102 protein-coding genes, 2 tRNA genes and 2 riboswitches (1 of these 106 cut by a window edge) are annotated in these 113637 nt (G+C 63.6%); of the genes, 58 read left to right on the top strand and 46 right to left on the bottom strand.

The features are described from left to right. The 14 genes from bamA to WH367_RS13720 form a co-directional block, all read left to right on the top strand. Positions 1-615: the 3' portion of an outer membrane protein assembly factor BamA gene (bamA, locus tag WH367_RS13785; RefSeq protein ID WP_373604917.1), read on the top strand. Its footprint begins 1626 nt before the window's first position; only the last 615 of its 2241 coding nucleotides appear in the window; its start codon lies beyond the left edge, outside the window; its stop codon occupies positions 613-615. Then, complete coding sequence (locus WH367_RS13780) at positions 615-1136, top strand: OmpH family outer membrane protein (RefSeq protein WP_021026564.1); 522 nt, start codon at positions 615-617, stop codon at positions 1134-1136. Before bamA ends, WH367_RS13780 begins: the two co-directional genes overlap by 1 nt. Positions 1137-1149: 13 nt before the next feature. Next, on the top strand, positions 1150-2136 hold the full coding sequence (gene lpxD / locus WH367_RS13775; protein WP_339536544.1) for a UDP-3-O-(3-hydroxymyristoyl)glucosamine N-acyltransferase: 987 nt from the start codon (positions 1150-1152) through the stop codon (positions 2134-2136). Positions 2137-2148: 12 nt separating this feature from the next. Next, on the top strand, positions 2149-2589 hold the full coding sequence (gene fabZ / locus WH367_RS13770) for a 3-hydroxyacyl-ACP dehydratase FabZ (RefSeq protein WP_021026566.1): 441 nt from the start codon (positions 2149-2151) through the stop codon (positions 2587-2589). 6 nt (positions 2590-2595) lie between these two features. Then, positions 2596-3396, top strand: a complete 801-nt coding sequence (gene lpxA / locus WH367_RS13765) for an acyl-ACP--UDP-N-acetylglucosamine O-acyltransferase (protein WP_021026567.1) — start codon at positions 2596-2598, stop codon at positions 3394-3396. Next, complete coding sequence (lpxB, locus tag WH367_RS13760; protein ID WP_339536543.1) at positions 3396-4577, top strand: lipid-A-disaccharide synthase; 1182 nt, start codon at positions 3396-3398, stop codon at positions 4575-4577. Before lpxA ends, lpxB begins: the two co-directional genes overlap by 1 nt. Then, positions 4549-5184, top strand: coding sequence for a ribonuclease HII (rnhB, locus tag WH367_RS13755; RefSeq protein WP_027010822.1), 636 nt, complete (start codon positions 4549-4551; stop codon positions 5182-5184). The genes lpxB and rnhB overlap by 29 nt, the downstream gene beginning before the upstream one ends. Positions 5185-5235: 51 nt before the next feature. Then, positions 5236-6024, top strand: coding sequence for a TrmH family RNA methyltransferase (locus WH367_RS13750; RefSeq protein WP_339536542.1), 789 nt, complete (start codon positions 5236-5238; stop codon positions 6022-6024). 307 nt (positions 6025-6331) lie between these two features. Next, the gene (gene carA / locus WH367_RS13745; RefSeq protein ID WP_021026571.1) at positions 6332-7519 is read left to right on the top strand and encodes a glutamine-hydrolyzing carbamoyl-phosphate synthase small subunit; all 1188 of its coding nucleotides are present in this window, start codon (positions 6332-6334) and stop codon (positions 7517-7519) included. A 61-nt stretch (positions 7520-7580) separates the two neighbouring features. Then, positions 7581-7940, top strand: coding sequence for a hypothetical protein (locus WH367_RS13740; protein ID WP_027010823.1), 360 nt, complete (start codon positions 7581-7583; stop codon positions 7938-7940). Between the two features lie 65 nt (positions 7941-8005). Further along, positions 8006-11254 carry a carbamoyl-phosphate synthase large subunit gene (carB, locus tag WH367_RS13735; RefSeq protein WP_339536541.1) on the top strand — a complete coding sequence of 1083 codons (3249 nt, stop codon included), beginning with the start codon at positions 8006-8008 and terminating at the stop codon, positions 11252-11254. Between the two features lie 183 nt (positions 11255-11437). After that, a complete protein-coding gene (gene greA / locus WH367_RS13730; RefSeq protein ID WP_027010824.1) occupies positions 11438-11914 on the top strand; it encodes a transcription elongation factor GreA in 477 nt (158 codons plus the stop codon). Between the two features lie 30 nt (positions 11915-11944). Then, positions 11945-12364 (top strand): DUF4149 domain-containing protein, encoded by a 420-nt coding sequence (locus tag WH367_RS13725; RefSeq protein WP_021026575.1) that lies wholly within the window; start codon positions 11945-11947, stop codon positions 12362-12364. Between the two features lie 46 nt (positions 12365-12410). After that, the gene (locus WH367_RS13720) at positions 12411-13295 is read left to right on the top strand and encodes a Kdo hydroxylase family protein (RefSeq protein WP_339536540.1); all 885 of its coding nucleotides are present in this window, start codon (positions 12411-12413) and stop codon (positions 13293-13295) included. An 87-nt stretch (positions 13296-13382) separates the two neighbouring features. Here the strand turns inward: WH367_RS13720 and WH367_RS13715 are convergent, their stop codons facing one another. Together WH367_RS13715 and WH367_RS13710 are read right to left on the bottom strand one after the other, a co-directional pair. Next, complete coding sequence (locus tag WH367_RS13715) at positions 13383-14102, bottom strand: hypothetical protein (protein ID WP_021026577.1); 720 nt, start codon at positions 14100-14102, stop codon at positions 13383-13385. Between the two features lie 25 nt (positions 14103-14127). After that, on the bottom strand, positions 14128-14601 hold the full coding sequence (locus WH367_RS13710) for a YhbY family RNA-binding protein (protein ID WP_021026578.1): 474 nt from the start codon (positions 14599-14601) through the stop codon (positions 14128-14130). A gap of 32 nt (positions 14602-14633) precedes the next feature. On the opposite strand from WH367_RS13710, the gene WH367_RS13705 reads away from it, so the two are divergent. The 6 genes from WH367_RS13705 to WH367_RS13680 all read left to right on the top strand — a co-directional run bounded on the left by WH367_RS13705 (position 14634) and on the right by WH367_RS13680 (position 21997). Next, complete coding sequence (locus WH367_RS13705; protein WP_021026579.1) at positions 14634-15302, top strand: RlmE family RNA methyltransferase; 669 nt, start codon at positions 14634-14636, stop codon at positions 15300-15302. A gap of 196 nt (positions 15303-15498) precedes the next feature. Further along, positions 15499-17421 carry an ATP-dependent zinc metalloprotease FtsH gene (gene ftsH / locus WH367_RS13700; protein WP_021026580.1) on the top strand — a complete coding sequence of 641 codons (1923 nt, stop codon included), beginning with the start codon at positions 15499-15501 and terminating at the stop codon, positions 17419-17421. Between the two features lie 66 nt (positions 17422-17487). After that, positions 17488-18345 carry a dihydropteroate synthase gene (folP, locus tag WH367_RS13695; RefSeq protein WP_445228114.1) on the top strand — a complete coding sequence of 286 codons (858 nt, stop codon included), beginning with the start codon at positions 17488-17490 and terminating at the stop codon, positions 18343-18345. Positions 18346-18453: 108 nt separating this feature from the next. Further along, on the top strand, positions 18454-19788 hold the full coding sequence (gene glmM, locus WH367_RS13690; protein WP_339519895.1) for a phosphoglucosamine mutase: 1335 nt from the start codon (positions 18454-18456) through the stop codon (positions 19786-19788). A gap of 208 nt (positions 19789-19996) precedes the next feature. After that, positions 19997-20827, top strand: coding sequence for a GNAT family N-acetyltransferase (locus WH367_RS13685; protein WP_339536539.1), 831 nt, complete (start codon positions 19997-19999; stop codon positions 20825-20827). Positions 20828-21022: 195 nt separating this feature from the next. Next, entirely contained in the window at positions 21023-21997 is a 975-nt protein-coding gene (locus WH367_RS13680; RefSeq protein WP_339536538.1) for a 2-hydroxyacid dehydrogenase, read from the top strand. A 51-nt stretch (positions 21998-22048) separates the two neighbouring features. On the opposite strand, the gene WH367_RS13675 is transcribed toward WH367_RS13680, so the two are convergent. After that, positions 22049-23557 (bottom strand): Ppx/GppA phosphatase family protein, encoded by a 1509-nt coding sequence (locus WH367_RS13675; protein ID WP_021026585.1) that lies wholly within the window; start codon positions 23555-23557, stop codon positions 22049-22051. 259 nt (positions 23558-23816) lie between these two features. Here WH367_RS13675 and pstS point away from each other — a divergent pair, with 259 nt between their 5' ends. The 7 genes from pstS (at position 23817) to phoR (ending at position 30548) form a co-directional block, all read left to right on the top strand. After that, positions 23817-24854: a phosphate ABC transporter substrate-binding protein PstS gene (gene pstS / locus WH367_RS13670; protein WP_021026586.1), complete on the top strand. Its 1038-nt coding sequence runs from the start codon at positions 23817-23819 to the stop codon at positions 24852-24854. A 113-nt stretch (positions 24855-24967) separates the two neighbouring features. Next, on the top strand, positions 24968-25939 hold the full coding sequence (pstC, locus tag WH367_RS13665) for a phosphate ABC transporter permease subunit PstC (RefSeq protein ID WP_339536537.1): 972 nt from the start codon (positions 24968-24970) through the stop codon (positions 25937-25939). Next, complete coding sequence (gene pstA / locus WH367_RS13660) at positions 25936-26817, top strand: phosphate ABC transporter permease PstA (RefSeq protein ID WP_312986472.1); 882 nt, start codon at positions 25936-25938, stop codon at positions 26815-26817. The genes pstC and pstA overlap by 4 nt, the downstream gene beginning before the upstream one ends. A gap of 19 nt (positions 26818-26836) precedes the next feature. Next, positions 26837-27628, top strand: coding sequence for a phosphate ABC transporter ATP-binding protein PstB (gene pstB / locus WH367_RS13655; protein ID WP_021026589.1), 792 nt, complete (start codon positions 26837-26839; stop codon positions 27626-27628). A gap of 42 nt (positions 27629-27670) precedes the next feature. Next, positions 27671-28372, top strand: a complete 702-nt coding sequence (phoU, locus tag WH367_RS13650) for a phosphate signaling complex protein PhoU (RefSeq protein WP_021026590.1) — start codon at positions 27671-27673, stop codon at positions 28370-28372. Positions 28373-28382: 10 nt separating this feature from the next. Beyond that, complete coding sequence (gene phoB, locus WH367_RS13645) at positions 28383-29090, top strand: phosphate regulon transcriptional regulator PhoB (protein ID WP_021026591.1); 708 nt, start codon at positions 28383-28385, stop codon at positions 29088-29090. A 108-nt stretch (positions 29091-29198) separates the two neighbouring features. Next, positions 29199-30548, top strand: coding sequence for a phosphate regulon sensor histidine kinase PhoR (gene phoR / locus WH367_RS13640; protein WP_021026592.1), 1350 nt, complete (start codon positions 29199-29201; stop codon positions 30546-30548). Here phoR and WH367_RS13635 read toward each other — a convergent pair. From WH367_RS13635 to WH367_RS13620, 4 genes are all read right to left on the bottom strand, one after another. Then, the gene (locus WH367_RS13635; RefSeq protein WP_339536536.1) at positions 30545-31915 is read right to left on the bottom strand and encodes an MATE family efflux transporter; all 1371 of its coding nucleotides are present in this window, start codon (positions 31913-31915) and stop codon (positions 30545-30547) included. The genes phoR and WH367_RS13635 overlap by 4 nt on opposite strands. Positions 31916-31932: 17 nt before the next feature. Beyond that, a complete protein-coding gene (locus WH367_RS13630) occupies positions 31933-33645 on the bottom strand; it encodes a hypothetical protein (protein WP_339536535.1) in 1713 nt (570 codons plus the stop codon). 195 nt (positions 33646-33840) lie between these two features. Further along, the gene (locus WH367_RS13625; RefSeq protein WP_021026595.1) at positions 33841-34086 is read right to left on the bottom strand and encodes a type B 50S ribosomal protein L31; all 246 of its coding nucleotides are present in this window, start codon (positions 34084-34086) and stop codon (positions 33841-33843) included. 203 nt (positions 34087-34289) lie between these two features. Further along, entirely contained in the window at positions 34290-35315 is a 1026-nt protein-coding gene (locus tag WH367_RS13620; protein WP_339536534.1) for a methyltransferase, read from the bottom strand. Between the two features lie 228 nt (positions 35316-35543). On the opposite strand from WH367_RS13620, the gene WH367_RS13615 reads away from it, so the two are divergent. Continuing rightward, a complete protein-coding gene (locus WH367_RS13615; RefSeq protein ID WP_339536533.1) occupies positions 35544-36509 on the top strand; it encodes a helix-turn-helix transcriptional regulator in 966 nt (321 codons plus the stop codon). Positions 36510-36564: 55 nt separating this feature from the next. Here the strand turns inward: WH367_RS13615 and rho are convergent, their stop codons facing one another. After that, positions 36565-37827: a transcription termination factor Rho gene (gene rho / locus WH367_RS13610; protein ID WP_021026598.1), complete on the bottom strand. Its 1263-nt coding sequence runs from the start codon at positions 37825-37827 to the stop codon at positions 36565-36567. Between the two features lie 363 nt (positions 37828-38190). Then, the gene (trxA, locus tag WH367_RS13605) at positions 38191-38523 is read right to left on the bottom strand and encodes a thioredoxin TrxA (protein WP_027010832.1); all 333 of its coding nucleotides are present in this window, start codon (positions 38521-38523) and stop codon (positions 38191-38193) included. A 254-nt stretch (positions 38524-38777) separates the two neighbouring features. Between trxA and WH367_RS13600 the strand changes: the two genes are divergently transcribed. The 9 genes from WH367_RS13600 to WH367_RS13560 all read left to right on the top strand — a co-directional run bounded on the left by WH367_RS13600 (position 38778) and on the right by WH367_RS13560 (position 48455). Beyond that, positions 38778-39275, top strand: a complete 498-nt coding sequence (locus WH367_RS13600; protein WP_027010833.1) for a hypothetical protein — start codon at positions 38778-38780, stop codon at positions 39273-39275. Between the two features lie 169 nt (positions 39276-39444). Continuing rightward, positions 39445-39894: a dUTP diphosphatase gene (gene dut / locus WH367_RS13595; RefSeq protein ID WP_339536532.1), complete on the top strand. Its 450-nt coding sequence runs from the start codon at positions 39445-39447 to the stop codon at positions 39892-39894. An 81-nt stretch (positions 39895-39975) separates the two neighbouring features. Continuing rightward, positions 39976-40524, top strand: coding sequence for a glycine zipper 2TM domain-containing protein (locus tag WH367_RS13590; protein WP_339536531.1), 549 nt, complete (start codon positions 39976-39978; stop codon positions 40522-40524). Positions 40525-40687: 163 nt separating this feature from the next. Continuing rightward, positions 40688-41476, top strand: a complete 789-nt coding sequence (locus WH367_RS13585) for a transporter substrate-binding domain-containing protein (protein ID WP_339536530.1) — start codon at positions 40688-40690, stop codon at positions 41474-41476. A gap of 423 nt (positions 41477-41899) precedes the next feature. Beyond that, complete coding sequence (locus WH367_RS13580; RefSeq protein ID WP_339536529.1) at positions 41900-44188, top strand: TonB-dependent hemoglobin/transferrin/lactoferrin family receptor; 2289 nt, start codon at positions 41900-41902, stop codon at positions 44186-44188. Positions 44189-44252: 64 nt separating this feature from the next. After that, positions 44253-45422, top strand: a complete 1170-nt coding sequence (locus tag WH367_RS13575; protein ID WP_339536528.1) for a hemin-degrading factor — start codon at positions 44253-44255, stop codon at positions 45420-45422. Between the two features lie 10 nt (positions 45423-45432). Next, positions 45433-46374, top strand: coding sequence for a heme/hemin ABC transporter substrate-binding protein (locus WH367_RS13570; protein ID WP_339536527.1), 942 nt, complete (start codon positions 45433-45435; stop codon positions 46372-46374). After that, entirely contained in the window at positions 46371-47576 is a 1206-nt protein-coding gene (locus WH367_RS13565) for a FecCD family ABC transporter permease (RefSeq protein WP_445228113.1), read from the top strand. The genes WH367_RS13570 and WH367_RS13565 overlap by 4 nt, the downstream gene beginning before the upstream one ends. Positions 47577-47588: 12 nt before the next feature. Beyond that, positions 47589-48455 carry a heme ABC transporter ATP-binding protein gene (locus tag WH367_RS13560; protein ID WP_021026836.1) on the top strand — a complete coding sequence of 289 codons (867 nt, stop codon included), beginning with the start codon at positions 47589-47591 and terminating at the stop codon, positions 48453-48455. A 40-nt stretch (positions 48456-48495) separates the two neighbouring features. On the opposite strand, the gene WH367_RS13555 is transcribed toward WH367_RS13560, so the two are convergent. Next, positions 48496-48951: a hypothetical protein gene (locus WH367_RS13555; protein ID WP_339536526.1), complete on the bottom strand. Its 456-nt coding sequence runs from the start codon at positions 48949-48951 to the stop codon at positions 48496-48498. 227 nt (positions 48952-49178) lie between these two features. After that, positions 49179-49991 carry a posphoenolpyruvate synthetase regulatory kinase/phosphorylase PpsR gene (ppsR, locus tag WH367_RS13550; protein ID WP_021026838.1) on the bottom strand — a complete coding sequence of 271 codons (813 nt, stop codon included), beginning with the start codon at positions 49989-49991 and terminating at the stop codon, positions 49179-49181. A 568-nt stretch (positions 49992-50559) separates the two neighbouring features. Between ppsR and ppsA the strand changes: the two genes are divergently transcribed. Further along, positions 50560-52953, top strand: coding sequence for a phosphoenolpyruvate synthase (ppsA, locus tag WH367_RS13545; RefSeq protein ID WP_021026839.1), 2394 nt, complete (start codon positions 50560-50562; stop codon positions 52951-52953). A gap of 130 nt (positions 52954-53083) precedes the next feature. Here ppsA and wrbA read toward each other — a convergent pair whose 3' ends face one another. Together wrbA and WH367_RS13535 are read right to left on the bottom strand one after the other, a co-directional pair. Further along, positions 53084-53683, bottom strand: a complete 600-nt coding sequence (wrbA, locus tag WH367_RS13540) for an NAD(P)H:quinone oxidoreductase (protein ID WP_339536525.1) — start codon at positions 53681-53683, stop codon at positions 53084-53086. A gap of 193 nt (positions 53684-53876) precedes the next feature. Further along, positions 53877-54767, bottom strand: a complete 891-nt coding sequence (locus WH367_RS13535; protein WP_339536524.1) for a LysR family transcriptional regulator — start codon at positions 54765-54767, stop codon at positions 53877-53879. Between the two features lie 163 nt (positions 54768-54930). On the opposite strand from WH367_RS13535, the gene WH367_RS13530 reads away from it, so the two are divergent. Then, positions 54931-56406 carry an MFS transporter gene (locus WH367_RS13530; protein ID WP_339536523.1) on the top strand — a complete coding sequence of 492 codons (1476 nt, stop codon included), beginning with the start codon at positions 54931-54933 and terminating at the stop codon, positions 56404-56406. A gap of 53 nt (positions 56407-56459) precedes the next feature. Here WH367_RS13530 and WH367_RS13525 read toward each other — a convergent pair whose 3' ends face one another. Next, positions 56460-57098, bottom strand: a complete 639-nt coding sequence (locus tag WH367_RS13525) for a helix-turn-helix transcriptional regulator (RefSeq protein ID WP_312986447.1) — start codon at positions 57096-57098, stop codon at positions 56460-56462. A gap of 88 nt (positions 57099-57186) precedes the next feature. Here WH367_RS13525 and WH367_RS13520 point away from each other — a divergent pair, with 88 nt between their 5' ends. Continuing rightward, positions 57187-58641, top strand: a complete 1455-nt coding sequence (locus tag WH367_RS13520; protein ID WP_339536522.1) for an MFS transporter — start codon at positions 57187-57189, stop codon at positions 58639-58641. Between the two features lie 65 nt (positions 58642-58706). Here the strand turns inward: WH367_RS13520 and WH367_RS13515 are convergent, their stop codons facing one another. The 5 genes from WH367_RS13515 to WH367_RS13495 all read right to left on the bottom strand — a co-directional run bounded on the left by WH367_RS13515 (position 58707) and on the right by WH367_RS13495 (position 64579). Then, positions 58707-59501, bottom strand: a complete 795-nt coding sequence (locus tag WH367_RS13515; RefSeq protein WP_021025996.1) for an ABC transporter ATP-binding protein — start codon at positions 59499-59501, stop codon at positions 58707-58709. A gap of 13 nt (positions 59502-59514) precedes the next feature. Beyond that, the gene (locus WH367_RS13510; RefSeq protein WP_021025995.1) at positions 59515-60399 is read right to left on the bottom strand and encodes an ABC transporter permease; all 885 of its coding nucleotides are present in this window, start codon (positions 60397-60399) and stop codon (positions 59515-59517) included. A 116-nt stretch (positions 60400-60515) separates the two neighbouring features. Further along, a complete protein-coding gene (locus WH367_RS13505) occupies positions 60516-61484 on the bottom strand; it encodes an ABC transporter substrate-binding protein (RefSeq protein ID WP_021025994.1) in 969 nt (322 codons plus the stop codon). A 508-nt stretch (positions 61485-61992) separates the two neighbouring features. Then, positions 61993-62661: a lipocalin family protein gene (locus tag WH367_RS13500; protein ID WP_339536521.1), complete on the bottom strand. Its 669-nt coding sequence runs from the start codon at positions 62659-62661 to the stop codon at positions 61993-61995. Between the two features lie 211 nt (positions 62662-62872). Continuing rightward, entirely contained in the window at positions 62873-64579 is a 1707-nt protein-coding gene (locus WH367_RS13495) for an electron transfer flavoprotein-ubiquinone oxidoreductase (protein WP_339536520.1), read from the bottom strand. Positions 64580-64823: 244 nt separating this feature from the next. Between WH367_RS13495 and WH367_RS13490 the strand changes: the two genes are divergently transcribed. Beyond that, complete coding sequence (locus WH367_RS13490; protein WP_339536519.1) at positions 64824-65246, top strand: acyl-CoA thioesterase; 423 nt, start codon at positions 64824-64826, stop codon at positions 65244-65246. Positions 65247-65457: 211 nt separating this feature from the next. On the opposite strand, the gene WH367_RS13485 is transcribed toward WH367_RS13490, so the two are convergent. Both WH367_RS13485 and WH367_RS13480 read right to left on the bottom strand, forming a co-directional pair. Continuing rightward, positions 65458-67899, bottom strand: coding sequence for a membrane-bound PQQ-dependent dehydrogenase, glucose/quinate/shikimate family (locus WH367_RS13485; RefSeq protein WP_339536518.1), 2442 nt, complete (start codon positions 67897-67899; stop codon positions 65458-65460). Between the two features lie 273 nt (positions 67900-68172). Further along, on the bottom strand, positions 68173-68532 hold the full coding sequence (locus tag WH367_RS13480) for a hypothetical protein (RefSeq protein WP_021025989.1): 360 nt from the start codon (positions 68530-68532) through the stop codon (positions 68173-68175). 250 nt (positions 68533-68782) lie between these two features. On the opposite strand from WH367_RS13480, the gene WH367_RS13475 reads away from it, so the two are divergent. Beyond that, positions 68783-69946 (top strand): saccharopine dehydrogenase family protein, encoded by a 1164-nt coding sequence (locus WH367_RS13475; protein ID WP_339536517.1) that lies wholly within the window; start codon positions 68783-68785, stop codon positions 69944-69946. Between the two features lie 494 nt (positions 69947-70440). Then, positions 70441-71478 (top strand): TRAP transporter substrate-binding protein, encoded by a 1038-nt coding sequence (locus tag WH367_RS13470; RefSeq protein WP_339518723.1) that lies wholly within the window; start codon positions 70441-70443, stop codon positions 71476-71478. 112 nt (positions 71479-71590) lie between these two features. Here the strand turns inward: WH367_RS13470 and WH367_RS13465 are convergent, their stop codons facing one another. Then, a complete protein-coding gene (locus WH367_RS13465; RefSeq protein WP_339536516.1) occupies positions 71591-73447 on the bottom strand; it encodes an AMP-dependent synthetase/ligase in 1857 nt (618 codons plus the stop codon). A gap of 278 nt (positions 73448-73725) precedes the next feature. Next, a complete protein-coding gene (locus WH367_RS13460) occupies positions 73726-74256 on the bottom strand; it encodes a putative signal transducing protein (RefSeq protein WP_339536515.1) in 531 nt (176 codons plus the stop codon). Between the two features lie 405 nt (positions 74257-74661). On the opposite strand from WH367_RS13460, the gene WH367_RS13455 reads away from it, so the two are divergent. From WH367_RS13455 to WH367_RS13445, 3 genes are all read left to right on the top strand, one after another. After that, on the top strand, positions 74662-75549 hold the full coding sequence (locus tag WH367_RS13455) for a 2-keto-4-pentenoate hydratase (protein ID WP_339536514.1): 888 nt from the start codon (positions 74662-74664) through the stop codon (positions 75547-75549). A gap of 247 nt (positions 75550-75796) precedes the next feature. Beyond that, a complete protein-coding gene (locus WH367_RS13450) occupies positions 75797-76711 on the top strand; it encodes an alpha/beta hydrolase (RefSeq protein ID WP_339536597.1) in 915 nt (304 codons plus the stop codon). Positions 76712-76770: 59 nt separating this feature from the next. Beyond that, complete coding sequence (locus WH367_RS13445; RefSeq protein ID WP_339536513.1) at positions 76771-77679, top strand: YbgC/FadM family acyl-CoA thioesterase; 909 nt, start codon at positions 76771-76773, stop codon at positions 77677-77679. Between the two features lie 316 nt (positions 77680-77995). On the opposite strand, the gene ygfZ is transcribed toward WH367_RS13445, so the two are convergent. Continuing rightward, complete coding sequence (gene ygfZ / locus WH367_RS13440) at positions 77996-78916, bottom strand: CAF17-like 4Fe-4S cluster assembly/insertion protein YgfZ (RefSeq protein ID WP_339536512.1); 921 nt, start codon at positions 78914-78916, stop codon at positions 77996-77998. Positions 78917-78977: 61 nt separating this feature from the next. On the opposite strand from ygfZ, the gene mltG reads away from it, so the two are divergent. After that, positions 78978-79952 (top strand): endolytic transglycosylase MltG, encoded by a 975-nt coding sequence (mltG, locus tag WH367_RS13435; RefSeq protein WP_339536511.1) that lies wholly within the window; start codon positions 78978-78980, stop codon positions 79950-79952. An 88-nt stretch (positions 79953-80040) separates the two neighbouring features. Here mltG and WH367_RS13430 read toward each other — a convergent pair whose 3' ends face one another. The 10 genes from WH367_RS13430 to WH367_RS13385 form a co-directional block, all read right to left on the bottom strand. Then, the gene (locus WH367_RS13430; RefSeq protein WP_158400623.1) at positions 80041-82059 is read right to left on the bottom strand and encodes a diguanylate cyclase domain-containing protein; all 2019 of its coding nucleotides are present in this window, start codon (positions 82057-82059) and stop codon (positions 80041-80043) included. Between the two features lie 219 nt (positions 82060-82278). After that, positions 82279-83031 (bottom strand): sulfite exporter TauE/SafE family protein, encoded by a 753-nt coding sequence (locus WH367_RS13425; protein ID WP_021028597.1) that lies wholly within the window; start codon positions 83029-83031, stop codon positions 82279-82281. Between the two features lie 119 nt (positions 83032-83150). Continuing rightward, positions 83151-86051 (bottom strand): aminomethyl-transferring glycine dehydrogenase, encoded by a 2901-nt coding sequence (gene gcvP / locus WH367_RS13420; RefSeq protein WP_339536510.1) that lies wholly within the window; start codon positions 86049-86051, stop codon positions 83151-83153. Positions 86052-86197: 146 nt separating this feature from the next. Then, on the bottom strand, positions 86198-86572 hold the full coding sequence (gene gcvH / locus WH367_RS13415; protein ID WP_339536509.1) for a glycine cleavage system protein GcvH: 375 nt from the start codon (positions 86570-86572) through the stop codon (positions 86198-86200). A gap of 70 nt (positions 86573-86642) precedes the next feature. After that, positions 86643-87776: a glycine cleavage system aminomethyltransferase GcvT gene (gene gcvT, locus WH367_RS13410; protein ID WP_339536508.1), complete on the bottom strand. Its 1134-nt coding sequence runs from the start codon at positions 87774-87776 to the stop codon at positions 86643-86645. 51 nt (positions 87777-87827) lie between these two features. Next, positions 87828-87939: riboswitch (glycine riboswitch) on the bottom strand. Between the two features lie 17 nt (positions 87940-87956). Next, positions 87957-88076: riboswitch (glycine riboswitch) on the bottom strand. A 97-nt stretch (positions 88077-88173) separates the two neighbouring features. After that, the gene (locus tag WH367_RS13405) at positions 88174-89448 is read right to left on the bottom strand and encodes a TRAP transporter large permease (RefSeq protein WP_021028601.1); all 1275 of its coding nucleotides are present in this window, start codon (positions 89446-89448) and stop codon (positions 88174-88176) included. Then, positions 89445-89939, bottom strand: a complete 495-nt coding sequence (locus tag WH367_RS13400) for a TRAP transporter small permease (RefSeq protein ID WP_339536596.1) — start codon at positions 89937-89939, stop codon at positions 89445-89447. The genes WH367_RS13405 and WH367_RS13400 overlap by 4 nt, the downstream gene beginning before the upstream one ends. Positions 89940-90099: 160 nt before the next feature. Further along, the gene (locus WH367_RS13395; RefSeq protein WP_339518703.1) at positions 90100-91077 is read right to left on the bottom strand and encodes a TRAP transporter substrate-binding protein; all 978 of its coding nucleotides are present in this window, start codon (positions 91075-91077) and stop codon (positions 90100-90102) included. Between the two features lie 311 nt (positions 91078-91388). Next, entirely contained in the window at positions 91389-92144 is a 756-nt protein-coding gene (locus WH367_RS13390) for a nucleotidyltransferase family protein (RefSeq protein ID WP_339518702.1), read from the bottom strand. Between the two features lie 48 nt (positions 92145-92192). Next, positions 92193-93317 (bottom strand): sterol desaturase family protein, encoded by a 1125-nt coding sequence (locus tag WH367_RS13385; RefSeq protein WP_021028605.1) that lies wholly within the window; start codon positions 93315-93317, stop codon positions 92193-92195. Between the two features lie 479 nt (positions 93318-93796). On the opposite strand from WH367_RS13385, the gene WH367_RS13380 reads away from it, so the two are divergent. Then, a complete protein-coding gene (locus WH367_RS13380; protein WP_043341700.1) occupies positions 93797-94258 on the top strand; it encodes an Lrp/AsnC family transcriptional regulator in 462 nt (153 codons plus the stop codon). Positions 94259-94389: 131 nt separating this feature from the next. Here WH367_RS13380 and hemP read toward each other — a convergent pair whose 3' ends face one another. The 8 genes from hemP to WH367_RS13340 form a co-directional block, all read right to left on the bottom strand. Next, the gene (gene hemP / locus WH367_RS13375) at positions 94390-94590 is read right to left on the bottom strand and encodes a hemin uptake protein HemP (protein WP_021028607.1); all 201 of its coding nucleotides are present in this window, start codon (positions 94588-94590) and stop codon (positions 94390-94392) included. Positions 94591-94824: 234 nt separating this feature from the next. Further along, complete coding sequence (locus WH367_RS13370) at positions 94825-95868, bottom strand: Bug family tripartite tricarboxylate transporter substrate binding protein (protein WP_339518776.1); 1044 nt, start codon at positions 95866-95868, stop codon at positions 94825-94827. 235 nt (positions 95869-96103) lie between these two features. Further along, positions 96104-96517, bottom strand: a complete 414-nt coding sequence (locus WH367_RS13365; protein WP_021028609.1) for an ExbD/TolR family protein — start codon at positions 96515-96517, stop codon at positions 96104-96106. Between the two features lie 2 nt (positions 96518-96519). Further along, positions 96520-97245, bottom strand: coding sequence for a MotA/TolQ/ExbB proton channel family protein (locus WH367_RS13360; RefSeq protein ID WP_021028610.1), 726 nt, complete (start codon positions 97243-97245; stop codon positions 96520-96522). A gap of 23 nt (positions 97246-97268) precedes the next feature. Next, positions 97269-97997, bottom strand: coding sequence for an energy transducer TonB (locus tag WH367_RS13355; RefSeq protein WP_312986414.1), 729 nt, complete (start codon positions 97995-97997; stop codon positions 97269-97271). Between the two features lie 102 nt (positions 97998-98099). Beyond that, the gene (locus WH367_RS13350) at positions 98100-98372 is read right to left on the bottom strand and encodes a (2Fe-2S)-binding protein (protein WP_021028611.1); all 273 of its coding nucleotides are present in this window, start codon (positions 98370-98372) and stop codon (positions 98100-98102) included. A 514-nt stretch (positions 98373-98886) separates the two neighbouring features. Then, positions 98887-99174: an SWIB/MDM2 domain-containing protein gene (locus tag WH367_RS13345; RefSeq protein ID WP_021028612.1), complete on the bottom strand. Its 288-nt coding sequence runs from the start codon at positions 99172-99174 to the stop codon at positions 98887-98889. A gap of 250 nt (positions 99175-99424) precedes the next feature. Then, complete coding sequence (locus tag WH367_RS13340; RefSeq protein WP_339536507.1) at positions 99425-100393, bottom strand: DMT family transporter; 969 nt, start codon at positions 100391-100393, stop codon at positions 99425-99427. 414 nt (positions 100394-100807) lie between these two features. Between WH367_RS13340 and aceA the strand changes: the two genes are divergently transcribed. Both aceA and WH367_RS13330 read left to right on the top strand, forming a co-directional pair. Then, positions 100808-102139, top strand: coding sequence for an isocitrate lyase (gene aceA, locus WH367_RS13335; RefSeq protein ID WP_021028615.1), 1332 nt, complete (start codon positions 100808-100810; stop codon positions 102137-102139). 176 nt (positions 102140-102315) lie between these two features. Next, positions 102316-102711, top strand: a complete 396-nt coding sequence (locus tag WH367_RS13330; RefSeq protein WP_339536506.1) for a cupin domain-containing protein — start codon at positions 102316-102318, stop codon at positions 102709-102711. A 101-nt stretch (positions 102712-102812) separates the two neighbouring features. Here the strand turns inward: WH367_RS13330 and argG are convergent, their stop codons facing one another. The 4 genes from argG to WH367_RS13310 all read right to left on the bottom strand — a co-directional run bounded on the left by argG (position 102813) and on the right by WH367_RS13310 (position 106143). Beyond that, positions 102813-104150: an argininosuccinate synthase gene (gene argG / locus WH367_RS13325; protein WP_021028617.1), complete on the bottom strand. Its 1338-nt coding sequence runs from the start codon at positions 104148-104150 to the stop codon at positions 102813-102815. Positions 104151-104270: 120 nt separating this feature from the next. Further along, complete coding sequence (gene ppnP, locus WH367_RS13320; RefSeq protein ID WP_021028618.1) at positions 104271-104588, bottom strand: pyrimidine/purine nucleoside phosphorylase; 318 nt, start codon at positions 104586-104588, stop codon at positions 104271-104273. Positions 104589-104789: 201 nt separating this feature from the next. Beyond that, positions 104790-105578: a glycine zipper 2TM domain-containing protein gene (locus WH367_RS13315; RefSeq protein ID WP_339536505.1), complete on the bottom strand. Its 789-nt coding sequence runs from the start codon at positions 105576-105578 to the stop codon at positions 104790-104792. A 202-nt stretch (positions 105579-105780) separates the two neighbouring features. After that, a complete protein-coding gene (locus WH367_RS13310) occupies positions 105781-106143 on the bottom strand; it encodes an ArsC family reductase (RefSeq protein WP_339536504.1) in 363 nt (120 codons plus the stop codon). A gap of 46 nt (positions 106144-106189) precedes the next feature. Between WH367_RS13310 and folC the strand changes: the two genes are divergently transcribed. The 8 genes from folC (at position 106190) to WH367_RS13270 (ending at position 113636) form a co-directional block, all read left to right on the top strand. Beyond that, positions 106190-107509: a bifunctional tetrahydrofolate synthase/dihydrofolate synthase gene (gene folC, locus WH367_RS13305; protein WP_339536503.1), complete on the top strand. Its 1320-nt coding sequence runs from the start codon at positions 106190-106192 to the stop codon at positions 107507-107509. Positions 107510-107571: 62 nt separating this feature from the next. Further along, positions 107572-108531, top strand: a complete 960-nt coding sequence (locus WH367_RS13300; protein ID WP_339536502.1) for an SPOR domain-containing protein — start codon at positions 107572-107574, stop codon at positions 108529-108531. A 139-nt stretch (positions 108532-108670) separates the two neighbouring features. Next, positions 108671-109210: a CvpA family protein gene (locus WH367_RS13295; protein ID WP_021028622.1), complete on the top strand. Its 540-nt coding sequence runs from the start codon at positions 108671-108673 to the stop codon at positions 109208-109210. A gap of 19 nt (positions 109211-109229) precedes the next feature. Further along, on the top strand, positions 109230-110741 hold the full coding sequence (gene purF / locus WH367_RS13290) for an amidophosphoribosyltransferase (protein WP_021028623.1): 1512 nt from the start codon (positions 109230-109232) through the stop codon (positions 110739-110741). A 30-nt stretch (positions 110742-110771) separates the two neighbouring features. Beyond that, the gene (locus tag WH367_RS13285; protein ID WP_312986398.1) at positions 110772-111986 is read left to right on the top strand and encodes an O-succinylhomoserine sulfhydrylase; all 1215 of its coding nucleotides are present in this window, start codon (positions 110772-110774) and stop codon (positions 111984-111986) included. After that, complete coding sequence (gltX, locus tag WH367_RS13280; protein WP_339536501.1) at positions 111983-113383, top strand: glutamate--tRNA ligase; 1401 nt, start codon at positions 111983-111985, stop codon at positions 113381-113383. The genes WH367_RS13285 and gltX overlap by 4 nt, the downstream gene beginning before the upstream one ends. A 64-nt stretch (positions 113384-113447) precedes the next feature. Further along, a tRNA-Ala gene (locus WH367_RS13275) sits at positions 113448-113523 on the top strand. Positions 113524-113560: 37 nt separating this feature from the next. After that, positions 113561-113636, top strand: a tRNA-Glu gene (locus WH367_RS13270). Position 113637 lies beyond the last annotated feature (1 nt).

Genomic DNA, 113637 nt, shown 5'->3' with positions numbered 1-113637 from the left:
GGCGACACGAGCCTGAACTTCCCGCTGACCCTGGGTTGGTCGCGTGACAGCCGTGACAGCGCACTGGCGCCCAATTCGGGCCGCTTCCAGAAGCTGAACTCCGAATGGTCGCTGTTTGGTGATGCCCGCTACCTCAAGGGCAATTACCAGATCCAGCAGTACCTGCCGCTGAACAAGCGCTACACCATTGCGCTGAACGGCGAGGCCGGCTGGGGCAAGGGCATGGGCGGCAAGGTCTTCCCCGTGTTCAAGAACTACTTCTCCGGTGGTCTGGGCTCGGTGCGCGGCTTTGAGCAAAACACCCTCGGTCCCCGTGACGTGACCGGCGCGACGCTGGGCGGCTCCAAGAAGGTCACCCTGAACGCCGAGTTCATCGGCCCGATGCCCGGCACCGGCAACGATCGTACCTTCCGCTGGTTTGCCTTTGTGGACGCGGGCAATGTCTGGGGTGACGAGCAGGATTTGAAACTGAATGAAATGCGTGCGTCTGCAGGTATCGGGTTGAGCTGGATTTCCCCACTGGGACCGCTGCGTTTGGCGTATGCTCAGCCATTTCGCAAATTCACAGGCGATAAAATCCAGAAATTGCAATTCCAAATCGGAACATCTTTCTAATGAAAACCGTATCTCGTTCTTTCCCATTGCTGGTATTGGCAGCAGCGCTGTCCTTTGGCGCTGCAGCGCAGGCCCAAGAGTTCAAGGCAGGTTTTGTCAATACAGATCGCATCTTCCGCGAAGCCAACGCCGCCAAGGCTGCGCAAACCAAGCTGGAGGCCGAGTTCTCCAAGCGTGAAAAAGACCTGCTGGACCAGGGCAATGCCCTGAAGACCGCTGGCGAAAAGTTTGAGCGTGATGCGCCAACGCTGTCCGAGAGCCAGCGCGTGACGCGCCAGCGCCAGCTGGTGGACCAGGACCGTGAATTCCAGCGCAAGCGCCGCGAATTCCAGGAAGACCTCAGCGCCCGCAAGAGCGAAGAGCTGTCCCAGGTGCTCGAGCGTGCCAACAAGGTCGTCAAGCAAGTGGCCGAGCAGGAAAAGTACGATGTGGTGCTGCAAGAAGCGGTCTACATCAACCCCAAGTTCGACATCACCGAAAAGGTTCTGAAGGCCCTGAACGCTTCTGCCCCTGCCAAGTAAGACAGAGGTACGCGTGAGCCTGCAGCTAGTTCAGATCATTGAGGTCCTGGGAGGGGCGCTTCGGCAAGGAGATCCAGCGATGGAGATCCAGGCGATTGCCTCGCTCGAAGATGCCGGTCCGCAGGACTTCAGTTTTCTCAGCAACCCCAAGCTGCAGGCCCAGATGCTGGCCTCTAAGGCCGGCTGCATCGCCGTCAGTGCGCAGATGCAGGAGCAGGCGCGCCAGCGTGGCGGCGCCTTCCTGGTGGTGGACAACCCCTACCTCTACTTTGCGCGGCTGACACAGCTGTGGCGCAAGCACCATGCGATACGCCCGGTGCCCGCCGGTATCCACCCCTCTGCGGTGGTGGAAGAGGGTGCCATCGTGCACCCTTCTGCGTCCATTGGGCCGCTGTGCCATGTCGCCAGCGGTGCCGTCATCGGTGCCGATTCGGTGCTGACCTCGCGGGTGACCGTCGGGGCCGACTGCGTGCTGGGCGAGCGTGTGCTGGTGCAGCCCGGTGCGGTCATCGGCGGCGACGGCTTTGGCTTTGCCAATGAGGACGGGCGCTGGATCAAGATTGAGCAATTGGGTGGTGTGCAGATCGGCGATGATGTCGAGATCGGCTCGAACACCTGCATTGATCGCGGAGCGCTGCGCGACACGATCATTGCCAATGGCGTGAAGATCGACAACCAGGTGCAGATCGGCCATAACGTCGAGATTGGTGAGCATTCGGCCATGGCCGGCTGCGTCGGCATCGCCGGAAGCGCCAAAATCGGACGCCAATGCACGATTGGAGGGGCTGGAATGATTCTGGGCCACCTGGAAATCGCCGACAATGTACATATTTCGGCGGCCACCGTGGTCAGTCGCTCGATCAGGCAGCCAGGTCAGTACACCGGCTTCTTTCCTATCGACGACAATGGCAGCTGGGAAAAGAACGCCGCTACCCTAAAACATCTCCATGCGTTGAGGGACCGAATCAAGGCCTTGGAGCAAACTCAGAAAAACGGCTAAGCCGAGTTCACAATGATGGATATTCAAGCAATTCTCAAGCAGCTGCCTCACCGCTACCCCTTCTTGCTGGTGGATCGCGTGCAAGAGCTTGAGCGCAACACCCGCATCAAGGCGATCAAGAACGTCACCTTCAATGAGCCGTTCTTTACCGGTCACTTCCCGGGCCGCCCTGTGATGCCTGGTGTGCTGATCCTGGAAGCCTTGGCGCAGGCCGCTGGCCTGCTGGCCTTTGATGCCATGGGCCAGGTGCCCGATGAAAACAATATCTACTACTTTGTCGGTATCGACTCGGCGCGCTTCAAGCGCCCGGTGGTGCCGGGAGACCAGCTGGTGCTGGAGATCACCATTGACCGCGTGCGCGGCGGTATCTGGAAGTTCAATGCCGTGGCCAGCGTGGAAGGCGAAGTCGCCGCAGAAGCACAGCTGATGTGCACCATGCGCCACGTGGAATAACGGTAGATGACGGCGGTCAGTCCCATCCACCCCACGGCGATCGTTGACCCTGCGGCCCAGTTGCACCCCACGGTGTCAGTTGGGCCGTACGCAGTTATTGGCCCCCAGGTTTGCATTGGCGCCCACACCAAGGTGGGGACGCACTGCGTGATCGAGGGTATCACCACGATCGGTGAATCCAATGTGATCCATTCGCATGCTGCTCTGGGCGGCGTGCCGCAGGACAAGAAATACGCAGGCGAGCCGACCCGGCTGGAGATTGGTGACCGCAACACCATTCGCGAGTTCTGCACCTTCAACACCGGCACCGCCCAGGATGGCGGCGTAACCCGTGTCGGCGACGACAACTGGATCATGGCCTATGTGCATATTGCCCATGACTGCCAGGTCGGCAACCAGACCATCCTGGCCAACAATGCCACCTTGGCCGGTCATGTACATGTGGCCGACTGGGCCATCATTGGTGGTCTGTCGGGCGTGCACCAGTTCACCAAGGTGGGCGCCCATGTGATGGCCGGTTTTGCCAGCCATATCAGCCAGGATGTACCACCGTTCTGCATGGTCGACGGCCACCCACTGGCGGTGCGTGGTCTCAACCTGGAAGGCCTGCGCCGGCGCGGTTTCAGTGCCGAGCGCCTGGCGGTCATCAAGCAGGCCTACCGGCTGCTGTACCGCAGCGGCTTGACCTTGCAGGCGGCTGTTGAAGCGCTGGACAACCTGCAGGGCAGCTGCGAGGCCGAAGCCCAGGCCGATGTGCAGCTGATGCTCGACTTTCTGCAGCAATCCAAGCGCGGCATCGTGCGCTGATGGCTGTGCCTGCCGTCATGGACCCGCAGCAAGAGATGTTTTTGGCCATGGTGGCCGGCGAGACCTCGGGCGACCTGCTCGCTGGCCTGGTGCTGCAGGGCCTGGCTGCTGATTTTCCCGGCCTGCGCTCGGCTGGCATTGGCGGGCCGCGCATGGCCCAGGCCGGCTTTGAGGCCTGGTGGCCCAGCGAGCGCCTGGCCGTGCATGGCTACAGCGCCGAGCTGGTACGCCGCATCTGGGGTATTTTGCGCATCCGCAAGCAACTGGTGCAGCGTTTGAAGGCGCAGCCGCCCCGGCTGTTTGTCGGCGTCGATGCGCCCGATTTCAACCTGGGTGTCGAAGAGCGCCTGCGTGCCCAGGGCATCAAGACGGTGCATTTTGTCTGCCCTTCGATCTGGGCCTGGCGCCCAGAGCGGGTGGAGAAGATCCGCCGCTCGGCCGACCATGTGCTGTGCATTTTCCCGTTTGAGCCCGCGTTGCTGGCCCAGCACGGCATTGCCGGCACCTATGTGGGCCATCCGCTGGCCAATGTGATCCCGCTGCAGCCCAACCGTGCAGCGGCACGCCAGCAGCTGGGCTTGCCGCTGGAGGGCGAAGTGCTGGCCCTGCTGCCGGGCAGCCGCGCCTCGGAAGTCAGCTACATCGCCAAGCCATTCTTTCTGGCCGCCGCGCGCCTTTTGCAGGCGCGACCTTCGCTTACAATCGTCGTCCCTGCCGTTCCGGCTTTGCGCGCACGCATTGATGCGCTGGCTGCTGAATGCGGGATATTGGAGCGCATCCGGGTACTGGATGGCCAGTCGCATCTGGCGCTGGAGGCCTGTGACTGCACTTTGATCGCCAGCGGTACCGCCACCTTGGAGGCGGCGCTGTTCAAGCGGCCCATGGTCATCAGCTACCACATGCATGCCATCAGCTGGCGCTTGATGCGCCGCAAGCAGCTGCAGCCCTGGGTGGGCCTGCCCAATATCCTGTGCCAAGACTTTGTCGTGCCCGAGCTCCTGCAAGAGGCGGCGACGCCCGAGGCCTTGGCCGAGGCAGTGGCGCAATGGTTGGACGCGCCACGCCTTGATCCAGCACGCCTGGCCCAGTTGGAGCAGCGTTTTCATGACCTGCACCTGGAACTGCGCAGGGATACCCCAAAGCTTGCTGCCGATGCCATCCAAAAAATTCTCTCTGCCTGACCAGGCCTCCTTGCCTTGGCATCCGCCGGGCTTGGTTGCGGGTGTGGATGAGGCAGGGCGGGGCCCCTTGGCGGGCCCGGTGGTGGCGGCAGCGGTCATTCTGGATGAGCGCTCGCCCATTGCCGGGCTGGCTGATTCGAAGAAGCTCACGGCGCGCGCCCGCGAGCGCCTCTATGACGAGATCTGCGGCAAGGCGCTGTGCTGCTCGATTGCGCAGGCCTCCGTCGAAGAGGTCGATGGCCTCAATATCCTGCAAGCCACGATGCTGGCCATGCAGCGTGCGGTCAATGGCCTGCGCCTCAAGCCCGTGCGCGTGCTGGTCGATGGCAACCGCATTCCGCGCCTGGAGATGCCGGCCGAGGCCATCGTCAAAGGCGATGCGCTGGTGCAGGCCATCTCGGCCGCATCGATCCTGGCCAAGGTGCACCGGGACCGCTGGTGCCAGGACATCGACCGGCTCTACCCGCAGTACGGCTTTGCCGCGCACAAGGGCTATGGCACCGCTGTGCACCTGGCGGCGCTGCAGAGCTTTGGCGCCTGCCCGGAGCACCGGCGCTCGTTCTCTCCGGTGGCCCAGGCAATGGCCTTGGTCAAGACGGGCGCCTAAACCTCCGCCCTCGCTGTTTGCAGGCGCCAAGCCTGCGCAAAGGAATCATCTGTGTCCCCTGCTGCGCATCCTCCCGTTTTTATCCAGTCGCGTGACAATGCCTTGGTCAAGGATTTGCGCCGTTTGATGGAAGAGGGTGCGGCCTACCGCAAGCAGGGGCGCTACTGGATCGAGGGCGACCACCTCTGCCGCGCAGCGCTGACGCGTGGCGTCAAGCCGGCAGTGGCCGTGTTCTCCGAAAAATTCTGGCAGTCGCCCGAGAACGTCTATGCCCATGCGGCCGCTCGCAACATCGTCATCGACACGGCCTTGTTGGCCAGCCTCAGCCCGCTGCCATCGCCTGCGCCTTTTGGCTTTTTGATGGACCTGCCGCTGCAGCAGGCGGGTATCCAGCCCGGCGTGGCGGCCGTGGTGCTTGACCGTGTGCAGGATGCCGGCAATGTGGGCTCCATCTTGCGCAGTGCCTCGGCCTTTGGTTTTGGCCAGGTGATTGCGCTCAAGGGATCGGCTGCGCTGTGGAGCGGCAAGGTGCTGCGCGCCGGCATGGGTGCGCATTTTGCGCTGCACCTGGTCGAGAATGCCTCGCAGGACGATGTGCTGGCCTTGCAGCAGCCGCTGCTGGTCACCAGCTCGCACCAGGGTGACTGGCTGCACCGCGCCGCCTTGCCCTGGCCTTGCACCTGGGTCATGGGCCATGAGGGGCAGGGCGTGTCCGAGCCCTTGCAGGCGGTGGCCCACCAGCACATCCGCATCACCCAGCCTGGGGGCGAGGAGTCGCTCAATGTGGGCGCGGCAGCGGCCATTTGCCTGCATGCCAGTGCGGCAGGCCGCGCCGATTGATGCGGCTGCGGCGGGCACTGGGGTAGGCTCTGCCAGTAATAACGAGTATGCGCATTGCGTAAATTTGCTGTTGCAACTACGCTCTGCGTTGGTGCACTTCTGCGCAGAGTGTGTAATTTTTAGCGATTTGACCCTCAAATCATCCCCTGCCTCCACTCAGATTGCAGCTTGCACGCTACAATGGGTGGCTTTCAAGTAATCACGTCGCCCGGCTGCACTCAAAGCAATCTCTCATAAGCACAGTCTTCGCGGTGATCCTCAGGGACACCACAGACTCCGGGCGACCCGTAACCATCCGGAGAACCCAGTGTTTTTGTCTCAACAGAGCGCGTTTCCTCCCGCCATCCTGGCGCTCGCAGACGGCACGGTCTTTATTGGCAACTCAATCGGTGCGCAAGGCACCACGACCGGCGAAGTGGTGTTCAACACCGCGATGACCGGTTACCAGGAAATCCTCACCGACCCCAGCTACTGCCAGCAGATCGTGACACTCACGTATCCGCACATCGGTAACTACGGGATCAATGCGGAAGATATTGAGTCCGACAAAGTCTTTGCTGCTGGCCTGATCATCAAGAATCTGCCCCTGCTGGCCAGCAATTTCCGAAGCACGGAAACCTTGTCGGAATACCTGGTCCGCAGCAAGACGGTCTCCATCGCCAACATCGATACCCGCAAGCTCACCCGCCTGCTGCGCGACAAGGGTGCGCAAAACGGCGCCATCGTCGGTCTGGCTGCTGGCGAGCAGGTCTCGCAGGCGCGCATCGACGAAGCCATCGCCGCCGCCCAGGCCGCGCCCAGCATGAAGGGTCTGGACCTGGCCAAGGTGGTCAGCGTCTCGCAGTCCTACGAATGGGTGCAGACCGAGTGGCAACTGGCGCGCGCCGATGGCACGCCCGGCTACGGCAAGCTGCAGGACCATGCCTTCCACGTGGTCGCCTATGACTATGGCGTCAAGAAGAACATCCTGCGCATGCTGGCTGAGCGCGGCTGCCGCGTGACGGTGGTGCCCGCCCAGACGCCTGCGGCCGAAGTGCTCAAGTACCAGCCCGATGGCGTCTTCCTGTCCAACGGCCCTGGCGACCCGGAGCCCTGCGACTACGCGATCGACGCTGCGCGCACCATCATGGACAGTGGCGTGCCGACCTTTGGTATCTGCCTGGGCCACCAGATCATGGCGCTGGCCTGCGGTGCCAAGACCTTCAAGATGCAAAACAGCCACCACGGTGCCAACCATCCGGTCAAGGATCTGGACTCGGGCCGCGTCTGCATCACCAGCCAGAACCATGGCTTTGCCGTGGACCTGGACACCCTGCCGGCCAACACCCGTGCCACGCATGTGAGCCTGTTCGATGGCACCTTGCAAGGCATGGAGCGCACCGACCGCCCGGCCTTCTGCTTCCAGGGCCACCCCGAAGCCTCGCCAGGCCCGCATGACGTGTCGTACCTGTTCGACCGTTTTGTGAACCTGATGCGCGAGCACAAGAAGGCCTGATGCCAAGCGCCTGTTGCCCGCGCCCGAACCTGCACACGATGAACCCAAGGAATCTGCTGCCGTGAAACTGTTTTCTTTTCCTGTCGCCACCTTAGAGAAAGCGATCAGCAAACGCATCATGACCTTGCCTGCCGAGCACAAGGAATGGTTCATGGCGCGCTGGCAGCAAAAGCCCTACAAGAAATCGTTCCTCGACAACAAGGCCTTGCCGCTGGTGACCATCGTGTCCAAGTGCAAGACCATGACGGACGAGGAATTCGACCAGGTGATGGCCGAGTGGGACGCCAAGTTCTACGAAGCCGAGGCGCAGGTTCTGCGCCCCATGGTGCAAGGGGATGGCCTGCTGCAGCTGATGCAAAAGAGCCTGCCCGAGGCCCGTGTCCTGGCCATTTTGAACAAATTAGATACCGACCGCGTATAAACCCAGCGCTGGGCGGCTGCCTACCAGGGTAGCCAGCCAGCGCGCGCGACTGCAAGGCGAGCCTCATGTCTAAACGCACCGATCTCAAAAGCATTCTCATCATTGGCGCTGGCCCGATCATCATCGGCCAGGCCTGCGAATTCGACTACTCCGGCGTGCAAGCCTGCAAGGCGCTGCGCGAGGAGGGCTACAAGGTCATCCTGATCAACAGCAACCCTGCGACGATCATGACCGACCCGGCCACAGCCGATGTCACCTATATCGAGCCCATCACCTGGCAGACGGTCGAGAAGATCATCGCCAAGGAGCGCCCCGATGCCATCCTGCCAACCATGGGTGGCCAGACCGCGCTGAACTGCGCGCTGGACCTGTGGAAGAACGGCGTGCTCGACAAGTACAAGGTCGAGCTGATCGGCGCCAAGCCCGAAGCCATCGACAAGGCCGAAGACCGTCTCAAGTTCAAGGACGCGATGACCAAGATCGGGCTGGGTTCGGCCCGCTCGGGCATTGCGCACAGCATGGAAGAGGCCTGGGATGTGCAGCGCCAGGTGGGCTTCCCCACCGTGATCCGCCCCAGCTTCACCCTGGGCGGCACCGGCGGCGGCATTGCCTACAACCCCGAAGAGTTCGAAGTCATCTGCAAGCGCGGTCTGGAGGCATCGCCCACCAACGAGCTGCTGATCGAAGAGTCTCTGCTGGGCTGGAAAGAGTACGAGATGGAAGTGGTGCGCGACACCGCCGACAACTGCATCATCGTCTGCTCGATCGAGAACCTGGACCCGATGGGCGTGCACACCGGTGACTCGATCACCGTGGCCCCTGCCCAGACCCTGACCGACAAGGAATACCAGATCCTGCGCAATGCCTCGCTGGCCGTGCTGCGCGAGATCGGTGTGGACACCGGTGGCTCCAATGTGCAGTTCTCGATCAACCCCAAGGACGGCCGCATGGTCGTCATCGAGATGAACCCTCGCGTCTCGCGTTCGTCGGCACTGGCCTCCAAGGCCACGGGTTTCCCGATTGCCAAGATCGCCGCCAAGCTGGCCGTGGGCTTCACCTTGGACGAGTTGAAGAACGACATCACCGGTGGCAAGACCCCCGCGTCGTTCGAGCCGACCATCGACTACGTGGTCACCAAGATCCCGCGTTTCGCCTTCGAGAAGTTCCCGACGGCCGACAACCGCCTGACCACGCAGATGAAGTCCGTGGGTGAAGTGATGGCCATGGGTCGTACCTTCCAGGAGTCGTTCCAGAAAGCGCTGCGCGGCCTGGAAGTGGGCGTGGACGGCATGAACGAAAAGACCCAGGACCGCGAGATTCTGGAAAAGGAACTGGGCGAGCCCGGTCCCGACCGCATCTGGTATGTGGGCGATGCCTTTGCCGCCGGCTGGTCGCTCGATGAAGTGCACAACATCACCAAGATCGACAAGTGGTTCCTGGTGCAGATCGAAGAGATCGTCAAGCTGGAACTGGCACTGGACAAGCACACCGAAGCCCAGGGCGATGACAAGGCGCTGGCCGCACTGTCGGCCGATGATCTGCGCAGCCTCAAGCAAAAGGGCTTTTCGGACCGCCGCCTGGCCAAGCTGCTGCACACGAGCGACAAGGCCGTGCGCGAAGCGCGCCATGCGCTGAATGTGTGCCCCGTGTTCAAGCGCGTCGATACCTGCGCGGCCGAGTTCTCGACCAACACGGCCTATATGTACTCGACCTACGACGAAGAGTGCGAAGCCCAGCCCAGCGACAAGAAAAAAATCATGGTGCTCGGCGGCGGCCCCAACCGCATTGGCCAGGGTATCGAGTTCGACTACTGCTGCGTGCACGCGGCGCTGGCGATGCGCGAAGATGGTTATGAAACCATCATGGTCAACTGCAACCCCGAAACCGTCTCGACCGACTACGACACCTCGGACCGCCTGTACTTCGAGCCGGTGACTCTGGAAGACGTGCTGGAAATCGTGGCCGTTGAAAAGCCGGTGGGCGTGATCGTGCAGTACGGTGGCCAGACCCCGTTGAAGCTGGCGCTGGCGCTGGAAGAGGCCGGTGTGCCGATCGTCGGCACCACGCCGGACATGATCGACGCGGCCGAAGACCGTGAGCGTTTCCAGCAGATGCTGCAGACGCTGAACCTGCGCCAACCGCCCAACGCCACCGCGCGTACCGAGGCGCAGGCGATGGAGCACGCCCGCGAGCTGGGCTACCCGCTGGTGGTGCGTCCCAGCTACGTGCTGGGCGGCCGCGCGATGGAGATCGTGCACGAAGAGCGTGATCTGGAGCGCTACATGCGTGAAGCGGTCAAGGTCTCCAACGACTCGCCCGTGCTGCTGGACCACTTCCTGTCCAACGCCATCGAGTGCGATGTGGACTGCGTGCGTGACCGCACCGGCAAGGTGTTCATCGGCGGCGTGATGGAGCACATCGAGCAAGCGGGCGTGCACTCCGGTGACTCGGCCTGCTCGCTGCCGCCTTACTACCTGAGCAAGGCGACGGTCGACGAGATCAAGCGCCAAACCGCGGCCATGGCCGAAGGCCTGAACGTGGTGGGCCTGATGAATGTGCAGTTCGCGATCCAGGAGCGCGACGGCAAGGACATCATCTATGTGCTGGAAGTGAATCCTCGTGCATCGCGCACGGTGCCTTTTGTCTCCAAGGCCACCGGCATCCAGCTGGCCAAGGTGGCCGCACGCTGCATGGTGGGCGACACGCTCGAAGAGCAGGGCATCACCCAGGAAGTGACGCCACCGTACTTCAGCGTCAAGGAAGCCGTGTTCCCGTTTGTCAAGTTCCCCGGTGTGGACACCATCCTCGGCCCCGAGATGAAGTCCACCGGTGAGGTGATGGGTGTGGGCAAGACCTTTGGCGAAGCCTATGTCAAGAGCCAACTGGGTGCAGGCACCAAGCTGCCCCGCTCGGGCAAGGTGTTCCTGACCGTGAAGAACGCCGACAAGCCACGCGCCGTGCAGATTGCCAAGGAGCTGGCGAGCATGGGCTTCCAGCTCTGCGCCACCCGTGGCACTGCGGCTGCGATTGCCGATGCCGGTATCGAGGTGCAAACGGTCAACAAGGTGACCGAGGGCCGCCCCCACATCGTGGACATGATCAAGAACAATGAAATTGCGATGGTCATCAACACCGTGGAAGAGCGCCGCAACGCCATTGCCGACTCGCGTGCGATCCGCACCAGCGCTTTGCTCGCCCGCGTGACCACCTTCACGACCATCTTTGGTGCCGAGGCCGCTGTCGAAGGCCTGCGCAACATGGATGACCTGGAGGTGTACTCGGTGCAGGAGCTGCACGCCAGCTTGCAGCACTGATCGCATCGCCGTTGGCCGATTTTTGTTGCAAGGCTCAAAAATCGGCATAATAGAGACTGCCTCGCAACCGCCGCGCTCCCCAGCGCGGCGGTTTGCTTTTGAACCCCCGCCGCATAGCAGGCGGATGATGTCTATCAGATGCCAGCCACAGCGCTGGCATCGCGACTGTTTGTGGAGACCGAGATGGCCACTATCCCCATTACCAAGCGCGGTGCAGAAAAGCTCAAAGAAGAGCTGCAACGCCTCAAGACCGTGGATCGTCCCGGCGTCATCGCGGCCATTGCGGAAGCTCGCTCGCATGGCGATCTGAGCGAAAACGCCGAATACGATGCGGCCAAAGACCGCCAAGGCTTTATCGAAGGCCGTATCCAGGAAGTGGAGGCCAAGCTGTCGGCCGCCCAGATCATCGACCCCTCGCAGCTCGACGCGGGCGGCAAGGTGGTGTTTGGTGCGACCGTGGACCTGGCCGATGAGGACAGCGGCGATCCGGTGACCTACCAGATCGTCGGCGAAGACGAGGCCGACCTCAAGCAGGGCCTGATCAATGTCTCCAGCCCGATTGCCCGTGCGCTGATCGGCAAGGAAGAGGGCGACACCGCCGTTGTGCAGGCCCCCGGTGGCGAGCGCCGCTACGAAGTCGTGGCCGTGCGCTATCTCTAAAGCCATCGGCCACTGCGCACCGAGCCCGCGATGAAAAACCGTCTGCCCGTTTTCGCAGCCGCCCTGTGGTGGGGCAGCCTGTCGGCCATCGGCTTCATGGCCGTGCCGATGCTGTTTGCCAACCTGCCGCAGGCATCGATGGCGGGCTTCATGGCCGCCAAGCTGTTTGCAGCGCAGACCTGGGTGTCGCTGGCCTGCGGCCTGGTGCTGCTGGTGCTGGCCAAGGACAAGGCCAGCAACACCATCGAGCCCTGGGCGCGCGCGGCACTGGGCTTTGTGCTGGCCGGCATGCTGATGGCGCTGGTCGTGCAGTACGGCATCTCGCCCAAGATCGTGCAGCGCGAGAACCTCAAGCTCTGGCACGGCCTGGGCACCTTGCTGTATGCGCTGCAGTGGCTGTGCGCGGCCCTTGTGCTGTGGCGGACATCCGCACCCGCACCACGGGCTTGATCTGGCCCAAGGCAATCGCCCGCCGCCGCGCTACACTGGGCGGGCCATGCAATCTCCCATCGTTTCCATCGACGCCAATGACTGGCGCAACACACCGGGCCGTCCGGAATGGACGGCCGCCGTTGAATCGGGCAAGGTGCTGTATTTCCCCCAACTCGCGTTTGCGCTCTCCGAGCAGGAAAAGACGCTGCTGCGCCCCGATGTGCGCGACCCCAAGTCGCGCAACATCAGCCTGAATGTGGATGGCAGCATCAAGGGCGTGGCCGGTGATGCCGCCACGCAGGCTGCCGTGGCGGCCATGGTCACGCGTTTTCGCGCGCAGGCCACCGCGCTGATTGCCGGTCTGTTCCCCGACTACATGCCGCTGGTGCGCATGGCGCCCACGAGCTACCGGCCCTCACAGGTCGAGACCCGTGCCCAGTCCTGGCGTGCCGACGACAAGCGCATGCATGTCGACGCCTTTCCCTCGCGGCCCAACTACGGCGAGCGCATCCTGCGCGTGTTCAGCAATGTCAATCCCGATGGCCAGCCCCGGGTCTGGCGTGTGGGTGAGCCTTTCGAGGATGTGGCGCGCAAGTTCTTGCCACGCGCCAAGCCCTATGTGGCCTGGCAGGCCAAGGTCTTGGCGATGCTGCATGTGACCAAGTCGCTTCGCAGCGAATACGACCACCTGATGCTGCAGCTGCACGATGGCATGAAGGGCGACATGGACTACCAGCGCAATGCGCCGCAGGAGACCGTGCCCTTTGCTGCCGGCTCCAGCTGGGTCTGCTTTTCGGACCAGGCGGTGCATGCGGTGATGTCGGGCCAGTACATGCTGGAGCAGACTTTCTTCCTGCCCCCGGGCAAGGAATACAACCCCGATGCAAGCCCGCTGGCGATCTTGACGCGCATGCAGGGCCATGCGCTGGTGGCAGCTGACCAGCGCTAAACCTGCTGCGCCAAAGCCCGCTGCGGGCCACAAAAAAGGCGTTGATCGCAGGGATCAACGCCTTTGGTTTTTTATGCGCAGGGCGGCTTAGCCCCAGGCCTTTTCAATCCAGCGGGCCGGCTGGATATGGTGGAAGCGCTTGTTGCGCAGGCCTTGCAGCGCGTCGGGCGGGTTGACCTCACCGTGGAAGATGACGATGCGCGCATCGGCGGGCGGCACCGGCTCCTTCCAGTAGTTGCTCGGCCAGGTGGGGATGCAGTAGTACTTGAAGCTCGGGCACCAGGCAGCCGGCCAGTAATCGAGCTTGCCCTGCTGGTGCAGAAAATGCGACAGGTACTCCTGCTCATTGCGGTACTGGGCGCGCAGCTGCTCGGTGTTGGCACGGAAGTTGGCCAGCACATCGGCATGGGCGCCCAAGGTGAAGCGGTAGACCGAGGAGTTGCCGACAATGCGCTCGCCAAAGCGCCAAAAACGCGGGTAGTCATGGATGATGCGAAATTCACCCGGCAGGGTGAAGAACTCATCGATGCTGCCGACGATCACCACATCCAGGTCCAGGAATAGCGCCTGGCCTTGCAGACCATACAGGTCCTGCTCGAAGGTGGTGAGCTTTTTCCAGGCGCCATCCCGCTGGCCGGGGGCCAGATGGATGTTCAGGTCCGGAATCGGGTGGCATTCCACTTCGCTGCGAATCCCTTGCGTGTCGTCGGTCAGGCAGACAAAGCGAAAATCGCCACTCAGATGGCGGCGAACCATGGCGTACAGCCGATTGACATAGTCGGGGCCATATTTGGTACCCCATTTCATGCAAAGGATGTGGCGATCGGTCACACTAGCTGCCCTGCTGCTTTTTGATCGACTTTTGCTTGGGCTTGGCGCGCTTGACCTGGCCGCCGGCCGTCAGGCGCTGGTTACCCAGGATGCGGATCTGCTTGACTTCGGGCTTTTGCCAGACGTTCTTGCTGAACTTGAGCACCTTGACTTCGCGCGGACCGGCCTTGCGGTCTTCGTCGAGTTGCTTTTCCTTCTCGGGCATCGGGCGCCACAGGACCAGCAGCTTGCCGATGTGCTGGATAGGCGCTGCATTGAGCGAGTCGGTCAGCTTCAGGAAGATGGCTTCGCGGTTGGCGCGGTCATCGGAGAAAACACGGATTTTGATCAGGCCATGGGCATTCAGGGCCAGGTCGACCTCTTTTTCGACGGCTTCGGTCAAGCCGTCACCGCCAATCAGAACCACGGGGTCGAGGTGGTGGGCTTCGGCGCGGTGCTCGCGACGTTGGGCGGGAGTGAGTTGTATTTGGGGCATAGCCCGTATTATCGGGGCTCCGGGAAGAAAACATGAAAGTAAGTACTAAAACCAAGAAGGTCAACAAGACTTGGCTCAATCAGCACATCAACGACCCCTATGTGCGGGCCGCGCAAAAAGACGGCTACCGCGCCCGTGCGGTCTACAAGCTCAAGGAAATCGATGAGCATTTCAAGCTGATCCGGCCGGGCGATGTGGTGGTCGATCTGGGCTCCACGCCTGGCGCCTGGAGCCAGTATGTGCGCCGCCGCCTCTCGCCCGAGGGCGCTGCGGTGGGCGAGCTCAATGGCGCCATCATCGGGCTGGATATGCTGCCGATGGAGCCCATCGAGGGCGTGGACTTCATCCTGGGCGATTTCCGCGAGCAGGAAGTGCTGGACCAGCTGGAGAAAACCTTGGCCAAGCGCCGCGTCGATGTGGTGATCTCGGACATGGCGCCCAACCTGTCGGGGGTGGAGAACGTGGATGCCGCCCGTATTTCGCATCTGATCGAGCTGGCCGTGGACTTTACCTGCCAGCACATGAAGCCCGAGGGCACCTTGGTGGTCAAGCTGTTCCACGGCAGTGGTTACTCGCAACTGGTGGATTTGTTCAGGCAGACCTTCCAGGTGGTCAAGCCTTACAAACCCAAGGCCTCGCGCGATAAATCCTCGGAAACCTATTTGATCGGCATGCGCCTCAAGCCCGAGGCGCAGCGCTGAGCACCCTTGGCAAACTGCCTGCTTTAGTGCGGCATGCACAGAAGACGCTGAAACACTGAGACAATAGGCTTTACTGAGCAATCCTGCGTGCCACCAAGGGGAAAGCGCAAGCATTGACCCTTGAAAGTCCTAAAATAGTGCATATCTGACATAACAGATTCTGTGTCTTTCCCGATTTCCTACTACTGGAGCCCCCTTGAACAATCAGTGGTTTTCTAAGATCGCCGTATGGCTTGTCATTGCCATGGTGCTGTTCACCGTGTTCAAGCAATTGGACAACCGTGCAGGCGCCAGCGCGAACAAGATCCCGTATTCCGAGTTTTTGCAAGATGTCCGCAATGGCCGCATCAAGACTGCGACCCTGCAGGAAAGCCCTGCCGGCACGGTGATCACGGCGACCACGGGCGACGATCGCAAGCTCCAGACCACGGCGACCTACATGGACCGTGGCCTGATTGGCGACCTGATCAACAACAACGTCAAGTTTGACGTGAAGGAGCGCGAGGAAGGCTCCCTGCTGATGAGCCTGCTGATCAGCTGGGGCCCGATGCTGCTGCTGATCGGCGTCTGGGTCTACTTCATGCGCCAGATGCAAGGCGGAGGCAAGGGCGGTGCGTTCAGCTTTGGCAAGTCCAAGGCGCGCATGCTCGACGAAAACAACAACAGCGTCACCTTTGCCGATGTGGCCGGTTGTGACGAGGCCAAGGAAGAAGTCAAGGAAGTCGTCGACTTCCTCAAAGACCCCAACAAGTTCCAAAAGCTCGGCGGCCGCATTCCCCGTGGTCTGCTGCTGGTCGGCCCTCCCGGTACCGGTAAGACCTTGCTGGCCAAGTCCATTGCCGGCGAAGCCAAGGTGCCGTTCTTCTCGATCTCGGGTTCGGACTTCGTCGAAATGTTTGTCGGCGTGGGCGCGGCCCGCGTGCGCGACATGTTCGAGAACGCCAAGAAGAATGCGCCTTGCATCATCTTCATCGACGAAATCGACGCCGTCGGCCGCCAGCGTGGCGCCGGCATGGGCGGTGGCAACGACGAGCGCGAGCAGACCCTGAACCAGATGCTGGTCGAGATGGACGGTTTCGAGACCAATATGGGCGTGATCGTGGTGGCTGCCACCAACCGCCCCGACATTCTCGATGCCGCCTTGCTGCGCCCAGGCCGTTTTGACCGCCAGGTCTACGTGACCCTGCCCGATGTGCGTGGCCGCGAACAGATCCTGAATGTGCACATGCGCAAGATCCCGGTGGGCCAGGATGTGAACCCCAACATCATCGCCCGTGGCACGCCCGGCATGTCCGGTGCCGATCTGGCCAACCTCTGCAACGAAGCTGCGCTGATGGCCGCACGCCGCAATGCGCGCACCGTGGAGATGCAGGACTTCGAAAAGGCCAAGGACAAGATCTTCATGGGCCCCGAGCGCAAGTCTGCGGTGATGGACCCCGAAGAGCTGAAGAACACCGCCTACCACGAAGCCGGCCACGCGCTGATCGGCAAGCTGCTGCCCAAGTGCGACCCGGTGCACAAGGTCACCATCGTGCCGCGTGGCCGTGCGCTGGGCGTGACCTTCACGCTGCCCGAGAAGGACCGCTACGGTTACGACAAGGAATGGGCACTGAGCCGTATCGCGATGCTGTTTGGCGGCCGGATTGCTGAAGAAGTGTTCATGAACCAGATGACCACGGGTGCATCGGACGACTTCAACAAGGCCACCCAGCTGGCGCGCGACATGGTGACCCGCTACGGCATGACCGATGCGCTGGGCCCGATGGTCTACGCCGAGCAGGAAGGCGAGCCCTTCCTGGGCCGCTCGATGAGCAAGCCCAGCAACATCAGCGAAGAGACCATGCAGAAGGTGGACGCCGAAGTGCGCCGCATCATCGATGAGCAATATGGTCTGGCACGCCGCCTGATCGAAGAGCACAGCGACAAGATGCATGCGATGGCCAAGGCCATGCTGGAGTGGGAAACCATCGATGCCGAGCAGCTGGACGACATCATGGCGGGCAAGGCACCGCGCCCGCCCAAGGACTGGACGCCACGCAACCCACCGTCGAGCAGCAATGACGGCGGCGCAGGCGGCAGCCCCACCGTGGTGACGGAGCCGGCACACACCCCGGTCTGATCACGACAGACCCTGGCGAAAAGCGCTCTGCCCGAGCGCTTTTCTTATTTTTAAAGGACACCTCTGATGCGCCACTGGCAAACCACCCGCTTTCGTATTGACCTGACTGCGCCGCAAGTGATGGGCATCGTCAATGTCACGCCGGACTCGTTCTCGGACGGCGGCAGCCACGAGGGCGTCTCGGCCGCGATGATCCATGCGGAAAAGCTGCTGGCCGATGGCGCGCATATCCTGGACATTGGTGGCGAATCCACCCGCCCGGGCAGCCCTGCGGTGCCGCTGGACGAAGAGTTGCGCCGGGTGCTGCCGGTGGTCAAGGCTGCGGTGGCCTTGCAGGTGCCGATCTCGGTCGATACCTACAAGCCCGAGGTGATGCAGGCGGTGCTGGATCTGGGCGCGGACATCATCAACGACATCTGGGCGTTGCGCCAGCCAGGCGCGCAGGCGGTGGTGGCGGCCCACCCGCAATGCGGCGTCTGCCTGATGCACATGCATGCCGATCCGCAGACCATGCACCAGGAGCACATGGCCGCTCGGGGCGACGTGGCGGCCGAGGTGCTGGACTTTTTGCAGACCCATACCCGCAGCCTGGAGGCGCTGGGTGTGCAGACCGAACGCATCGTCTGGGATGCCGGCACTGGCTTTGGCAAAAGCCCGGGCCAGAACTTTGCGCTGCTGCAGCAGCAGCCCCGGCTGGCTGCGGCCGGCTACCCGCTGCTGGCGGGCTGGTCGCGCAAGGGCTCGCTGGGCAAGGTGACAGGGCGGGTGGTGGCCGAGCGCATGCCCGCCAGCATTGCGGCGGCCCTGCTGTCGGTAGAGCATGGCGCGGCCATTGTGCGCGTGCACGATGTGCGCGAGACCTGCGATGCGCTGGCCGTGCTGCAGGCGATGCGCGCCCCGCAATCTTTGGATACCCAAGGCTGACGCGGTTTGCGCCTGGCATCGTTGGTCAGGCGCTACACTGCTACTGCGCCATACACCACCGATGGCGCTTTTTCACTTTCTCTCAGGCCCCCAACAAGCAAGAACACTATGGCACGACAGTATTTTGGAACCGATGGCATCCGTGGCACGGTAGGCAAGCCACCGATCACCCCTGACTTTGTGCTGCGCCTGGGCCATGCCGTGGGCCGGGTGCTGCGCCGCGAGCAGGAGCGCCCGACGGTGCTGATCGGCAAGGACACGCGCATCTCGGGCTATATGCTCGAGAGCGCGCTGGAGTCGGGTCTCAATTCGGCTGGTGTCGATGTGGTGCTGCTGGGCCCGTTGCCGACCCCGGGCGTGGCCTACCTCACGCGCGCCCAGCGCGCCAGCCTGGGTGTGGTCATCAGCGCCAGCCACAACCCCTTTGACGACAACGGCATTAAGTTCTTCAGCGCCGAAGGCGCCAAGCTGCCCGACAGCTGGGAAGAGTCGGTGGAAGCGGCGCTGATGGAGGGCTTTGACTGGGTGCCCTCCGCAGCGCTGGGCAAGGCCCGCCGCCTCGATGATGCTGCAGGCCGCTATATCGAATTTTGCAAGAGCACCTTTGACCACCGGCTGACCTTGCGCGGCCTCAAGATCGTGGTCGATGCGGCCCACGGCGCGGCCTACCATATTGCGCCCAAGGTCTTCCATGAGCTGGGCGCCGAGGTCATCACCATTGGCTGCAATCCGGACGGCCTCAACATCAACCAGGATGTGGGGGCTACCCATCCCGATGCGCTGGTGCGCTCGGTGCGCTCCAATGGCGCCGATCTGGGCGTGGCACTCGATGGCGATGCCGATCGGCTGCAACTGGTCGATGCCAAGGGCCGGCTCTACAACGGCGATGAGTTGCTCTACCTGATGGCCATGGACCGCCTGCGCCGGGGCAAGAAGCTGCCAGGTGTCGTGGGCACCTTGATGACCAACCTGGCGGTGGAAACCGCCTTGCAAAAGCAGGGCGTGGAGCTGGTGCGTGCCAAGGTCGGTGACCGTTATGTGCTCGAAGAGCTGCAGCGCCGCAACTGGGTGCTGGGCGGTGAGAGCTCGGGCCACCTGCTGGCGCTGGACAAGCACACCACCGGCGATGGCCTGGTGAGCGCCCTGCAGGTGCTGCAAGCCTGCGTGAGCCGCAACCAGAGCGTGGCCGAGCAGCTCGATGGCGTGGATCTGTGCCCGCAGGTGCTGCTCAATGTGCGGTTGCAGCCGGGCCAGGACTGGCGCAACAACAACAAGCTGTTTGAGTTGGAGCGCAGCATCACCGACGACTTTGCCGGCCAGGGCCGGGTGCTGATCCGGCCCAGCGGCACCGAGCCGCTGCTGCGCGTGATGGTCGAGGCCTTTGATGCGGCCCAGGCCAGCCGCTGCGCCGAGCAACTGGCAGAAGTAGCCCGCCAGTCCTGATGGGCAGCGGCCGCCGGGCGGCCGGGCCCACGGGTGGTGAGGGAGGTGTTGCAGGCGCACAGCTTCATGCAACTGTCATGTTTTGCACATGGCGCTGTCATCTGCGGGCAGGACACTGAAAGCGCTCTGTATCAGCCCGTCGAGCAGCCGGGGCCGCACGGCGGTCTGGCACCATGCAAGGGCGGCAGGGCGCTACAGGAGCTCTGCCATGCACAACAAACACAGCTTTTTCAGCGCATCCGAGACCGCCATTGTCACGCCCTCGGCGCCGAAACCGCAGGCGACCCTGCCTGCAACCGCCGCGGCGGCCAACCCGCTGGACATCGAGGTCTCCTGGGCCTGCCACCTCGACGAGGTGCGCGAAGCCCAGCGCCTACGCCACCAGATTTTTGCCGGCGAGATGGGCGCGCAGCTGCAAACCAGCCTGGAAGGCCATGATGTCGACGGCTTTGATGACTACTGCGAGCACCTGCTGGTGCGCCAGGGCCAGAGCAGGCAGGTGATCGGCACCTACCGCCTGCTGACCCCCGCCCAGGCCTTGCGGGCCGGTCGCACCTATTCTGACGGAGAGTTTGACCTGAGCGCCATTGATGCATTGCGCCCGCGCATGGTGGAACTCGGCCGCAGCTGCGTGCATCCGGACTACCGCCAGGGCGGGGTGATCATGGCGCTGTGGGGTGCGCTGGCCAGCTTCATGCTGCGCAACAAGCTCGATGTGATGATGGGCTGCGCGAGCATCCCCATGTGGCACAACGGCATTGTCAGTGGCGATGCCGCTGCCAGCATCTGGCGCCAGCTGCTGGCCAAGGGCCAGATCTCGCAGGAATACAGCGTCGTACCGCACCTGCCGCTGCCGCTGGAGCAACTCAACGACCAGGTCGAGGTGGAGCCGCCTGCGCTGATCAAGGGCTATCTGCGAGTGGGCACCGAGGTGATCGGTGCGCCGGCCTGGGATCCGGACTTCAATACCGCCGATCTGCCGATGCTGATGCAGCTCGACCGCCTGCCTGCGCGCTACCGCAAGCACTTTCTGGGTTGATGGCGCAAGCCGCTTGCAAGCGCTGTGCATCCGCTTCCGAAGGACGCCGGGCGCAAGTGACGGTTCACCTCTCGGGTCCATTCCAAGGCGGCAACGTAGGCATACAGAATGGATGCATATAGGCCTAGTGGAAAGTCCTCATAATCAAAACACTGCTTGTGCTGCAAGCGGTGTTTTTTGCTATCCAAAGGACCTATGGTGAGCTCTCTCTCGCAATCCCCACAACCGCCGATTACCTTGCTGGTGTTCAACCCCATGGCCGAGCCGCTGCTCGACCAGATCCGCGCACATGCTGAGGTGGTGTATGCACCCACCCCCGAGCTGCGCGCCAGCGCGGTGGCCTCGCACGGCGCCCAGGCGCAGGCCGTGTTGACCATTGGCTCGATTGGCCTGACGGCCGAAGAAATCGACCAGATGCCGCAGCTGCGCCTGGCCTGCACCTTGGGCGCGGGCTATGAAGGCTTGGCGCTGGATGCGCTGCGCGCGCGCGGCATTATGCTGGCGACCGGGGCGGGCACCAATGACACCAGCGTGGCCGACCACAGCTTTGGCCTGATTCTGGCGTCGATGCGCAATTTCCGCACCCTGGACCAGCAGGCCCGCGCCGGTGTCGACCGCTACAGCCTGGCCCATCCGCCCAGCGTGTCGGGCAAGAAGCTGGGCATTCTGGGCCTGGGTCATATCGGCCTGAAGATCGCCAGGCGTGCCGAGGGCTTTGACATGCCGGTGGGCTACCACAACCGCCAGCCCAAGGCAGGGGTGGGCCACCGCTATTTCGATTCGCTGCATGCGCTGGCCAGCTGGGCCGACATCCTGGTCTGCGCCACGCCGGGCGGCCCGGGCACCAAGCACCTGGTCAATGCCGAGGTTCTGCAGGCGCTGGGCCCGAGCGGCTACCTGATCAATATTGCGCGGGGCTCGGTGGTGGACACACTGGCGCTGGCTGCGGCCTTGAAGGACGGCACCATTGCTGGCGCCGGCATCGATGTCTATGAGAGCGAGCCGCATCGCCCCGAGCCGCTGATCGACCTGCCCAACATCCTCATCACGCCCCATGTGGCGGGCTGGTCGCCAGAGGCCACCCAGGCGAGCCTGACGCAGTTCATCGGCAACCTGACGGGCGTGTTCTCGGGCAAGGGCGCTGTGGCGCCCGTGAATCTGGGCGCTTAAGGCTCGGCAGAAAAAACACCCAGGCTGTCACCGGCCTGGGTGTGCAGCGCCTTATTTGGCGGTGATGCCCAGCGCCTGCTTGAACTGGAAGGGGTAGGGCGTCTTCTGCCAGGCCAGCACTTCCTCGCCCAGCAGGTAGGCCGATTGCGGAAACTGCTCGGCCCAGCCGGGGGCCACCTTGAGCGACCATTTTTCGGTCTTGTCGCGCAGGCAGATCTGGTCGAGCGCCGGGTCGCGGCGCGCATGGCACAGCAGGGTCGCGAGGCGCAGGCACAGCAGCTCCAGCGCAAAATCGCGGTCCTGCAAGAAGGCATCGACCTTGCGCAGCTTGCCCCTCTGCGCCAGCACCAGGGCTGCCAGGTGGGACAGCTCGGTTTGGGTAAAGCCGGGCACATCGCTGTGGCCCAGCACATAGGCGCCGTGGTGGTGGTGGTCGGTGTGCGAGATAAGGCAGCCGATCTCATGGAGCTGGCTGGCCCAGTCGAGCATGGGCGACTGCAGCTCGGCCGGCGCGGTTGCTCCCGCATAGCGGCGTGCCTGCTCGTACAAGGTGGCGGCAGTGCGCTGCACGCGGCCCGCTTGCGTGCGATCGACCTGGTAGCGCTCCTTGAGCGCGGCGATCGTGCGGTGGCGGATATCGCTGAATTCCTCGTGCTGCACCATGTCGCGCAGCAGGCCCTGGCGCAGCGCGCCGCTGGCAATGCGCAGCTCCTGGATCTGCAGCAGATCAAACACTGCGCACAGCACGGTCACGCCGCCGCCAATCACTGCGCGGCGCTCTTCCTTGAGGCCTTCAAGCCGCAGCTCGCTGGCATTGCCGGCAGCCAGCAATTGGTCGCAGAGCCAGTGCAGCTGCTCGCGCGTCACCACGTCGGGCTGGCCGCCGTGCAGCGCCAGCACATCGGCAATCGCGTTGGCCGTGCCCGAGGTGCCATAGGCGCAGTCCCAGCTGCCGGGCACAAAATGGTGGGCTGCTTCTTCCATCACCGCCTGCGCGGCGATCTGCGCGGTTTTCAGCGCCGATTTGCTGAATTCACCCTGGGGAAAATAACGCAACGACCAGGCCACGCTGCCCACGGGGAAGGAGGCCACGCGCTGCGAGCTGTAGCGCTGGCCCAGGATCAGCTCGGTGGAGCGGCCGCCGATGTCGACCACCAGGCGGCGCTCGTCCGACGGGGGCAGCGAGTGGGCCGCGCCCTGGTAGATCAGGCGCGCTTCTTCCGGCCCGGAGATGATGCTGATCGGGTAGCCCAGAATCTGGTTGGCGCGCTGGATGAAGACATCGCTGTTGCGCGCTTCGCGCAAGGTCTGGGTGGCTACGGCGCGCACATGGGCGGCAGGAAAGCCCTCCAGGCGCTCGGCAAAGCGGGCCAGGCAGTCCCAGCCGCGCTGCATGGCCTCGGCCGTCAGCAGGCCTTGCTCATCGAGGCCGGCGCCCTGGCGCACCATCTCCTTGAAATATTGCACGCGTTCAATATGGCCAGCGGCATAGCGGCCAACTTCCAGGCGGAAACTATTGGATCCCAGATCCACCGCGGCAAGCAAGGTGCCATCAAGCATAAGTGTCGTCATCTATCGGTTCTGCAGTCGAGGCAGGCAGCATAGCACCTGACTCTCTAGGTGACTCCGCTATACAGCGGCATGCTGACAAAACTTTAAAAGTAAGTCTTTCGCGTGAATCTAATATGACAATCCTGTGCGCTGTTGTTGTGTGACATCGACCCCCGTACGAGGCAAATTGGGTGAAAAATGTCATGCCAGTGTCATATACATTTTTTACAGTTCACTCCATTGCGTTTCATCACCAACAGGAGTTTTCATGAAAGTGTCCGCGATTCGAGTGCTGGTAGCTGGTCTGGTTGCCGCCGGTGCGTTTGCCCAGGTGCACGCCGAAGAGGCTACCGGTGCCGGTGCAAGCTTCCCAGCTCCACTGTATTCCAAGTGGGCTGCTGACTACAACAAGGCCACTGGCGTCAAGATCAACTACCAATCGGTGGGTTCGAGCGCCGGTATCAAGCAAATCGATGCCAAAACCGTGGACTTCGGTGCCTCCGACATGCCTTTGAAGGACGAAGAGCTGGCACAAAAGGGTCTGGTGCAGTTCCCCACCGTGATCGGCGGCATTGTGCCCGTGGTCAACATCAAGGGCATCACCCCCGGTCAACTCAAGCTCAACGGCCAAGTGCTGGGCGACATCTACCTGGGCAAGATCACCAAGTGGAATGACCCCGCGATCACCAAGCTGAACCCAGGCGTGGCGCTGCCAGACGCCACCATCGCTCCCGTGCGCCGCGCTGACGGCTCGGGCACGACCTTCGGCTTCACCAACTACCTCTCCAAGGTCAACACCGAGTGGAAGGAAAAAGTGGGTGAGGGCGCTGCCGTGAACTGGCCTACCGGTGCCGGTGGCAAGGGCAACGAAGGCGTGGCCGCTTATGTGGGCCGCCTGCCCAACTCCATCGGCTACGTGGAATACGCCTACGTCAAGCAAAACAAGATGGTATTCGCCCAGCTGCAAAACGCCGATGGCAACTTCGTCAGCCCAGAAAGCGCCAACTTCAAGGCCGCTGCTGCCGGTGCTGACTGGAACAAGAGCTTCTACCAGATCCTGAACAACCAGCCTGGCAAGGATGCATGGCCCATCACTTCGGCCACCTTCATCCTGATGCGCAAGCTGCAGGAAAAGCCAGCCCAGGGTACCACCTCGCTGAAGTTCTTCGAGTGGGCTTACACCTCCGGTGACGGCACTGCTGACGGCCTGGACTACGTGCCCATGCCAGCCAGCGTCAAGGACATCATCTACAAGTCCTGGGGCGAGATCAAGGACGGCAGCGGCAAGGCTGTGTTCGCCAAGTAAGTCGAAAAATGATGGGCCGCTCGGGTAGCGGCCCTTTTCCACACTGAATGGAATCAAACGTGTCGACATCCTTTCCTGTTCAAAACAAAACGGTTGCCGCCGGCAAAGCGCAGATGCAATCCAGCCAACCGCCAACGCGCAAGCCTTGGCTCTCCAACTCCGTCGCTGACGGCTTTTTTGCGTTCCTCGCGCGCGGTGCTGCGGTGCTGACCCTGGCCCTGCTGTTGGCCATCATGGGCTCGCTGATCGTCGGCGCCTGGCCTGCCATCCGTGAATACGGCATCGGATTTTTCTTCAACAGCGAGTGGGATCCTGTCCAGAACCGTTACGGCGGTCTGGTGATGATCTATGGCACCTTGGCCACCTCGTTCATTGCGATGCTGATCGCCGTGCCCGTGAGCTTTGGCATTGCGCTGTTCCTGACCGAACTCTCCCCCGTCTGGCTCAAGCGCCCGCTGGGTACCGCCGTGGAACTGCTCGCTGCCGTGCCGTCCATCGTCTACGGTATGTGGGGCTTGATGGTGTTTGGCCCCCTGCTGGCCACCTATGTGCAGCAGCCGCTGCAGAGCCTGTTTCAAGGCGTTCCTTATATGGAAGCCTTCTTCTCCGGCCCACCCGTCGGTATCGGTATTTTCTCGGCCGGCGTGATCCTGGCCATCATGGTCATCCCCTTTATCGCATCGGTGATGCGTGATGTGTTCGAAGTCACCCCCGCGCTGCTCAAGGAATCGGCCTATGGCCTGGGTTCCACCACCTGGGAAGTGATGTGGAAAGTCGTGCTGCCCTACACCAAGACCGGGGTCTTCGGTGGCGTGATGCTGGGTCTGGGCCGTGCACTGGGTGAGACCATGGCCGTCACCTTCGTGATCGGTAACATGAACCAGCTCAACTCGCTGTCCATCTTTGAAGCGGCCAACAGCATTACCTCGGCGCTGGCCAATGAGTTCGCCGAAGCCGGCGAAGGTCTGCACCAGGCATCGCTGATCTACCTGGGTCTGGCCCTGTTTTTCATCACGTTCATCGTCCTGGCCTGCTCCAAATTTATGCTGAGCCGCCTGCAAAAGAATGAAGGAGCCCGTTCATGACCACCGGAGAAAGCTTGATCCAGGCATCCGATCTGGCCAGCCAGCGCGCTGCCAAGTACCGTGCACGCAACCGCGTCAACCAAGTCGCGATTGCCCTGTCCCTCGCAGCCATGGCCTTTGGCGTGTTCTGGCTGATCTGGATTCTGTGGGAAACCCTGCGCCTGGGCGTGGGCGGTCTGAGCGTGGCCCTGGTCACCCAGATGACCCCGGCTCCCAATGAAATTGGCGGTATCGCCAATGCCATCTGGGGCTCGCTGGTGATGGTGACCCTGGCCACCTTCGTGGGCACGCCCATCGGTGTGATGGCCGGTATCTACCTGGCCGAGTACAACAAGACCGGCTGGCTCGCATCGGTGACCCGCTTTGTCAACGACATTCTGCTGTCGGCTCCGTCGATCGTGATCGGTCTGTTCGTCTACTCGATGATCGTGATCCGCTTCAAGAGCTTCTCGGGCTATGCCGGTGTCATTGCGCTGGCGCTGATCGTGATTCCGGTGGTCATCCGTACCACCGAGAACATGCTGATCCTGGTGCCATCGAGCCTGCGTGAAGCGGCCTACGCACTGGGCACGCCCAAGTGGAAGGTGATCAGCATGGTGACCTTGCGTGCCGCCCGTGCCGGTGTCATCACCGGTGTGCTGCTGGCCGTGGCCCGTATCGCTGGCGAAACCGCTCCGCTGCTGTTCACCGCACTGAACAACCAGTTCTGGAACACCGATTTGTCCAAGCCGATGGCGAGCCTGCCGGTCACCATCTTCAAGTTTGCGATGAGCCCTTATGAAAACTGGCAACAACTGGCCTGGGCAGGTGTCTTCCTGATCACGCTGGCGGTGCTGGGTCTGAACATTCTTGCGCGCAGCATGGCGCGCCAAAAATAAGTATTCACAGGTGAACCCTATGTTGACAAAAACCAATGCGGCTAACGCCAATGCACTGAACTCCAAGATCTCGGTGCGCGACCTGAACTTCTACTACGGCAAGTTCCACGCGCTCAAGAACATCAACCTGGAAATCCCGGAAAACAAGGTCACCGCCTTCATCGGCCCGTCGGGCTGCGGCAAGTCCACCTTGCTGCGCACCTTCAACCGCATGTACGAGCTCTACCCCGAGCAGCGCGCCGAAGGCCATATCGGTCTGGATGGTGAAAACCTGCTGACCAGCAAGCAGGACGTGGCCCTGATCCGCGCCAAGGTCGGCATGGTCTTCCAAAAGCCCACGCCGTTCCCGATGTCCATCTACGACAACATCGCCTTTGGCGTGAAGCTGTTCGAGGACCTGAGCAAGAGCGACATGGAAGAGCGCGTGGAATGGGCGCTGCGCAAGGCCGCGCTGTGGACCGAAGTCAAGGACAAGCTGGGCCAAAGCGGCTCGGGCCTGTCCGGCGGTCAGCAGCAGCGTCTGTGCATTGCCCGCGGTATCGCGATCAAGCCCGAAGTGCTGCTGCTCGATGAGCCTTGCTCGGCGCTGGACCCGATCTCCACGGCCAAGATCGAAGAGCTGATCGCTGAGCTGAAGGACGACTACACCGTGGTGATCGTGACCCACAATATGCAGCAGGCCGCCCGCTGCAGCGATTTCACCGCCTACATGTACCTGGGCAGCCTGATGGAGTTCGGTGCCACCGAACAGATGTTCTTCAAGCCCCAGCGCAAAGAGACCGAAGACTACATCACCGGTCGTTTCGGCTAAGCCGCGCGGTCATGCCAACCACTACAACGAAAAGAGCCTGATATGACAGAAAAACATCTCTCATCACAGTTCGACAGCGAGCTCAACAGCATCTCCTCGCGGGTGATGGAGTTGGGCGGCCTGGTCGAGTCCCAGATCCAGCAGGCCATCTACGCGCTGTCGCAGTTCAGCACCGAGGCCGTCGAGCGCGTTGAAGAGCAGGAAAAGCGCGTCAACCAGCTGGAAGTGGACATCGACTACGAACTCTCGACCATCATTGCGCGCCGCCAGCCCACGGCCCGCGATCTGCGCTTGCTGATAGCTTTTTCCAAGGCCACGGCCAACCTGGAGCGCATGGGAGACGAAGCCCACAAGATGGCCCGCATGGTCGGCTCCATCATCGACAGCGGCGCCGCCCGCTCGCTGCCGACCTCGGACCTGCGTGTGGCCGCCGAGCTCGCCTCGGGCCTGCTGCGCAAGACCTTGGACGCCTTTGCCCGCCTGGACACCACGGCGGCCGTGTCGATCCTCAAGGAAGACGACCTGATCGATGCCGAGTTCGACGGTTTTGTGCGCAAGCTCATCACCTACATGATGGAAGATCCGCGCAAGATCTCGCCGAGCCTGGACCTGCTGTTCCTGGCCAAGGCCATCGAGCGCATCGGTGACCACTCGAAGAATGTTGCCGAGCTCATCATCTACCTGGTCAAGGGTATCGATGTGCGCCACACCACCATGCAAGAAATCGAATCGAGTGTTTTGTAGAGTCTGAGTTATGAAAAAACTGCCACGCGTTCTCATTGTCGAAGACGAGCCCGCGATTGCCGAGCTGATCGCGGTGAACCTGCGACACAACGGCTGCCTGCCGATCTGGGCAGAGGATGGTGATGCTGCACAGCGCGAGTTGGACGCGGTGCTGCCCGATGTGATCTTGCTGGACTGGATGCTGCCTGGCCAAAGCGGCCTGTCGCTGGCGCGCAAATGGCGTGCGGATGCCCGCGTCAAGGGCATCCCCATCATCATGCTGACCGCCCGTGGCGATGAGCCCGACAAGATCGCCGGGCTCGATGCCGGTGCCGATGACTACATCACCAAGCCTTTTTCCACGCAGGAGCTGCTGGCCCGCATCCGTGCAGTGCTGCGCCGCCGCATTCCCGAGCAGGTCAACGACAGTGTGACGATTGGCGAGCTGGTGCTGGACGCGGCCACGCACCGCGTGACCTTCCAGGGTGAGCTGCTCAAGCTCGGCCCCACCGAGTTCAAGCTGCTGCACTTTTTGATGAAGCATGCCGAGCGTGTGCACTCGCGCTCGCAGCTGCTCGACAAGGTCTGGGGCGACCATGTCTTCATCGAGGAGCGTACCGTGGACGTCCACGTCAAGCGTCTGCGCGAGGCCTTGGGCGCTGCCAATGTGATGGTGGAGACCGTGCGTGGTGCCGGCTACCGCATCACCGGCCAGCCCCAGGCGCTGCAGCGCGCTTAGCTTGCAGCCTGCCTGTGATGCGGGGATACTTCCGCATTCGGGCAGCTTGCTCTTTTTTTGTAGGCTGCGCTGGTCGCAGCTTTTTTTGTTTTTGAGCGTTAGGCCTGCATGCTGTTTCGCATTGTCAGTTTTTTGTTTTTTCAGGCCCTGGGCGCGGCCCTGGGCTGGTGGCTGGGGCAGTTGCCCGGCGCACTGTTGGCGGCCATCATCGGGGCCTGGTGCTGGTTTGTCGTCGATGTCTGGCGCGGCAACAAGGTGGTGGGCTGGCTGCGGCACGGCGACGCGGACAGCGCCCCGCAGCTGATGGGCATGTGGGGCGAGGCGGCCGACCGGGCGCGGCGCCTGGTGCGCCAGCTGCAAAAGAACGAGGCGCAGTCCGATGACCGGCTGCACCAGGTGCTGACGGCCATCCAGGCCTCGCCCAATGGCGTGGTGCTGCTCGACGAGCACAGCCATATCGAGTGGTGCAACCAGACTGCGTGTGACCACTTTGGCTTCAATCTGGAGCGCGACCATATGCAGGTCATCACCAACCTGGTGCGCGCGCCGGAGTTCATCGGCTATTTCAACGCCAACAATTTCAGCAAGGATGTGGTGATGGTCAGCCCGGTGATGCGCGCGGCCAGCCCGATGCGCATGTCGGTGCAGATGTTCCCCTATGGCGGCAACCGCAAGCTGCTGCTCTCGCGCGATGTCACCTCGATGGAGCTGGCCGATGCAATGCGGCGCGACTTCGTCGCCAATGTCTCGCACGAGATCCGCACCCCGCTGACGGTGCTGGCCGGCTTTATCGAAACCTTGCAGACCCTGCCGCTGAGCGCCGAGGAGCGCACCCAGTACCTGGCGCTGATGTCCAACCAGGCCCACCGCATGCAAGGCCTGGTGGTCGATCTGCTGACCTTGTCGCGCCTGGAGGGCAACCCACCGCCCAGCCTCAATGAATGGGTCAGCGTGGGCAGCCTGCTCAAGCGCTGCGAAGAAGATGCGCATGGCCTGGCGCGCATGATTGCCAAGGATGGCGACAAGCCCTTGCAGCTGTTCTTTCCGCAAGAGGATGCCGATGCCGGTCACTACGAGCTGGCCGGTGCCGGCAATGAGCTGCAAAGCGCGCTGTCCAATCTGGTCAACAACGCCGTGCGCTATACGCCAGCGGGCGGCGAGATCCGTGTGCAGTTCATGCGCCAGCCCGATGGCTCGGGGCGTGTCAGCGTCACCGACACCGGGCCGGGCATTGCGCCCGAGCATATCCCGCGCCTGACCGAGCGCTTCTACCGCCTCGACCGCAGCCGCTCGCGCGATACCGGCGGCACGGGCCTGGGTCTGGCCATCGTCAAGCATGTGCTGCAGCGCCACGGCGCGCAGCTGCAGATTCGCAGCACGATCGGCAAGGGGTCGGAGTTCAGCGTGGTGTTTCCACCATCGCGCGTGCGCCAGCAGCTGACGGAAGAACTGGTCTAAGCGCTCATCCGCACCGCGTTTTTGGTGACGCGGTGCAGCAAGACCAAAAAGCAGGCCGCCGCCAGCACCAGCGCATAGGCGGCGCACATCCAAAAAGCGATGGGGGAATCCATCGCCGGGCGGCCGGCGATGCCGTGGTAGGCCAACTGAAAACCACCCCACAGGCCCACACCCCAGAGCAGGCTGCAGTACACCAGCAAGGGCGTGACGGTGATGCGGTAGCTGCGCAGCACAAAGATGGATACGGTCTGGCTGGCATCGGCCAGGTGGTAGAGGCTGACCCAGCCCAGCAGGCCCAGCGCGATGGCCGCCACCTCGGGCGTAGCGGTGTAGATCGGCACAATCCAGCCCTTGGCGAGCCAGACCAGCAGCGACAGTGTGGCAGCCAGGCCCATGGCCGAAAACAGGCCCAGAAACACCACCTGGCGCGCCCGCGTCTCATCACCCGCGCCGCGCCAGTAGCTGGCGCGGGCGCTGGTGGCAATGGCCAGCGACAGCGGCACCATGTACATCAGCGCAGTGACATTGGCCGCAATCTGGTGCGCTGCCGACGAGGCCGTGCCCATGCGTGCCACATAGAGCGCCATCAAGGTAAAGGAGGTGATCTCGACCAGGATCGACAGGCTGGCCGGTACACCGAGCTGCGCAAACTGGGCCAAGGTGGGCCAGTGCGGCCGCTCCAGGCGGCGCCAGATATCGGCTGGCGCATAGACGGACTGGCTGCGCAGCAGCCACCAGCCCAGGCCGCAGAGCAGGAAATTGACCACAAAGGTGGCCCAGGCGCAGCCCAACACGCCCATCGGTGTCAGGCTCAGGCCGCCAAAGGTGAACCAGATGGACAGCGGCAGCTTGACGAGCAGGGACATGGCCTGCAGCCAGGTGACCATCTTGGGTTTGCCCAATGACTGGCTCAAGGTGCTGAAAATGCGGAACAGCAGCGCGGCCGGCAGGCTCCAGCCGATGATGGCCAGGTAGCTTTTGACCAGCGACTGCAGCTCCTGCGGCACCTCGGTCCAGCGCAGGATGGGCGCGGGATTGAACAGCACGGCCCAGCCCAGCAAGGTAGCGGCCAGGCAGATGTAGAGGGACTGGCGCAGCGAGGCGCCAATGTCGGCATGGCGGCGCGCGCCGTGCATCTCCGACCAGATCGGCATCAGCGCCTGCAAGAGGCCCATCAGCGAGACATAGACGGTCACAAAGATGGCCGAGCCCACCGACAGCGCGGCCAGCGAGGCCTCGGCATGGCGGCCGGCGACGATGGTGTCGACCACGCCAAAGCCCATCACGGCAATCTGGCCGACAAACACCGTGCCCGCATGCTTGGCCAGCACCCGCATATCGCGGCCTGCCAGCAGGCGCGTCAACATCTCCCGCATACGCGCCTTCAACCCGGTTGACGACGGTAGATGACGATCTCCGCGTTCTTGTCGGTCGGGCGGGCCACGGCCGCCAGGCGCTTCCACTCAGGGCCCAGCACCTCGTTGCTCGGGGTGCGCTGCGATTCGAGCGGCATGGCCAGCCAGTTGCAGGATGCGCTGGTCGGGTCGGTCAAGGTCTTGAGCTGCCAGCCGCCCTGGGCCTGCATGGCCACAATCTGCGAGCGGCTCAGGCCCCAGGCGGCCACGCAGCCGGCCGAGGCGGGGGCGGGCAGCACCTTGGCCAGCGCCTGCACCTGGGCGGTGTAGCTGCGGCCATAGTCCAGCATCGGCATCCAGATGCTCATCAGCAAGATCCAGCTGAGCACGGTGCCGCCCGCTGGCAGCACCAGGCTGCGCCAGATCTCGGGCCGGTTGCGGCGTGCGCGCCAAAAGGCCAGCGCGCACCAGGCCAGGGTGGCCAGTGCGGCAATGACAAACTGCGGCAGCGAAAACTGCGCGACAAAATCAGGCGCGATACGGGCCACATTGGCGGCCGGCTTGGCCGGCGTGCCGGTGTAGACCGCCAGCCAGATCACCCAGATGGTGATGGCCGCTGCGCTGAAAAACAGCAGGGTGAACCAGTCGATCAGCGCCGCCATCGCGCGGCGGAAGGTGGGCAGCGCAAAGGCGGCCAGCGCGGCAAATGCGGGCAGGCCCAGCAGCAGCGCACGGTCAGACGGGGTGGTGATGACGGTGTTGACCAGCGCCAGGGCGCCCAGCAGGATGGGCAGCCACAAATGGCGGTGCACAAAGCGCCAGTCGGCTACCTGGCGGCGCCAGATCCACAGCGACCACAGCGCCAGCGGCCAGGCCGGCCACACATACCAGACCACCAGCTCAAACAGCGGGCGCAGCTGGCGGAAGTGCTCGGCCGGCAGGATGCGCCATTGCCACTGGTGCAGGTAGACAGCCAGCAGCAAGGCGGCCACGCCCAGGATGGCAAAGGCACCAGCCGCCTGCAGGCTGCGCGCGCGCAGCTTGGCATCGACGGGGGTAAGCGCCAGGATCAGGGCCACGCCCAGACCGAGGCAGACCGCATAGGTGGGCGCGCCGCTCAGCGCCAGCATCACCAAGCCTACCGCGCCTATGCACAGCGGCGTGCCAAAGCGGATGGGAATACAGGCGGCCGCATAGAACACAAAGCACACGCCCGACAGCTGCACCACATAGCTGCTGGCCTCGTGCGAGGGCTGGGCCAGGCCCAGGCAGGCAATCAGCGCAAGCAGGCCGCCATCGGCCATCGCGCGCGCATAGTCGATCTCGTTGGCTTCGCCGCCAAAGGCAAAGGCGACGGGGCCGGCGCCCGGGCTGCGCGCCAGGTAGTACACGGCATACCAGGTGGCCATCAAGGCCAGCCACAGCAGGGCGGCAAACGGCAGGCGGCTGGCCAGCTCGGGCGAGATGAAGTCGCCAAAAGCCTGGATCGCCCAGGCGCCCAGCCAGTAGGGAATCAGGCCCTCGGTGTCCGGGCTCAGGCCCAGGATCTCCGGCGCCAGCCACGGAGTCCGGCCTTCTGCCAGCGCCAGCGCGTAGCCATAGCTGGTGATGTCCAAGGTCTTCCAGGGCGCGCGGGCGATAAAGCCGGGCACCACATAGGCCAGGCACAGCAGCAGCAAAAGCGCACGCGGCAGAGGGCGTACAGCGGCTTGGGAGACGATGGCTGGGGTTGGAAAATTCACACAGGCTTACCAGAGGGAGCAAGGCTCAGCAGCTTATCAGGCCCTGCACCAGAAATGTAGGAGAACCGCGCATTGTCTGCGCGTCCACCAGGCGGGTCAATGAAAAAAGGCAGTACGGTGTCGCACTGCCTTTGGGTTGCCAAGACAAAAAGGGCGCCAGGCCTTGCAGCCCGAAGCCCTTTTGCCAAAAGCAAATTACTTCTTGCCGAAACGGTTGCGGAAACGCTCCACACGGCCGCCCATGTTGTCCACCGACTTTTGGGTGCCGGTGTAGAAAGGGTGCGACTCAGACGAGGTATCCAGCTTGAACAGCGGGTATTCCTTGCCTTCGAAGGTTTCGGTTTCCTTGGTGTTCACGCAGGAGCGGGTCACAAACTTGAAGCCGTTGGACAGGTCCACGAACAACACTTCGCGGTAGTCTGGGTGAATGCCTTCTTTCATGATTCTTCCTTAGGTCAAGTGCGGGAGCCGTGCCAAGCCGGATGCAACCTTTGCATCCCAGTAAACTGGGCGTACTTTCCGCAATAAAAGCCCTCCATTATTGCACAGGATGGCTTTCTTATCTGCAAAACCTCTGGTTTCAGTCAGCTGATGGCCTTAGCGGGCTGAGGCTAAAGCATTGCAAGGCTTTGATTTAGCGAGTTTTAAACCGGCTTGCGCCCCGCATGCAGCCAGGCGGGCGCCATTGGAAAATCCAGCCGCCCCAGCGCGCGGATCTGGCCAAAGCCAGCTGCTGCCATGTGCTGGGCGATATCGCCCGGGCGCGGCAGGTAATGGCCGCGCAGCACCAGGCCGGCGTAAAACGGCCAGACGCAGGCGGCTATCGCCGGGTCATCGGGCCGCTCGGCATGGGCCAGCAGCAGCAGACCGCCGGGCTTCAAGGCCTGCCACATGCCGTGCACGGCCTGGGCTGGGTCCGGCAGAAAGTGCAGCACGGAAGAACACCAGATCAGGTCATAGCCCTGGCCGTAGTCCTGCTGCTGCACATCGCAGCCTTGCGCAGCCATGCGCCCCTGCAGTCCGGCCTTGGCAATGTTCTCGGCGGCCACGGCGGCGGTGGCTGGTTCATCGCAGACCAGCCCCTGCCAATGGGGTAGCTGCTGGGCCAGCGCCATGCCGATATGGCCGGGGCCTCCGCCCAGATCGAGCAAGCGCCCCGTGGCGGGCAGGGGGCCCAGTTGCGCCAGCAGATGCGCCATCGCTGGCACGGTGATCGCGCGCTGCTCTTGCCCGATTTGCACGCGGGCCGCCTGGGCCCAGCTGCCGGGCGGCGCGGTCATGGCCACGCTGCCTTTTGCCAGCCACTGCGGCCATTGGCTGGCCAGGCCGGACAAGGCCTGTTGCCGGTACTGCCAGGCCTGCGCGCAGTAGTCGGCTGCGCCCGTCAGAAAATAGCGCTGGGCCAGCGCCGAGCTGGCAAACAGATCATCGCCTTGCGCATGGTTTGCACGCTGGCGGTCAAGCAGGTCCATGCTCCACAGCAGCTCCAGCCAGACGGCACAGGCCCCTGCATGCAGCCCCAGGCGTTCTGCCACCGCCTGGGCGCTGGCGGGCTCGCGCAGCTGGTCAAACAGCCGCTGCGCCAGCGCTTGCTCCAGCGCCTGGCTTTGCAGTGGAATCGCAGCCAGGCGCCACAGTGGCTGCAGCGGATGCTCGGTCTGAAAATCCATGCGCATGGTCAAGCCCCCGCTGTGCAGTGAAACGGAGGAGGATTGCCTGTCGATAAGAGGAGGTGTGCCATGGTTGCGGTCCGGGTGCTTAGGGGGTGGATACAGAGCCTTCACTATAAATTTCAAATGCAAATAGGTATCATTTGAAATTTAGGCAAAACGGAGCATTGCTTTGGCAGGGCGGAGTCATTCGCGATGCTGCCGCCTGCTGCGGCCAGAGAGGCAGTCTTGGTCTACCGAATCAACAGCGCAGATGCGAGCGCGCCCCAGCGCCTGGGGCCATCGGCCTGGTGGCGCTCCAGCCTGCCCACGCAGCTGGGCCATTGCGCCACCGACCGGCTGCAGATCGAGCCAGGCCTGGCGCTGGTCTATATGGATTACCAGCCCAACCGGCACTTGCTGGAAGCCAGCCTGCTGGAGCGTGAGAGCCGCTGCCTGACCTTGACCGTGGCGCTGCAAGGGCGGTCCAGCACCACCGGTGTGGATGGCCAGCGTTTTGATTTTGTCGCCGGCCACAGCACCTTGGCGGCCTTTGCCTCCGTGCGCGGCGAGCGCTGCTTTCCGGCCGGGCAGGCGGTGTGTCAGCTGCGGCTGGTGGCCGATGAGGCCTTGCTGCAGCGCTATGGACTGGCCGATCTGCTGGAGGGTGTGCGCTTTGACCAATCGGCGCGCGCGCTGCATTTTGGCGCCTATGGTGCGAGCACCGCGCAATGGGCTGCGGCCTTGCTGCCAAGGCATGCGCAAGAGGGGCGGGATGAGCGAGGTGCGCTGCTGGGCATGCAGATCGCCGCGCTCAGTCTGCTGTCCGAGCAGACCCGCCAGCTGTGCCCCGCGCTCAGCGCATCGCCCCCTTTGCGCCCAGCAGACCAGGACAAGATTCTCCAGGCGCGCGACATCCTGCTGCGCGACTATGCCCAGCCCTTGACGGTGGCCTACCTGTGCGCAGCGGTGGGCACCAACGCCTTTGCGCTGAAAACCGGCTTTCGCCAGCTCTTGGGCACCAGCCCCCACCGCATGCTGACCCGCATCCGCATGGAGCGCGCCTGGGCATTGCTGGACAGCGGCCAGCGTGTCTCGGCGGTGGCCTACCAGGTGGGCTACCAGCATGTCTCGAGCTTCAGCAGCGCCTTTGAGCGCCACTTTGGCCGGTCGCCCAAAACGGTGGCGGGAGAGCGCTGGCGCACGCGGGCATGAAAAAACCCTCCGTGTTGAGCGGAGGGTTGGCAGGCCGGTGGGCGCAGGGCGGGGTTTAGCCGCCGCGGCGCATCATGTCGAAGAACTCGACATTGCTCTTGGTCTGTTTCATGTTCTTGATCATCAGCTCCATGGACTCGATCTCGTCCATGTTGTACATGAACTGGCGCAGGATGCGGGTCTTTTGCAGGATCTCGGGAGCGAGCAGCATCTCTTCGCGGCGCGTGCCGCTCTTGTTGAGCTCGATGGCCGGGAAGACGCGCTTTTCGTACAGGCGGCGGCTCAGGTGCAGCTCGCTGTTGCCAGTGCCCTTGAATTCTTCAAAGATCACTTCGTCCATGCGGCTGCCGGTGTCGACCAGGGCGGTGGCGATGATGGTGAGCGAGCCGCCTTCTTCGACATTGCGGGCCGCGCCAAAGAAGCGCTTGGGGCGCTGCAGCGCATTGGCGTCCACACCGCCGGAGAGCACCTTGCCTGACGAGGGCACCACATTGTTGTAGGCGCGGGCCAGACGGGTGATGGAGTCGAGCATGATGACGACGTCCTGGCCCATTTCCACCAGGCGCTTGGCGCGCTCGATGACCATCTCGGCCACGTGCACGTGGCGGGCTGCGGGCTCGTCAAAGGTCGATGCAATGATCTCACCCTTGACCGAGCGCTGCATTTCCGTCACTTCTTCCGGACGCTCGTCGATCAGCAGCACCATCATGTGCACATCGGGGTAGTTGGCGGTGATGGCGTGTGCAATGCTTTGCATCATCATCGTCTTGCCGCTCTTGGGGGCGGCGACGATCAGTGCGCGCTGGCCACGGCCAATCGGCGCGATGATGTCGATCAGGCGGCCGGTGATGTTTTCCTCGGCCTTGATGTCGCGCTCCAGACGCATCTGTTCCTTGGGGAACAGCGGCGTCAGGTTCTCGAACATCATCTTGTGCTTGTTCTGCTCGGGTGGCAGACCATTGACCTTGTCGAGCTTGGTCAGTGCAAAGTAGCGCTCGCCATCTTTGGGCGTGCGCACTTCGCCTTCAATCATGTCGCCGGTGTGCAGGTTGAAGCGGCGCACCTGGCTGGGGGAGATGTAGATGTCGTCGGTGCTGGCCGTGAAGCTCGTGTCGAGGCTGCGCAGGAAGCCAAATCCGTCGGGCAGGATTTCGAGAACGCCATCGGCAAAAACCTGTTCACCGGCCTTGGCCCGCTTCTTGATGATCGCAAACATCAACTCCTGTTTGCGCATGCGACCAGTATTTTCAATTTCAAGCTCTTCTGCCAGCTTGAGGACTTCAGACACATGCAGTGCCTTGAGCTCATTTAAGTGCATGGATAGACTCCAGAACGGAGTAACTGTTAGAGGTAGGGGGAATGCAGAGCCGGTGCAATAAGCGGGAGACCGCGAAGCCGGAGACCATGCTTGATCTATTCTTGGTCGGAATACGATCGGTGATCTAAATGTCGATTATAGACAGGTTGCTGCAGGAACATCCTGCCTGAATTATCAACTATATGTATCAGGCGGGACAGTGAGCGGCTAGGTTTTTTGATTTTTTTATAAAAATACAGAAAAATCAAATGCTTGAAAAATGCAAAAAGCACGGCAGAAACCGTGCTTTGTTGGCGATGGCCGCCAGATTGGGCCAGCCATACCGGGATGCAGACGCGCGGGCCGCGCATCCAGGGGCTGGATTTAGGCCAGTTGCTCGTCCAGGAAGGCCGTCAGTTGGGCCTTGTTCAGCGCGCCCACCTTGGTGGCGGCCAGTTCGCCGTTCTTGAACAGCATCAAGGTGGGGATGCCACGGATGCCGAACTTGGCCGAGATGGCGCGGTTTTCATCGACATTGACCTTGGCGATCTGCAGCTTGTCCTTGTAGCTGACCGACACTTCTTCCAGCACCGGAGCGATCTGCTTGCAAGGGCCGCACCATTCGGCCCAGAAGTCCACCAGAACATTGGTGTTGGGTTGCAGAACATCGCCTTCAAAGCTGGCTTCGTTGGTGTGCTTGATCAGGGATTCCGACATGGCAGGTTCCTCGTTAAATTTTGGGTTTTTTGGCGCCAGGGGTTGCGCCATGGACAAAAGTTGAGGCCATTGTGACAGAAAGCAAGGCCGGGTGCAGGCAGCGCGCGCTGCATCTGACGCGTTGTAGGGGCGCAGGATGTCAAGCACAATGCGCTCTCAGAGGGACAAGAGGGTCCGGGCATGCAGCTTTGCTATGCCGGAGTTTGAAACTATCAATCGCTGCTACCGCTTGCAAGCGACGGCGGCAAGAGGAGATGCCATTGGCACTGCTGAACAGGGACAGCGCGTCTGTCTATGACACACCACCGCACGGCGACTTTGTGCGCTATGTGGACCAGCTCATCGCCCGGCAGAACCCCGGTGCCGCCCATACCACGGGCAGCATGCAGCGCCCGGCGCGGCCAGGCCATGGCCAGGCGCCATCGGCTCCATCCGGCCAGGCGAGCAGCAACCCGATCGCCGACCAGGCCCAGGAGCTGCTCGACCGCATCCGCCAGATGGACCAGGTGCGCAAGGACAGGCGCCAGGGCGCGGCGCAGACGCTGACCACTACAACGCGCAGCAGTTCAGGCGCAGCCACCACATCGATTTTTACCTCTGCCGGCAGTGGCAGTACAGCCAGCAAGAAGCCGTTCAGCGGCTTCAAGCTCATCGGGGTGCTGATCGCCGCGATCCTGGGCATCATGTTTCCGCCACTGGGCATCGTGATGCTGATTGCGGCCTTCAAAAAGGGCTGGTCGCAAAAGAACTAGGCGGCCACAGAACACGGCCCCACCGGATGCCGCAGGGGGCAGGGTGGGGGAGGTGCAGTTCCTTGCATTTGTATGCATACGGTAAATGCCTGTAGGCCGGTGCACCAACTGCGCTGGCGGGCGTTGTGTATATGCTAGCCTTCGCTGCATTGATAGCTGAACCACCACCATGATTGTTGACCTGAAGATTCTCGACCCCCGCATGCAAGAGCAGCTGCCCCAGTACGCCACCCCTGGTAGCGCCGGCCTGGATTTGCGTGCCTGCCTCGATGCCCCTTTGACCCTGGAGCCCAATGCCTGGCAGCTGGTGCCCACCGGCCTGGCCATCCATTTGCGCGACCCTGGCTATGCCGCGATGATCCTGCCGCGCTCGGGCCTGGGCCACAAGCACGGCATCGTGCTGGGCAACCTGGTCGGCCTGATCGACAGCGACTACCAAGGCCAGCTGATGGTCAGCGCCTGGAACCGCAGCAGCCAGTCCTTTGTGCTGCAGCCGATGGAGCGCCTCGCGCAGATGGTGATCGTGCCGGTGGTGCAGGCAAGCTTTCAGGTGGTCGAAGATTTTGGCGATGTGTCCGAACGCGGCGCCGGGGGCTATGGCTCCACCGGCACCAAGTAAGCCACCGCAAGCTACTGAACCTGGCGGGCCCTCGGTGGCCCTGACCCCCTCGTCATTTTTGTGATCTGAAAGGAGAGCGCAATGTCTCAAAAAAATCCAAGCTCGCGCAGCCTGCTGCAACGTGCAGGCAAGCTGGGCCTGGCCCTGGCGGCCGCCTCGCTACTGGCGGCCTGTGTGCAGGCACCTCCCCGTTATGACAACCGCTACCCGCAAGGCCCGGCGCCCCAGCAACAGGGCAGCTACCCGCAGCAGGGCGGCTATCCGCAGCAGCAAGCGCCTTACGGTATGGAATACGGCACCGTGGGCAATATTGAAGAGCTGCGCTCGCAGTCGCGCAGCACCTCCGGCGTAGGCGCCATCTTGGGTGCCGTGGTCGGCGGCGTGCTGGGCAACCAGGTCGGCGGCGGCTTTGGCCGCATGGCCGCCACTGCAGCCGGTGTGGCCGGTGGCGCAGCGGCCGGCAATGCGCTGGAGCAGTCGTCGGGTAGCGGCCGCAGCACCGTCAGCGGCTACCGCATCCATATCAACCTGCAAAACGGCGGCCAGCGCATTTTTGATGTGCCCAACCCCGGCGATCTGCGCCCGGGCGACCGCGTGCAGATCAACCAGGGCCAGATCTCGCGTTATTGATCGGCACAGCGCCTGCCAGGCTTGGGTGAACCCCGATGGGCAGGCGGCTGGCGCTGGGACACAATGGCGCCGCGTGTCTCAAAAAGCGTGTACACCGCAACGGTGTGCACGCTTTTTTTGCGTGATCTTCCCTCCCGATTGTCGACCACACCAAGGTGCCACCATGTTCCAGAAGAAAACCAACACCCTCGCCGCCATGGCCCTCAGCGCGACGGCGCTTGCAGCGCTGTCTCTGCCGGCCCAGGCGGGCCCCCGGCTCGATGCCATCATGCAGGCCAAGGTGCTGCGCGTGGGCACCCCGGGCGACTACCGCCCCTTTGCGATGAAGGCCGATGGCAAATACGCCGGCCACGATATCGAGGTGGTCGAGGCCATGGCCAAGGAACTGGGGGTCAAGGTCGAGTATGTGGACACCACCTGGCCCAAGCTGATGCAGGACCTGCAGGACAACAAGTTCGATGTGGCCGTGGGCGGCATCACGCGCAATGTGGCGCGCCTGAGCAAGGTGCAGATGCTGCCGGGCTACGCGCCGTTTGGCAAGGTAGCCCTGGTGCGTGCGGCCGACAAGGACAAGTTCACCACGCCCGAAAGCCTGAACCAGGCCAGCGTGCGCGTGATCAAGAACCCCGGCGGCACCAACGAGGCCTATGTGCTGCAGAACCTGAAGAACGCCCAGGTCAGCACGCATGACAAGAATGCCGAGATTCCGGGCCTGATCGCCGACGGCAAGGGCGATGCGATGATCACCGAGACCTATGAGGCGCTGCACTACAGCAAGGCCGACCCGCGCCTCTACGCCGCCTACCTGGACAAGCCGCTGACCCCCGTCAACCAACTGGGCTTTATGCTGCCGGTGGACGATGCCGACTACCAGCGCGTGATGCAGTTCACCTGGGATGTGCTGGCGCTGCGCGGCGTGTTGCAGCAAGAGGCGCAGAAATGGCTGAAATAAGCCGTTAGGTCGCCAGCAAGGCCAGCGCGTAAGCCGCCTGGTCTGCATGCCGTTGCCAAGGTACAGGGCGCCCAGGGGGTGCTCCACCGGTGCAGGCGTTGCAGACCAGGCGGTTTTTTGTTGGTGCGCGCTGGCTGCAAAAGCTTCGCGGGGGTTGCCGATGACGGCTCGAGCAAGCGCAGATCTTGCGCATTCCGCTGCAACTGTCGCTATTTCGCAGCAGCACCCAGTCTTTGCAGGGCTATTGCCTCGATAAATAAGAACTATTCTCATATAATTGTTACATCGCCAGCCTGTGACCCGCACGCCAGCCGTGCTGCCGCCCCTGCCTTGCAGCGGGCCGTCATTGCCAGCTTCTTTGTTCAACCCTGTTGTCTGAAAGCTCGGCCCGTGGCTGCTCATCCCCCTTGTGACACGCATCGCGTGTCTTCGTCCCTCCCTGTGTCGCGCCCCTCCAGTGCCGCGCGCCAGCCGTTGGCCTTGCAACCCCTGGCACTGGCTGCACTGCTGTGTGTGGCCCAGGCAGCACAGGCCCAAAGCCCTGCAGCGGCCAGCTCCGGTCAGGCGACTGGCGCCGTGCAGGTGGCTGCGGCCGATGCGCCCTTGCTCAAGGAAATGGTGGTCAGTGGCTCGCGCTACGAGCAGGACCCCGATGAGCTGCCGATGAGCATTGACGTCATCAATGCCCGGCAGATGGAAGCGCAGCAGATGCGCGATATCCGCGATATTGCCCGCGACATGCCCAATGTCTCGGTCAAGCGCGCACCGGCGCGCTTCACCCTGGCGTCCAGCCCCACCGGCCGCGACCAGAACGCTGGCTTCAATATCCGGGGCTTGGACGGCAACCGCGTGCTGATGCTGGTCGATGGCATCCGCCTGCCGCGCAGCTATGTGTTCAGCGCCAATGCCTTTGGTCGTGACTACCTCGATGTCGGCATGGTCCAGCGGGTGGAAGTGGTGCGGGGGGCCACCTCGGCGCTCTATGGATCCGACGGCATGGCAGGCTTGGTCAACTTCATCACCAATGATCCCCGCAACCTGCTCAAGGACGGCCAGACCTTTGGCGGCCGTGCCAGCGTAGGCTATGACAGCGAGAACACCGGCAAGAACCTGGGCCTGACCCTGGCTGGCAAGCCCAATGAGACGGTGGAATGGCTGCTGGGTGTGAACCTGGGCCGCAGCCGCGAGCTCAAGAACATGGGCGATATCGACACGCTCGATACGCGCCGTACCACACCGAATCCGCAGCGCGACAAGGATGCCTCGGTGCTGGGCAAGGTGATCGTGCGCCCCAATGCAGACCAGAAGCACACCTTCACCGTCGAGCATGTCGACAAGAAGGCCGACTACCAGCTCTACACCGCACGCACGGCGCCGCCGGTCACCGCCGCTACGGCCGTCATCGATTCCGGATCGTCGACCGACATGAAGCGCACGCGCGGCAGCTGGGCGGGCGAGTGGCGCAACCTGAGCACGCCCGCGTGGGATGACATCAAGGCCAGCCTGAGCTACCAGAATGCAGATTCGCGCGAGTTCATCTACGAAGACCGCCTGACGGCGGCCGACCGCACGCGCGATGTGACCTACCAGGAAAAGACCTGGCAGGCCAATGTGCAGGCCAGCAAGCTGCTGCGCGGCGATGCGGGCCTGGCGCAGAAGATCACCTACGGCATCGACTATGTGCGCAGCGATGTCGAGAACCTGCAGACGGGTATCACGCCGCCGGTGGGCGAGACCTTCCCGCTCAAGCGCTTTCCCGATACCACCGAATCGAGCTGGGCCCTCTATGCGCAAGATGAGCTGGTGCTGGGCAACTGGACCTTCACGCCCGGCCTGCGCTACGACCATTTCAGCATCAAGGCCGACCAGGCCGGCTTTGGCGCCAATGCGGTGTCGCTGTCGGGCAATGCCACCTCGCCCAAGCTGGGTGTGATGTACCGGGTCGATCCGGCGTGGAGTGTTTTCGGCAACTACGCCAAGGGCTTCCGCGCGCCCAACGCCGGCCAGGTCAATGCCTTCTTTGAAAACCCGGTGGCCAATTACAAGACCATCCCCAACCCCGACCTGAAACCGGAAACCAGTCAGAACCTGGAGCTGGGTGTGCGTGGGCGGCTGGGCAATGTGGCGCTGGATGTGGCGGCATTCACCGGCCGCTACAAGGACTTTATCGACGACCTGGTGCAGGTGGGCGGTGTGGGTACCGCTGCTGATCCACTGGTGTTCCAGTCGGTCAACCGAGGCAAAGTCAACATCAGTGGCTTTGAAGTCAAGGGCGATGCCGATTGGGGGCGCTATGCCGGCATCGGCTGGAGCACACCGTTTTCCTGGGGCCGCACCCAGGGCCGTGACCGTACCAGCTCCGAGCCGCTGTCGTCCATCGATCCGCAGCGCTTTACCGTGGGCCTGCGTGCCGAGGCCGCCGTCTGGACAGCGCAGCTGGGTCTGAACTACACCCAGGGCAAAAAGGCCAAGGACACGACCAACCCTAGCGGTGGCACCCAGTTCCTGAACCCATCTGCCACCTTGGTGGACCTGACAGCGCAATGGCGCATTCGCAAGGACCTGCGCTTGAACGTGGGTATCTACAACCTGACCGACAAGAAGTACTGGCGCTGGTCCGATGTGCGTGGTCTCGCGTCCAGCTCAGGCGTTATCGATAGCTACACCCAGCCGGGCCGCTCGGCCAAGGTCAGCCTGGTCGCCGAGTTCTAAATCTGCCTCTGTGGGCAGCGTGAACGGTCTGCACGCTGCCGGTTTTTCCATAAGGAGTCCCCCCATGAATCCGTCTCTTTCTCCCGCCGCTGCGCCAGCCGCCTTGAGCGCGGCCCGTGCCGCAGACATCCGCCAGGCCTTTGCCGCAGAACGTGCCAAGGGCCTGCGCGCCAAGGAAGCGGCCGAAGCTGCCGGCACCAGCGAAGGCGAGGCGATTGCCGCCCATGCCCAGCAGTGGCAGCCGGAGGGCAGCAGCTTGCAGGTGCGGGTACTGGCAGCACCCGAGGGCGCTTGGGTAGAGGTGCTCAAGGCGCTGGAAGCCTGCGGCCCGGTGATGGCCTTGACCCGCAATGCCAGCACCGTGCATGAGAAGACCGGCGTCTACGCCAACCTCAGCGCCGGCGGTGAGCTGGGGGCCCAGGTGGGCATTGCGCTGAATGAGGACATTGACCTGCGCCTGTTTTTTGCCAGCTGGCATGCCGGCTTTGCGGTGACCGAGACCTCCGCCCATGGCGGCAGCACGGTGCTGCGCAGCCTGCAGTTCTACAACCGCGCAGGCCGGGCAGTGCACAAGGTCTATGCCCGCGATGCCAGCGATCTGCAAGCCTGGCAGGCGCTGGTCGAGCGCTTTGCGGTGGCTGCTGGCGCCAGCGTGCCCGGCTTTGATGCGCCAGAGGCGCGCAAGCCCGTGAGCGTCCCTGCCGACAGCAGCGTCGATGTGCCCGCCCTGCAAGCCGCCTGGGCCGGCATGAAGGACACGCATGAATTCTTCAGCATCATCAAAAAAGCTGGCGCCGAGCGCCAGCAGTCCTTCCGCCTGGTGCAGGGCCAGTTTGCCTGGCCCCTGGCCAAAGACAGCGTGACCGCCTTGCTCAACGAGGCCAGCTTCTCGGCCACGCCGATCATGGTGTTTGTCAGCAGCGGCGGCTGCATCCAGATCCACAGCGGCCCGGTGCAGCGCATCGAGCCGATGAGCAGCCCCAATGCCGAATGGATCAATGTGCTGGACCAGGGCTTCAACCTGCATCTGCGCACCGATCTGATCGCCCATGCCTGGCTGGTGGAAAAGCCAACCAGCGATGGCACCGTCACCTCGGTCGAGCTGTTCGACGCCTATGGCGACCTGATGGCCATGTTCTTTGGCGCGCGCAAGCCCGGCAAGCCGGAGCTGGCGGGCTGGCGCGCGCTGGCAACCGGCCTGCCGCGCCTGAACGCCGAGCCGGTCAGCGCTTGAGGAGGGCAAGATGGCTTTATTGAATCGCCGTGATTGCCTGGCCTGGGCGGCTGGCGCTGCCGCTGCAGCCATCGCGGGCCCGCTGTGGGCGCAGCCCGCCCGGCCGGTGGATGCCGGTGCCAAATCGGTGCTGCAGCCCTTTGTCGGCGTGCAGCCCCAGGTGGCGGCCAAGCGGCTGGTCAGTTTGAGTGGTGCGCTCACCGAAATCATCTACCTGCTGGGCGCCGAGCCGCTGCTGGTGGGCAGCGACACCACCAGCAACTACCCGGAGGCGGCCGACAAGACGCCCAAGGTGGGCTATGTGCGCCAGTTGGCGGCCGAGGGCGTGCTCTCACTCAAGCCCGATACAGTGATCGGCACGACCGAGGCCGGCCCGCCGGTGGTGCTGCAGCAGATTGCGCAGGCCGGCGTGACCGTGGCCCTGGTGCAGTCCGACCACAGCTGGGACGAGGTGCTGCGCAAGATCCGTCTGGTGGGCCAGGCCACCGGCAAGCAAGCCCAGGCCGAGCAGCTGGCGCAGCGCTTGCAGGCCGACTGGGACCAGACCCAGGCCCAGGTGCGTGCCAGTGTGGCTGCCGGGCGCGCGCCGCGTGCGCTGTTTGTGCTGTCGCACAGCGGCTCGCCCCAGGTCGCAGGCCAGGCCACGGCGGCCGATGCGCTGCTGCGCCTGGGCGGTGCCACCAATGTGATGCAGGGTTTCCAAGGCTACCGGCCGCTGACGGCCGAGGCCATGGCGCAGGCGGCGCCGCAGGTGATCGTGACCACGACGCAGGGCCTGGAGGCGGTGGGCGGTGCGGAGAAGTTCTGGGCCCGGCCCGAGCTGGCGCTGACCCCTGCGTTCAAGAACAAGACCATGGTGGCGCTGGAGGCAAGCCAGCTGCTGGGCTATGGCCCGCGCTTGCCGCAGGCCGTGCAGGCGCTGCACCAGGGCTTGCAGGCCATCCAGCCATGAGCGAAGCGGCGCGTGTGCGCATCAGCGCGGGCGCCCCGCACAGCCAGCCGGCAGCAGCGGGTTTGCATGCGGTGGCGCCATCGCCAGCCCCCGCTGCGGGGGCGGCTGGCAGCGCCGCGCGCAAGCCCAGTCGGCGCCCGGCGCAGCGGCGCCTGGGCAAATCCAGCACCCTGGGCCTGATGGCCTTGCTGGTGCTGGCGGCCTTTGTGTTTGCGGCCGGGCAGGGCGCGTTTGCGATCGATGCGGCGCGCCTGCCGGGCATCACCTGGAACGCCTGGCTGCACTGGTGGCAGGGCGCGGGCGCTGCCAGCCCGGGCGCCAGCACCGAGCAACTGGTGTTTGCCACCATCCGCCTGCCGCGTCTCATCCTGGGCCTGGCAGCCGGTGCGGGCCTGGGGCTGGCCGGGGCGCTGATGCAGGGGCTGTTTCGCAATCCGCTGGCCGACCCGGGCCTGATTGGGGTCAGCAGCGGCGCGGCCTTGGCGGCGGCTGCGCTGATTGTGATGGGCGCGCTGTGGTTTCCGGCGCTGCCGCGCAGCCTGGGCAGTTGGCCGCTGATGCTGACCGCGTTTGGCGGCGGCCTGGGTACCACGTTTTTGATCTATGGCCTGTCCCAAACAGGGGGCGGCACGCGCATTGGCGTGATGCTGCTGGCGGGCGTGGCCATCAATGCGCTGGCGATGGCTGGGCTGGGCCTCCTGAGTTTTCTGTCCACCGATGAGCAGCTGCGCAACCTGCAGCTGTGGCTGATGGGCAGCCTGGGCAGCACGCGCTGGCCGGTGGCCATGGCGACCTGCGCCGTGGTGGCCGTGGCCCTGCTGATCGCCCAGCGCCTGGCCCAACCCCTCAATGCCATTGCCTTGGGCGAGGCCCAGGCCAGCCTGATGGGCGTGGGGGTGGAGCGCACCAAGCGCCTGGCCGTGGTGCTGGCCGCCCTGGTCGTGGGTTGCATCACGGCCGGCTGCGGCATGGTTGGCTTTATCGGTCTGGTGGCCCCGCACTGGGTGCGCATGCTGGCCGGGCCGGACCACCGGGTGGTGCTGCCCGCATCGGCCTTGCTGGGCGCTGCGATGGTGGTGTTTGCCGATGCCTTTGCGCGCACGGTGGTGGCGCCGGCCGAGCTGCCGCTGGGCGTGCTGACCGCCCTGGTCGGCGTGCCGCTGTTTTTGGCCATGCTGCGCCAGTTCCGGCGCCAGCTCTGAGGGAGGCTGCAGATGTTCAATCCCTTCAAAACTTGGGGCGCTGCCAAGCGGCCTGCGCCGCAGTCCGCATCCAGCGGGCCCGTCAGCAGCTGGCGCCTGGAGCACCTGGCCGTCGGCGTGCCCGGCGGCGATACCCTGGTGAGCCTGCACACCCGCATTGAGGCAGGCCGGGTCACCGCCATCGTCGGGCCCAATGGCGCGGGTAAATCCAGCCTGCTGAGCACGATGACGGGCCAGTGGCAGCCCCATGGTGGTCAGCTGCTTTTTGATGGGCAGCCGCTGGCACGCTGGTCGTCCGAGCAGCTGGCGCTGCGCCGCGCGATGATGATGCAGGACGGTGGCGTGGCCTTTGACTTTACGGTGCAGGAGGTGGTGGAGCTGGGGCGCTATACGCACCGGCTCCAGCCCAGCGCCGATGAGGCCGGCATTGTGGAGCGTGCGATGGCGCTGACCCAGGTCAGCGCCTTTGCCCAGCGCAGCGTGCGCAGCTTGTCAGGCGGGGAGCGGGCGCGCACGCATCTGGCGCGGGTGCTGGCCCAGCTCTGGGAGCCAGCAGCCTGCGGCGGCGCGCGCTGGCTGCTGCTTGACGAGCCCACCGCTGCGATGGACCTGGCCTGGCAGCACCAGACCATGGCTTTGCTGCGCGACTGGGCGCATGCGGGGCCGTCTGCCGGGGTGGGTGTGATTGCCGTGGTGCATGACATGAACCTGGCATTGCGCTATGCCGACGATGTGCTGCTGGTGCATGGTGGCGGCTGCCTGCATGGCACCGTACATGAGGTGTTGACACCCGAGACCATTGCCCAGGTCTGGGGCGTGGGCTGCTTTGCCACCCAGGCGCCGGATGGCACGGCCCAGTATCTGTTCGCGCAAACTTAAGCGGGCCTCAGCCCGCCGAGTTTGCTGATTGCGTGCTTGCTTATTCCAGCGGCTCGTCGTCGGGCGTGCACTGGCGCTTCAAGCTCTGCGCCTCATAGTCCAGCGTCTGCTTCATCGCGCCGCCCAGCAGTGCTGCATCGATGTGCAGATGAAAGTTGTCACCGGTATTGGTCTGCTTGGCCTGGGCCGTCAGCATCTTGCCGCAGGTCACCGTCCAGCTCTTGTTGTTCTTGTCCAAGAGCTTGCTGTCCTTGATGCGGCACTGGCTGAAATGCTTGGACAGGATCAGATCGGGGTAGAGAAAGCCGTCCTTGTCCACCAGCTCGGGGCCGATGCAGCGGTCCTTGGTGCGGGGCGCCTTGGCGGGTTTGTTGCCGATGGCCGATTTGGTCTCGGTCACGGAAAAAGCGCCCGGCTGCGCGGCTTGGGCGGGCAGGGCGGCCAGCAGCGCGGCACAGAGGCCGGCGCTGGCGATCCAGGTCAAAGTTGTGTTCATGCTTGAACTCCTGAGCGGCGGCCCATCCACACGGGGCCGTGATCGCTTGGTTATAGCAGGCGCGCATGCGGCCTGCTGTAAAGCTGTGCGAAGCAAGGGTAACGTTGCGCATCCCTACCGCGCAGCGTTAGGGAAAAAGCCAGTGGCCGCGATGGGCAGCCATCAGCAGCAATGGGCAGCGATTGGCAGCGATTGGCAGCGATTGGCAGCGATTGGCAGCGCGCCGCTCACTCGTCCTGCTTGAGGTCCTGCAGCACCACGGCGGCAATCTCTTCGATGGACTTGTGCGTGGTCGACAGCCACTGGATGCCGGCGCGGCGCATCATCGATTCGGCCTCGGCCACTTCCATGCGGCAGTTCTGCAGGCTGGCGTAGCGCGAGTCGGGGCGGCGCTCATTGCGGATCTGGGACAGGCGCTCGGGGGCAATCGTCAGGCCAAAGATCTTCTTCTTATAAGGCAGCAGCGCCGGGGGCAGCTGTTGGCGGTCAAAGTCTTCGGGGATCAGCGGGTAATTGGCCACTTTGAGGCCAAACTGCATCGCCAGGTACAGGCTGGTAGGCGTCTTGCCGCTGCGGCTCACCCCCACCAGGATCACATCGGCACCGGCCAGGTCATGGTTGGTCTGGCCGTCATCGTGCGCCAGGCTGAAATTGATCGCCTCCATGCGGTCAAAGTATTCCTTGCTCTCGCTGATATCGGTAAAGCGGCCAATGCGGTGGTGCGACTTGGCGCCCAGCTCGTCTTCCAGCGGCTGGACAAAGGTGGCAAACATGTCCATCACCAGGCCCTTACAGTGCTCATGCACCACCTTGACCGTCTCGGGTTCGACCAAGGTTGTGAAAACAATGGGCTTTTTGCCTTCCTTGTCGGCCGTGTGGTTGATCTGGTGCACGGCCTGGTGGGCCTTGTCGACCGTGTCCACAAAGGGCAGGCGCACCGCACGGGTGGTGATGTCGAACTGCTTCATGATGGCGCGGCCAAAGGTCTCGGCTGTCACGCCGGTGCCATCAGAGATAAAGAAAATGGTGCGTTGGTGCATGTTGGGCCTAAGAACCTGTTTACGATCTCCTCGCGCCGCGACAGTGTCTTTGCGAGATGGGATGCGAGGCGCAATACCGCAGCAATAGCCATGCTATTGCGAGGATTTGCAACGACGCAGACCGCTCGCAAAGCCACTGTCCCGAAGGGTTGGAGTGAAATCGGGCGATTTCTGCGCGCTGGCTCTTGCTTGCACCCCGGTGCAAGCTGCGAACCAGCCCTTCGAACTCATCCCGATTGCACTCCAACGCGGCTGCGTAGAGATCGTAAACAGGTTCTAGGGCTACATCGGCGGTAACGGGCGAATTCTGTCGCAGGCGGTGGACGGTTGCCTGCGGGGTTTGTCATTGTTGACCACGGTGTTCAGCAAGTCGCAAGCAAAACGGCGGCGGCACGCCTACAATGACGCCCATTATTCACATTTCCCGCATGTACTCCGGCCTACCAGTACAAATACAAAGCCAGATGTCCGAGCCCGCAGCGGCCGGGCAGGAGTCTATGCGTGCGTGCCATTGCCCCCACTGCGGCCATGGGCGCCCGAGCCAGTTTTTAACTTCCGGAGCTTCACCATGTCCAACCTCTACAGCGCGACCGCCCTGGTCGTACCGTTTGAGAACCTGAGAATGACCGACGTCGAGGTCGTAGGCGGCAAGAACGCCTCGCTCGGCGAAATGATCTCGCAACTGCCGCAAGGCGTGCGCGTGCCGACCGGCTTTGCCACGACGGCCCACGCCTTCCGCGAGTTCCTGGCCCACGAAGGCCTGGCTGACAAGATCAGCGCCAAGCTCGCGGCGCTGGATGTGGACGATGTGCGCGCGCTGGCCCAGGTCGGTGCCGAAATCCGAGCCATGGTCGAGGCCCAGCCTTTCCCGCTCGATCTGCAAAAAGCCATTGCCGAGGCCTTTGTGACTCTGCAAGCGGGCAATACCGAGGCCTCCTTTGCCGTGCGCTCGTCAGCTACCGCAGAAGACCTGCCTGACGCCTCTTTCGCCGGCCAGCAAGAAACCTTCCTCAACGTGGTGGGCATCGACGATGTGCTGCACAAGATGAAGGAAGTGTTTGCCTCGCTCTACAACGACCGCGCCATCTCCTACCGCGTGCACAAGGGCTTTGAGCACGACGTGGTGGCCCTGTCGGCCGGTGTGCAGCGCATGGTGCGCTCGGACAAGGGTGCCGCAGGCGTGATGTTCACCATTGACACTGAGTCGGGCTTTGACCAGGTGGTCTTCATCACCTCCAGCTACGGCCTGGGTGAGACCGTGGTGCAGGGCGCCGTGAACCCGGACGAGTTCTATGTGCACAAGCCCATGCTCGAAGCGGGCAAGCAGGCGCTGATCCGCCGCAACCTGGGCTCCAAGCTGCTGCAGATGGTGTTTGCAACGCCTGAAGAAAAAGCCGCCTCCGGCAAGCTAGTGAGCACCACCGATGTCAGCCCCGAGCTGCGCAACCGCTATTCGCTGACCGATGCCGAAGTGCAGGAGCTGGCGCAGTACGCGCTGGTGATCGAGAAGCACTATGCCCGCCCGATGGACATCGAATGGGGCAAGGACGGCACCGACGGCAAGCTCTACATCCTGCAGGCACGCCCTGAGACGGTGAAGAGCCAGTCCAAGGGCCAGGCCGAACAGCGCTACAAGCTCAAGGGCAGCGGCACCGTGCTGGCCGAAGGCCGCGCGATTGGCCAGAAGATCGGCACCGGCCGCGTGCGCCTGGTCTCCGACATCTCGCAGATGGACCAGGTCGAAGCCGGCGATGTGCTGGTGACAGACATGACCGATCCGAACTGGGAGCCGGTGATGAAGAAGGCGGCGGCCATCGTCACCAACCGCGGTGGCCGTACCTGCCACGCCGCCATCATTGCGCGCGAGCTGGGCATCCCTGCCGTCGTGGGCTGCGGCAATGCCACCGAGCTGCTGAAGAACGGCACCCTGGTGACGGTCAGCTGCGCAGAAGGCGACACCGGCCGCATCTATGACGGCCTGCTCGAAACCGAAGTGACCGAGGTCAAGCGTGGCGAGATGCCTCCGATCAAGACCAAGATCATGATGAACGTGGGCAATCCCCAGCTGGCCTTTGACTTTGCCCAGCTGCCCAACGACGGCGTGGGTCTGGCGCGTCTGGAATTCATCATCAACAACAACATCGGCGTGCACCCCAAGGCCATCCTGGACTACCCCGCTGTCGATGCCGACCTGAAGAAGGCCGTTGAATCCGTGGCCCGTGGCCATGCCTCGCCGCGCGCTTTCTACGTGGACAAGATCACCGAAGGGGTGGCAACGATCGCTGCGGCGTTCTACCCCAAGCCGGTTATCGTGCGCATGTCGGACTTCAAGTCCAACGAGTACCGCAAGCTGATCGGTGGCAGCCGCTACGAGCCCGATGAAGAAAACCCAATGCTGGGCTTCCGTGGTGCAGCGCGCTACATCTCCAAGGACTTCGGCGAAGCCTTCAAGATGGAGTGCGAGGCCTTGAAGCGCGTGCGCAACGACATGGGCCTGACCAATGTCAAGATCATGATCCCGTTTGTGCGCACGCTGGACCAGGCCAAGCGCGTGACCGAGCTGCTGGCGGCCAATGGCCTCCAGCGCGGCGAGAACGGCCTGGAAGTCATCATGATGTGCGAAGTGCCCTCGAACGCCATCCTGGCCGATGAGTTCCTGGAGTACTTCGACGGCTTCTCGATTGGCTCGAACGACCTGACCCAGCTGACCCTGGGCCTGGACCGTGACTCCGGTCTGGAGCTGCTGGCCGCCGACTTTGACGAGCGCGACCCTGCCGTCAAGAAGATGCTCGAGCGCGCCATCACCGCCTGCCTGGCCCAGAACAAGTACGTCGGTATCTGTGGCCAGGGCCCTTCGGACCACCCGGACTTTGCGCAGTGGCTGGCGGACAAGGGCATTGCCTCGATCTCGCTGAACCCCGACAGCGTCATCGACACCTGGCAGCGCCTGGCCGCCAAGTAAGCGGCACTGCCCTGCCACCAGCACGGTGGCAGGCACCCCACAAGGCGTCAAAATCAAAAAGCCAGTCAGAACCTCTGACTGGCTTTTTTACGTTCTCGGGATGCTGCAGCCGGCCAGGCCGGCTAAAGGCTCAGGCGCTCAGCTTGGCGGCCAGTGCGGCGACCTTGGCGCCCTGGGCAAAGGCCAGTTCCAGCTCGGGGGCGGAAGGCTGGCGCGAGCCATCGGCACCGGCCAGCGTGGCGGCGCCGTAGGGCGAGCCGCCCTTGGCCTGGGACAGGTCAAACTGCGAAGGCAGGCCAAAGCCGGCGGGCACGATCACCATGCCGTGGTGGGCCAGGGTGTTCCAGAACGAGGTGACGGTGGTTTCCTGGCCACCCAGGGTGCCGGTGGAGGTGAACACGCTGCCCACCTTGCCCGACAGCGCGCCCTTGGCCCACAGGCCCCCGGTCTGGTCGAGGAAGCTGCGCATCTGGCCGCTCATATTGCCAAAACGGGTGGGGGTGCCAAAGATGATGGCGTCGTAGTCGGCCAGCTCGGCGGGCGTGGCCACGGCTGCGGCCTGGTCTGCCTTGCCGCCGGCGGCCTGGAAGGCTTCCTGGGGCATGGTCTCTGGCACACGCTTGATGACGACCTCGGTGCCCGCCACGCTGCGCGCGCCTTCGGCGATCTTGCCGGCCATGGTCTCGATGTGACCGTACATGGAATGGTAGAGAACCAGAACTTTAGCCATGGTGAATATTTCCTTTGTCGATAAATACGGACCGCAACCGCGGTGAGGAGCGCCTGCTTGCGATCTGTTTTTGGCGCCTGTATCCACTGTAGGGCTTGGCTGCTGGTTTGGGGTGCCGCTGGTTTGAACGCAGCGTTGCATGGATTTGAACAATCGCTGCAAGCCCACCCACCCGCCAACAGGCCGGCGGCCATCACCAGGCGCTGCGCCCCAGCAGCAGCTTGCACAGCGCCTGCACCTTGGGTGAGGCATGGCGTGTGCGCGGGTAGACCAACGACAGCTCGCGGCTGCGGCCTTCGAGCGCGGGCAGCAGCCGCTCCAGCCGGCCATCGGCCAGCGCATCGCGCACCGCAAAGCCCATCACCTGGGCGACGCCCAGGCCGGCGATCGCGCCTTCTATCAAGGGGTCGCCACTGTCAAAGCGGATGGCATGGGGTGCGGGCCAGTCGATGGTGCTGCCATCGGGCAGGCGAAACTGCCAGGGCACGGCAAAACCCCGGTAGTGGTTGTAGACCGACAGGCAGCGGTGCCTGGCCAGCTCTTCCAGGTTTTGTGGCCGGCCATGGCGGGCGGTGTAGGCGGGAGAGGCCACTGTCACCCAGTGCAGCGGCGGCAGTGGCCTGCCGATCATGCGGCTGTCGAGCAGGGGGCCAATGCGCACCGCTGCGTCAAAGCCCTCGTCCACCATGTCCACCAGGCGGTCGGTAAAGCTGGCCTCGATCTGCAGGCCCGGGTGCTGCTCTAGTAGCTGGCCGAGCAGGGGCGTCAGCACCACACGGCCCAGCACCGAGGGTGCTGTCATGCGCAGCACGCCGGTGGGCTCGCAGCGCCGGTCCAGCAGCTGCTGCCTGGCATCGTCCAGCCCGGCGATCAACGCGGCACTGCGGTCCACCAGCAGGCAGCCATCGGGAGTCAGCGACACATTGCGGGTATTGCGGTGCAGCAGGCGCGTGCCCAGCTCGGCCTCCAGCTGCGCAATGGCGCGGGAGATGCGCGACTGCGTGGTACCCAGGCAGTGCGCGGCCTGGGTAAAGCTCTTGTGCTCGGCCACCTTGATCAGCATCTGTACCGCGTTCAAATCCATGGGGCTGCTCCTGCCAAACTATTGATTCATTTTTGCATAAGTAAAAGATAGATTTTCTGTTTATCTTCGTTATTGATTTAAATACCATGTCGCCATGACCGGTCATCACCCGCCTGCAGCTGCTGCCCCAGCACTGCAGGTCCGTATGTTTTGGAGTGATGAAGTGACCCTTGAAAAACCTGTGCACCCAACCGTGGTGCTGCGCCATCCGCGTGCCGCGCTGGCCTTGCTGTCGTTTGCGCAGCTGCTGATTGCGCTCGATGCGACGATTGTCTTTGTTGCGCTCGACGCCATCGGCCAGCAGCTGCAGCTCGATGCCCGCCACCTGCAGTGGGTCATCAGCGGCTACAGCGTGGCCTTTGGCGGCTGCCTGCTGCTGGGCGGGCGCTGTGCGGACCTGCTGGGCCAGCGCCGCATGTATGTGGCAGCCATGGCGCTGTTTGGCCTGGCCTCCTTCGCTGGCGGCTTTGCGCATCTGCCCTGGCAATTGGTGGCGGCGCGTGCCGGGCAGGGCGTGGCAGCGGCGCTGCTGTTCCCGGCCACCTTGTCGATGATCAATACCTTGTATGCCGCAGGCGCTGAGCGCAACCGCGCGCTGGCGGTGTGGAGTATGGCCAGTGCCGGCGGGCTGGCGGCCGGTGCCCTGCTGGGTGGCTTGCTGACCCAGACCCTGGGCTGGCACTGGGTGCTCTGGGTGCTGGTGCCGATTGCCTGGCCTTGCGCGATTGCCGCAGGCCGCTACCTGCCGGCGATGCCTGCAGTGCCCGCTGCGCAGCGACGTTTTGACCTGCTGGGCTGCATCAGCGTGACCGTGGGTGCCAGCGCCTTGGTGGCGCTGCTGGTGCAGGGCCCGCAATGGGGTTGGGCTGACTGGCGCACGGCGGGCCTGCTGCTGCTGGCGCTGGCCGCGCTGGGCCTGTTCTGGCGCACCGAGGCGCGGGTGGCAGCGCCCTTGATGCCACTGGCCATGCTGCGGGTGGGCAGCTTGCAGACCAGCATGCTGCTGGCCATGCTGTTCATGAGCAGCTATGGCGTGCAGTACTACTTTCTGGGCCTGTATTTCCAGCAGGTGCTGGGCTGGAGCCCGCTGCAGGCCGGCCTGGCCTTTGTGCTGCCAACGGCGGTGTGCACCTGGGGCATACGCCTGGCCGAGCGCGGCCTGGCGCAGCACGGTGTGCGTACGGTTCTGCTGCGGGGCTGGGCCGCCGGTGTGCTGGGCATGGTTTGGATGGCAGCGGTGCTGCCGCTGGCCGGCAACTATGCCTGGCTGGTGCCCGGCTTTGTGGTGATGAGCCTGGGCCAGGGCGCCAGCTGGACCGGCATGTGGGTCCTCGTGGGCCAGGGCATTGCACCTGCGCGCCAAGGCGTGGCATCGGGGGTGGCCGCCACCGCGCAGCAGGTGGGCGCGGCGCTGGGCCTGGCCTTGCTGGTAATGCTGGCAGCAGCGCCGCTGGCCGGCCTGGAAGGGGCCAGCGCCGAGACCCTGCGCCAGGCCAATGCCCAGGGCCTGCAGCATGCGCTCTGGGGCGCAGCGGGCCTGGCCTTGCTGGCCTGGTTGGTCTGCCTGCGCATGGCCAAGCCGCAGACCCAAGCCCGCAGCGCATCCCAGGGGGGCGACGAAGCAGCGGCTTGCGCCTGAGCCAGCTGTGCCGCGTCAGGCGGCGGCCTGAGGTGGTGGTGTCGCCGGTGGACTTACAGCGGCTGCACCAGATACACGCAGCGCTGGCCGCCTTCGAGCAGGTATTCGCTGCGCTCCAAGGTCGCGAGGCCTTCGACCACCTCCTGGAACAGCGCCTGCTCCGAACGGCAAAAGCCCCGGCAGCTTTGCGCCGCCGCGCAGATCGGGCAGTGGTGCTCCACCAGCAGCCAGCCTTGCGGGTGGGGCTCGACATGGGCCATATAGCCCTCCTGGGTGCGGACCTCGGCCAGCTGGGCCAGGCGCTCGGGCAGGCCGGGGGCGGTGCAGGCCTGGCGGTAGCGGCTGCGTGATTGCGCTTCGCGCTCGCTGATCAGGCCGTCCATGCCCTGCTGGCCAAACAGTTTTTCGATCGCGCCAATCAGCTGCACCGTGAGCTGGGCATGGGCGTCGGGGAAGTAGCGCTGGCCCGCTGCGGTCAAGGTCCACAACTGGCGCGGCCGGCCCGCACCGGCCGGCTTTTGCAGATCGGCCTGCACGAGGCCCTGGTCGGCCAGCTTGTTGATCTGCTGGCGGGCGGCCTCGGCCGTCATCTGCAGCGCGCGCGCCAGGTCGGCCGTGCTGGCGGGGGCCTGGCGCTTGAGGGCCTCGAGCATGCGCATGGTGGACGAGGGATCGATGGGGGGCGATGGCATTTATTTATACAAGTGATAGCTTGTTTTATTGTTTGGGGCGAGGAATTATCAAAGACAATGCTTGCATTATTTCATAACCAGGAATGGCATGGCATCGTCCTCTTCATCACCCCTCACCACGGCCGCTGCGCCGGTGCCCGAAGCACCTGCCGGCTGGGCCCAGCTGCTGGGCCGGCCCCATGGTCTCAAGGCGCTGGCGCTGACCGGCGCGGTCGCCATGCATGCGATCAATGTGCATATCGTCACTACCATCCTGCCCTCGGTGGTGCAGGAGATTGGCGGCCTCGCCTGGTATGCCTGGAGCACCACCTTGTTTGTTGTGGCCTCGATCATTGGCGCGGCGCTGGCGGTGCGCATGCTGGCCCGCTGGGGCGCGCGCGGCGCCATGCTGGCAGGCCTGCTGGTGTTTGGCCTGGGCAGCTTGCTGTGCGCGACGGCGCCATCCATGCCGATGCTGCTGCTGGGCCGCGCGGTGCAGGGCCTGGGCGGTGGCGCGGTGGGGGCACTGAGCTATACCTTGATCCGGCTGGTGTTTCCGCCCGCGTTATGGCCGCGTGCCATTGGGCTGATCTCGGCCATGTGGGGCGTGGCCACGCTCAGCGGTCCCGCGGTGGGCGGCCTGTTTGCCCAGGCCGGCCAATGGCGCCTGGCTTTTGGCGCCTTGTTGCCCTTGCTCGTGCTGCAAATGCTGCTGGTGCAGCGCCAGCTGGCCCCGCAGCGCCTGCTGCGCAGCACACCCGCGCAGGACGGCGGCATTGCCGGCTTACAGATCGCGCTGCTGGCGCTGTCGGTGCTCTTGGTGGCTGCCGCCAGTGTGGTGACTGCGCCGCTCTGGCAATGGCTGCTGAGCGCGGCCGGCTTGCTGGCTGGTGCGGCTGCGATCTGGCATGAGCGCCGCGCCCGCCGCCGCTTGCTGCCCCAGGGCGGCACGGCGCTCGGCCAGCCGCTGGGCATGCTGTACGCCGCCGTCGCCTTGCTGCTGGTGGGTACGATGACGGAGGTGTTTGTGCCCTATCTGCTGCAGCACCTGCATGGCCTGCAGCCTTTGACAGCCGGCTATGTGACGGCCTTGCTTGCGGGCGGCTGGTCCGTGGCCTCGGTGCTGTTCTCGGGCAAGAGCGGCCGGGCGGGCCGGGCGCTGATGCTGATCGGCCCGCTGCTGTGCACCTTGGCCCTGGTGGCCTTGGCGCTTGCGATGCCCTGGCAGGGGATGGCGGCCCTGGTGGTCTGCGGCATCGCGCTGGCGCTGCTGGGATTGGGGGTGGGCATGGCTTGGCCCCATGTGCTCAATGCCATCATGCACAGCGCCAGTGCAAAGGAGGCCGACAGCGCCGCATCGGGCATCACGACGGTGCAGCTCTATGGCATGGCGGTTGGCGCGGCGCTGGTGGGCCTGGTGGCCAATGCGCTGGGGCTGACCGCGCTGGCCGACCCGGCAGCGCTGGGCCGCTCGTCCTTCTGGTTGTTTGCGGTGTTTGCGCTGTTCCCAGCGCTGGCGGCCTGGTCGCTGCGGCGGTTTTTGCGCGGTGCTGCAGCGCCCTGAGGCATAAAAAAACAGCGGAGCCACCTGTGTGGTCTCCGCTGTTGTGGCGGTGCTGGAGCGGCTGTTTAGCCCAGCAGCAGCGCATCATCGGCAAGTTTTTCGCCGCGCACCTTCTCGAACATCTGCAGCAGATCGGGCACGTCCATCTGGGCGCGCTCCTCACCGCTGACGTCGAGGACCACCTGGCCCTGGTGCAGCATGACGGTGCGGTCGCCCACATCGAGCGCCTGGCGCATGCTGTGGGTCACCATCATCGTGGTCAGCTGGCCTTCCTCGACGATGCGGGCGGTGAGCTTGAGCACAAAGTCGGCGGTGCGCGGATCGAGCGCGGCGGTGTGCTCGTCGAGCAGCAGAATGCGCGAAGGCTGGAGCGCTGCCATCAGTAGGCTCACGGCCTGGCGCTGGCCGCCCGAGAGCAGGCCGATGCGGTCGGTCAAACGGTTTTCCAGGCCCAGGCCCAGGGTGGCGAGCTTTTCGCGGTAGAGCGCACGGTTGGCTTGCTTGACGGCCTTGGACAGGCCGCGAAAGTTGCCGCGCTCATGCGCCAGGGCCATGTTCTCTTCGATCGACAGGTCTTCGCAGGTGCCGGCCATCGGGTCCTGGAACACGCGGGCCACCTTGTGCGCGCGGTCCCAGACGGGCTTGCGCGTCATGTCTTCACCGTCGATGACGATGCTGCCCGAGTCGACCATCAGGTCGCCGGAGATGGCGTTCAAAAAGGTCGATTTGCCTGCACCGTTCGAGCCGATGACGGTGACGAACTGACCGGCGGGAATGTCCAGCGCCATGCCACGCAGCGCGCGGGTTTCGATCGGGGTGCCGGGGTTGAAGGTGATCTTGAGGTCTTTTGCGCTCAGCATGTCTCTCTCCTTGTCAGTGCTTTTTCGCAAAACGACGTTTGAGCTGGGGGATGACCAGCGCGATCGTGACCAGCAAGGCGGTCACCAGGTTCAGATCCTGGGCCTTGAGGCCGATGAAATCGCTGTTGAGTGCCAGTGCAATGAAGAAGCGGTAGACGATGGCGCCGAGGACCACGGCCAGGGTGGCCCAAATCAGCTTGCGCGAAGGCAGGATGGATTCGCCCACGATCACTGCTGCCAGACCGATCACGATGGTGCCAATGCCCATCGAGCTGTCGGCGCCGCCCTGGGTCTGTGCAAACAGTGCGCCGGCCAGGCCGACCAGGCCGTTGGAGACCGCCATACCCAGCAGGATCATGCCGCCGGTGTTGACGCCCTGCGCGCGGGCCATGCGGGCATTGGTGCCGGTGGCGCGAATGGCCAGGCCCCGCTCGGTCAGGAAGAACCAGTCCATCGCCAGCTTGGCGAGCACCACAATCGCGCACATCAGCAGTGGACGGAACACATAGTCTTCGATGCCGGCCGGCTGCAGCTGGTTGAAGAGGGTGGGGTCGTTGATCAGCGGCACATTGGGGCCGCCCATGATGCGCAGGTTGATGGAGTACAGCGCGATCATCATCAGGATCGACGCGAGCAGGTCCATGATCTTGAGCTTGACGTTGAGCCAGCCGGTGATCAGGCCGGCCACTGCGCCGGCCAAGGTGGCGCCGATGGTGGCCAGAAAGGGGCTGTAGCCGCCGGTGATCATTACCGCGCAGACGGCCGCGCCCAAGGGAAAGCTGCCATCGACCGTCAGGTCAGGAAAGCGCAGCAGGCGAAAGGAGATGAACACACCGAGCGCGACCAGCGCAAAGATCAGGCCGATCTCGATGGCTCCCAAAAATGAAAATAAGGTCATGGAGTTTTCTTATCAGAGCTAGTCCGGATAACAAACAAGCCCCGCTTCTGGCGGGGCTGCGTCTTGTCACCCCCTGGGCTGTGCGGGTTGCACAGCCACAGGTGAGGCGGCATCCATCACTGAATGACTTTGGCAGCCGACTTGATCAGCTCGTCGGACAGCTTGATGCCTTGCTTCTCAGCGGCACCGGGGTTCACATGCAGTTCCATCTTGCTGGAGACTTCGGTCTTGATGTCGCCGGGCTTTTCACCCTTGAGGATACGCGCCACCATGCGGCCGGTCTGCTCGCCCAGATCGCGGTAGTTGATACCCAGGGCCGCCACGGCGCCACGGGCGACGGAATCGGTGTCCGAGGCCACCAGCGGCAGCTTGGAATCCTGGCCGACCTTGACCAGGGCTTCATAGGACGACACCACGTTGTTGTCGGTGTTGGTATAGATCACATCGGCCTTGCCCACCAGCGAGCGCGCTGCGCTGGAGACATCGACCGAGCGGGGCGCGGCTGCTTCGACCAGGGTCATGCCCATCTTGGGCAGCAGCTCCTTGAGTTCCTTGACCACCACGGCAGAGTTGGCCTCGCCGGGGTTGTAGACCATGCCCACGCGCTTGGCATTGGGCACCACTTTCTTGAGCAGCTCCATCTGCTTGTCCAGCGCCAGCAGGTCGGAGACACCGGTCACGTTGTTCTTCGATGGCTCCCAGCTGGGCACCAGCTTGGCGGCCACGGGGTCGGTCACCGCAGAGAACACCACCGGCACGGTCTTGGTGGCGGCGACGACGGCTTGGGCCGATGGCGTGGCGATGGCCACGATGGCATCGGGCTTGTCACCGACAAACTTGCGGGCGATCTGCGCGGCAGTGCCAGGGTTGCCCTGGGCGCTTTGGTACTGCCACTTGAGGTTCTTGCCTTCTTCGAAACCCTCGGCCTTGAGTGCCGCCTTGACGCCGTCGCGCACGGCGTCCAGCGCAGGGTGTTCCACGATGGCCGTCACGGCCACCGATTTCTGGTCTGCTGCCTGTGCGGGCGCGATGGCCGCGATTGCCAGTGCCACTGCGCCCAAGGGGGCCCAAGCCAATTTCTTCATGCGTATATCTCCGCCAAATATGTTGAATTGCGTTAGGGATACGCTGCAAAACTCCCTGCCGTGGTCTGAACGCGGGCTCGGGCGATCCGCTGCGTTCTCTTCCTTGTCAATAGCTACGGCTATTGACTGCAAAAGACGCCTTGCGCCTCATCCCGATCCGCGTCCATCCCGCTTGGCGAGGGTTTAGCAGAGCATCCTTTGCAGCACTGCTGCTTGATCCGCCCCCTGTAACAACAGGTGGCAAACAGGTAGCAGCAGTCTACACCCCACCACCCATGGGATGACACATTTGTGATCTATGGGATTGCCCTAGTTGCAGCCCTGCCTGAAAAGCTGTGTTGGCTTGCGCAAGTGGGAGTATGCTTGCAGCTAAATTTCATTTAATAGTCTTTTGAGTCAATAAAAATGTGTTTGGCTGAAAAATATGCAGCGCTCTGGCAATAAAACTGTGCCTGAAATTTGGCCTGCGGCGAGCCTCTGACCTGCCGATTTTGCGTACCCAGGGTATTCACCGAGGCGGGGCTTCCTGGTCGGGCGCGGCCCATTGCAAGGCGGCCTTGAGCAGGTTCTGGCGTGTCGCCAACTGCTCCAGCGCTGTGCGCAACTCCGGCTCCAGCTCGCTGCGGCGGCTCAGGATGGAAAAGGACTTGGGGCCGGGTCCTGCCACCATCGCCCATTGGTAGTGGGGGTCGAGTGCCACGACGTAGTAGCTGACACCAAAGGGCCCGAAGCGGCTGATGCTGAAATGCACCGGCATCGGCAGCTGGTAGTGGCTGCTCAGCGCCGCGCCCTTGGCATCGACCGGGGCCATATAGTCCTGCCGGCGGTCCCAGCGGTTGGAGAGCGGATCGTAGGAGGTGGCGATCACCCGCACGCCGCCGTCGTAACGCTGCAGGAACTCATAGCGCTCGCGCGTGCGCAACGCATCTTGCGGCTCCTCGACCTTGGCGGCCTTGTACCACAGGCCCATAAAGCGCTCCAGATCGAGGTCGGTGGCAGATACCAGAGGCGCGGGGGCGGACGCTGCTGCGGGCGCGGATGGCGCTGCGGCCTTGGGTGCTACAGGTGCAGGGGGGCGCTTGGCGCGTTTGCTGGGCGCTGCGGGCGCTGTGCCGACGGCCGCAGGGGCTGCGTGGCTGGCGCTGGCCCAGACCAGACCGGCCAGCAGTACACACATGAGCTCGCGCAGAAGAGGGGTCTGGGCAGCACCCGCCAGATCCCGGACCTGGCAGGGCCCGGGTCGGGCTGAACGGCGGGAAAAGCAGGACCAGACAAACATAGGCCATTGTCCGCACGCCCGTCAGGGCGCGCTTGTCGGCCAAATTCGGCAATCCATTGCGGGCCGGCCCGTGTTTGCCCTGCCATGGAAACCCGAGCAAGCCCGGTCTTTACATGCCCGTGTAGTTCGGTCCACCGCCGCCCTCGGGCGTCACCCAGACGATGTTCTGGGTGGGGTCCTTGATATCGCAGGTCTTGCAGTGCACGCAGTTTTGCGCATTGATCTGCAGGCGCTGGGCGTTGCCGCCCTGGCTCTCGTCGGCCACGAACTCATAGACCCCCGCCGGGCAGTAGCGCTGCTCGGGGCCGGCGTACTGGGCCAGGTTGATCTGCACCGGCACGCTGGCATCTTTCAAGGTCAGGTGGGCGGGCTGGTCTTCGGCATGGTTGGTGCCGCTGATGAAGACGCTCGAGAGCCGGTCAAAGGTCAGCTTGCCATCGGGCTTGGGGTACTGGATAGGCTTGCATTCCGACGCAGGCTTGAGATAGGCATGGTCGGGCTTGTCGCGGTGCAGGGTCCAGGGCATATTGCCGCGCAGCACAAACTGCTCCAGGCCGTTCATGATCGAGGCGGTGACCAGGCCCTTCTTGAACCAGCTCTTGAAGTTGCGGCTCTTGTTGAGTTCTTCGTAGAGCCAGCTCTTTTCAAAGGCAGCGGGGTAGGCGCTCAGCTCATCGCCCTGGCGGCCCGCAGCAATCGCGTCAAAGGCGGCATCAGCCGCCAGCATGCCGGTCTTGATGGCCGCGTGGCTGCCCTTGATGCGGCTCACGTTCAGGAAACCGGCATCGCAGCCCACCAGCGCGCCACCGGGGAACACGGTCTTGGGCAGGCTCATCAGGCCGCCGGCGGTGATGGCGCGGGCGCCATAGCCAATGCGCTTGGCCGGCTTGATGCCCTTGGACTCGTCGCCTTCGAGGTAGTAGCGGATGTTGGGGTGGGTCTTCCAGCGCTGCATCTCCTCGAACGGAGACAGGTAGGGGTTGGAATAGTCCAGACCGGTGATGAAGCCCAGGGTGACCTTGTTGTCATCGAGGTGGTAGAGGAAGGCGCCACCGTAGGTGTCGTTGTTCATCGGCCAGCCGGCGGTGTGCATCACAAAGCCGGGCTGGTGGCGCTGCGGATCGATCTCCCACAATTCCTTGACGCCCAGGCCATAGGTCTGCGGGTCCTTGCCCTCGCCGAGCTTGAACTTGGCGATCAGTTGCTTGCCCAGGTTGCCACGCGCGCCTTCGGCAAAGATGGTGTATTTGCCATGCAGCTCCATGCCCAGCTGGAACTCGCCGGTGGGCTCGCCGTTCTTGCCGACGCCCATGTTGCCGGTGGCCACACCCTTGACCGAGCCGTCGTCGTTGTAGACCACTTCAGCGGCGGCAAAGCCGGGGAAAATCTCGACGCCCAGGGCCTCGGCCTGCTCGGCCAGCCATTTGACGACAAAGCCCAGCTGCACGATGTAGTTGCCTTCGTTGTGAAAGCAAGGGGGCAGCAGCCAGTTGGGCGTGCGCAGACCAGATTTTTCGCTGAGGAAAATCATCGCGTCTTCGGTCACCGGCTGGGTCAAAGGCGCGCCCTTGGCTTTCCAGTCGGGGATCAGCTCGGTCAGCGCGCGCGGGTCCATGATGGCGCCCGACAAGGTGTGGGCGCCAGGCTCGGACCCTTTTTCCAGCACGACGACGGAGACATCGCTGCCTTTTTCCGCTGCCAGCTGCTTCAAACGGATGGCCGTGGCCAGGCCGCCTGGGCCGCCGCCGACGATGACAACGTCGTACTCCATCGACTCGCGGGGGCCATATTGGGCCAGTATTTCTTCGTTGGTCATCGGGGCTCCGTACAAATTCTTTTCAAGCGGGTGGCAGGCATGCGGCAGATCTGAGCCTGGGTTGCATGCAGTGCCATGGATTTTATGAGGATGTTGCAGTGCGGTAACCGCCCTGATCCTAGGGTTAGCCCTAGATTTAGGCGCTTCTCCGCTCTGATTTCTGAGACAGGGGCTTTGTGCCTGTGAAAGTCGGCGACAAGGCGCTGTCGCCGGCGTTCATGGACGCACCGTAAGATGCGAGTCTATGAAAATCTTGCTGCCTGACCACAAACGCTGGGTTCATGACTCGGTGATGGACGTTCGCTGGGGAGATATGGACAGTCTGGGCCATGTCAACAACACCGTCTATTTTCGCTACATGGAAAGCGCGCGCGTGGAGTGGCTGCGCTCGACACGCGACACGCCCCATGGCGCGGGCCAGGGCCCGGTGGTCGTCAACTGCTTTTGCAATTACCTGCGGCAGATCGAGTACCCGGCCCAGCTGGTTGTGAAGATGTATGTCAGCGATGCGGCGCGCACGGCCTTTGAGACCTGGTACCACATTGAGAGGCAGGATGCGCCCGGCGAGGTCTACGCCAGCGGCGGCGCCACCGTGCTGTGGGTGGACTTTGCGCGCCAGAAGGCGGTGGATCTGCCCGGCTGGATGCGTGGCATGGTGGAAGGCTGATAACACCGGATTTTGCTGCGGTTTGCTGATGTGCGATGCGATATTGCGATGCAGTGTTGCTATGCAATGTATAGCAAAACGAAGCCTGTAGCATTTTTGGGGTTGGCCGGTGCCCAGCTGCAGATCCTGCATGGCGCGGGCACATGAAAAAGCCCGGTGAAGGCCTTCCCTGGCGGGAAGTCTTGCACCGGGCGGCTGAGGCCGAAGCGGATCAGTGGCGTGGCAGCGCGTAGGCGATCACATAGTCGCCCCGGTCGGGCGAGTTGCGTGCGCCGCCGGCCGAGACCAGCACAAACTGCTGGCCCGTCACCGGCGATTGGTAGCTGATGGGCGTGCCCTGGCTGCCCACGGGCAGGCGTGCTTTCCACACTTCCTGGCCGGTGCCGGTTTCATAGGCGCGCAGGTAGTAATCCTGCGTGGCAGCGATAAAGACCAGACCGCCTTGTGTGGCCATGGTGCCCCCAATGGTGGGCATGCCAATGGGGATGGGTAGACCCATCTTGATGCCGAAGGGGCCCGTGTCCTTGACGGTGCCGACCGGCACCTGCCAGGCGATCTGCTGGGTCTTCAGGTCCACGGCAGTCAGCGTGCCGAAAGGCGGCTTCTGGCAAGGGATCTCCAGCGGCGACATGAAGCGCACCTTGGCATTGATCGCGTAGGGCGTGCCATCGAGCGGCACGGGCTTGGTGATCGCGGCGGCCTCGTTGCCGTCGGACTTGGCGCCGGCGTCAGCCGGGTCGGCCTTGATCAGCTGCACTTCCAGGCCCACGCGCATGTCGTTGATGAACAGGTAGTTGTTGGTCGGGTCGACCGAGATGCCACCCCAGTTCATGCCACCCAGCGAGCCGGGCAGGTTCAGCGAGGCATCGGTGCCCGGCGGCGTGAACAGGCCGGTGTAGCGCTTGGACTTGAACTTCAGGCGGCAGAGCAGCTGGTCAAACGGCGTCGCACCCCACATGTCGGATTCGCGCATATCGTCGGCGCCGATGTTGGGCATGCCCACCGAGAAGGGCTGGGTGGGCGAGTAGGTCTCGCCGTCGATCTTGCCGGCGGGCACGCGGCGCTCTTCCACCTGGGTCAGCGGCTGGCCGGTCGCGCGGTCCAGCACAAAGATCTGGCCGGCCTTGGTGCCGAACACCAGCGCAGGCGTGGTCTTGCCAGCGGCGCCGGGGAAGTCCACAAACGAGGGCTGCATCGGCACATCGAAGTCCCAGAGGTCATCATGCACGGTCTGGTAGACCCATTTTTCCTTGCCGGTGCTGGCATCGACGGCCAGCATCGAGGCGCCGTACTTGCGGTCCAGCGCGGTGTGCTTCACACCCCAGAGGTCGACTGCCGCGCTGCCCACGGGCATGAACACGGTGTTGGACTGCGGGTCGTAGGACATCGGTGCCCAGACATTCGGGGTCGAGCGCACATAGGTCTTGCCGTCGGCAGGAGCGGCCTGTTCCTCGGGGTTGCCTGGGTCAAAGGCCCAGCGCAACGCGCCCGTCACCACATCAAAGCCACGCACCACGCCGCCAGGCATGTCGGTGCTGACGTTGTCGGCCACGCGGCCACCAATCACGATGGTGGTGCCGGCCAGGGTGGGGGCGGAGGTGGGGTAGTACTCGCCCTTGTCGGCGCCCTTGCCCATGCCATTGCGCAGGTCCACGCGGCCGTGGGTGCCAAAGTCTTCGCAGAAGGCGCCGGTGTCGGCGTCAAGCGCGATCAGCTCGGGCGCCACGCTGTTCATCAGAATGCGGCGCTGGCAGGCGGCGCCAGGCGCCACGCTCACAGCTTGCACCGGGGTTGCACCGGCCACGCTGGGTTGGCTCAGGGGCTGGCCAGCGTCAAAGTAGGCCAGGCCACGGCAGCGCATCCATTTTTTCTGCTTGGCATTGATCTCGGTCTTCCACAGCTCCTTGCCGGTGGTCGCGTCCAGCGCGATCACATTGTTGTGCGGGGTGCAGACAAAGACCTGGTTGCCAATCTGCAACGGGGTCAGCTGGTCTTCGGCACCGCCGCCGCCAGGGCTCACCGGCACATCGCCGGTCTGGTAGCGCCAGGCTTCTTGCAGATCCTTGACATTGCTGCGCGTGATCTGGTCCAGCGCGGCAAAGCGGGTGCCGCCCGGCGTGCTGCCATAGTGCGCCCAGTCAGCAGGCGCCTGGCCCTTGGCCACCGGTTGCAGCACGGTCGCATCCGACTGGGCCGACACCGAGGCATGGGGCAGGAACATGCCGCCCACGGTCGCCAGGCAGCCCAGCAGCAGCAGGCCGGCCACCACGGTGGAGCCGGACTTGCCCGCTGCTTGGCCGCGCGCGCGGCGTAGCACGGGCAAGGTCAGCGCCACCAAAATACCGATACCGGCGAGCAGCAGCAGGCGCGAGACCAGGGGCCAGAAATCCAGGCCCACATCGGCCAGGGCCCAGACCGCCGTTGCCAGCAAGGTCAGCGCATACAGCCAGGCGCCACCAGGGCGTGCGGCGGCAATCAGCAGGCCCGAGACGATCAGCGCAACACCGCTGATCAAAAAGTACCAACTGCCCTGCAGTGCCACCAACTGGTAGCCATAGACAGCAAAGAACAGGCCCGAGGCCAGCAGGCACAGGCCCAGGAAAAGCAGCCAGACCTTGGAAGCCAAGCCGAGTCGCGTGTTATGTTTATCCATTGTCACTATTGAAGTTATGCGAATCGCTGCATCGCCGTGGGCAGGCAGATGGCGGGCCTGGGCCGCAAGGCCAGGCAGGCCCATCGCATGGGCTGGAGAGAGGCGCGGCTTGATCTATGTCATGTCCGCGACAGCGCATTATCGGCGCGGAACAAAGCCGGGGAAGGCGATGGGTGCAATTTTTGCCGGCGAGCTAAGCGCCGGCACTTGTAAGCAACCCTCCGTGCAGCGGGGTGTGACTGCGCTTGCGGTACCCGGTAGGACTGATCGGGCTCAGGAAGCGCTGGCCTTGGGCAGCGGTGCCTGCCAGCGCGCGACAAACCAGAAGTAAAAGCCCGCTGCGGCAAAGATGGCCGCCATCACGCCCAGCAGCAGCTGCATATCGGGGTTGTTGGCATAGGGCCCCCAGATGACCCGGCCGAGCAAAACGGCCACCACCACGGCAGAAATCAGCGCGCAACGCCGGTTGCGGGCCAGCACCCGTTTCTCGGCCTGTGCAATGAACAGCTCGGCGTGCTCGCCGCTAAAGCCCGCCGCATCCAGCTTGGCCAACAAGTCTTCGCGCGACTTGCCTTTGAGGATGTCGCGTGCCAGCAGAAAACGAAGAACTTTGTTGGATGCGGAATCGGCCATGGTGTGAAGAGAAAACAGCAAGAGAGAGCATAGAGCGCCCGCAGGCGCAGGACGCCCATTGTGCCTGCCCTGGCTAAGCCCTGAACAGTGCAGGTGTGAGACTAGGGTAAACCATATAATTCGTCAATGTATCTGCAATTTATGACTAAATGACTAATTAAAACAAATAATATGACGCTTTAATATGTTCATTTTGACAATGCTTGGTTGTAACATTTGTCCATCATCCACCCTGACCAGAGAGCCTGACATGAGCGACAAAACCAGCAAAAAGACCGCCCAAACCTCCCCCGCCAGCGCTGCCAAGGCCGGCGCCGGCGACAAGAAAGTCACCATTTTGGGCGCCGGAAAAATCGGCTTTGCGATGGCCGTGCTGCTACAGGCCGCCGGCGGCTACCAGCTGCGCATTGCCGACCAGTCCAAGGCGCAGCTCAAGGCGGCTGCGGCGCTGGGCCTGGAGACCGTTCATATCGGCAAGGGCGGTGATCTGCTGCCGGCGGTGCAAGGCCAGTTTGCAGTGCTCAATGCGCTGCCTTTCCACATGGCGATCGAGGTCGCTGGTGTTGCCGCGGCGCATGGCGTGCACTACTTTGACCTGACCGAAGACGTGCAGTCCACCCATGCGATCCGCAAGATCGCAGCCAAGGCTGGCAGCGTGCTGATGCCCCAGTGTGGCCTGGCTCCCGGCTTTATCGGCATTGTCGGCAATGACGTGGCCCAGCATTTCGACACCTTGCATGACCTGAAAATGCGCGTCGGTGCGCTGCCCCGCTACCCGCAAGGCAGCCTGCGCTACAACCTGACCTGGAGCACCGAGGGCCTGATCAACGAGTACATCAACCCCTGCGAGGCCCTGGTGGATGGCCAGCCGCTGACCGTGCATGCGCTCGAAGGCTTGGAGACCTTTGCGCTCGATGGCATCGAGTACGAGGCCTTCAACACCAGCGGCGGTCTGGGCACCTTGACAGAGACCTGGGCCGGCAAGGCGCGCAATGTGGACTACAAGTCCATCCGCTACCCCGGCCACTGCGCCATCTTGAAGATCTTGCTCAACGAGCTCAAGCTGCGTGACAAGCGCGAGCTGCTCAACGAGATCTTCGACAACGCCATTGCCGCCACGCGCCAGGATGTGATCGTGATCTTTGCCAGCGCCAGCGGCTACAAGGGCGAGCGCCTGATGCAGGAGTCCTATTCGGCCCGTATCGTGGGCACCACGGTGGCCGGCCACGCACTCACGGCCATCCAGCTGACGACGGCCGCCGGCATCTGCTGCGCGCTGGATCTGGTGGCCAGTGGCGTGCTGCCGCAAAAGGGCTTTATCGCGCAAGAGTCTATCGGGCTGGCCGATTTTCTGGCCAACCGCTTTGGCCAGTACTACCGTGTGCAGGACCTGAACGCATCGCTGGCGGCCTGAGCCACGCCCCTCGCCGCCCACCCGGCGAGTGGCTGCCAACTCCTGCCCCAAGGCGCGGCAGCTGGTCTGGCCACCGCGCCCTGGCCGGTGTGGGGTGCATACATCTATCCACTAAAAAATGGCTGCTTTCGTCCCTGGCAGGGGAGGAAAGCAGCTATTATTTTTGTAGTTTCAGAAAGTATGTGCTGTGACTAAATGCTAGTCGTTGCCCACTTCTGTACTGCGCAATAGGTGACTTGTATCAAGCAATGTCTCTGTGGTGATCGATAGCGATTGCTATGTTGCGCAAGCCAAGATAGATTGCGTCGGCTCCTCACACAAGTTGTGACGCTAGTGACCAAATAAATCGAATGGCACGGTTGCTGAAAGCGCCGCATGGCTTGCCATGCGGCTGCGGGCAGCGTTTTGCTCTTTGTGGGGCTTTTCAGTACACATGCGGCCTGCAGCATCCTTGGGAATGGGAATGCCTGGCTCAGATACCAAGGAATCGTCATATGGCAGATCACAACTCCAACGAAACGCTTGCCAGTCCGTCCCGGCGCAAGGCGCTGACCCGCATGGGCCTGGCCGCAGGCTCGGGGATGGTCTGGTCGCTGCCGCATATCGCCAGTGCCGCAGCAACGCCGCTCAAGTGCGCGGGCGCCTATACCGACACGCTGTTCCACACCCGCAATCTGACGCAGTTTGCCCGTGAAGCCAATGGCCTGAGCCAGGGTGGTCTGCAGATCGAGGTGGTCTCCAATGCCAAGCTGATGCCGATGAACCAGGTCATGCCTGCGCTCAGCAAGGGCGACCTGGCGATCGGTGAGATCTTCATGTCGAACTTCAGCGACCAGTACCCCGCCTTTGCCATCGATTCGCTGCCCTTTATCGTGCGCAGCTTTGACGATGCCAAGCGCCTGTGGGTCGCCACGCGCGAGCCGATCGAAGCGCTGCTGAAAAAGCAGGGCATTCGCCTGCTCTACACCGCGCCATGGCCTGGCCAGGGCCTGTTCTCGCGCGCGCCGGTGAACAAGCTCGATGACGTCAAGGGCCAGAAATTCCGCGTCAACAATGTCGCCTCCAAGTACATCGCCGAAGTGGCGGGTGCGACCCCGGTCGACACGCCTGCCAATGACCTGGCCAAGGCCATCCAGGCCGGCAAGGTCGATGTCATGCTGACATCGAGCACCACCGGTGTGGACAGCCAGTCCTGGAACGCGATGGGCATCTTCATCGACATGCGCGCCTGGATTCCGAAGAACCTGATCCTGATGAGCGAGAAGAGCTGGTCGGGCCTGTCCGACGGCGCCAAGACGGCGCTGGACACCGCCGCCAAGCAGGCCGAGGCGCGCGGCTGGCAGCTGGCCAAGGATGCCGACGATGCCGCGCAGAAGGTGCTGGTCGAGCATGGCACCAAGATCAGCCAGCCTTCCTACGAGCTGCGCCGCGCGCTGGACCTGATGGGCGAGAAGTTCGCCCGGGAGTGGTCGTCCAAGGCCGGTGTGGATGGTGCTGGCGCCTTGCTGAACTACTACTTCCCCAAGAAGTAAACCCTTGGCAGGTGCCCGTGGGCCTGCATGGCGGGCCACGCTGCGCCAGAGATCAAAAAACCGCCGATGCCTGCCAAGGGCATCGGCGGTTTTTGCATGCAGGTGCGGCGATTTACTTGGCGTAGATGTTCGCGATTTCGCTGGCGAACTTGTGCATCAGCTGCGGGCGGCGCAGCTTCAAGGTCGGGGTCATCAGGCCGTTGTCGATGGTCCAGGGATCGGTGACCAGGTAGACGGCGCGCGGCACCGCATACTTGGCAAGGCCCTGGCACTGCGCGGCGATGCGCTCCAGCGCGATCTTGCGCACGGCGCTGGCCTGCAGGCTGACGCTGTTGTCCGGGTCCAGGCCCAGGCTGCTGGCCAGCTGCTTCCATTCTTCGTGGTTGACGACGGCGACGCAGGCGATGAAGGGCTGGTGCTCGCCGACGACAAAGCTTTGCTCGAACAGCGGATCGGCGCAGAGCGCCTGCTCGATGTCCGAGGGCGGCACCTTCTCGCCGGTGGCCGTGACGATGATCTCCTTGATGCGGCCCACAATGCGCACTTCACCACCCACCAGCTCGGCCTGGTCGCCGGTGCGCAGCCAGCCGTCGTCGGTAAAGGCCTGGCGCGTGTCCTCCGGGCGACCCCAGTAACCCATCATGATGTTGGGGCCGCGTGCCTGCAGCTCCTTGTTCTCGCCAATGCGCACTTCCATGCCATCGAGTGGCTTGCCGACGGTCGATGGGTCGTTGTGCTGCAGCGAGTTGGCGGTCAGCACTGGCGAGGTCTCGGTCATGCCAAAGCCCTGCAGCACATTCAGGCCCAGGCCCAAAAAGCTGTGCGACACCACCGAGGGGATGGCCGCGCCACCCGTCACTGCAATGCGCAGCCGGCCGCCAAACAAATCCAGAATGGGCTGGGCCACCTTCTTTTGCAGCAGCGACCAGGGCAGCCAGCGCGCCCAGCCGCCTTGCGGTGCGTCGGTGTTGATGAGGCCATGGGCCTGGCAGTGGCGGGCCCAGCCTTTGGAGACGGCGGCTGCAAACAGCGCGCGCTTGAAGGCCGACCTGGCCAGCTTTTCCTGGATCTTGGCGTAGATGCGTTCGTAGATGCGGGGTACGGAGACGAGGATGGTCGGGCGGATGCTGAGCATGTCCTCGGCCAGCAGCGCGACCGAGCGGGCATAGACCACCGTGCTGGCCACTGCCATCGGCAGGTAGTAGCCGCAGCTGCGCTCAAAGGTGTGCGAGACCGGCAGAAAGGACAGAAAGACATCGTCCTGCGTTGGCACGACGCGGCCGAGCACGGCCTTGACGTCGCTCAGCACATTGTGGTGGCTCAGCATCACACCCTTGGGCTTGCCGGTGGTGCCGCTGGTGTAAACGATGGCAGCCATGTCCTGCGCTTCTGGCGCTTGGCGTGCTTGCGATGGGGTGCTGTTGCCATCGGCCTCGGCCAGCCAGTCCTGCAGACGGACCAGGCGCGGCAGACCTTCGCTGCCGGCCAATACCGGGATCGCCGCTTGCTGCGGGTCATCGATCACCACGCAGCGCAGGGCGGGCAGCGGCGTGCCAGTCGCCACGATCTGCTCCCAGGTCTCCAAGCGGTTGATGAGCAGCAGCGAGGCGGCCGCATCGGCCAGGATAAAGGCGATATTGCCGGGGTTGTCATTGGCATGCAGCGGCACGGTGGCGCAGGCCTGGGCCATGCCGGCCTGGTCGATGCAGATGGCATGGACACTGTGTGTGAGCAAGGTGGCAATGCGTGCGCCGCGTGCCAGCTGCAGGCCTTGCAGCGCCTGGCCCCAGCGTGTCACCTGGGCCTGCATCTCTGCCCAGCTGAACGATTGCCAGGCATCGGTTGCGGTATCAAACCAGCGGTAGGCTTCACGTTCAGGGCTGTGGTTGCAGCGGTAGGCAAACAGCGCGGGCAGGGTGGTCAGGGCGCTGAGCTCAGGGGCCAGCGGCGCTGGAAGTTGGGCGTTCATATCTCTCTCATTCTCCTCGGGCGTCATCATCGCATTTGCGCGCCATGGTTGGGGCCATTTGCGGGCCGGATGGCCTGCGCGCTTGCAGCGATTTGCAACGAGGCGATTGTCTGCAGTGCGCGGCGGCAGCTGCAGATATTTGGCGGTGTATGCGATTTTTATACCGCATGGGTATCAATATTTGATACTTTTATTGCGCGCGCAACGGGCGAGGTAGGCAGGGGCAGACCAGTCGCTGCAGTCGTTGCAGGAGCTGCAGTCGCCGCTCAGCGGCTGCCCTAGGGCGCTGCTGGCGGGTCTTCGCGCTGGGCGGGCGCGGCATCGGGCGCCTGCTGGGTCTGCCCGGCAGCGCCGCCGCTGCCAGCGGCATCGGCCTGGGGCACGCCGCCCAGCAGGTAATGCAGGCACAGCGCCAGCAGTGCGGCGCCGGCGGCCCACCAGCAGGGGTACCAACGGGCGGCGTCGCTGTAGCGACCTGGAGCGCTCGTGTCCGCGCCCGGATCACAGGCCAGGTCAAAGCGCGGTTCATGGGCGGGCCCTGGCTGCGGCTGATCGGCCAGGCTGGGATCGGCCTGCGCCAGCTCGGCATCGTCGATCAGCGGTGCGCGCTCCCATTCCTCCAGCGCGCGGCGTGCGGCGGCCCAGTCGGCGTCGTCGACCAGCAGACGCACCAGGCTGCCGGCGGGCAGCTCGCCGATCGCGCCTTGCAGGTGCTCGCCGCTGACAAAGCTGCTGATGCCGTGCTGGCGCAGCACGTCCTGCAGAACATGGGCTTGCACGGCGCTGGCCGGCTCATAAACAGTGCGCATGTTGGGTCTCCTGTTGTGGCTAGGGATCCTCTGCAAAATCCTCGCCCAATGGGATGGACGCGGATCGGGATGAGGCGCAAGGCGTCTTTTGCAGTCAATAGCGAGCTATTGACAAGGAAGACAACGCAGCGGATCGCCCGAGTCCGCGTTTAGACCACGGCAGGGAGTTTTGCAGAGGGTCCCTTGGTCCTGCAAATACTATAGCGTCTGTTGCTTTGTGGCTATGGCGGCATGACCTGCATCAAGCAAAAGGGGCCCCATGGGCGCCCGGCCGGGCGGGCTGCGCGCTTTCCCTAGTCGGGGCGGGCGAGGGGGGTGGTATGTTGGTGTCCGGGGCGGTCTCTGAGATCGTAGACAGGTTCTCTGGCCGCATTCAGAACAGGTACTTGGAACAGGAGACTTTGGATGATGCACCCTGCTTGGCGTTTTCGTCTCTCCCCCCTCTGGCTGGCCACTGGCTTGGCTGCCGGCGCTGGCATGGCCCAGGCCGCTTGCCTCGATGACGCCCAGGTCGCGCAGTGGCTGCAGGCCTATGAGGCCAAGCAGCCCGTGCCGCCGGCCGCCGCGATGACCGAGGCCGATGGCAAATGCAGCCGCAACAAGCTCAATGCCGCCTGGCTGGCCCAGGGCAAAAAGCCCATTGGCTACAAGGCCGGGCTGACCAGCGCGGCAATGCAAAAGCGCTTTCAGACCGACAAGCCGGTATGGGGTGTGCTGTACGAGGGCGCCCTGCTGCCCAACCGCAGCACCGTACCTGCCGCCTTTGGCGCGCGGCCGATGTTTGAGGCGGACATGCTGGTGCGCGTCTCCAGCAGTGCCATCAACCGTGCGACTACGCCGCTGCAGGTGCTCAACAACATCGACCGCATCGTCCCCTTTGTCGAATTGCCAGACCTGGTGGTGGAGAACCCCGCCCAGCTCGATGGCGCGGCCGTCGAGGCGATGAACGTAGGCGCGCGCATGGGCGTGATGGGCAGCGCGATGCCCGTGCCCCAGTTCCGCGCCGAGCGCTATGCGCTGTTGAATGCGCTGCAGAGCATGCAGGTCGATATCACCGACCAGAGCGGCGCGCGGCTGGGTGGCGGGCGCGGCGGCGACCTGATGGGCCAGCCGCTCAATGCCGTGGTCTGGCTCGCGCAAGCCCTCCAGGCCGAAGGGCAGCGGCTCAAGGTGGGCGACTGGATCAGCCTGGGTTCGTACTCGGCCTTGATGCCGCCCCAGCCCGGCCAGCAGATCCGGGTGGAGTACAAGGGGCTGGACGGTGCGCAGCCGGTGGAGCTGCGCTTCGAGTAGCTAAGCTCGGCATCCGGCATCTGTGAAGGAGGGCTCTGTCAAGTTGGCAGGGCCTTTTTACCTGGGTGACCGACATGCCCCGTTGTGAATGGGCAATGGCTGATAATCAGCCGGCCCTGTTCCCCAATTGCGCCCATGCCGGCTGGCTGGGCAACGATATATGTCTGACGCCTCACCCCGCTCCAAAGCCCATCTCCCCGCCGAACTGTCCATGCCTGCCGATGTGATCGCCGAGCTGACGCCCACGATGCGCAGCGTGGTCGAGCGCATGGCCCGCGCCCAGCACACCCCCATGTGGGAAATGACGGTGCAAGAGGCGCGCCAGGCCTACGGCATTGGCGCCGGGGTGCTGGAGATTGCCAAGCCCGAGCTTGCGCGCGTTGAGGACTTGCATATCCCTGCGCGCGATGGTTTTCAGATTCCGGCGCGGCTCTACGCCGCCAGCTGGGACCCGCTGCAGCCGGTCTTGCTCTTCACCCATGGCGGGGGCTTTACGATTGGCAGCGTGGACACGCATGACACGCTGTGCCGCGAGCTGGCCCACCTGGCTGGCTGCATGGTCGTCTCGGTGGACTACCGCCTGGCGCCCGAACACCGCTTTCCCACCGCCAGCAACGATGCCTGGGATGCCCTGCAGTGGCTGGCGGCCGAAGGCGTGGCGCTGGGGGCCGATACCGGCCGCCTGGCCGTGGGCGGCGACAGCGCAGGCGGCACCTTGGCCGCGGTCAATGCGATTCTTGCGCGTGATGCCGGTATCGACCTGGCCTTGCAGCTGCTGATCTACCCCGGTTGTGCGGCGCACCAGGATACGCCCTCGCATGCGCGCTACAGCCAGGGGCCGATTCTGACCAAGCCGATGATCAGCTGGATGTTCAGCAACTACCTGCGCACGCTGACCGACCGCGACGACTGGCGCTTTGCGCCCTTGCTGGCACCCGATCTGCGCGGCCTGGCCCCTGCCAGCATCCACCTGGCGCAATGCGATTCGCTGGTGGACGAGGGCGTCATGTATGCCGAGCGCTTGCGCGCTGCCGGCGTCGATGTGGAGCTGCACACCTATGCCGGCGTCGCCCATGAGTTTGTGAAAATGGGCCGCGCGCTCAAGGAAGCGCGGGCCTGCCATGCGCAGATGGCCCAGGCGCTGCGCGCAGCCTTTGACTGAGCGCGGCGCTGCAGCCAGCCCGTTTCTTGATGGCCAATTTTTAGAATACCGACAACACCATGAGCAACTCCCAGACCCTGTTCGACACCCCCGCCACCAGCCTGGCAGATTTTCGCTGCCGCAGCCGCCAGCGCGTGCGCTGGTCCGAGGTCGATCTGCAGAAAGTGGTCTTCAACGCCCATTACCTGAGCTATGTGGACATTGCGATGTCCGAGTACTGGCGCCAGCTGGCCGTGCCTTACGAGGAGGGCATGCAGCGCCTGGGCGGCGAGCTGTTCCTGCGCGCCTCGCAGCTGGAGTTCCATGCCTCGGCGCGCCTGGACGATGTGATCGACATCGGCCTGCGCGTGGCCAAGCTGGGCAACACCTCGGTGCAGTACGAGGCGGCCATCTACTGTGCGGGCAAGTTGCTGGCGACGGCGACGATGGTCTATGTGTTTGCCGACAGCGCGCAGCAGCCCCAGCCGCTGCCCGAGGCCTACCGCCGCATGGTGCAGCGCTTTGAAGCGGGCGAAGAGATGGTGGAGTTGAAGACCGGCAGCTGGAATGTGCTGGGCCAGGAGGCGATGCGCCTGCGCATGCAGGTCTTTGTGCGCGAGCAGGGCATTCCTGCCGAGATCGAGGCCGATGCCTTTGATGTGAGCGCGCTGCATGCGGTGGCGCTCAATGGCCTGGGCATGTGCGTGGCCACCGGCCGCATGCTGCCCAGCGCGCAGGACGAGCACCGTGCCGATGGGATGCGCATTGGCCGCATGGCCGTGGCCAAGCCACTGCGCGGTGGTAGCCTGGGCCGCCAGGTGCTCGATGCCTTGGTGGATGCCGCCGCGCGCCAGGGCAAGCGGCAGGTGGAGCTGCATGCGCAGCGCACGGCCGAGAACTTCTACCGCCGCGCCGGCTTCACGGTGGTCGGTGAGCCCTACGAGGAAGCGGGCATCGCCCATATCTCGATGCAGAAAACCCTGCGCTGACCGAGGGCGGGGCCCCCCAGGTCTTGCCAATGGCCCTATGCAGAGGTTCGATAATTTGGCCAATAAAAAGCCGGGTCTGGTTTCCCAGACCCGGCAAGTGTGATGGTCAAGATGCGCTTGAGTAGTTGTTCCGTCATGCTTGCAGAGGCTGCTTGAACGGCTCCTGCTTGCAAAGTCCTGCAATTTTAGCAAATTACGGCGCAAATGCCATAAAAATTCTGTAACGGCTGCCGGGGCGCTCTTTTGGCCTGAGAAATTGTCGTATTTGTGATGAAGCAGACAGTTACTACTGTCTTGGGAGATAACAAATACGCGCTCAGATGTCTTCCTTCAGCGCATAGGGCAGGCTGAGCAGCTGCAGGGCCGCGCCGGTGCTGCTGCCCAGGTGCAGCGGCTCACTGGCGGCCGCAATCTGCATCGAGACCAGGGCCTCAAAGCCCGATGCGCTGGCAGCGGCCTGAACCACGGTGCCCACCGGCTGGCTGTCGTCGCTGGCGGCAAAGACCTCCTGGCCCGGCTGGGGCTGCGCGGCCGAGGCGAGCCGGTACATGCGGCGCTTGAGGGTGCCGCGGAACTGGCTGCGTGCCACCACTTCCTGGCCGGGGTAGCAGCCTTTTTTGAAGCTCACACCGTCGACCGATTCAAAGTTCAGCATCTGGGGCACAAAGGCATCGACCACTGGTGTGGTGATCAGTGGCACACCGGCTTGCACCATGGACAGCTGCCAGGCCTCGGCGCTGATGGCGGGGCTGGCCGTGGCCTGCGCGGGCAGGGTGCTGCCCGCAGGGGCGGCGAGTAGCGCACGGCTCTCGCCGTCTGCGGCATAGAGGCGCACCACGGAAGCATCCTCCAGCGCAAGCACTTGCCAGGGCGCCAGGTTGCGCGCTTCGGCGGGCACGGCATCACCGGCCAGGCCCAGCAGTTGCACGGCCTCGGTCGCATCGCTGAGCTTGCACTTGGCGCGCAGCACAAACATCGACAGACGCTTGAGCGTAGCGGGCAGCACATCGCGGCTGGTGAGCAGCCAGAACTCGTCTGCGCTGCGTTTGATCACAATAAAGCTGGCCTGCATGCGGCCCTTGGCCGACAGAAAGGCCGCCAGCCTGGCCTGGCCCACGGGCAGCAACTGCACATCATGGCTGAGCTGGCCCTGCAAGAAGCTGGCGGCATCGGCGCCCTCGGCGCGGATTACGCCCAAATGCTGGAGCGAAAGGTGTCCCTGTAATGCTTGAGTCATGGGGTGAATTATGATGCTCGCTCCATTGCACGGAGGCGGTAGGGTTGTGAAGCGTTTATTCATGTTGATTGTTGTGCTGGCACTGGCCGCTGCCGGTGCGGGCTATGTCTGGTTGAACCAGCCGCTGGCCCTGGGCAAAGGCGGCAGCACCGCAGAGCTGGAGATTGAGCCGGGCACCTCGCCGCGTGCGGTGGCCCAGGCGGTGCAGGCCGTGGGCATCGAGGTGAATCCGGAGCTGCTGTACTGGTGGTTCCGCCTCTCGGGCCAGGACCGCAAGATCCGCGCGGGCAACTACGAGATACCCGCCGGTACCTCGCCGCGCAGCCTGCTGGCGCGCCTGGTGCGCGGTGAAGACAGCCAGCGCGTGCTGACCATTGTCGAAGGCTGGAACCTGCGCCAGGTGCGTGCGGCCCTGGCCAAGGAAGAGCACCTGCGCCACGACACGGCAGCCATGACGCCCGAGGAGATCATGGCAGCGCTGGGCCGGCCCGATATGCCGGCCGAAGGCCGGTTTTTCCCCGATACCTATGCGTTTTCCAAGGGCAGCAGCGATCTGGCCTTGATGCGCCGCGCGATGCTGGCGATGGACAAGCGGCTCGAAGCGGTCTGGTCGCTCAATCCCTCGGACAGCCCGCTCAAGAGCCCGCAGGATTTGCTGACGCTAGCCAGCATTGTCGAGAAGGAAACCGGACGAGCCGAGGACCGGGCGATGGTGGCAGGGGTTTTCATCAACCGCCTGCGCATCGGCATGCTGCTGCAGACGGACCCGACCGTCATCTACGGCCTGGGTGAAAAATTCGATGGCAATCTGCGCAAGCGCGACCTGCAGACCGATACGCCCTGGAACACCTATACCCGCGCCGGCTTGCCGCCCACGCCGATCGCCATGCCCGGCAAGGCCTCGCTGATGGCCGCCATCCAGCCCGAGAACACCAAGGCGCTGTACTTTGTCGCCAAGGGCGATGGCAGCAGCCATTTCAGCCAGAGCCTGGACGAGCACAACCGCGCGGTGAACACCTATATCCGTGGCAAGTAGTCGCGGGCACTGGCGCCAGCCGGACCGATGAGAGAAGCCAGCCATAGCGCTGGCTTTTTCGTTTCAGCGCGGGCAGGGGGCCTGCGTGTTATGGGCTGCTGCTGCCCAGCGCCTCGGTGTAGAACGCATAGCGCCCCCGGCCTTGCTGCTTGGCCTGGTAGAGCGCCCTGTCGGCCTTGCGCAGCAGGCCGTCCGGGTCTTGCGTGTCAGAGGGCTGGGTCAGCAGCGCGATGCCCACGGACACACCAATGCTGACCCGCTGGCCTTCGATCACATAGTCGGCACTGAGCTTGTCGATCACCCGCTGGGCCAGGCTGGCAGCGGCTTGTGCCGAGGAGGCGTTTTGCACGATGCAAAATTCGTCACCGCCCATGCGCACCACCAGGTCGGTGTCGCGCAGCAGCTCACGCAGGCGCTCGGCCACCGCGCACAGCAGCGCGTCGCCGGTGGCGTGGCCGAGGGTGTCATTGACCTGTTTGAAGCGGTCCAGATCCAGATACAGCAAGGCGCCAGCGGTGCCGCCTGGCGTGCAGATCGGCTTTTGCAGCAGGCTGCGGTTGGGCAGGCCGGTGAGCGGGTCGTGCAGCGCCAGGTAGGCGACCTCGGCCTGCGCACGCTTGCGGTCGTCCACGTCTTCGAGCACGCCCAGCCATTCGCTGATGCGCTGCTGCTCATCCACAATCGCGGCGCCCCGGGCGCGCATCCAGCGCCAGGCGCCGTCCTGGGTGCGCAGGCGCAACTCCACATCCAAGGTGTGGCGGTGGTCGGTCAACAGCGGCACGGCCTGGTTTTGCAGCTGCGCGGCGTCTTCGGGGTGCACATGGCGCAGCCAGCCCAGCTGCAGTGCCTGCGCATCGGGCGCGCCACCCAGGGCCTGCCAACCGACGATGGACAGCGCGCGGCCTTTGGCATCGAGGCTCCACTGCACCGACGCGCCGGCATGGGCCAAGGTGCGGGCGCGCTGCTCACTGGCGGCCAGCGCAGCGGCCACCTGTTTTTGTGCGGCCAAGGTCGACTCGATGCGCGCGCGTGCACGGCTGAGGCTCTGGCGCAGGATTTCATACTCCTGCACCACCAGCACCTGGCCGTCGCCGGTGGCTGCGGCATAGGACGCGCCGGTGCGCGTGCTGATGGTCAGCTGGCGGATGGGGCGCAGCAACTGGCGTGAGACCCAGGCGCAGAGCAGGCCCGCAATGGCCAGCGCGGACAGGCTGGCCAGCACGATATGGATGACCGGCGTTTGCCAGCGGGCGTTGAAGGCTTGCAATGGTTCACCGGCGACCACCACCCAGCCGGGCGTCTTGGGCAGTTGGTAGAAGCTGAAGATCACCTGGCCGCCATCGGCACGCAGGGCCTCGAAGCTGCCCCGGTGGGCACCCACGGCCTGCAGCCTGGCCCAGTCGGGCACGGTGGTGCCGATAAAGCGCTCGGCATGGGCCGAGCGCGCCAGTATCCGGCCCTCGCCATCGGTGATGGCCATCAGCACGCTATCGCTGGTCTGGCTGGGCGCGATGCTCACCACCTCGGCCGGTGGCGTGGTCAGCACCAGCACCTGGGGCGATGCAGCGGCCACGCGCACCGCCATCGCCACTGCCGCCTGGCCGTCCTGGAAGAAAAGCTGTGAAAAAGCCGGCGCACTGCTGCGCAGTGCCTCATCGGCCAGCGCCCGCTGGATCGGCAGCAGCGCGGGCGCTGCCGACGAGGCCATGTCGGGCTGCTCCTGGCCCGGGCGCAGCAGCACCAGGCTGCTGGGCGCCGCCATGCCAGTGAGGCGCAGCCAGCGGTCCAGCGCGCGGGGCGAGGAGAAGTTGCCATCTGCCGCAAAGGACTGCAGCATGCTGGCGCGGTTGAGCAGGTCGGACTCGGCTGCCTGGCCCAGGTTGCTGGTGATGTCGAGCATGCGGTTGAGGCTGCTGTCCCGGTAGGACTGGGCCACATGCTGCACCGTGTAGATGCCCGCGGCCAAGATGGGCAGCGCCGCTGCCAGCATCAGCAGCACCAGGTAGGTGCTCAGCGAGCGCGCACCGGCCACCATGGACTCCAGGGCTGGGCCATTGGTGTCCATTCCTTCAGCGGGCAAAAGGGTCTGGGGGTGTCGTGCGGGCATGGGTTGGGGTGTGTCCTTTCCCATGGCGCAGGGCCAGATGCGGACACCGGTCTGGCCTGGGCTGGAGAGAGGCCGACTGGATTATCGGGGCTGGCCCTGGGCTTTTTCAGCGCCAGCGAGGGACTCTGACAATTGTTATAGGAGTGCTTTGCCCGTCCCTCAGAGGCCGGGCATGGGTGATGCCGGGTCTGTCACTTATTCGCAACAGCCCAAGCCCCGTCAAGCCCAGTTCGAAGCCAGCATGGCCAAGCCCGCGAGGGTCAGCAGGCCCAGCACCACGCGCTTGAAGGCCACATCGCTGATGCGCTCGTAGAGCCGCGCCCCCCACAGCGAGGGCAGCACCATGGCCGGCAGCGCCAGCGCCAGCTGCGGCAGCATGCGCTGGCTCACCAGGCCCGTGCCCACATAGCTGGCAAAGGTGACGGCCAGCATCGTGAGGTTGAAGTTCTGGATCACCTGGCGCTGGGTGTCGCGCGCCATGCCGGTGATCTGGCACCACAAGGTGGGCACCACGCCCGAAAAACCACCCAGCGCCGCCATGGCCCCGCCGGCCAGCCCCGCCAGCCCATTGGCCAGCGCACGCCCGGGGCCCTGGCTGAGCCGCCCCGATGCGATGCCCCCCAGCCGGTGGGAGAAGGCCATCAGCGGGCAGAAGAGGACCAGCAACGCGCCCAGCACGGTCTTGAACAGCTGGGCATCGAGCATGGGCAGCAGCTGCAGGCCCAGCGGCAGGCCGCACAGCCCCCCCAGCAAGAAGGGCCAGAGCATGCGGCCGTCAAAACCGCGCCGCACCTTGAGCGCCTGGATGATCTGCCCGCACAGACCACCAAACACCGCCAGCACCGCCGCGAGCGAGGGCTCCAGGGTCCAGGCCCACAGAGCCATGGCCGTCATGCTGTAGCCAAAGCCCGAGAGGCCCTGCACAAAGCCGGCGAGCGCTGCGCCCATGACGATGATGAGGATGCTGTCCATGCCAAGAAGTCTCCGCGCTCGGGTGCAGTCCCGGGCTGATTTTTGCTGATGGAGGAAGAGGCGTAAAAAAGCGACCCGCTGGGGTCGCTTCGGAAGAAGCCCGAAGGCTATCTTAAGACTTAAGCCGAGGTGCCGTAGCTGTCCAGCGGCACGCAGCTGCAAAACAGGTTGCGGTCGCCATAGACGTTGTCGACACGGCCCACGGGGCTCCAGTACTTGGCGCGGCGCAGCGCAGGCACCGGGTAGGCGGCAGCCTCGCGGCTGTAGCCATGGCTCCAGTCGCTGGCCAGCAGGGTCTCGGCGGTGTGGGGCGCGTTCTTGAGCAGGTTGTCATCCTGCGCGGCACGGCCCGCTTCGATCTCGGCGATCTCGCCACGGATGGCGATCATCGCTGCGATGAAGCGGTCCAGCTCGTAGAGGCTCTCGCTCTCGGTGGGCTCGACCATCAAGGTATTGGGCACCGGGAACGACAAGGTCGGCGCATGGAAGCCGTAGTCGATCAGGCGCTTGGCGACGTCCTCGGCCATCACGCCGCAGCTGTCCTTGAAGTGGCGCAGATCCAGAATGCACTCGTGGGCCACATGGCCGTGCTCACCGGCGTACAGGGTCGGGAAGTGGGCTTCGAGGCGCTTGCTGATGTAGTTGGCGTTCAGGATCGCCGTCTCGGTGGCGCGCTTGAGGCCGGGCTCGCCCATCATGCGGATGTACATCCAGCTGATCGGCAGCACGGCGGCATTGCCCAGCGGCGCGGCGCTGACAGCGCCCACCTTGCCGGGCACACCCGCCGTGGCATGGCCGGGCAGGAAGGGCACCAGGTCTTCGACCACACAGACGGGACCGACGCCCGGGCCGCCACCGCCGTGGGGAATGCAGAAGGTCTTGTGCAGGTTCAGGTGGCTGACATCGCCGCCGAATTCGCCCGGTGCGGCCAGGCCGACCTGGGCGTTCATGTTCGCGCCGTCCACATAGACGCGGCCGCCATGGCTGTGCACCAGCTGGCACAGCTCCTTCACCTGGGTCTCGAACACGCCGTGCGTGCTGGGGTAGGTGATCATGATGCAGGCCAGGTTGGCGCTGTGCTTCTCGCAGGCCAGTTGCAGGTCCGCCATGTCCACATTGCCGTTCTCATCGCACTTGGTGACCACCACCTGCAGACCCACCATCTGCGCGCTGGCCGGGTTGGTGCCGTGGGCGCTGCTGGGGATCAGGCAGATATTGCGGTGCGCCTCGCCCTTGGAGGCGTGGTAGGCCTTGATGGCGAGCAGGCCGGCGTACTCGCCTTGCGAGCCCGCATTGGGCTGCAGGCTGATGCCGGCGTAGCCGGTGGCCTGGCACAGCCATTCGCGCAGCTGGGCATCGAGCAGCGCATAGCCTTGCAGCTGGTCGGCCGGGGCAAAGGGGTGCATGTTGGCAAACTCGGGCCAGGTGATGGGGATCATCTCGCTGGTCGCGTTGAGCTTCATCGTGCAGCTGCCCAGCGGGATCATGCTGCGGTCGAGCGCCAGGTCCTTGTCCGACAGGCTGCGGATGTAGCGCAGCATCGCGGTCTCGGAATGGTGGGTGTTGAACACCGGGTGGGTCAGGTAGGTGCTGGTGCGCTGCAGTGCTTCGGGGATCAGCGAGGTGCTGCCTTCGTCCATGGCCTCGATGTTGGGCAGGGCCTGGCCGGGCTGGGCGAAGATGCTCCAGATCAGTTCCACATCGGCGCGGCTGGAGGTTTCGTCTAGGCTGATGCACAGGTACTCGCCCCAGGCCTTGCGCAGGTTGGCGCCCTGGGCCAGTGCGCGCGCCAGGATGGCGTCGGTGGCTTCCTTGGTGTGCAGCGACAAGGTGTCGAAAGCGCTGTCATGGTGGCGGGCGCTAAAGCCCAGCGCCGCCAGGCCACGGCTGAGGATAGCGGTCAGGCGTGCCACGCGCTGGGCAATGCGCTTGAGGCCGGCCGGGCCATGGTAGACCGCGTACATGCTGGCAATCACTGCGGGCAGCACCTGGGCGGTACAGATATTGGAGGTGGCCTTTTCGCGGCGGATATGCTGCTCGCGCGTCTGCAGCGCCAGGCGGTAGGCCGGGTTGCCATGCACATCGACGCTGACGCCAACCAGGCGGCCTGGCAGCGAGCGCTTGTAGTCATCGCGGCAGGCCATGAAGGCGGCGTGCGGGCCGCCGGCGCCCATGGGCATGCCAAAGCGCTGGCTGTTGCCCACGACGATGTCGGCACCCCATTCGCCAGGCGGCGTGAGCAGGGTCAGCGCCAGCAGATCGGTGGCCACAATCGCGGCGGCCTGCTTGGCATGGATGGCATCGACGTCGGCCTTCCAGTCCACAATCCAGCCGCTTGAGGCCGGGTACTGGATGACGGCGGCAAACAGCTCGCCGGCCAGGGCCGATTCCCATTCGTCCTTGCTGTTGGCCACCAGCACCTCCAGGCCCAGTGGCGCGGCACGGGTCTGGATGACTTCGATGGTCTGGGGGTGCAGGTCACCGGCCAGCACAATGCGGTTGCTCTTGGACTTGACCGAGCGCTTGGCCAGGGTCATGGCCTCAGCAGCTGCCGTGGCTTCGTCCAGCATCGAGGCATTGGCGATGGGCATGCCGGTCAGGTCGCAGACCATGGTCTGGAAGTTGACCAGCGCTTCCATGCGGCCTTGCGAGATTTCGGCCTGGTAGGGCGTGTAGGCGGTGTACCAGGCGGGGTTCTCGAGGATATTGCGCAAAATCACGCCGGGCGTGAAAGTGCCGTAGTAGCCCTGGCCGATAAAGCTCTTGAGCACCTGGTTCTTGCTGGCCAGGACCTTGAGCTCGGCCAGCGCGGCCGCTTCGGTCACGGGCTCGGGCAGGTCCATCGGCTTGCTGCGCACGATGGAGGCGGGCAGCACCTTCTCGATCAATGCGTCGAGCGAGGGCAGGCCCAGGGCCGCCAGCATGCTGGCCTCGTCGGCGCTGCCGGGGCCAATGTGGCGGGCGATGAATTCACTGGCGTTTTCCAGCGCGGCGAGGGGCTCTTTGGAGGGCATCAGCATGGTCCGAGGCGGTGTAAATGGAGGGGTTGGGGCTGGCGCGGTATCAAAGAGCGCTGGCAGCGAGGAAAAAAGTGGGTCAGCCCGAGGGCTGGCCTGCTGGTGGCCCGCAAAATGTTCAGTGGCAGGCCAGCAGCAGGGCCAGGGCGTCAGGTGTTGGCGGCGAAGTCGTTGTAGGCGGTCTCGTCCAGCAGCGCGTCGAGCTGGGACACATCGCTCAGCTTGACCTTGAAGAACCAGCCGCTGTTGAGCGGGTCGGAGTTGGCGAGCGACGGGTCGTTGCGCAGCGCTTCGTTGACTTCGACGATCTCGCCGGTCACCGGCATGAAGACGTCAGCGGCGGCCTTGACGGACTCCACCACACCGGCGACATCGCCCTGGTTGAAGGAGGCGCCGACTTCAGGCAGATCGACAAACACCACATCGCCCAGCGCGTCTTGCGCATGGACGGTGATGCCGACGATGGCGGCATTGGTGTCGGCGCTGTTGATCCATTCGTGGTCGCGGGAGAACTTGATCGTCATAGGAATACTCCAGTTTTGTAGGCTTGAATTGTGCTCAGGCGGGTGCGGGCAGCCGCACCCAGCAGCTACTTTAGCCGCGGAAATAGCGGGGAGGGACAAAAGGCATGGCCACCACCTCAACGGGCACCGCTTTGCCGCGCACCATCGCATGCAGCTGCGTGCCGATGGCTGTCAAAGCGGGCTCCACATAGGCCATGGCAATCGGCTTGTCGATGGTCGGGGCCAGCAGGCCGCTGGTGGTCACGCCGACCACTTGGCCAGCCAGGTTGCGAATCTCGACCTGCTCGCGCACGGGAATGCGCTCTTGCGCCACCAGGCCGACGCGCTTGCGCGTCAACGTTGCCGGGTTGTCGATCTGCGCGAGCAGCTTGTCCGCACCGGGAAAGCCGCCAGCGCGGGCGCCGCCGCTGCGGCGTACCTTCTGGATCGCCCAGTTCAGGCCCGCCTCGGGTGGGGTGGTGCTGGCATCGAGGTCGCTGCCGTAGAGGCACAGGCCCGCTTCCAGGCGCAGCGAATTGCGCGCGCCCAGGCCGATGGGTTGCACTTCTGGCTGGGCCAGCAGCTTGCGCGCCAGCGCCTCGGCCTCGTGGCCGGCCACCGAAATCTCGAAGCCGTCCTCGCCGGTGTAGCCGCTGCGGGTGATAAAGCAGGCAATGCCGTCCACATCAAAATCGCCACCGGTCATGAACACCAGTTGCTCGACACCGGGTGCCAGACGGGCCAGCGCGGTGGCCGCCTGGGGGCCTTGCAAGGCCAGCAGGCCCTGGTCGGGCAGGGGCAGCACCTGGCAGCGCTGGCCGATGCGCTCGCGGATCAGCGCAATATCGGCCGCCTTGCAGGCACCGTTGACGATGACAAACAGCTCCTGCTCCGAGACGCGGAAGAACATCAGGTCATCGACAATGCCGCCCTCGTCATTGAGCAGCAGGCCATAGCGCTGCTTGCCAATGGCGAGGTCGATCACATCGACGGGCACCAGGGTTTCAAAGGCAGCGGCCGCGTCGGGGCCGATCAGGCGCAGCTGGCCCATGTGGGAGACATCAAACAGGCCCGCTGCTGTGCGGGTGTGCTTGTGTTCGGCGATCAGGCCTTGTGGGTACTGCACGGGCATGGAATAGCCGGCAAAGGGCACCATGCGGGCGCCCAGCTCGATGTGCAGGGCGTTCAAAGGGGTGGACAGCAGGGCGGATGCGTTGGCGGACATGGACTCTCCAGGGCAAATAACAAGGCATGCATCCGTTGCCGGTTGCACGCTGTTTGCCCTGCTGTCCGCTTTACCTGAGAGATTCACCCGCCGCCTTGAGGCCTGGGGGCTTGCTCCTTCGGTGGATGGCGTCCAGGCGCCATCTCTCTCCAGCTGGGAACGCCGGCAGGCATAGGCTGCGCGGCGGGGCCAGTCCTTTTGCCTGAGCGTTCAGCAGCTGCATCTGCAGTAGCCTGCGCCTTCGGCGGCCGCGCTGCGCGTTGGGGTCCAACGGGGGCGACTCTCTCCTGACTGCGGCGATTTTAGCGGCAACTGGCCGCTTGCGCCTGCAAAAGGGTTGGCCAAGACGCAAAAAAGCCACCGGCGGGCGGTGGCTTAGCGATGTAAGCGGGCCAGATCAGCGGTAGACCAGATCGCGCAAGCCCAGCGATATGCCCGGCACATAGGTGATCACCAAGAGGCACAGCAAGATCACCCCGACAAAGGGCAGCAGGTGTTTGATGATCTGGTCCAGCGATATGCGGGCTACGGTACAGGCGGCAAACAGGTTGACGCCAAAGGGCGGCGTGATCATGCCCAGCGCCAGGTTCACCACCATGATGAGGCCGAAATGCACCGGGTCGATGCCAAAGTGCATGGCTACCGGTGCCAGGATCGGGGCCAGCACGATGATGGCGGCACTGGTTTCGATGAACATGCCGATGATGAACAGCGCCGCGTTCACGCCCAGCAGGAACATGGCTGGGCTTTGCAGTACCTGCTCCAGCCAGTGGCCGATGGCATCGGGCACGCCTGCGCGGGTGATCAAAAAGGCGAACAACCCAGCATTGGCGATGATGAACATGATGATCGACGAGGAGATGGCCGATTTGCGAAGAATCGCATACAGGTCCCGGATCTTGATCTCGCGGTATATCAGCACGCCCACGACCAATGCATAGAACACGGCCACGGCCGATGCCTCGGTAGGGGTAAAGACGCCGCCATAGATGCCGCCCAAAATAATGACCGGCATCAACAGCGCCCAGCCCGCCTGCAAAAAGGCCTTGCCAAAGCCCAGGCGGCCTTCGCCATCGGTCTTGCCCCAGCCCTTGTACTTGCAGTAGGCCCAGACAAAAAACATCAATGCCCCGCTGATCAATAGCCCGGGACCAAAGCCGGCGATGAACAACTCGCCAATCGACACTTCGGCGCTGACGCCGTAAAGAATCATTGGAATCGATGGTGGAATGATGACCCCCAGCTCGGCGCTGGTCGCTTGCAGCGCGGCCGCATAGCTCTTGGGGTAGCCGTGCTTGATCAGTGCGGGAATCAAGATGGCGCCGATCGCAAAGGTGGTGGCCACCGAGGAACCCGAGACGGCTGCAAAGATCATGCAGGTGAGCACACAGGTCATTGGCAAGCCGCCTTGGACGCCGCCGACAATGCTCTTGGCAAATTCCACCAGCCGGCGCGAGATGCCACCGGTCTCCATCAGGTTGCCGGCCAGAATGAAGAACGGGATGGCGGCCAGCGGAAATTTGTTGATCGCGCCAAACATCTCCTTGACGGAGATGAGCATATTGGCATTGCTGGCCTGGATGCCCAGCACCGAGGCCAAGCCGATGGACACGGCGACAGAGACGGTGAGCGCAAAGCACAGCACCATCGTGGAAAGCATCACGGCGGTCATTGCGCGTTCTCCAGTTCAGTATTTTGGGGTTCCAGCAGGTTGCCGATGACTCCGAGCACGGCAAACAGAGCACCCACGGGCACGGCCAGGTAGGCCCAGAACATGGACAGCGATTCAAGCCCGGCCATGGTTTGCACGCCGCCTCGGCGGGCATAGTCCCAGCCCCACCAGATCAGCACGGCCAGCAGCGCCAGCGTGGCGATGCAGACCAAGCCGCTGAGCAGGCGGCGCATTACAGGCGGCGCCCAGCGTTTCAACACATCGACACTGACCATTGCGCCTTGGCGAAAGGCCATTGGGATCGCGAGAAATACCATCCAGATCAGGCTGAAGCGGATCAGCACTTCGGTCCATTCGGCGGGCTCTTCGAGCACAAAGCGGGTGATGATCTGGAACATGCCCAGCGTGGATGCGATGGCCAGCATCAGGCAGGCGCCAGCCATGGCGATGCCCGATGTCCAGCGCTCGAAAGCAAGAAAAGCGTTTTTCATGGTGACCGGGGTGGGCAGGCGCATGCAAAGCCGCCTGGCGCCACCCTCCTTGCGCGGGTTGACACGGCAATTGCTGGCGCCGGGCAGGCGTCAGCAGCGGTGGGGGGACCAAGGGAGGCGCTGCGATGGAGAGGTGCAGGCACCTGTCCCAGTGCAGGGCTTATTGGAAGTTGCGGATGCGGTCGAGGTTAGCCTTGCCAAACTGCTTTTCGAAGTCGGCATTGGTCTTTGTCAAGGTGGCGACAAACTTGGCCTTGTCGACGTTTTCGACCACCTGCATACCCTTGGCGCGCAGCTCGGCCACGCCATTGGTGTCGTCCTGGTCCACACGGGCGCGGTTGGCCTTGGTGGCAGCCTGGGCGGCTTGCACAAAGGCAGTCTTGTCGTCGGCGCTGAGTTTGTCGTAGGCGGCCTTGTTCATCACCAGGATGCAGGGCGAGTAGACATGGCCGGTGAGGCTCAGGTGCTTTTGCACCTGGTCAAACTTGGCCGAGGTGATGACGGGCAGCGGGTTCTCCTGGCCATCGACCGTGCCCTGCTGCAGCGCGGTGAACACCTCGGGGAAGGCCATCGGCGTGGTGATGATGCCCAGCGCCTTGTAAGCCTGGATGTGGACCGGGTTCTCCATCGTGCGCATCTTGAGGCCCTTGGTGTCGTCGGGGCTGTTGATCGCGCGCTTGGAGTTGGTCATGTGGCGAAAGCCGTTCTCCGCCCAGGCCAGGGCCTTGAAGCCCTTGCTGTCGAACTTGGCCAGAAGCTCGTTGCCGATGGGGCCGTCGAGCACTGCGCGGGCATGGGCCTTGTCGCGGAACAGGAAGGGCACGTCGAGAATCTTGGTCTCGGGCACAAAATTGGGCACCGGTCCGCTGGAGCTGAAGGCCAGCTCCTGCGTGCCCAGCTGCACCGCTTCGATCGACTCGCGCTCACCGCCCAGCGCGCCGTTGTAGAAGGTCTGCACCTTGTAACGGCCACCGGTGCGCTGCTCCACTTCCTTGGCAAAGGTATCGATGGCCACACCCTGGTGCGAGTTCTGGGCCACCGAGATGCTGATGCGCATCGTCGTCTGCGCCAATGCGGGGCCTGCGGCCATCAGACCCATTGCGATACCGATACCCCAGGCCAATTTTTTCATCTGCATGACGTGTCTCCCCGGCTGTGCCGAATGGTTTTGTAGGAGCCTGCGGATGCCCGCACGCGCTTTGCATTGTGGGCAAGCCGGGGCTATTCGGTATTGGGGTTTTTATGATGTCGAACGTCTGGGCCTTGCCGTACTTGGTGGATTTATATCTAAGTGATTGATAAATAAATAAGGTGGGCGATTAATCTGGCCGGTAAATGTCGTCGCCTCTGTCTCCGTGTGGACAGAGTGGTAGGCTTTGCCGCAATTCCCGCAACCCTGCCAGGGCATAGCGCCGGAGCCGATCTGGTCCTTGATGCTGCTTGGGCGGCTCAGGGGTTGAGCGCTTGCAGGCGCTCCACCGTGCCCACATCCACCCAGGTGCCGTCGTAGCGGCTGGCACTGCAGCGGCCCGCCTGCATCGCTGCGCGCAACTGCTGCACCAGCGGCATCTTGGTGCCCTGCGGATTGCCCGCAGGGATATCGCAGTAGGGCGCGCTGAACAGGGCTTTTTTCAGCAGCGCCACCGAGCAGTAGGTCAGGCGCGGGCGCGGGTCGCCTGCAGCGGGGTTCTCGGCCCGGCCCTCGGCTGTCAGCACAAAGTCGCCCTGGGGGTGGTGGGGCGCATTGGGCACCAGCCACAGATGGGCCAGGTCATCGCTGTGCGCAAAGCGCTGGCGCAGGGCCTCGTCAAAGGGGAAGCCGGGGATAAAGACATCGCCCGAGACCAGCCAGAAGGCATCGTCGAGCAGCGGCAGCGCGCGGCTGATGCCGCCGCTGGTCTCGATGCCGCCACCAAAATCCAGATCCTCGCGGGAGTAGGCAATCTGCAGCCGCTTTGCACCTAGCTGCGCCTCAGCGGGGGCGGCGGGCCAGGCATCGGCCACCTGCTGGCCCAGCCAGCCGGTGTTGATGACCAGGCGTTGCACGCCGGCGCGGGCGAGCTGCTCCATGCTGTACTGCATCAGCGGCTTGCCTTGCACGGGGAGCAGGGGCTTGGGCCTGTGGTCGGTCAGCGGGCGCATGCGCTCGCCCCGGCCGGCGGCCAGCACCATGGCCTGGGCGCGAAAATCGGGAGGAAATGACATGGGTGATGGAAGCAATGGGGTCGGGCGTCCAAGCGCAGCGGGCCGTGCTCAGCCCTTCCAGGTGAAGGGAAACTTCAGCTGCTTGAAAAAGCCGTTGGGCACATAGTCGCCGAGCACGCCGTAATCGGTAGGCCAGACTTTATCGCTCTTGACGGCGGTGCCAAACACATAGTCCAAAAAGGCGAAATGGGCGGCGTAGTTCTTGTCCAGCGCCTCGGCATCCTGGCTGTGGTGCCAGTGGTGGAAGTTGGGCGTGACGATGATATAGCGCAGCGGGCCCAGCCGCACGCTGACATTGGCGTGGTTGAACACCGCCTGGAAGCCGACGATGATGATGTAGGCATCGATCACCTCCTTGCTAAAGCCCAGCACATAGATGGGCGCGAGCACCAGGGTGCGGGTGATCAGCAGCTCCAGAATGTGCTGGCGCGAGCCGGCCAGCCAGTCCATGCTTTTGACGCTGTGGTGCACCGCGTGGATGCGCCAGAGCAAGGGCACCTCATGGTAGGCGCGGTGCGTCCAGTACTGCACCAGATCGGCCACCAGGATGATCAGGAACAGCGCAACCCAGAAGTTCAGATTGGCGACCCAGCCCCGGATGCCGTCATGGGCGGCCCAGCCAAAGAACTGGTGCACCATCAGGTTGGTGGCCAGCAGCACAAAGCCGACCACCATGTGGTTGACCAGAAAGTGGTGGAAATCGGTTTGCCACTCGGGGCGGAAGACGGGCTGGTCCTTGCGCAGCGCAAACAGCTTTTCGATAAAGATGAAGATCAGCGCGCTGCCCAGCAGGTCGAGAATGAACCAGTCCAGGCCGATATAGGGCGTGTTGGTGGCAAAGCTGCCCACGGGCACCTTGTGGCCGCCCAAGAGCGCCGACAGCACCACCAGGCCAAAAGCCGAGGCGGCCAACCAGCGCACCCGGCCCAGCACGATCAGCGCGACCGACAGGCCCCCGGCAATCACCATGCTCCAGAACAGCAGCTGGCGCATCACATCGACGTTGTAGCTGCGGCGCAGCTCAGGCGTGGTGAGGTACTGCGGGAAGTGAAAGGCCAGTACGCCCAAAAAGCACAGGGCTGCCAAGATCAGCGCAATGACGCCGGCCACCATGCCCCGGCCCGCGCGCAAGGCGCCATGGCTTTCGGACAGTTCGTTGAGTCGCTTAAACATAGCTGCTTATTGACCGTTCGTATGCGCTGATCTCCAAACTCTTAGGCGCATAGAGGGCGGTCTGTTGTCGTTGTTCCAGGGCGCCACTATGCCATGGCACAGGCGCAAGCTGCGCAGGGAAACGGGGACGCAAATGCAATAGTTTTGTTACATAAGAAGCGAGCGAGGGGGCCTCTGCGTCACCGTTGCCAAGTGGCATGGATGTGGATCTGCTGGGACCGCGTTCAGACGATGGCAGCGGCGTTTGCAGAAGGCGCCAGCTGCGCCGCAATGCAACAGCCCCCATGGCAGCGGTAACCGCCTGGGGGCTGGTGGAGAGAGGGGCTGCCGGTAAGCAGGCTCTGCCAGAAAGAGACTTCGGTAAAAGTGTTTCGATGCAGAAAGTATGCCGGCCTGTACGCCAAAAAATATTTTGTTTTTCTGGGTTAATGCCATTAATATAGAAAAATATTCTAAATTCTTGATTTTTGCAGAAAATCATGCTTCTCGATACGTTGGACCGCAAAATACTCCGCCAGCTGCAACACAACAGCCGCGCCAGCCTGCAGGAGATTGGCCAGGCGGTGGGCTTGAGCGCCTCGCCCTGCTGGGGCCGCATCAAGAAGATGGAAGAGGCCGGCGTGATCCAGGGCTATTCGGTGCGGCTGTCGCCCCAGGCGCTGGGCCTGGGCGATACGGTGCTGGTGATGGTGACCCTCGACAGCCACAGCGACAACACCTTGGAAAAGTTTGGCGAGCTGCTGGCCACCATCCCCGAGGTAGTGGAGGCACACCTGGTCTCCGGCGAGTACGACTACCTGCTGCGCGTGGTCGTCAAGGACACCCGCGACTACGAGCGCCTGCTGCGTGAGAAGCTCTACAAGATCAAGGGCATACGCCACAGCCAGTCAAGCTTTGTGCTGCGCACGCTCAAGCACGCGGATTTGCCGCTGGGTGTGTAGCGAGCCCCCTGCATCGCAAACCCGGCGCGCATAAAAAAGCCAACTTCCAGGAGTTGGCTTTTTGCTGTGCACGAAGCTGGGCGCTTGCCCCGGCCTTTGGGGGAGGGGAAGCAATCCGGTACCGGGCTTGCTTACTTGGTCAGGATCAGCTTGCCCAGCTTGGTGGTCTGCAAACGGTAGATGGCGCCGTTGTGCACGATGGATACCGCTTTGGCGCCTTGGAGCAGCTCACTGCTCTCCAGCGCGGCCGATTGCGTGGCATGGCCTTGGGACGCGCTGGCACTCTTGCTGGCAGCGGCAAGCGGGGTGGCGGGTAGGGCGATGGTTTGCATGGCAGTGCTCACAGGGATAAAACTGAAGCAAATGATAACGATTCGTATTCGTGAAGTCCAGTGTTTATTTGAAATTTGCCACGGTAAAAGGCAAAAAGCCACGGTCGCGGGGTGGGGGACCGTGGCGGGGGCAGGCTGGTGCGGCCTTTGCGGCGCGAATCCAGTTGCTTATCTGGGTGCTAATCGAGGCACTTATCAAGGTGCCAGCAGGCATGACGAGGCGCCAACAGGCGCTCAGGTCGGCTGCACGCCGGCATCGGCCAGCAGCTTTTTCCAGATCGGCAGCTCACGCTTCCAGTCGTCCTGAAAGCGCGCCGGGCTGTCATCGGTCAAAGGCACAAAGCCGGCCACCAGCACGCGGGCATTGACATCACGCGACTGCAGGGCCTTGCGCACTTCGGCGCCAAGCTGCTCGAGCACGGGCGCCGGCGTGCCGCCAGTGGCCGCCATGCCCAGCCAGCCGGAGATCGTGAACGCGTCTTCCTTGTGGCCTTGTTCGGCAAAGGTGGGCACATCGGGCAGCGCGGGCACGCGGTTGGGGCCGGTAAAGCTGATGGCGCGCAGCTTGCCGCTGTCGATATGCTGCTTGAGCGAGAGGATGCTGCCGATGCCCATCATCAACTGGCCGCCCACAAGGTCTTGCACCATCGGCGCCTCGCCCTTGTAGGCGATGTGGCTCATGTCCGCCTGGGTCAGGTTGCTCAGGCTCGCCAGCACCAGATGGCCTTGCGAGCCAATGCCATAGCTGCCGTAGGACAGCTTGCCCTTGTTGGCGCTGATATAGGCGATGAGCTCTTGCAGATTGCGTGCAGGCACCTGGCTGTTGGTGACCAGCACAATCGGCGCCCAGCAGATGCGCACCACCGGCACCATGTCCTTTTGCGGGTCATAGGCCATTTTCTTGAACATGAACTGGTTCGACAGCATCGTGCTGGTCGTCCCCAGGGTCAAGGTATGGCCATCGGCCACTGCCTTGGCCACCGCATCACAGGCCAATAGGCCCGCTGCGCCGGGGCGGTTGTCGACGATGGCCGGCTGGCCCAGCTGCTGGCCCAGCCGGTCACTGACGCTGCGCGCCAGCACATCGGTGGCCCCGCCCGGCGCAAACGGAACGATCACGCGCAAGGGCTTGGTCGGGAAGCTGGCCTTGTCGCTGGCTGCGCGCGCGACCGTGGCGAGTGGCAGGCCGCTGGCGGCAGCTGCGCTGGCAACGGCCAGGCGCAGCATCTGGCGCCGGCGCAAGGGAGTAGGTACTGGCTGGGTGCGGGACGTCTTCATCAATCGGTGTCTCCTCAATCTAGTGATAGTTGGGGGAGGCGCTGGTGATGGTCGGTTTGCCCGCCGCTGCTTCGGCCAGTACAGGTCGCCACGGCGCTTGTCCTGCGGCCCAGTTTAGGCAGAGCAGGCGGGCGGCTGGCGTCGCTTGGGCGTCACTGCGGGTAAACCTGATCCGGTCTGCATCCGCCATGAAAAAAGGGCTCCTGCTGGAGCCCTTGCCGGGAGGGTGGACGGTTTACTCGCCCACCTGGTCGGTGATGAAGCCGATCTTCTTCAGGTTGCTGCGCTGGGCGGCAGCCATCGCCTGGGCCACTTTCTCGTACTTCACATCGCGGGCGCCGCGGATGTGCAGCTCGGGCTGGGGCTCCTTGCTGGCCTCGGCCTGCATATTGGATTCCAGCTCGGCGTCGGTCACGGCCTTGCCGTTCCAGTTGTACGTGCCATCGGGCAGGATGGCCAGCTGGATGGTGTCGGGCTTGGCGTCTTCCGGCGTGTTGACGGCACGCGGCAGGTCGATGTTGACCGAGTGCTTCATCACCGGCACGGTGATGATGAAGATGATGAGCAGCACCAACATGACGTCGACCAAGGGCGTCATGTTGATCTCGTTCATGACCTCATCGGCATCGTCTTGCGTTCCAAAAGCCATGATCAGGCACCTTTCTTGAGCGGCGTGACCACGGCGCCGGGCTTGCTGGAGTCCACATTCAGGCGGGTGCCGGTCACGAAGAAGGCATGCAGGTCATGGGCAAAGCTGTTGAGGCGGTTAAGCACCGACTTGTTGCCACGCACCAGTGCGTTGTAGCCCAGCACGGCAGGGATGGCCACAGCCAGACCCAGTGCGGTCATGATCAGCGCTTCACCGATGGGGCCGGCGACCTTGTCGATCGAGGACTGGCCCGACATGCCGATGGCCACCAGCGCGTGGTAGATGCCCCAGACGGTACCGAACAGGCCGATGAAGGGGGCGGTGGAGCCAACCGATGCGAGCACGGCCAGACCGGATTGGGCGCGCGCGGTGAACTCATCGATGCCATTGCGCAGGCAGCGCGTGATCCAGTCGCTGACGTCCAGCGAGTCATGCAGGTGCTCGGCCGTCTTGCGGTGGTGCGCGGTGGCTTCGCGGCCTTCGATGGCCAACTGGCGGAACGGGTTGTCGCCTTGCTCGCCCAGCTTGCTCAGGCCGGCTGCGAAGTCAGCGCTGTGCCAGAAGTCCTGGGCATTGCGGGCGTACTTCTTGAAACGCATGATGTCGAGCGCCTTGATGACGATCACGATCCAGGAAGCGAGAGACATGGCCACCAGAATGACTGCGACCGTCTTGGTCACGAAATCTCCCTGAGCCCAGACGTGGGCGATGCCGAATTGCGAGTCCATAACTGATCCTATTTCCGTTCGATTTAATTGAGTTCCCACTTGATGGGCACGTTGACCCACATGGGCCGGGGAGTTCCGTTGGAGGTGCCTGCCTTGAAGCGCCATTTGCGCACCGTATCCATGGCGGCCTGGTCCAGACGGTCATAGCCACTGGACTTCTTGAGCTGCAGCTCCTGGGGCTTGCCTTCTTCGTCGATGTAGGCGCGCACGATGGTGGTCCCGGTCTCGCCCATACGGCGGCTGATGGCCGGGTACTGCGGAGCGGGATTGTTCAGGTAGGCGGCATTGCTCGACGGCAGCTGGATCACCGGTGGCGGTGGAGGCGCTGGCGGTGCGGGCGGAGCCGGTGGAGGAGACGGCGGAGCGGGCGGCGGCGCCTCGATGGGCGGTGCCGGTGGCTGGGCCTCGGTGGTGCCGGTCACGGCATTGGGCGCAGGCGTTGGGTCCTTGATCGCCTGGGGCTTGGGCGCAGGTTTGGGGACGGGCTTGGGCGTGGGCTTTGGCGGCGGCGTCGGTGCGGGCGGTGGCGGCTTGGGAGTTGGAGGAGGGGGCGGCGCAACCACGGGCATCGGCTCGGGCGCAATCAGCTGCACCATGACCGGTTCGGGCTTGGGCATCTCGACTGCTGCACTTTTGAGCAGGCCCGCCTGCAAGGCCCAAAGACCTGCGACGTGCGCTGCCAGCACCGAACCCGTAACCACGATATTGCGCCCCATTTTTTTGGAGGGGCTGTAAGGGTCTGGTGAGAGCATAAGGGCAATAAAAAATGCTGCAGCCTGAAGCCGCAGCACGGCATATCAATGCGTTGGTGGCTTATTTCTGAAAGACCCACCAGAGAGAGGCAGCGACCAGAATCAGGCTACCGAGGACAGCGGCGAAGAGTTCCATGCTTTGCTTTCCATGATGGTGGTGGCAAGCTGGACCGGGTGCACTGCTGCTTCATTGCGCAAGGCAGCAACCGGACGCGACGCGCTGCATTGCTCGACCACATCGCGGGCGCAACCTTCGCAGCAGCCGCATTGCAGTCCAACACCCAGTTCGAACTGGATCTCATCGAACGACATACCCGCATGCGCGTGGCGAGCGATCTCTTTGTCCGAGACTCGGCGGCAAACACAAACGATCATGGTCAGATGAACAGCGTGGTGGCTGGCTAGTGAATAACTGAAGGGAATTATAAATAAGAATTTGTCGCATTCGCAATAATCTCCTGAGCGCAATAGGGGTGCTGTGGCCCATAGCTAGGCGATAGCCTGTGTATCTGGACCAGATTGTTAGTATTTATTGTTATAAATCAATAGTCTGTGCAATTAGCTGTTGGAAGCATGCTTACACAAAAAATAGCTGGCCTTGGCGGCTTCACACAGATCTGCCGGCCGGCGTGATTGCGCAAAGGGCGGTTGAATGCTGCATGAGGAGGGTGAATGCGGGCAGAAATGGCGTCTATCGCTGCCCAAGGAAAGGTCTCTTTGCACGCTTTGCACGGCCCTTGCCATCCATCGATAAAGGCCATGGCGTGCTGGCGCAGCGCTTGGAGGGACAGCGCCTGCCTGTGAAGAGCAGGCGTAAAAAAACCAGCATGCCTGATGCTGGTTTTTGGACGGCAGCGCAAAGGACTGCGCTGCGCAAGGGCGGCAGGACTTACTTGACGTGCTTGCCGATCAGGCCAGCCATCTCGAACATCGAAACCTGGGGCTTGCCAAACACCTTCTTGAGCTTGTCATCGGCGTTGATCATGCGCTTGTTGGCGGCGTCTTGCAGGTTGTGGGCCTTGATGTAGACCCACAGCTTGCTGATGATTTCCGTGCGTGGCAGTGGAGCGGTGCCCACAACAGCGCCCAGTTCTGGGCTTGGGGTCAGCGGCTTCATGAAGGCTGCGTTGGGGGTGCGCTTCTTTGCAGGCGCTGCGGTCTTAGATGCGGTTGCCATGTTTTGGTTTCCTTGTGTCAATATCTCTATCGCCAGCCAGAGTTTCCCTCCGCTGGTTACGGCCATGCTAACGGCAAAAAAACCGCTTTCCAAGGGAGCGCCGCATTTTTTTGCCTCGAAATGTTGCTTGTTTTAGCTTTGCTAACCTTTGTTGATGGATCAAAGCTATCAACAAGCAGCTTAGGGCGTTGATTCTTGTCAGATTGGGGCCTTTTCCCCTCGGAGCATGGTACTGGCTCCCAAGGCGGTGTCAATCGGGGTCGCGTTGCAAAACTGTCTGCCCTCTGCCACGCAGGGGCATTGGCAACGTCGTCAGTGCCAAGCTGGAGACGGCAATCGCAAAGGCCAGCATCTGCAGACCGCCCAGCGTTTCGCCCAGAAACACCACACCCACGAGCGCGGTGGACAGCGGCAGCATCACCGTGAACACTGCGCTTTGCGAGGCGGGCACGACCTGCAGCCCGGTCATCCACAGCCAGACGGTGACCATGCAGGCCGCCAAGGCATAGCCGACCAGCAGCAGCCAGGTGGCGGTGCCCACCTGGCCAAAGTCAAAATGCCAGGCCAGGTACAGACCAAAAGGCAGGGTCAGCACAAAGCCCCAGAGGTTGATCAGCGCCGCAATGCGCTTGGGGCTCAGGCTGCTGGTGAGCTTTTTGCCGATGACGGCGTAGCAGGCCTCGCACAACACCGCGCCCACCAGGAGCAGCTGTCCGAGCCAGTGCTTGCCGGGGTCTGCGTCGGCGGCCGCGCCTGCAGCCGCGCCCGCATGTGCGCCGGCAGCGGGCTTGGCCAAGGCCAGCAGCACAATGCCCAGCACCGCCAGGCTGATGGCAATCAGCACGCGCCCGCTGATGCGCTCCTTGAGCACCAGCCAGCTGAGCAGCGCAATGGCTGCCGGGATCGTCGCCATCGTGACACTGGCGGTGACCGCACTGGTCATTGACACGCCGGTGATCATGCACAGCGTAAAGAGAAAGTTGCCAAAAAAGGATTCGAGAAACAGCAGCCCCTTGGCCTTGGCGGGCAATGGCGCCTCATGGGCCGGGCGTTTGAGCCAGCCAAGCATGGCCACCCCGCCAATGCCAAAACGCAGCCAGGCCAGCAGCAAGACCGGAAAGGTGGCGGCCAGTGGCTTGGAGAGCGCGACATAGGCGCCCACCAGCGACATGCTGAGTGCCAGGTAGAAATAAGCCAAGGGCTTGCTATGGATGCGCATGGGTGCAAAGACTAAAAGGGGAGCGGGGCGATCGGGGCAGGCGGGGCCAGGCGCAAGCAAGCTGTCATATCCGCTTTGCACAATGGGCCATGCGCATCATGCCGCAATTGGCCAGCCTCTGGCAGGCAGCGCTGCTGCAGCCTGGACAGCAGTGGTTCTGAAAACGGATTCTCATATTGTGAAATATGCGGATATTGCAGTGCGTCAATATTTCTCAATACGAGAAATCGCATTTCTCAATGCGAAATAGTATTAATAGTATGTTGATTTTTAATGATTAAAAATTAGTCTTATATAAGACATAAGACAAAAATATGCGGCGGGGCAGGCGTACAGTTAGAGCCATGGACAGACGGTATCTGTCCACCAGTTTTCAATCCGTTAGTTCCACCCACTTGACCACAGGAGTTCCCCATGTCTCAGAAACTGAACCAGCAACTCAGCCGCGAACAGCAAATTGCCGCCCTTGAATTGGATTGGGCGCAAAACCCCCGCTGGAAGGGCGTCAAGCGCGGCTACTCGGCTGCTGACGTGGTGCGTCTGCGCGGCAGCGTGCAGCCGGAGTACACCTTGGCCCAGCGCGGCGCCCAGGTGCTGTGGGACAAGATCAATGGCGGTGCCAAGAAGGGCTATGTGAATGCCTTTGGCGCAATCACCGCAGGCCAGGCCATGCAGCAGGCCAAGGCGGGTCTGGAAGCGGTCTACCTGTCGGGCTGGCAGGTGGCAGCGGACGGCAATACCTCGGAGACCATGTACCCCGACCAGTCGCTCTACGCCTATGACTCGGTGCCCACCATGGTGCGCCGCATCAACAACACCTTCAAGCGCGCTGACGAGATCCAGTGGGCCAAGGGCGTGAACCCGGGCGACAAGGAGTTCATCGACTACTTCCTGCCGATCGTGGCCGATGCCGAAGCGGGCTTTGGCGGCGTGCTCAATGCGTTCGAGCTGATGAAGAACATGATTGCCTCGGGCGCTGCCGGCGTGCACTTTGAAGACCAGCTCGCTGCCGTCAAGAAGTGCGGCCACATGGGCGGCAAGGTGCTGGTGCCCACGCATGAAGCCTGCGAGAAGCTGATCGCTGCGCGTTTTGCCGCCGACGTGATGGGTGTGCCCACCATCGTGCTGGCCCGCACCGATGCCGAAGCGGCCAACCTGATCACCAGCGACCACGACGCCAATGACAAGCCTTTCCTGGTGGGCGAGCGCACGCAAGAAGGCTTCTACCGCGTCAAGAACGGTCTGGAGCAGGCGATCAGCCGTGGCGTGGCCTACGCGCCCTATGCCGATCTGGTGTGGTGCGAGACCGGCACGCCGGACCTGGGCTTTGCCCGCGAGTTCGCCCAGGCCGTGCATGCCTCCAGCCCCGGCAAGCTGCTGAGCTACAACTGCTCGCCATCGTTCAACTGGAAGAAGAACCTCGACGACGCGACGATTGCCAAGTTCCAGGACGAGCTGGCGGCGCTGGGCTACAAGTACCAGTTCATCACCTTGGCCGGTATCCACAGCAACTGGTACAACACCTTCAAGTTTGCCCACGCCTATGCCCGTGGCGAAGGCATGAAGCACTATGTGGAGATGATCCAGGAGCCCGAATTCGCTGCCCGCGAGCAAGGCTACACCTTTGTCTCGCACCAGCAGGAAGTGGGCGCAGGCTACTTCGACGATGTGACCACGGTGATCCAGGGCGGCTCGTCCAGCGTCAAGGCGCTGACCGGCTCGACCGAGGAAGAGCAGTTCCACTGATCTGCGACGCCTGCATGCGCTGCAGGCGAGACGGCCTGCAGGCGCAGCAGATGCAGCAAGGCGGCACCATCGGTGCCGCCTTTTCTTTGGCTTTTCGTCCCTGAGCTGAGGCGCAGCGCACCAGCGCTGCCAGATAATCGCTGCTTGCCCATTTGCACCGCTTATTGATCACTGCCATGTCCACTGCCGCCGCTGCCACCTCTGCCACGCCCGCTGCCCCCAAGATCTCCATCATCCATTGGCCCGCCAAGACCCTGGTCAATCCCGTCATCGGCAAGCCCAGCCGCCCGATCAGCGGCGATACCGAGTACCAGACCATGAATGTGTTCGAGGGTCTGGGCGGCAAGGTGAGCTCGGGCACCTGGCAGTCCACCGCCGGCCACTTCAGCTCCAATGTGCAGGGCTATATCGAGTTTTGCGTCATTGTCGAAGGCGACTGCCGCCTGGTCGACCCCGATGGCACCGTGCACCGTTTTGGCGTGGGCGACCATTTCATCATGCCCGAGGGCTGGACCGGCCACTGGGAGGTAGACAGCTTTGTGAAGAAGGTCTACCTGGTGGCCGAGGCCTGAGAGCGCAGCTCTCGCGCCGCCTTCAGACGATAAAAAAACCACTGTGGCCTTGGCAGGCACACAGCGGTTTTTGCTGGGTGGAAGGGCTTCCGTTGGCGGAATTACTTCTTGTCGTTGCCCAGCTGGGGCAGTGCGTGGCTGCCGCTGGCGGTCAGCAGGCCGGTCTGGGTGTAGATGGCCAGCTTGTCGCGGGTGTCCATCAGGTCCAGGTTGCGCATGGTCAGCTGGCCAATGCGGTCAGCGGGGCTGAATGGCGCGTCTTCCACCTTTTCCATCGACAGGCGCTCGGGCTTGTAGGTCAGGTTGGCCGATTCGGTGTTCAAGAGCGAGTAGTCGTTGCCACGGCGCAGCTCCAGGGTCACGGTGCCGGTGATGGCACGGGCCACCCAGCGCTGGGCGGTTTCGCGCAGCATGATGGCCTGTGGGTCAAACCAGCGGCCTTGGTACAGCAGACGGCCCAGGCGCAGACCGTTGATGCGGTACTGCTCGATGGTGTCTTCGTTGTGGATGCCGGTCACCAGGCGCTCGTAGGCGATGTGCAGCAGCGCCATGCCGGGGGCTTCGTAGATGCCGCGGCTCTTGGCTTCGATGATGCGGTTCTCGATCTGGTCGCTCATGCCCAGGCCGTGGCGGCCGCCGATGCGGTTGGCTTCCAGGAAGAAGGCGACCGGGTCTTCGATGCGCTGGCCGTTCAGGGCCACAGGGCGGCCTTCTTCAAAGGTGACGGAGACTTCCTCGGCCTTGACGTCGACCTCGGGCTTCCAGAACGCCACGCCCATGATGGGGTTGACGATGCGGATGCCGCTGTTCAAGAACTCCAGGTCCTTGGCTTCGTGGGTGGCGCCCAGCATGTTGGAGTCGGTCGAGTAGGCCTTCTCCGCGCTCATCTTGTAGCCAAAACCTTCCTTGGTCATGAAGGCCGACATTTCGGCGCGGCCGCCCAGCTCGTCGATGAAGGTCTGGTCCAGCCAGGGCTTGTAGATCTTCAGTGCAGGGTTGGTCAAGAGGCCGTAGCGGTAGAAACGCTCGATGTCATTGCCCTTGAAGGTCGAGCCATCGCCCCAGATGTTGACGTCGTCTTCCTTCATTGCGGCCACCAGCATGGTGCCGGTCACGGCGCGGCCCAGCGGCGTGGTGTTGAAGTAGGTGATGCCGCCGGTCGAGATGTGGAAGGCGCCAGCCTGGATGGCGGCAATACCTTCGTTGGCCAGCTGGCTGCGGCAGTCGATCAGGCGGGCCTTCTCGGCACCGTATTCCATGGCCTTGCGCGGGATCTCGTCGTAATCGGACTCATCGGGCTGGCCCAGGTTAGCCGTGTAGGCGTAGGGCAGCGCGCCCTTGTTCTTCATCCAGCGCAGGGCTGCGCTGGTGTCGAGGCCGCCGGAGAAGGCGATGCCGACCTTCTGGCCGACGGGAACATGTTGCAGGATGGTTTCCATGGTGTGGCTTTTCTCTAAAAACAGGCGCTGCTGCGGTGCTGTCTGAGGATTCAGTGACGCGCCAGACAAGCGGCGTGCAGCGGGAGGCGTGCGCCAGCTGGCCCGGCGCAGCCCCAAAAATCAGGCGTAGTGGCAGATGTAGTGGTAGGCCTCGGCCACGCGGATATCGAACTTGCTGTTGGCCGGAACGCTGAACTTGTCGCCAGGGCCGGACTTTTTCCATTCGTCGCTGCCGTCGAGCTTGTACTCGCAGGCGCCGGCAACGCACTCCATGATCTCGGCGGCGGCCGTGCCAAAGGTCAAGGTGGCTGCAAGTACCACACCAACCGATTGCTTGGTGCCGTCGGCCAGCTGGTAGCTGTGGCTGACGCACTTGCCATCAAAATAAACATTGGCCTTGGTGGTGAGGCGTACGCCGTCGATGCTCTCAGTGATCATGGAAGACAACAGGTAAATGGAGGAAAACCGCCATTGTAGGCGAGGCCTTTGCCCGTCTCTCGAACATGGTGGGGCAGTTGAGCGGCATGGCAGGCATAAAAAAGCAGCAGTACCGGAGTACTGCTGCTGGGGGCCGGGCCACGCTTGGCTGGGCCACACCTGGCCGGGACGCGCCACCGCAATGTCGCGTCGCTCTTTGGCTTAACGCCAGTGGCCGCGGTGGCCGCCCCAGTAACCGCCCACGCCAATCTGCACCGAGGGCTGCAGCATGACGGGCGGCGGCGCATAGTACACAGGCGCTGGTGCGACATAGACCGGGGGCGGTGCCATATAGACGGGCTGCTGGTAGACCGGCTGGCTGCTGACGACAACGCCGGGCTCAGGAGCCGTGTAGGCATAGTCCTGCGCAGGTGGGTTGTCGTAGGCCGAAGCGGCAGGCTGCACGCTCAGCGGCAGCCATTCGCCCGGCGCCGTGGCCGTGCGGGTGCTGTAGCGGCGACCCGCGTATTCATACTCCACGTTGTAGCCATCGGGCTGGTTTTGCGTGGTGTACTGGTTGGCACATTGCCGTACCGTTTGGTAGCTGGGCGTTCCGCCTTCGAGCTGGTTGCCGATGGCTGAGCCGGCAATGACGCCAGCGCCGGTGGCCGCTGCGCGGCCAAACCCATGGCCAATGCCGTTGCCGAGCAAGCCGCCGACGACGGCGCCGGTGATGGCGCCCACGCCGGAGGTGCGCTGGCCGGCATACACCTGCTGGTCATTGCAGACGGTTTGCGGCGTGTTCACCTGCCGGTAGGCCGGCGTGACCGACAGCACCCGGCCATAGGGCTGCTCGCCCGCAGGCAAGGGCGGCTGCGCGCCAGGCGCTTGCTGCGGCAAAAACGGATCGGACGAGGGCGAATAATTTTGGGCCCAGACCGAGGGGCTGGCTGCCGCCAAGGTGGACAGCGCAGCCAGCACGATCAGGCGGGCTGAGAGCAGATGTGGCATGAATGCCTCCAAAAAAGCGATAAGTTGCTGGGTGCTCAACGCGCCAGTACCGAGACTGGGCGACACGCTTTACACCGCCTGCACAAATATCTAAGACTTTGCTCAAAGCATAAAGTTCAGCATGCACCCATGCTGCCGCTGGCATGTATCTGCGCCATGTCGCAGCGTAAAGCGCCGGTCAACACCGCCCAGCCGTATCCGCTCAGGCGATCTTGCTGCTCCAAACCGCTTCATCAAAGCCCACGGTGACGGAGCCATCGGCCCATTCGACCACCGGGCGCTTGATCACGCTGGGGTTGGCAATCATCAGCGCACTGGCGCTGTCGGCGTCCGTCACGGCTTGTTGCACGTTGGGATCCAGCTTGCGCCAGGTGGTGCCTTGGCGGTTGACCAGCTTTTCCCAGCTGGCCTTGGCGATCCAGTCGGGCAGATGGCTGGCGGGCACACCCGCTTTCTTGAAATCATGGAATTGGTGGTCGACGCCCTGCGCCTCCAGCCAGGTGCGGGCTTTTTTGACGGTGCTGCAGTTGGGGATGCCGTAGACGGCGATGGTGTGGTTACTCATGGACAGCAATGATGACACAGCCGCAATTACGCGACAATCTGGCCCCATGCAAACCCGTTTCGATACCTTGGAGCAGTGGCTCGCCCACTGCGAGCAGATTCATCCCAAAACCATTGACATGGGGCTGACCCGCGTCAAGGCCGTGGCCGAGCGCCTGGCGCTGCGCTTTGCCTGCCCGGTGATCACGGTGGCGGGCACCAATGGCAAGGGTTCGACCTGCGCCATGCTGGAGGCCGTGGCGCTGGAAGCTGGCTACCGCCCCGGGGTGTTCACCTCGCCCCACCTGGTGCATTTTGAAGAGCGCTGCCGCGTGCATGGCGAGATTGTCTCGGCCGCCGATCTGCTGCCGCATTTCGAGGCGGTGGAAGCGGCTCGCCTGCAGGCGCCCGAGATTTCGCTCAGCTATTTCGAGTTCACCACCTTGGCGATTCTGCGCCTGTTGAGCCAGGCCAGGCTGGATGTGGCGATTCTGGAAGTGGGCCTGGGCGGCCGGCTGGACGCTACCAATATCATCGACACGGACTGCGCGGTCATCACCAGCATCGACCTGGACCATATGGACCTGCTGGGCCCCGACCGCGAATCGATCGGCCGGGAAAAGGCCGGCATCATGCGCCCGGGAAAACCGGCGGTCGTCAGCGACCCGGTGCCGCCGCAAAGCGTGATCGATTACGCGCAGAGCATTGGCGCCGACCTGTGGCGCTTTGGCCGCGATTTCAACTACGAAGGCGACAAGCAGCAGTGGAGCTGGGCAGGGCGCGGCCGGCGCTATGCCGGCATGGCCTACCCGGCGCTGCGCGGTGCCAACCAGCTGGTCAATGCGTCTGGCGTGCTGGCCGCCTACGAGGCCTTGCGCCAGGTGCTGCCTGTCACCGCCCAGGCCGTGCGCAATGGCCTGGCGATGGTCGAACTGCCCGGCCGCTTCCAGATCGTGCCCGGCCAGCCGGCGGTGGTGCTGGATGTGGCGCACAACCCGCATGCGATTGCCGCACTGACGGCCAACCTGGATGCGATGGGCTACTTTCCCACCACCCATGCCGTCTTTGGTGCCATGCACGACAAGGACCTGACGCCGATGTTGCGCAAGCTGGGCCCCCTGGTGGACCGCTGGTACTTCTGCGACCTGCCCACGGACCGCGCCGAGAAGGCGGTGGACCTGCAGTCCAAATGGAATGCCGTGCACCTGCTGTCCGACCAGCGGCGCGAAGTGGCTACAGCTTGTTACCCGGACCCGATGGCCGCATTCCAGGCGGCCGTCGAAGCGGCAGGGCCCGCTGATAGAATCGTCGTTTTCGGCTCGTTCTTTACGGTGGGCGGGGTGTTGAAGCACGGTGTGCCACGGCTCGATGCCAAGCACCTGAACTAAAAGCAGCCCCATGATGGGGCCGCTCCCAGCGACCTGTTTTCAAGCTCCACCTCCAATCGTCCATGGCAATTTTCAATCTTCGATGGCCCGGTAAAAAGCAACAGGAAGCGGAGAGCCCGCGCGTGATTCGCGCGCCGCGCAGCAATCCTGCCGAGAGTGTGGATGCCATGCGCCGCCGCGCGCGCCACCGCCTGATTGGTGCCACCGTGCTGGTGCTGGCGGCCATCATCGGCTTTCCGATGCTGTTCGACACCCAGCCGCGCCCGGTGCCAGTCAATGCCTCGATTGAGATCCCGGACCGCGAGCGCGTGGCCGCCCTGGCCGTGCCGCCTGCGTCCAACGCCGCAGCGCCGCACGGCAGCCATTCGGGCAATGACAATGGCCTGGATGCAGGCGAAGAGATTGTTGGCGCAAGAAGCAATGCAGCCACGTCCCCAGCGGCCGCTGGCGCTACCGCAGCAGCGGCCGCCGCAGCAGCTGCCACGGCTGCCAGCAAACCCGCGGACAAGCCTGCGGCCCCCGCCGCCAAGCCCGAGCCAGCGGCCAAACCAGAGCCCGCTGCCAAGCCAGAGCCGAAACCTGAGCCCAAGCCAGCGCCTAAACCTGAACCCAAGCCCGAGCCCAAACCGGAGGCCAAGCCCAAGGAAGAGCCCAAGCCCAAGCCGGCAGAACCTGCCAAGCCCAAGCGCGATGACGAGGCCGACCGGGTCCGCGCGATGATGGAAGGCCGCACGGCCACTGCGCCTGCAGCCGCGCCCGCTGCAGCCCCCGCTGCCAAGCCGGCGGCCGCTGCCAGCCGCTATGCGATCCAGGTGGGTGCGTTTGCCGAGGAGAGCAAGGCGGCCGAGGTGCGTGCCAAGCTGCAGATGGCCGGTGTGCCGGCGTATACGCAATCGGTCAAGACGGCGTCGGGCAACCGCATCCGTGTGCGGGTGGGGCCTTTCAACAGCAAGGAAGAGGCAGACAGTGCCGCAGCCAAGGTGCGCGCCCAGGGCCTGCCCGCTGCGCTGCTGCCGATGTAGGACAGGCGCTGCTGCCCACTGCCGACCCCACCACCTGTTGTTGTGACACCTATCTACCGCGCCTTGTCATCGCCATGCACCCCATGCCGGGTGCGGGCGCTGGCAGGCGCTCCCTGGCCCCTGCGGGCGGAGCATTGACATGTCGGCCCTGGACTGGGTGTTTATCTTGATCCTGCTGGGGTCGGTACTGATCGGCGCCATGCGCGGTCTGGTGTTTGAGGTGCTGTCGCTGATCAGCTGGGTGCTGGCCTTTTTTGCGGCCCGACTGTGGGGCGCTGAGATCGGCATGTGGTTGCCGATGCAGGAAATGGACGAGGGTGTGCGGATCGCCGCAGGCCTTGTGATCGTCTTTGTTGTCGCCATCTTCGCTTTGGGCCTGGTGATTCGCATCATCGGCAAACTGGTTCAGATCGTGGGTTTGCGGCCCTTTGACCGCACGCTGGGCGCGCTGTTTGGTGCCCTGCGTGGGGTGTTACTACTTGTGTTGATCGCTCTGGTTTTTATGCTGACATCGATGCGGGAATCGCAAATCTGGAACACTTCAGTCTTCGCACCGCATCTGGTGTCGGCAGTGTCAGTGTTGCGGCCATGGATGCCGCAAGAAATGGGAAGACATTGGTCTTCACTGGTGGACCAGCTCACCGAAGCTGGTTCACGCATCGCGGCAGAGCCGCGTTAACGTTTTTGGAACGCTCAATATGTGTGGAATCGTCGGAGTCGTCAGTAGCACGCCGGTCAATCAATTGATCTATGACGCGCTGTTGCTGCTGCAACACCGTGGACAGGATGCAGCAGGCATTGCAACCCAGCAGGGGCGCAAGTTCTTCATGCACAAGGCCAAAGGCATGGTCAAGGATGTGTTCCGTACCCGCAATATGCGGGCTTTGCCGGGCAATGTCGGCCTGGGTCAGGTGCGCTATCCCACGGCAGGCAATGCCTACAGTGAGGAGGAAGCCCAGCCTTTCTACGTCAATGCGCCTTTTGGCATCGTGCTGGTGCACAACGGCAACCTGACCAATGCCGTGCAGCTGCGCAAGGAGCTGTTCTCCACCGACCACCGCCACACCAACACCGAGAGCGACTCGGAAGTGCTGCTCAACGTGTTCGCCCATGAGCTGGAGCGTGCCACGCACGGCATCCCGCTGCAAAAGCAGGATGTGTTCAATGCGATCCGTGCGGTGCACAAGCGCGTGCAGGGCTCCTACGCGGTGATCGCGCTGATCGCCGGCCACGGTGTGGTGGCGTTCCGCGATCCGAACGGCATCCGCCCTCTGTGCATTGGCCGTGGTGCCGATGGCACCGTGATGGTGGCCAGCGAATCGGTGGCGCTCGAAGGCACGATGCAGCAGCTCGAGCGCGATATTGCCCCGGGCGAAGCGGTGTTCATCGGCGATGACGGCTCGCTCACGTTTGAGCAATGCGCCGAAAGCCCCAGCTTGCACCCCTGCATTTTCGAGTTCGTCTACCTGGCCCGTCCCGATTCGGTGCTCGATGGCATGTCGGTCTACCAAGCGCGGCTGAACCTGGGTGAGTCGCTGGCCACGCGCGTGATCTCGATGGTGCCGCCCAACGAGATCGATGCGGTGATCCCGATCCCCGAATCTAGCCGCCCCAGTGCGATGCAGCTGGCCCAGTTGCTGGGCAAGCCCTACCGCGAAGGCTTCGTCAAGAACCGCTATGTGGGCCGTACCTTCATCATGCCGGGCCAGGGCGCGCGCAAGAAATCGGTGCGCCAGAAGCTCAATGCCATCGGCAGCGAGTTCCAGGGCCGCAATGTGCTGCTGGTCGATGACTCCATCGTGCGCGGCACTACGTCCAAGGAAATCGTGCAGATGGCGCGCGACGCCGGCGCCAACAAGGTCTACCTGGCCAGCGCGGCGCCACCGGTGCGTTACCCCAATGTCTACGGCATCGACATGCCCACCGCCAAGGAGCTGGTGGCCCATGGCCGCAGCCTCGAAGAGATTCGCCAGTACATCGGCTGCGACGCGCTGATCTACCAGGACGTCGACGGCATGAAGAACGCCGTGGGCAAGCTCAACACGGGCGTGCATGGCTTTGAGGCCTCGTGCTTTGACGGTGTCTATGTCACCGGCATCACGCCCGAAGGCATCTCGCAGGTCAATGAAGGCCGTGTGTCCGCCGAAGAGGACGATCTCGATACCTCGCGTCTGTCGCTGCGCAACGCAGATGTGACGGATGCGGCTTGATAGTGGTCTGCGTACTGCTTGGGAAGAAGAATGACTGATAAGAAATTGCCGCCGGGCCTGCATCCCGATACCTTGGCGGTCCGTGAGGCGGTGGAGCGCAGCCAATGGGGCGAGCATAGCGAAGCCCTGTACCTGGCCAGCAGCTTTGTGCAGCCCAATGCCGAGACGGCCGCGCGCCGCTTTGCCGCGCTGGAAGAGGGCTACACCTATACGCGTACCGGCAACCCGACGGTGACCAGTTTTGAGCGCCGCCTGGCCGCGATGGAGGGCACCGAGTGCGCCATCGCCACCTCGACGGGCATGTCTGCCATCTTGCTGGTGGCCCTGACCGTGCTGAAGACCGGCGACCATGTGATCTGCTCGCAGTCCATGTTCGGCTCGACGATCAAGCTGCTGGGCACCGAGATGGCGCGCTTTGGCGTGGAAACCAGCTTTGTGTCGCAAACCGATGTGGAGGCCTGGAAGGCCGCCATCCGGCCCAACACGCGCATGCTGTTTGCCGAGACGCCGACCAACCCGCTCACCGACCTGTGCGACATTGCTGCGCTCGCCGAGATCGCCCATGCGCATGGCGCCTTGCTGGCCGTCGACAACAGCTTTGCCACGCCGGTGCTGCAGCAACCGGCCAAGCTCGGCGCCGATCTGGTCGTGCATTCGGGCACCAAGTTCCTCGATGGCCAGGGCCGCGTGATGGCGGGCGCCGTCTGCGGCACCGTCGCGCTGGTCGACAAGGTCATGGGCACCTTCTTGCGCAGCGGGGGGCTGAACCTCTCGCCTTTCAACGCCTGGGTGGTGATGAAGGGCATGGAGACCCTGTCCCTGCGTGTGAAGGCCGAAAGCGCCGCCGCGCTGGAGCTGGCACGCTGGCTGGAGTCGCATCCCAAGGTGGCCCGGGTCTACTACCCTGGCCTGGAAAGCCACCCGCAGCATGCGCTGGCGATGCGCCAGCAAAACGGCATGGGCGGCGCCGTGCTGGCCTTTGATGTGGTGGGTGAGGGCGCGGAACAGCTGCGCGCCAATGCCTTCCATGTGGTTGACAGCACCTTGCTGTGCTCGATCACGGCCAATCTGGGGGATGTGAAGACCACGATCACCCACCCGGCCAGCACTTCGCACGGCCGCCTGACTGAAGAGCAGCGCCAGTCCGCTGGCGTGGGCCAGGGCCTGATTCGCATTTCCGTTGGCCTGGAACACCTGGATGATTTGAAAGCCGACCTGTTGCGCGGCCTGGATACCCTGACATGAGCACCAAAGTACGTACCCGTTTTGCCCCGTCGCCCACCGGCTTTATCCATCTGGGCAACATCCGCTCGGCCCTCTACCCCTGGGCCTTTGCACGCGCCAACCAGGGCGATTTCATCCTGCGCATCGAAGACACCGATCTGGAACGCTCCAACCAGGCCTCCGTCGATGTAATTCTCGAAGGCATGGCCTGGCTGCAACTGGACCCCAACGAAGGCCCGTTCTACCAGATGCAGCGCATGGACCGCTACAAGGAAGTGCTGGCCACCCTGCAGGAAAAGGGCGCCGTCTACCCCTGCTACATGAGCATGGAAGAGCTGGACGCGCTGCGTGAAAAGCAGATGGCCAACAAGGAAAAGCCACGTTACGACGGCACCTGGCGCCCCGAAGCAGGCAAGGTGCTGCCGCCCGTGCCCGAAGGCGTCAAGCCCGTGCTGCGCTTCAAGACCCCGCTCACTGGCGTCGTGGCCTGGGAAGACAAGTGCAAGGGCCGCATCGAGTTCCAGAACTCCGAGCTCGATGACCTGGTCATTGCCCGTCCTGATGGCACGCCGACCTACAACTTCTGCGTCTGCGTCGATGACATGGACATGGCGATTACCCATGTGATCCGTGGTGACGACCATGTCAACAACACGCCGCGCCAGATCCACATCTTTGAAGCGCTGGGCGCCGATGTGCCCGTGTTTGCCCACCTGCCCACCGTGCTCAATGAGCAGGGCGAGAAGATGAGCAAGCGCAATGGCGCCAAGGCCGTCACCCAGTACCGGGATGAAGGCTACCTGCCCGATGCGATGGTGAACTACCTCGCGCGCCTGGGCTGGAGCCACGGCGATGACGAGATTTTCTCGCGCCAGCAGTTTCTGGAGTGGTTCAACCTGGACCACCTGGGCCGCAGCGCGGGCCAGTTTGACGAGGCCAAGCTGCGCTGGGTCAATGCCCAGCACATGAAGCTGACACCCGATGATGAGCTGGCTGCCATGCTGACCCCGTTCATGAAGAACCTGGGTCTGGACAGCATCACCGTGGGCGACGGCCGCCTGCCGCGCATCTGCGCACTGTTCAAGGACCGCTGCGACACCTTGGCGGACCTGGCGCAATGGGCCAGCGTCTTCTACCAGGACGTGCAGCCCAGCGCGGAAGACCTCAGCACCCATGTGACGCCCGAGATCATTCCGGTGATCGACGAGTTGCTGCAGGTGCTGCAAGAGGGCGATTGGAGCAAGGAGGCGATCAGCGCCGGCTTCAAGCAGGTGCTCAAGGCGCACGGTATCAAGATGCCGCAGCTGGCGATGCCGGTGCGTGTTTTGGCCGTCGGCACAGCCCATACGCCTTCGGTGGACGCGGTGCTTGCATTACTCGGTCGTGAAAAAATTATCGAAAGACTGCAAAAGCGCTGAAATACGCCCTATAATTCGAGTCTTCGGTGAGCAGCAACAAGTAAATTGTAAAACTTGCCGATACGGGGGTATAGCTCAGCTGGGAGAGCGCTTGCATGGCATGCAAGAGGTCATCGGTTCGATCCCGTTTACCTCCACCAAAGATTATCGGAAACGAGAAATCGGTTCTTAGGTTTTGACCCTATCGTCTAGAGGCCTAGGACATCACCCTTTCACGGTGAGTACCGGGGTTCGAATCCCCGTAGGGTCGCCAA

It is taken from the genome of Comamonas sp. MYb21, assembly GCF_037479395.1.
Lineage (GTDB): Bacteria > Pseudomonadota > Gammaproteobacteria > Burkholderiales > Burkholderiaceae_C > Comamonas.
Note: the sequence above shows the minus strand (reverse complement) of the source record. Positions and strands in the feature narration are given on the sequence as shown.

What these genes read in the sequence shown, in the direction of transcription:
- WH367_RS13780 (WP_021026564.1), top strand. Translation starts at nt 615, where the DNA reads ATGAAAACCGTATCTCGTTCTTTCCCATTGCTGGTATTGGCAGCAGCG.
- fabZ (WP_021026566.1), top strand. Translation starts at nt 2,149, where the DNA reads ATGATGGATATTCAAGCAATTCTCAAGCAGCTGCCTCACCGCTACCCC.
- lpxA (WP_021026567.1), top strand. Translation starts at nt 2,596, where the DNA reads ATGACGGCGGTCAGTCCCATCCACCCCACGGCGATCGTTGACCCTGCG.
- lpxB (WP_339536543.1), top strand. Translation starts at nt 3,396, where the DNA reads ATGGCTGTGCCTGCCGTCATGGACCCGCAGCAAGAGATGTTTTTGGCC.
- rnhB (WP_027010822.1), top strand. Translation starts at nt 4,549, where the DNA reads ATGCCATCCAAAAAATTCTCTCTGCCTGACCAGGCCTCCTTGCCTTGG.
- carB (WP_339536541.1), top strand. Translation starts at nt 8,006, where the DNA reads ATGTCTAAACGCACCGATCTCAAAAGCATTCTCATCATTGGCGCTGGC.
- greA (WP_027010824.1), top strand. Translation starts at nt 11,438, where the DNA reads ATGGCCACTATCCCCATTACCAAGCGCGGTGCAGAAAAGCTCAAAGAA.
- WH367_RS13725 (WP_021026575.1), top strand. Translation starts at nt 11,945, where the DNA reads ATGAAAAACCGTCTGCCCGTTTTCGCAGCCGCCCTGTGGTGGGGCAGC.
- WH367_RS13720 (WP_339536540.1), top strand. Translation starts at nt 12,411, where the DNA reads ATGCAATCTCCCATCGTTTCCATCGACGCCAATGACTGGCGCAACACA.
- WH367_RS13715 (WP_021026577.1), bottom strand. Translation starts at nt 14,102, where the DNA reads ATGAAATGGGGTACCAAATATGGCCCCGACTATGTCAATCGGCTGTAC.
- WH367_RS13710 (WP_021026578.1), bottom strand. Translation starts at nt 14,601, where the DNA reads ATGCCCCAAATACAACTCACTCCCGCCCAACGTCGCGAGCACCGCGCC.
- WH367_RS13705 (WP_021026579.1), top strand. Translation starts at nt 14,634, where the DNA reads ATGAAAGTAAGTACTAAAACCAAGAAGGTCAACAAGACTTGGCTCAAT.
- folP (WP_445228114.1), top strand. Translation starts at nt 17,488, where the DNA reads ATGCGCCACTGGCAAACCACCCGCTTTCGTATTGACCTGACTGCGCCG.
- glmM (WP_339519895.1), top strand. Translation starts at nt 18,454, where the DNA reads ATGGCACGACAGTATTTTGGAACCGATGGCATCCGTGGCACGGTAGGC.
- WH367_RS13685 (WP_339536539.1), top strand. Translation starts at nt 19,997, where the DNA reads ATGCACAACAAACACAGCTTTTTCAGCGCATCCGAGACCGCCATTGTC.
- WH367_RS13680 (WP_339536538.1), top strand. Translation starts at nt 21,023, where the DNA reads ATGGTGAGCTCTCTCTCGCAATCCCCACAACCGCCGATTACCTTGCTG.
- WH367_RS13675 (WP_021026585.1), bottom strand. Translation starts at nt 23,557, where the DNA reads ATGCTTGATGGCACCTTGCTTGCCGCGGTGGATCTGGGATCCAATAGT.
- pstS (WP_021026586.1), top strand. Translation starts at nt 23,817, where the DNA reads ATGAAAGTGTCCGCGATTCGAGTGCTGGTAGCTGGTCTGGTTGCCGCC.
- pstC (WP_339536537.1), top strand. Translation starts at nt 24,968, where the DNA reads ATGCAATCCAGCCAACCGCCAACGCGCAAGCCTTGGCTCTCCAACTCC.
- pstA (WP_312986472.1), top strand. Translation starts at nt 25,936, where the DNA reads ATGACCACCGGAGAAAGCTTGATCCAGGCATCCGATCTGGCCAGCCAG.
- pstB (WP_021026589.1), top strand. Translation starts at nt 26,837, where the DNA reads ATGTTGACAAAAACCAATGCGGCTAACGCCAATGCACTGAACTCCAAG.
- phoU (WP_021026590.1), top strand. Translation starts at nt 27,671, where the DNA reads ATGACAGAAAAACATCTCTCATCACAGTTCGACAGCGAGCTCAACAGC.
- phoB (WP_021026591.1), top strand. Translation starts at nt 28,383, where the DNA reads ATGAAAAAACTGCCACGCGTTCTCATTGTCGAAGACGAGCCCGCGATT.
- phoR (WP_021026592.1), top strand. Translation starts at nt 29,199, where the DNA reads ATGCTGTTTCGCATTGTCAGTTTTTTGTTTTTTCAGGCCCTGGGCGCG.
- WH367_RS13635 (WP_339536536.1), bottom strand. Translation starts at nt 31,915, where the DNA reads ATGTTGACGCGCCTGCTGGCAGGCCGCGATATGCGGGTGCTGGCCAAG.
- WH367_RS13625 (WP_021026595.1), bottom strand. Translation starts at nt 34,086, where the DNA reads ATGAAAGAAGGCATTCACCCAGACTACCGCGAAGTGTTGTTCGTGGAC.
- WH367_RS13620 (WP_339536534.1), bottom strand. Translation starts at nt 35,315, where the DNA reads ATGGATTTTCAGACCGAGCATCCGCTGCAGCCACTGTGGCGCCTGGCT.
- rho (WP_021026598.1), bottom strand. Translation starts at nt 37,827, where the DNA reads ATGCACTTAAATGAGCTCAAGGCACTGCATGTGTCTGAAGTCCTCAAG.
- trxA (WP_027010832.1), bottom strand. Translation starts at nt 38,523, where the DNA reads ATGTCGGAATCCCTGATCAAGCACACCAACGAAGCCAGCTTTGAAGGC.
- WH367_RS13600 (WP_027010833.1), top strand. Translation starts at nt 38,778, where the DNA reads ATGCCATTGGCACTGCTGAACAGGGACAGCGCGTCTGTCTATGACACA.
- dut (WP_339536532.1), top strand. Translation starts at nt 39,445, where the DNA reads ATGATTGTTGACCTGAAGATTCTCGACCCCCGCATGCAAGAGCAGCTG.
- WH367_RS13590 (WP_339536531.1), top strand. Translation starts at nt 39,976, where the DNA reads ATGTCTCAAAAAAATCCAAGCTCGCGCAGCCTGCTGCAACGTGCAGGC.
- WH367_RS13585 (WP_339536530.1), top strand. Translation starts at nt 40,688, where the DNA reads ATGTTCCAGAAGAAAACCAACACCCTCGCCGCCATGGCCCTCAGCGCG.
- WH367_RS13575 (WP_339536528.1), top strand. Translation starts at nt 44,253, where the DNA reads ATGAATCCGTCTCTTTCTCCCGCCGCTGCGCCAGCCGCCTTGAGCGCG.
- WH367_RS13570 (WP_339536527.1), top strand. Translation starts at nt 45,433, where the DNA reads ATGGCTTTATTGAATCGCCGTGATTGCCTGGCCTGGGCGGCTGGCGCT.
- WH367_RS13565 (WP_445228113.1), top strand. Translation starts at nt 46,371, where the DNA reads ATGAGCGAAGCGGCGCGTGTGCGCATCAGCGCGGGCGCCCCGCACAGC.
- WH367_RS13560 (WP_021026836.1), top strand. Translation starts at nt 47,589, where the DNA reads ATGTTCAATCCCTTCAAAACTTGGGGCGCTGCCAAGCGGCCTGCGCCG.
- WH367_RS13555 (WP_339536526.1), bottom strand. Translation starts at nt 48,951, where the DNA reads ATGAACACAACTTTGACCTGGATCGCCAGCGCCGGCCTCTGTGCCGCG.
- ppsR (WP_021026838.1), bottom strand. Translation starts at nt 49,991, where the DNA reads ATGCACCAACGCACCATTTTCTTTATCTCTGATGGCACCGGCGTGACA.
- ppsA (WP_021026839.1), top strand. Translation starts at nt 50,560, where the DNA reads ATGTCCAACCTCTACAGCGCGACCGCCCTGGTCGTACCGTTTGAGAAC.
- wrbA (WP_339536525.1), bottom strand. Translation starts at nt 53,683, where the DNA reads ATGGCTAAAGTTCTGGTTCTCTACCATTCCATGTACGGTCACATCGAG.
- WH367_RS13535 (WP_339536524.1), bottom strand. Translation starts at nt 54,767, where the DNA reads ATGGATTTGAACGCGGTACAGATGCTGATCAAGGTGGCCGAGCACAAG.
- WH367_RS13525 (WP_312986447.1), bottom strand. Translation starts at nt 57,098, where the DNA reads ATGCCATCGCCCCCCATCGATCCCTCGTCCACCATGCGCATGCTCGAG.
- WH367_RS13520 (WP_339536522.1), top strand. Translation starts at nt 57,187, where the DNA reads ATGGCATCGTCCTCTTCATCACCCCTCACCACGGCCGCTGCGCCGGTG.
- WH367_RS13515 (WP_021025996.1), bottom strand. Translation starts at nt 59,501, where the DNA reads ATGCTGAGCGCAAAAGACCTCAAGATCACCTTCAACCCCGGCACCCCG.
- WH367_RS13510 (WP_021025995.1), bottom strand. Translation starts at nt 60,399, where the DNA reads ATGACCTTATTTTCATTTTTGGGAGCCATCGAGATCGGCCTGATCTTT.
- WH367_RS13505 (WP_021025994.1), bottom strand. Translation starts at nt 61,484, where the DNA reads ATGAAGAAATTGGCTTGGGCCCCCTTGGGCGCAGTGGCACTGGCAATC.
- WH367_RS13500 (WP_339536521.1), bottom strand. Translation starts at nt 62,661, where the DNA reads ATGTGTGTACTGCTGGCCGGTCTGGTCTGGGCCAGCGCCAGCCACGCA.
- WH367_RS13495 (WP_339536520.1), bottom strand. Translation starts at nt 64,579, where the DNA reads ATGACCAACGAAGAAATACTGGCCCAATATGGCCCCCGCGAGTCGATG.
- WH367_RS13490 (WP_339536519.1), top strand. Translation starts at nt 64,824, where the DNA reads ATGAAAATCTTGCTGCCTGACCACAAACGCTGGGTTCATGACTCGGTG.
- WH367_RS13485 (WP_339536518.1), bottom strand. Translation starts at nt 67,899, where the DNA reads ATGGATAAACATAACACGCGACTCGGCTTGGCTTCCAAGGTCTGGCTG.
- WH367_RS13480 (WP_021025989.1), bottom strand. Translation starts at nt 68,532, where the DNA reads ATGGCCGATTCCGCATCCAACAAAGTTCTTCGTTTTCTGCTGGCACGC.
- WH367_RS13475 (WP_339536517.1), top strand. Translation starts at nt 68,783, where the DNA reads ATGAGCGACAAAACCAGCAAAAAGACCGCCCAAACCTCCCCCGCCAGC.
- WH367_RS13470 (WP_339518723.1), top strand. Translation starts at nt 70,441, where the DNA reads ATGGCAGATCACAACTCCAACGAAACGCTTGCCAGTCCGTCCCGGCGC.
- WH367_RS13465 (WP_339536516.1), bottom strand. Translation starts at nt 73,447, where the DNA reads ATGAACGCCCAACTTCCAGCGCCGCTGGCCCCTGAGCTCAGCGCCCTG.
- WH367_RS13460 (WP_339536515.1), bottom strand. Translation starts at nt 74,256, where the DNA reads ATGCGCACTGTTTATGAGCCGGCCAGCGCCGTGCAAGCCCATGTTCTG.
- WH367_RS13455 (WP_339536514.1), top strand. Translation starts at nt 74,662, where the DNA reads ATGATGCACCCTGCTTGGCGTTTTCGTCTCTCCCCCCTCTGGCTGGCC.
- WH367_RS13450 (WP_339536597.1), top strand. Translation starts at nt 75,797, where the DNA reads ATGCGCAGCGTGGTCGAGCGCATGGCCCGCGCCCAGCACACCCCCATG.
- WH367_RS13445 (WP_339536513.1), top strand. Translation starts at nt 76,771, where the DNA reads ATGAGCAACTCCCAGACCCTGTTCGACACCCCCGCCACCAGCCTGGCA.
- ygfZ (WP_339536512.1), bottom strand. Translation starts at nt 78,916, where the DNA reads ATGACTCAAGCATTACAGGGACACCTTTCGCTCCAGCATTTGGGCGTA.
- mltG (WP_339536511.1), top strand. Translation starts at nt 78,978, where the DNA reads ATGTTGATTGTTGTGCTGGCACTGGCCGCTGCCGGTGCGGGCTATGTC.
- WH367_RS13430 (WP_158400623.1), bottom strand. Translation starts at nt 82,059, where the DNA reads ATGCCCGCACGACACCCCCAGACCCTTTTGCCCGCTGAAGGAATGGAC.
- WH367_RS13425 (WP_021028597.1), bottom strand. Translation starts at nt 83,031, where the DNA reads ATGGACAGCATCCTCATCATCGTCATGGGCGCAGCGCTCGCCGGCTTT.
- gcvP (WP_339536510.1), bottom strand. Translation starts at nt 86,051, where the DNA reads ATGCTGATGCCCTCCAAAGAGCCCCTCGCCGCGCTGGAAAACGCCAGT.
- gcvH (WP_339536509.1), bottom strand. Translation starts at nt 86,572, where the DNA reads ATGACGATCAAGTTCTCCCGCGACCACGAATGGATCAACAGCGCCGAC.
- gcvT (WP_339536508.1), bottom strand. Translation starts at nt 87,776, where the DNA reads ATGTCCGCCAACGCATCCGCCCTGCTGTCCACCCCTTTGAACGCCCTG.
- WH367_RS13405 (WP_021028601.1), bottom strand. Translation starts at nt 89,448, where the DNA reads ATGACCGCCGTGATGCTTTCCACGATGGTGCTGTGCTTTGCGCTCACC.
- WH367_RS13400 (WP_339536596.1), bottom strand. Translation starts at nt 89,939, where the DNA reads ATGAAAAACGCTTTTCTTGCTTTCGAGCGCTGGACATCGGGCATCGCC.
- WH367_RS13395 (WP_339518703.1), bottom strand. Translation starts at nt 91,077, where the DNA reads ATGCAGATGAAAAAATTGGCCTGGGGTATCGGTATCGCAATGGGTCTG.
- WH367_RS13390 (WP_339518702.1), bottom strand. Translation starts at nt 92,144, where the DNA reads ATGTCATTTCCTCCCGATTTTCGCGCCCAGGCCATGGTGCTGGCCGCC.
- WH367_RS13385 (WP_021028605.1), bottom strand. Translation starts at nt 93,317, where the DNA reads ATGTTTAAGCGACTCAACGAACTGTCCGAAAGCCATGGCGCCTTGCGC.
- WH367_RS13380 (WP_043341700.1), top strand. Translation starts at nt 93,797, where the DNA reads ATGCTTCTCGATACGTTGGACCGCAAAATACTCCGCCAGCTGCAACAC.
- hemP (WP_021028607.1), bottom strand. Translation starts at nt 94,590, where the DNA reads ATGCAAACCATCGCCCTACCCGCCACCCCGCTTGCCGCTGCCAGCAAG.
- WH367_RS13370 (WP_339518776.1), bottom strand. Translation starts at nt 95,868, where the DNA reads ATGAAGACGTCCCGCACCCAGCCAGTACCTACTCCCTTGCGCCGGCGC.
- WH367_RS13365 (WP_021028609.1), bottom strand. Translation starts at nt 96,517, where the DNA reads ATGGCTTTTGGAACGCAAGACGATGCCGATGAGGTCATGAACGAGATC.
- WH367_RS13360 (WP_021028610.1), bottom strand. Translation starts at nt 97,245, where the DNA reads ATGGACTCGCAATTCGGCATCGCCCACGTCTGGGCTCAGGGAGATTTC.
- WH367_RS13355 (WP_312986414.1), bottom strand. Translation starts at nt 97,997, where the DNA reads ATGCTCTCACCAGACCCTTACAGCCCCTCCAAAAAAATGGGGCGCAAT.
- WH367_RS13350 (WP_021028611.1), bottom strand. Translation starts at nt 98,372, where the DNA reads ATGATCGTTTGTGTTTGCCGCCGAGTCTCGGACAAAGAGATCGCTCGC.
- WH367_RS13345 (WP_021028612.1), bottom strand. Translation starts at nt 99,174, where the DNA reads ATGGCAACCGCATCTAAGACCGCAGCGCCTGCAAAGAAGCGCACCCCC.
- WH367_RS13340 (WP_339536507.1), bottom strand. Translation starts at nt 100,393, where the DNA reads ATGCGCATCCATAGCAAGCCCTTGGCTTATTTCTACCTGGCACTCAGC.
- aceA (WP_021028615.1), top strand. Translation starts at nt 100,808, where the DNA reads ATGTCTCAGAAACTGAACCAGCAACTCAGCCGCGAACAGCAAATTGCC.
- WH367_RS13330 (WP_339536506.1), top strand. Translation starts at nt 102,316, where the DNA reads ATGTCCACTGCCGCCGCTGCCACCTCTGCCACGCCCGCTGCCCCCAAG.
- argG (WP_021028617.1), bottom strand. Translation starts at nt 104,150, where the DNA reads ATGGAAACCATCCTGCAACATGTTCCCGTCGGCCAGAAGGTCGGCATC.
- ppnP (WP_021028618.1), bottom strand. Translation starts at nt 104,588, where the DNA reads ATGATCACTGAGAGCATCGACGGCGTACGCCTCACCACCAAGGCCAAT.
- WH367_RS13315 (WP_339536505.1), bottom strand. Translation starts at nt 105,578, where the DNA reads ATGCCACATCTGCTCTCAGCCCGCCTGATCGTGCTGGCTGCGCTGTCC.
- WH367_RS13310 (WP_339536504.1), bottom strand. Translation starts at nt 106,143, where the DNA reads ATGAGTAACCACACCATCGCCGTCTACGGCATCCCCAACTGCAGCACC.
- folC (WP_339536503.1), top strand. Translation starts at nt 106,190, where the DNA reads ATGCAAACCCGTTTCGATACCTTGGAGCAGTGGCTCGCCCACTGCGAG.
- WH367_RS13300 (WP_339536502.1), top strand. Translation starts at nt 107,572, where the DNA reads ATGGCAATTTTCAATCTTCGATGGCCCGGTAAAAAGCAACAGGAAGCG.
- WH367_RS13295 (WP_021028622.1), top strand. Translation starts at nt 108,671, where the DNA reads ATGTCGGCCCTGGACTGGGTGTTTATCTTGATCCTGCTGGGGTCGGTA.
- purF (WP_021028623.1), top strand. Translation starts at nt 109,230, where the DNA reads ATGTGTGGAATCGTCGGAGTCGTCAGTAGCACGCCGGTCAATCAATTG.
- WH367_RS13285 (WP_312986398.1), top strand. Translation starts at nt 110,772, where the DNA reads ATGACTGATAAGAAATTGCCGCCGGGCCTGCATCCCGATACCTTGGCG.
- gltX (WP_339536501.1), top strand. Translation starts at nt 111,983, where the DNA reads ATGAGCACCAAAGTACGTACCCGTTTTGCCCCGTCGCCCACCGGCTTT.